The organism is Variovorax nivicola (assembly GCF_051216475.1).
In the GTDB taxonomy this organism is placed as follows: domain Bacteria; phylum Pseudomonadota; class Gammaproteobacteria; order Burkholderiales; family Burkholderiaceae_C; genus Variovorax.
In genome coordinates this window covers 1173256-1283857 of sequence record NZ_JBPJZK010000001.1, presented here as the reverse complement: position 1 = coordinate 1283857, position 110602 = coordinate 1173256, and the positions used below count along the sequence as shown (strand labels likewise).

General features: G+C 65.6%; 105 protein-coding genes, 2 tRNA genes, 1 other RNA gene and 2 pseudogenes (2 of these 110 running past the window's edge). 56 read left to right on the top strand and 54 right to left on the bottom strand.

All coding sequences use genetic code 11. From position 1 onward, the window contains the following. The 3 genes in view from ACSFBF_RS06045 to pcaB are tightly spaced (at most 37 nt apart) and all read right to left on the bottom strand, a layout consistent with a single transcriptional unit that may run on beyond the window. Window positions 1–1178, bottom strand: partial view of a class II fumarate hydratase gene (locus ACSFBF_RS06045; protein WP_435465424.1) — the 5' portion only. It extends 217 nt beyond the left edge of the window; only the first 1178 of its 1395 coding nucleotides appear in the window; the start codon lies at window positions 1176–1178; its stop codon lies beyond the left edge, outside the window. Window positions 1179–1183: 5 nt separating this feature from the next. Beyond that, window positions 1184–2173: a tripartite tricarboxylate transporter substrate binding protein BugD gene (locus ACSFBF_RS06040; protein ID WP_435465423.1), complete on the bottom strand. Its 990-nt coding sequence runs from the start codon at window positions 2171–2173 to the stop codon at window positions 1184–1186. Window positions 2174–2210: 37 nt separating this feature from the next. Beyond that, a complete protein-coding gene (pcaB, locus tag ACSFBF_RS06035) occupies window positions 2211–3593 on the bottom strand; it encodes a 3-carboxy-cis,cis-muconate cycloisomerase (RefSeq protein WP_435465422.1) in 1383 nt (460 codons plus the stop codon). A gap of 103 nt (window positions 3594–3696) precedes the next feature. Between pcaB and ACSFBF_RS06030 the strand changes: the two genes are divergently transcribed. Continuing rightward, window positions 3697–4464 (top strand): GntR family transcriptional regulator, encoded by a 768-nt coding sequence (locus ACSFBF_RS06030; protein WP_435465421.1) that lies wholly within the window; start codon window positions 3697–3699, stop codon window positions 4462–4464. 105 nt (window positions 4465–4569) lie between these two features. On the opposite strand, the gene ACSFBF_RS06025 is transcribed toward ACSFBF_RS06030, so the two are convergent. Beyond that, window positions 4570–5259, bottom strand: a complete 690-nt coding sequence (locus ACSFBF_RS06025; protein WP_435465420.1) for a GntR family transcriptional regulator — start codon at window positions 5257–5259, stop codon at window positions 4570–4572. Window positions 5260–5366: 107 nt separating this feature from the next. Between ACSFBF_RS06025 and araD the strand changes: the two genes are divergently transcribed. The 4 genes from araD to ACSFBF_RS06005 are packed head-to-tail and all read left to right on the top strand — an operon-like array spanning window position 5367 to window position 10009. Further along, window positions 5367–7094 carry an L-arabinonate dehydratase gene (gene araD, locus ACSFBF_RS06020; protein WP_435465419.1) on the top strand — a complete coding sequence of 576 codons (1728 nt, stop codon included), beginning with the start codon at window positions 5367–5369 and terminating at the stop codon, window positions 7092–7094. Between the two features lie 55 nt (window positions 7095–7149). Continuing rightward, complete coding sequence (locus ACSFBF_RS06015) at window positions 7150–7860, top strand: ribonuclease activity regulator RraA (RefSeq protein WP_435465418.1); 711 nt, start codon at window positions 7150–7152, stop codon at window positions 7858–7860. Window positions 7861–7892: 32 nt separating this feature from the next. Next, the gene (locus tag ACSFBF_RS06010; protein WP_435465417.1) at window positions 7893–8873 is read left to right on the top strand and encodes a Bug family tripartite tricarboxylate transporter substrate binding protein; all 981 of its coding nucleotides are present in this window, start codon (window positions 7893–7895) and stop codon (window positions 8871–8873) included. A 29-nt stretch (window positions 8874–8902) separates the two neighbouring features. Continuing rightward, a complete protein-coding gene (locus ACSFBF_RS06005; RefSeq protein WP_435465416.1) occupies window positions 8903–10009 on the top strand; it encodes an SMP-30/gluconolactonase/LRE family protein in 1107 nt (368 codons plus the stop codon). Between the two features lie 11 nt (window positions 10010–10020). On the opposite strand, the gene ACSFBF_RS06000 is transcribed toward ACSFBF_RS06005, so the two are convergent. After that, window positions 10021–10254 carry a hypothetical protein gene (locus tag ACSFBF_RS06000; protein WP_435465415.1) on the bottom strand — a complete coding sequence of 78 codons (234 nt, stop codon included), beginning with the start codon at window positions 10252–10254 and terminating at the stop codon, window positions 10021–10023. A gap of 269 nt (window positions 10255–10523) precedes the next feature. Beyond that, complete coding sequence (locus tag ACSFBF_RS05995; protein WP_435465414.1) at window positions 10524–11315, bottom strand: GntR family transcriptional regulator; 792 nt, start codon at window positions 11313–11315, stop codon at window positions 10524–10526. 206 nt (window positions 11316–11521) lie between these two features. Here ACSFBF_RS05995 and ACSFBF_RS05990 point away from each other — a divergent pair, with 206 nt between their 5' ends. The 4 genes and pseudogenes from ACSFBF_RS05990 to ACSFBF_RS05975 form a co-directional block, all read left to right on the top strand. After that, on the top strand, window positions 11522–12769 hold the full coding sequence (locus ACSFBF_RS05990; protein WP_435465413.1) for an enolase C-terminal domain-like protein: 1248 nt from the start codon (window positions 11522–11524) through the stop codon (window positions 12767–12769). Window positions 12770–12779: 10 nt separating this feature from the next. Beyond that, window positions 12780–13547 carry an SDR family oxidoreductase gene (locus ACSFBF_RS05985; protein WP_435465412.1) on the top strand — a complete coding sequence of 256 codons (768 nt, stop codon included), beginning with the start codon at window positions 12780–12782 and terminating at the stop codon, window positions 13545–13547. A gap of 24 nt (window positions 13548–13571) precedes the next feature. Then, window positions 13572–14540: a tripartite tricarboxylate transporter substrate binding protein gene (locus ACSFBF_RS05980; protein WP_435465411.1), complete on the top strand. Its 969-nt coding sequence runs from the start codon at window positions 13572–13574 to the stop codon at window positions 14538–14540. A gap of 63 nt (window positions 14541–14603) precedes the next feature. Next, window positions 14604–14822, top strand: a pseudogene (locus ACSFBF_RS05975) (L-idonate 5-dehydrogenase); the annotation flags it as partial. Between the two features lie 109 nt (window positions 14823–14931). Here the strand turns inward: ACSFBF_RS05975 and ACSFBF_RS05970 are convergent. Next, window positions 14932–15585 carry a hydrolase gene (locus ACSFBF_RS05970; protein ID WP_435465410.1) on the bottom strand — a complete coding sequence of 218 codons (654 nt, stop codon included), beginning with the start codon at window positions 15583–15585 and terminating at the stop codon, window positions 14932–14934. Window positions 15586–15737: 152 nt separating this feature from the next. Between ACSFBF_RS05970 and ACSFBF_RS05965 the strand changes: the two genes are divergently transcribed. Beyond that, window positions 15738–16616, top strand: coding sequence for a LysR family transcriptional regulator (locus ACSFBF_RS05965; RefSeq protein ID WP_435465409.1), 879 nt, complete (start codon window positions 15738–15740; stop codon window positions 16614–16616). A 113-nt stretch (window positions 16617–16729) separates the two neighbouring features. On the opposite strand, the pseudogene ACSFBF_RS05960 reads toward ACSFBF_RS05965, so the two are convergent. Beyond that, window positions 16730–16882: pseudogene (locus ACSFBF_RS05960) on the bottom strand (glutathione S-transferase family protein); the annotation flags it as partial. 44 nt (window positions 16883–16926) lie between these two features. After that, window positions 16927–17799 carry a LysR family transcriptional regulator gene (locus ACSFBF_RS05955; protein WP_435465408.1) on the bottom strand — a complete coding sequence of 291 codons (873 nt, stop codon included), beginning with the start codon at window positions 17797–17799 and terminating at the stop codon, window positions 16927–16929. A gap of 98 nt (window positions 17800–17897) precedes the next feature. Between ACSFBF_RS05955 and ACSFBF_RS05950 the strand changes: the two genes are divergently transcribed. Beyond that, window positions 17898–19304 carry an MFS transporter gene (locus tag ACSFBF_RS05950; protein WP_435465407.1) on the top strand — a complete coding sequence of 469 codons (1407 nt, stop codon included), beginning with the start codon at window positions 17898–17900 and terminating at the stop codon, window positions 19302–19304. A 511-nt stretch (window positions 19305–19815) separates the two neighbouring features. Here the strand turns inward: ACSFBF_RS05950 and ACSFBF_RS05945 are convergent. From ACSFBF_RS05945 to ACSFBF_RS05925, 5 genes are all read right to left on the bottom strand, one after another. Continuing rightward, entirely contained in the window at window positions 19816–20250 is a 435-nt protein-coding gene (locus ACSFBF_RS05945; RefSeq protein ID WP_435465406.1) for a hypothetical protein, read from the bottom strand. Between the two features lie 59 nt (window positions 20251–20309). After that, window positions 20310–20528 (bottom strand): hypothetical protein, encoded by a 219-nt coding sequence (locus ACSFBF_RS05940; RefSeq protein ID WP_435465405.1) that lies wholly within the window; start codon window positions 20526–20528, stop codon window positions 20310–20312. Window positions 20529–20618: 90 nt separating this feature from the next. Then, window positions 20619–20924 carry a hypothetical protein gene (locus tag ACSFBF_RS05935; RefSeq protein WP_435465404.1) on the bottom strand — a complete coding sequence of 102 codons (306 nt, stop codon included), beginning with the start codon at window positions 20922–20924 and terminating at the stop codon, window positions 20619–20621. A gap of 141 nt (window positions 20925–21065) precedes the next feature. Then, window positions 21066–21551 (bottom strand): hypothetical protein, encoded by a 486-nt coding sequence (locus ACSFBF_RS05930; RefSeq protein ID WP_435465403.1) that lies wholly within the window; start codon window positions 21549–21551, stop codon window positions 21066–21068. A gap of 75 nt (window positions 21552–21626) precedes the next feature. Beyond that, window positions 21627–21962 (bottom strand): hypothetical protein, encoded by a 336-nt coding sequence (locus ACSFBF_RS05925; protein ID WP_435465402.1) that lies wholly within the window; start codon window positions 21960–21962, stop codon window positions 21627–21629. An 831-nt stretch (window positions 21963–22793) separates the two neighbouring features. Here ACSFBF_RS05925 and ACSFBF_RS05920 point away from each other — a divergent pair. Beyond that, window positions 22794–23210: a hypothetical protein gene (locus ACSFBF_RS05920; RefSeq protein ID WP_435465401.1), complete on the top strand. Its 417-nt coding sequence runs from the start codon at window positions 22794–22796 to the stop codon at window positions 23208–23210. Here ACSFBF_RS05920 and ACSFBF_RS05915 read toward each other — a convergent pair. The 6 genes from ACSFBF_RS05915 to ACSFBF_RS05890 all read right to left on the bottom strand — a co-directional run bounded on the left by ACSFBF_RS05915 (window position 23207) and on the right by ACSFBF_RS05890 (window position 27800). Continuing rightward, complete coding sequence (locus tag ACSFBF_RS05915) at window positions 23207–24445, bottom strand: tyrosine-type recombinase/integrase (RefSeq protein ID WP_435465400.1); 1239 nt, start codon at window positions 24443–24445, stop codon at window positions 23207–23209. The genes ACSFBF_RS05920 and ACSFBF_RS05915 overlap by 4 nt on opposite strands. Window positions 24446–24619: 174 nt before the next feature. Then, a tRNA-Arg gene (locus ACSFBF_RS05910) sits at window positions 24620–24696 on the bottom strand. Between the two features lie 164 nt (window positions 24697–24860). Continuing rightward, window positions 24861–24937 (bottom strand) — tRNA-Pro (locus ACSFBF_RS05905). Between the two features lie 51 nt (window positions 24938–24988). Further along, window positions 24989–25693, bottom strand: a complete 705-nt coding sequence (locus ACSFBF_RS05900) for a glutathione binding-like protein (protein WP_435465399.1) — start codon at window positions 25691–25693, stop codon at window positions 24989–24991. Window positions 25694–25798: 105 nt separating this feature from the next. Further along, the gene (locus tag ACSFBF_RS05895; protein ID WP_435465398.1) at window positions 25799–26071 is read right to left on the bottom strand and encodes a UBP-type zinc finger domain-containing protein; all 273 of its coding nucleotides are present in this window, start codon (window positions 26069–26071) and stop codon (window positions 25799–25801) included. Window positions 26072–26117: 46 nt separating this feature from the next. After that, window positions 26118–27800: an FAD-dependent oxidoreductase gene (locus tag ACSFBF_RS05890; RefSeq protein WP_435465397.1), complete on the bottom strand. Its 1683-nt coding sequence runs from the start codon at window positions 27798–27800 to the stop codon at window positions 26118–26120. Between the two features lie 173 nt (window positions 27801–27973). Between ACSFBF_RS05890 and ACSFBF_RS05885 the strand changes: the two genes are divergently transcribed. From ACSFBF_RS05885 to ACSFBF_RS05875, 3 genes are read left to right on the top strand one after another with little or no spacing between them, the layout of a single operon-like run. Then, window positions 27974–28855 carry a GNAT family N-acetyltransferase gene (locus ACSFBF_RS05885; protein ID WP_435465396.1) on the top strand — a complete coding sequence of 294 codons (882 nt, stop codon included), beginning with the start codon at window positions 27974–27976 and terminating at the stop codon, window positions 28853–28855. Then, complete coding sequence (gene ppk1 / locus ACSFBF_RS05880) at window positions 28852–31173, top strand: polyphosphate kinase 1 (RefSeq protein ID WP_435465395.1); 2322 nt, start codon at window positions 28852–28854, stop codon at window positions 31171–31173. The genes ACSFBF_RS05885 and ppk1 overlap by 4 nt, the downstream gene beginning before the upstream one ends. A gap of 19 nt (window positions 31174–31192) precedes the next feature. Further along, window positions 31193–31654 carry a SixA phosphatase family protein gene (locus ACSFBF_RS05875; protein WP_176928784.1) on the top strand — a complete coding sequence of 154 codons (462 nt, stop codon included), beginning with the start codon at window positions 31193–31195 and terminating at the stop codon, window positions 31652–31654. Window positions 31655–31692: 38 nt separating this feature from the next. Here ACSFBF_RS05875 and ACSFBF_RS05870 read toward each other — a convergent pair whose 3' ends face one another. Further along, the gene (locus ACSFBF_RS05870; protein ID WP_435465394.1) at window positions 31693–33213 is read right to left on the bottom strand and encodes a Ppx/GppA phosphatase family protein; all 1521 of its coding nucleotides are present in this window, start codon (window positions 33211–33213) and stop codon (window positions 31693–31695) included. A gap of 260 nt (window positions 33214–33473) precedes the next feature. Between ACSFBF_RS05870 and pstS the strand changes: the two genes are divergently transcribed. The 7 genes from pstS to phoR are packed head-to-tail and all read left to right on the top strand — an operon-like array spanning window position 33474 to window position 40122. Beyond that, the gene (pstS, locus tag ACSFBF_RS05865; RefSeq protein WP_435465393.1) at window positions 33474–34508 is read left to right on the top strand and encodes a phosphate ABC transporter substrate-binding protein PstS; all 1035 of its coding nucleotides are present in this window, start codon (window positions 33474–33476) and stop codon (window positions 34506–34508) included. A gap of 30 nt (window positions 34509–34538) precedes the next feature. After that, window positions 34539–35621: a phosphate ABC transporter permease subunit PstC gene (gene pstC / locus ACSFBF_RS05860; RefSeq protein ID WP_435465392.1), complete on the top strand. Its 1083-nt coding sequence runs from the start codon at window positions 34539–34541 to the stop codon at window positions 35619–35621. Next, entirely contained in the window at window positions 35618–36502 is an 885-nt protein-coding gene (gene pstA / locus ACSFBF_RS05855; protein WP_435465391.1) for a phosphate ABC transporter permease PstA, read from the top strand. Before pstC ends, pstA begins: the two co-directional genes overlap by 4 nt. A 20-nt stretch (window positions 36503–36522) precedes the next feature. Further along, the gene (pstB, locus tag ACSFBF_RS05850) at window positions 36523–37302 is read left to right on the top strand and encodes a phosphate ABC transporter ATP-binding protein PstB (protein WP_021007056.1); all 780 of its coding nucleotides are present in this window, start codon (window positions 36523–36525) and stop codon (window positions 37300–37302) included. 16 nt (window positions 37303–37318) lie between these two features. Then, a complete protein-coding gene (gene phoU / locus ACSFBF_RS05845) occupies window positions 37319–38020 on the top strand; it encodes a phosphate signaling complex protein PhoU (protein WP_093054321.1) in 702 nt (233 codons plus the stop codon). A gap of 27 nt (window positions 38021–38047) precedes the next feature. Continuing rightward, entirely contained in the window at window positions 38048–38740 is a 693-nt protein-coding gene (gene phoB / locus ACSFBF_RS05840; RefSeq protein ID WP_007836652.1) for a phosphate regulon transcriptional regulator PhoB, read from the top strand. Between the two features lie 44 nt (window positions 38741–38784). Continuing rightward, window positions 38785–40122 carry a phosphate regulon sensor histidine kinase PhoR gene (phoR, locus tag ACSFBF_RS05835; RefSeq protein ID WP_435465390.1) on the top strand — a complete coding sequence of 446 codons (1338 nt, stop codon included), beginning with the start codon at window positions 38785–38787 and terminating at the stop codon, window positions 40120–40122. 7 nt (window positions 40123–40129) lie between these two features. On the opposite strand, the gene ACSFBF_RS05830 is transcribed toward phoR, so the two are convergent. From ACSFBF_RS05830 to ACSFBF_RS05820, 3 genes are all read right to left on the bottom strand, one after another. After that, the gene (locus ACSFBF_RS05830) at window positions 40130–41473 is read right to left on the bottom strand and encodes an MATE family efflux transporter (RefSeq protein ID WP_435465389.1); all 1344 of its coding nucleotides are present in this window, start codon (window positions 41471–41473) and stop codon (window positions 40130–40132) included. Further along, the gene (locus ACSFBF_RS05825; RefSeq protein ID WP_435465388.1) at window positions 41473–43209 is read right to left on the bottom strand and encodes a hypothetical protein; all 1737 of its coding nucleotides are present in this window, start codon (window positions 43207–43209) and stop codon (window positions 41473–41475) included. The genes ACSFBF_RS05830 and ACSFBF_RS05825 overlap by 1 nt, the downstream gene beginning before the upstream one ends. Before the next feature lie 79 nt (window positions 43210–43288). Next, window positions 43289–43558: a type B 50S ribosomal protein L31 gene (locus ACSFBF_RS05820; RefSeq protein ID WP_019653042.1), complete on the bottom strand. Its 270-nt coding sequence runs from the start codon at window positions 43556–43558 to the stop codon at window positions 43289–43291. Between the two features lie 174 nt (window positions 43559–43732). On the opposite strand from ACSFBF_RS05820, the gene ACSFBF_RS05815 reads away from it, so the two are divergent. Continuing rightward, window positions 43733–44800 (top strand): oxidoreductase, encoded by a 1068-nt coding sequence (locus tag ACSFBF_RS05815; protein ID WP_435465387.1) that lies wholly within the window; start codon window positions 43733–43735, stop codon window positions 44798–44800. Between the two features lie 54 nt (window positions 44801–44854). Here ACSFBF_RS05815 and rho read toward each other — a convergent pair whose 3' ends face one another. Both rho and trxA read right to left on the bottom strand, forming a co-directional pair. Continuing rightward, window positions 44855–46120 (bottom strand): transcription termination factor Rho, encoded by a 1266-nt coding sequence (gene rho / locus ACSFBF_RS05810; protein WP_007836663.1) that lies wholly within the window; start codon window positions 46118–46120, stop codon window positions 44855–44857. Between the two features lie 185 nt (window positions 46121–46305). Continuing rightward, complete coding sequence (gene trxA / locus ACSFBF_RS05805; protein WP_042578306.1) at window positions 46306–46638, bottom strand: thioredoxin TrxA; 333 nt, start codon at window positions 46636–46638, stop codon at window positions 46306–46308. A gap of 157 nt (window positions 46639–46795) precedes the next feature. On the opposite strand from trxA, the gene ACSFBF_RS05800 reads away from it, so the two are divergent. The 3 genes from ACSFBF_RS05800 to ACSFBF_RS05790 are packed head-to-tail and all read left to right on the top strand — an operon-like array spanning window position 46796 to window position 53846. Continuing rightward, complete coding sequence (locus tag ACSFBF_RS05800; protein ID WP_435465386.1) at window positions 46796–49351, top strand: PD-(D/E)XK nuclease family protein; 2556 nt, start codon at window positions 46796–46798, stop codon at window positions 49349–49351. Next, the gene (locus tag ACSFBF_RS05795; RefSeq protein WP_435465385.1) at window positions 49348–52611 is read left to right on the top strand and encodes a UvrD-helicase domain-containing protein; all 3264 of its coding nucleotides are present in this window, start codon (window positions 49348–49350) and stop codon (window positions 52609–52611) included. Before ACSFBF_RS05800 ends, ACSFBF_RS05795 begins: the two co-directional genes overlap by 4 nt. After that, window positions 52608–53846: a TIGR03862 family flavoprotein gene (locus ACSFBF_RS05790; protein WP_435465384.1), complete on the top strand. Its 1239-nt coding sequence runs from the start codon at window positions 52608–52610 to the stop codon at window positions 53844–53846. Before ACSFBF_RS05795 ends, ACSFBF_RS05790 begins: the two co-directional genes overlap by 4 nt. A 90-nt stretch (window positions 53847–53936) precedes the next feature. On the opposite strand, the gene ffs is transcribed toward ACSFBF_RS05790, so the two are convergent. Further along, window positions 53937–54033, bottom strand: an RNA gene (gene ffs / locus ACSFBF_RS05785) — signal recognition particle sRNA small type. Window positions 54034–54212: 179 nt separating this feature from the next. On the opposite strand from ffs, the gene dnaX reads away from it, so the two are divergent. The 7 genes from dnaX to ACSFBF_RS05750 all read left to right on the top strand — a co-directional run bounded on the left by dnaX (window position 54213) and on the right by ACSFBF_RS05750 (window position 61237). Then, window positions 54213–56069 (top strand): DNA polymerase III subunit gamma/tau, encoded by a 1857-nt coding sequence (gene dnaX / locus ACSFBF_RS05780; RefSeq protein ID WP_435465383.1) that lies wholly within the window; start codon window positions 54213–54215, stop codon window positions 56067–56069. Window positions 56070–56122: 53 nt separating this feature from the next. Next, a complete protein-coding gene (locus tag ACSFBF_RS05775; protein WP_007836669.1) occupies window positions 56123–56455 on the top strand; it encodes a YbaB/EbfC family nucleoid-associated protein in 333 nt (110 codons plus the stop codon). Window positions 56456–56472: 17 nt separating this feature from the next. After that, window positions 56473–57063 carry a recombination mediator RecR gene (gene recR / locus ACSFBF_RS05770; protein ID WP_093054337.1) on the top strand — a complete coding sequence of 197 codons (591 nt, stop codon included), beginning with the start codon at window positions 56473–56475 and terminating at the stop codon, window positions 57061–57063. Window positions 57064–57239: 176 nt separating this feature from the next. After that, a complete protein-coding gene (locus tag ACSFBF_RS05765) occupies window positions 57240–58280 on the top strand; it encodes an ABC transporter substrate-binding protein (RefSeq protein WP_435465382.1) in 1041 nt (346 codons plus the stop codon). A 55-nt stretch (window positions 58281–58335) separates the two neighbouring features. Continuing rightward, window positions 58336–59151, top strand: coding sequence for an ABC transporter ATP-binding protein (locus ACSFBF_RS05760; protein WP_435465381.1), 816 nt, complete (start codon window positions 58336–58338; stop codon window positions 59149–59151). Then, window positions 59151–59987, top strand: coding sequence for an ABC transporter permease (locus tag ACSFBF_RS05755; protein ID WP_093054343.1), 837 nt, complete (start codon window positions 59151–59153; stop codon window positions 59985–59987). The genes ACSFBF_RS05760 and ACSFBF_RS05755 overlap by 1 nt, the downstream gene beginning before the upstream one ends. Window positions 59988–60055: 68 nt before the next feature. Next, complete coding sequence (locus ACSFBF_RS05750; RefSeq protein WP_435465380.1) at window positions 60056–61237, top strand: low temperature requirement protein A; 1182 nt, start codon at window positions 60056–60058, stop codon at window positions 61235–61237. Between the two features lie 10 nt (window positions 61238–61247). Here the strand turns inward: ACSFBF_RS05750 and ACSFBF_RS05745 are convergent, their stop codons facing one another. After that, a complete protein-coding gene (locus ACSFBF_RS05745; protein WP_435465379.1) occupies window positions 61248–62867 on the bottom strand; it encodes a transglycosylase SLT domain-containing protein in 1620 nt (539 codons plus the stop codon). Then, entirely contained in the window at window positions 62864–63652 is a 789-nt protein-coding gene (gene gloB, locus ACSFBF_RS05740) for a hydroxyacylglutathione hydrolase (protein ID WP_435465378.1), read from the bottom strand. Before gloB ends, ACSFBF_RS05745 begins: the two co-directional genes overlap by 4 nt. Between gloB and ACSFBF_RS05735 the strand changes: the two genes are divergently transcribed. Together ACSFBF_RS05735 and rnhA are read left to right on the top strand one after the other, a co-directional pair. Beyond that, on the top strand, window positions 63651–64424 hold the full coding sequence (locus ACSFBF_RS05735) for a class I SAM-dependent methyltransferase (protein ID WP_435465377.1): 774 nt from the start codon (window positions 63651–63653) through the stop codon (window positions 64422–64424). The genes gloB and ACSFBF_RS05735 overlap by 2 nt on opposite strands. 34 nt (window positions 64425–64458) lie before the next feature. Further along, complete coding sequence (rnhA, locus tag ACSFBF_RS05730; protein ID WP_435465376.1) at window positions 64459–64908, top strand: ribonuclease HI; 450 nt, start codon at window positions 64459–64461, stop codon at window positions 64906–64908. Window positions 64909–64947: 39 nt separating this feature from the next. On the opposite strand, the gene moeA is transcribed toward rnhA, so the two are convergent. The 5 genes from moeA to ACSFBF_RS05705 all read right to left on the bottom strand — a co-directional run bounded on the left by moeA (window position 64948) and on the right by ACSFBF_RS05705 (window position 70153). Then, complete coding sequence (gene moeA, locus ACSFBF_RS05725; RefSeq protein ID WP_435465375.1) at window positions 64948–66261, bottom strand: molybdopterin molybdotransferase MoeA; 1314 nt, start codon at window positions 66259–66261, stop codon at window positions 64948–64950. After that, window positions 66258–66893, bottom strand: a complete 636-nt coding sequence (gene mobA, locus ACSFBF_RS05720) for a molybdenum cofactor guanylyltransferase MobA (RefSeq protein ID WP_435465374.1) — start codon at window positions 66891–66893, stop codon at window positions 66258–66260. Before mobA ends, moeA begins: the two co-directional genes overlap by 4 nt. A gap of 14 nt (window positions 66894–66907) precedes the next feature. Then, on the bottom strand, window positions 66908–68059 hold the full coding sequence (gene moaA, locus ACSFBF_RS05715) for a GTP 3',8-cyclase MoaA (protein ID WP_435465373.1): 1152 nt from the start codon (window positions 68057–68059) through the stop codon (window positions 66908–66910). Window positions 68060–68117: 58 nt separating this feature from the next. After that, the gene (locus ACSFBF_RS05710) at window positions 68118–69401 is read right to left on the bottom strand and encodes a serine hydrolase domain-containing protein (RefSeq protein ID WP_435465372.1); all 1284 of its coding nucleotides are present in this window, start codon (window positions 69399–69401) and stop codon (window positions 68118–68120) included. Window positions 69402–69463: 62 nt separating this feature from the next. Beyond that, window positions 69464–70153, bottom strand: a complete 690-nt coding sequence (locus tag ACSFBF_RS05705) for a hypothetical protein (protein ID WP_435465371.1) — start codon at window positions 70151–70153, stop codon at window positions 69464–69466. Between the two features lie 196 nt (window positions 70154–70349). Here ACSFBF_RS05705 and ACSFBF_RS05700 point away from each other — a divergent pair, with 196 nt between their 5' ends. Further along, window positions 70350–70985 (top strand): superoxide dismutase, encoded by a 636-nt coding sequence (locus ACSFBF_RS05700; RefSeq protein WP_435465370.1) that lies wholly within the window; start codon window positions 70350–70352, stop codon window positions 70983–70985. Between the two features lie 11 nt (window positions 70986–70996). After that, on the top strand, window positions 70997–71917 hold the full coding sequence (locus ACSFBF_RS05695) for a ZIP family metal transporter (RefSeq protein ID WP_435465369.1): 921 nt from the start codon (window positions 70997–70999) through the stop codon (window positions 71915–71917). Window positions 71918–71998: 81 nt separating this feature from the next. On the opposite strand, the gene ACSFBF_RS05690 is transcribed toward ACSFBF_RS05695, so the two are convergent. From ACSFBF_RS05690 to ACSFBF_RS05680, 3 genes are all read right to left on the bottom strand, one after another. Further along, the gene (locus tag ACSFBF_RS05690; RefSeq protein WP_435465368.1) at window positions 71999–72955 is read right to left on the bottom strand and encodes a restriction endonuclease; all 957 of its coding nucleotides are present in this window, start codon (window positions 72953–72955) and stop codon (window positions 71999–72001) included. Further along, window positions 72948–74381: an aldehyde dehydrogenase family protein gene (locus ACSFBF_RS05685; protein WP_435465367.1), complete on the bottom strand. Its 1434-nt coding sequence runs from the start codon at window positions 74379–74381 to the stop codon at window positions 72948–72950. Before ACSFBF_RS05685 ends, ACSFBF_RS05690 begins: the two co-directional genes overlap by 8 nt. Before the next feature lie 79 nt (window positions 74382–74460). After that, window positions 74461–75015 carry a peroxiredoxin gene (locus ACSFBF_RS05680; protein ID WP_093054369.1) on the bottom strand — a complete coding sequence of 185 codons (555 nt, stop codon included), beginning with the start codon at window positions 75013–75015 and terminating at the stop codon, window positions 74461–74463. Window positions 75016–75157: 142 nt separating this feature from the next. Here ACSFBF_RS05680 and ACSFBF_RS05675 point away from each other — a divergent pair, with 142 nt between their 5' ends. From ACSFBF_RS05675 to ACSFBF_RS05640, 8 genes are all read left to right on the top strand, one after another. Then, window positions 75158–76732 carry a phospholipase D family protein gene (locus tag ACSFBF_RS05675; protein WP_435465366.1) on the top strand — a complete coding sequence of 525 codons (1575 nt, stop codon included), beginning with the start codon at window positions 75158–75160 and terminating at the stop codon, window positions 76730–76732. Window positions 76733–76741: 9 nt separating this feature from the next. Then, a complete protein-coding gene (locus ACSFBF_RS05670; RefSeq protein WP_435465365.1) occupies window positions 76742–77515 on the top strand; it encodes a sterol desaturase family protein in 774 nt (257 codons plus the stop codon). Next, window positions 77496–78437, top strand: a complete 942-nt coding sequence (locus tag ACSFBF_RS05665; RefSeq protein WP_435465364.1) for a fatty acid desaturase — start codon at window positions 77496–77498, stop codon at window positions 78435–78437. The genes ACSFBF_RS05670 and ACSFBF_RS05665 overlap by 20 nt, the downstream gene beginning before the upstream one ends. 3 nt (window positions 78438–78440) lie before the next feature. Beyond that, on the top strand, window positions 78441–80357 hold the full coding sequence (locus ACSFBF_RS05660) for an iron-containing redox enzyme family protein (protein WP_435465363.1): 1917 nt from the start codon (window positions 78441–78443) through the stop codon (window positions 80355–80357). Then, window positions 80341–81252: a DUF6999 family protein gene (locus ACSFBF_RS05655; RefSeq protein WP_093054379.1), complete on the top strand. Its 912-nt coding sequence runs from the start codon at window positions 80341–80343 to the stop codon at window positions 81250–81252. Before ACSFBF_RS05660 ends, ACSFBF_RS05655 begins: the two co-directional genes overlap by 17 nt. A 17-nt stretch (window positions 81253–81269) precedes the next feature. Continuing rightward, a complete protein-coding gene (locus ACSFBF_RS05650) occupies window positions 81270–81605 on the top strand; it encodes a hypothetical protein (protein WP_435465362.1) in 336 nt (111 codons plus the stop codon). Window positions 81606–81627: 22 nt separating this feature from the next. Continuing rightward, window positions 81628–81858, top strand: a complete 231-nt coding sequence (locus ACSFBF_RS05645; protein WP_007836713.1) for a hypothetical protein — start codon at window positions 81628–81630, stop codon at window positions 81856–81858. Window positions 81859–82109: 251 nt separating this feature from the next. Then, complete coding sequence (locus ACSFBF_RS05640; protein ID WP_435465361.1) at window positions 82110–82700, top strand: hypothetical protein; 591 nt, start codon at window positions 82110–82112, stop codon at window positions 82698–82700. A 12-nt stretch (window positions 82701–82712) separates the two neighbouring features. Here ACSFBF_RS05640 and ACSFBF_RS05635 read toward each other — a convergent pair whose 3' ends face one another. Next, a complete protein-coding gene (locus tag ACSFBF_RS05635; RefSeq protein WP_435465360.1) occupies window positions 82713–83555 on the bottom strand; it encodes a metal-dependent hydrolase in 843 nt (280 codons plus the stop codon). 127 nt (window positions 83556–83682) lie between these two features. Between ACSFBF_RS05635 and ACSFBF_RS05630 the strand changes: the two genes are divergently transcribed. After that, a complete protein-coding gene (locus ACSFBF_RS05630) occupies window positions 83683–84312 on the top strand; it encodes a TetR/AcrR family transcriptional regulator (RefSeq protein WP_435465359.1) in 630 nt (209 codons plus the stop codon). Here ACSFBF_RS05630 and ACSFBF_RS05625 read toward each other — a convergent pair. Genes ACSFBF_RS05625 through ACSFBF_RS05595 form a run of 7 tightly spaced genes read right to left on the bottom strand, consistent with a single transcriptional unit; the run spans window position 84309 to window position 93922 of the window. After that, the gene (locus ACSFBF_RS05625; RefSeq protein WP_435465358.1) at window positions 84309–85445 is read right to left on the bottom strand and encodes an ABC transporter permease; all 1137 of its coding nucleotides are present in this window, start codon (window positions 85443–85445) and stop codon (window positions 84309–84311) included. The genes ACSFBF_RS05630 and ACSFBF_RS05625 overlap by 4 nt on opposite strands. Then, a complete protein-coding gene (locus ACSFBF_RS05620) occupies window positions 85445–86629 on the bottom strand; it encodes an ABC transporter permease (protein ID WP_435465357.1) in 1185 nt (394 codons plus the stop codon). The genes ACSFBF_RS05625 and ACSFBF_RS05620 overlap by 1 nt, the downstream gene beginning before the upstream one ends. A 7-nt stretch (window positions 86630–86636) precedes the next feature. Continuing rightward, window positions 86637–87623 carry an HlyD family secretion protein gene (locus ACSFBF_RS05615; RefSeq protein WP_435465356.1) on the bottom strand — a complete coding sequence of 329 codons (987 nt, stop codon included), beginning with the start codon at window positions 87621–87623 and terminating at the stop codon, window positions 86637–86639. Continuing rightward, the gene (locus ACSFBF_RS05610; protein ID WP_435465355.1) at window positions 87623–89065 is read right to left on the bottom strand and encodes a TolC family protein; all 1443 of its coding nucleotides are present in this window, start codon (window positions 89063–89065) and stop codon (window positions 87623–87625) included. The genes ACSFBF_RS05615 and ACSFBF_RS05610 overlap by 1 nt, the downstream gene beginning before the upstream one ends. A 16-nt stretch (window positions 89066–89081) precedes the next feature. Further along, complete coding sequence (locus ACSFBF_RS05605; protein WP_435465354.1) at window positions 89082–90980, bottom strand: YhgE/Pip family protein; 1899 nt, start codon at window positions 90978–90980, stop codon at window positions 89082–89084. A 55-nt stretch (window positions 90981–91035) separates the two neighbouring features. Next, window positions 91036–91404 (bottom strand): nuclear transport factor 2 family protein, encoded by a 369-nt coding sequence (locus ACSFBF_RS05600; RefSeq protein WP_435465353.1) that lies wholly within the window; start codon window positions 91402–91404, stop codon window positions 91036–91038. 1 nt (window position 91405) lies between these two features. Next, window positions 91406–93922, bottom strand: coding sequence for a sodium-translocating pyrophosphatase (locus tag ACSFBF_RS05595; protein ID WP_435465352.1), 2517 nt, complete (start codon window positions 93920–93922; stop codon window positions 91406–91408). 254 nt (window positions 93923–94176) lie between these two features. Here ACSFBF_RS05595 and ppa point away from each other — a divergent pair, with 254 nt between their 5' ends. After that, complete coding sequence (gene ppa, locus ACSFBF_RS05590; protein WP_435465351.1) at window positions 94177–94704, top strand: inorganic diphosphatase; 528 nt, start codon at window positions 94177–94179, stop codon at window positions 94702–94704. Between the two features lies 1 nt (window position 94705). On the opposite strand, the gene ACSFBF_RS05585 is transcribed toward ppa, so the two are convergent. The 3 genes from ACSFBF_RS05585 to ACSFBF_RS05575 form a co-directional block, all read right to left on the bottom strand. Beyond that, window positions 94706–95347 (bottom strand): lysozyme inhibitor LprI family protein, encoded by a 642-nt coding sequence (locus ACSFBF_RS05585; RefSeq protein WP_435465350.1) that lies wholly within the window; start codon window positions 95345–95347, stop codon window positions 94706–94708. A 99-nt stretch (window positions 95348–95446) separates the two neighbouring features. Next, the gene (locus ACSFBF_RS05580; protein ID WP_435465349.1) at window positions 95447–96199 is read right to left on the bottom strand and encodes a hypothetical protein; all 753 of its coding nucleotides are present in this window, start codon (window positions 96197–96199) and stop codon (window positions 95447–95449) included. Between the two features lie 78 nt (window positions 96200–96277). Next, window positions 96278–97432 carry a GNAT family N-acetyltransferase gene (locus tag ACSFBF_RS05575; protein WP_435465348.1) on the bottom strand — a complete coding sequence of 385 codons (1155 nt, stop codon included), beginning with the start codon at window positions 97430–97432 and terminating at the stop codon, window positions 96278–96280. Window positions 97433–97451: 19 nt separating this feature from the next. Here ACSFBF_RS05575 and ACSFBF_RS05570 point away from each other — a divergent pair, with 19 nt between their 5' ends. Next, entirely contained in the window at window positions 97452–99149 is a 1698-nt protein-coding gene (locus tag ACSFBF_RS05570) for an NAD+ synthase (RefSeq protein ID WP_435465347.1), read from the top strand. Next, window positions 99146–99484, top strand: a complete 339-nt coding sequence (locus ACSFBF_RS05565) for a P-II family nitrogen regulator (RefSeq protein WP_093054409.1) — start codon at window positions 99146–99148, stop codon at window positions 99482–99484. Before ACSFBF_RS05570 ends, ACSFBF_RS05565 begins: the two co-directional genes overlap by 4 nt. 39 nt (window positions 99485–99523) lie before the next feature. On the opposite strand, the gene ACSFBF_RS05560 is transcribed toward ACSFBF_RS05565, so the two are convergent. Genes ACSFBF_RS05560 through ACSFBF_RS05535 form a run of 6 tightly spaced genes read right to left on the bottom strand, consistent with a single transcriptional unit; the run spans window position 99524 to window position 102982 of the window. Beyond that, window positions 99524–100114 carry an LOG family protein gene (locus ACSFBF_RS05560; protein WP_093054411.1) on the bottom strand — a complete coding sequence of 197 codons (591 nt, stop codon included), beginning with the start codon at window positions 100112–100114 and terminating at the stop codon, window positions 99524–99526. Between the two features lie 31 nt (window positions 100115–100145). Further along, entirely contained in the window at window positions 100146–100553 is a 408-nt protein-coding gene (locus ACSFBF_RS05555; RefSeq protein WP_435465346.1) for a diacylglycerol kinase, read from the bottom strand. Beyond that, window positions 100550–101116, bottom strand: a complete 567-nt coding sequence (locus ACSFBF_RS05550; protein WP_435465345.1) for an RDD family protein — start codon at window positions 101114–101116, stop codon at window positions 100550–100552. Before ACSFBF_RS05550 ends, ACSFBF_RS05555 begins: the two co-directional genes overlap by 4 nt. A 13-nt stretch (window positions 101117–101129) precedes the next feature. Continuing rightward, window positions 101130–101978 (bottom strand): DUF3106 domain-containing protein, encoded by an 849-nt coding sequence (locus ACSFBF_RS05545; protein WP_435465344.1) that lies wholly within the window; start codon window positions 101976–101978, stop codon window positions 101130–101132. Between the two features lie 15 nt (window positions 101979–101993). Beyond that, a complete protein-coding gene (locus ACSFBF_RS05540; protein WP_435465343.1) occupies window positions 101994–102419 on the bottom strand; it encodes a DUF3619 family protein in 426 nt (141 codons plus the stop codon). Continuing rightward, the gene (locus ACSFBF_RS05535) at window positions 102416–102982 is read right to left on the bottom strand and encodes an RNA polymerase sigma factor (protein WP_435465342.1); all 567 of its coding nucleotides are present in this window, start codon (window positions 102980–102982) and stop codon (window positions 102416–102418) included. Before ACSFBF_RS05535 ends, ACSFBF_RS05540 begins: the two co-directional genes overlap by 4 nt. Window positions 102983–103264: 282 nt before the next feature. On the opposite strand from ACSFBF_RS05535, the gene ACSFBF_RS05530 reads away from it, so the two are divergent. The 7 genes from ACSFBF_RS05530 to ACSFBF_RS05500 form a co-directional block, all read left to right on the top strand. Beyond that, window positions 103265–105049, top strand: a complete 1785-nt coding sequence (locus ACSFBF_RS05530) for an acetolactate synthase 3 catalytic subunit (RefSeq protein WP_258355210.1) — start codon at window positions 103265–103267, stop codon at window positions 105047–105049. A gap of 104 nt (window positions 105050–105153) precedes the next feature. After that, complete coding sequence (gene ilvN / locus ACSFBF_RS05525; protein ID WP_007834236.1) at window positions 105154–105645, top strand: acetolactate synthase small subunit; 492 nt, start codon at window positions 105154–105156, stop codon at window positions 105643–105645. Between the two features lie 53 nt (window positions 105646–105698). Beyond that, entirely contained in the window at window positions 105699–105959 is a 261-nt protein-coding gene (locus ACSFBF_RS05520) for a DUF4282 domain-containing protein (protein ID WP_435465341.1), read from the top strand. Window positions 105960–106008: 49 nt separating this feature from the next. Then, on the top strand, window positions 106009–107025 hold the full coding sequence (gene ilvC, locus ACSFBF_RS05515; protein ID WP_093054428.1) for a ketol-acid reductoisomerase: 1017 nt from the start codon (window positions 106009–106011) through the stop codon (window positions 107023–107025). Window positions 107026–107208: 183 nt separating this feature from the next. Further along, complete coding sequence (gene pssA, locus ACSFBF_RS05510) at window positions 107209–108033, top strand: CDP-diacylglycerol--serine O-phosphatidyltransferase (RefSeq protein WP_435465340.1); 825 nt, start codon at window positions 107209–107211, stop codon at window positions 108031–108033. A 187-nt stretch (window positions 108034–108220) separates the two neighbouring features. After that, window positions 108221–109924 carry a 2-isopropylmalate synthase gene (leuA, locus tag ACSFBF_RS05505; protein WP_435465339.1) on the top strand — a complete coding sequence of 568 codons (1704 nt, stop codon included), beginning with the start codon at window positions 108221–108223 and terminating at the stop codon, window positions 109922–109924. Between the two features lie 58 nt (window positions 109925–109982). Next, window positions 109983–110602, top strand: partial view of a 2-isopropylmalate synthase gene (locus ACSFBF_RS05500; RefSeq protein ID WP_435465338.1) — the 5' end (the start) only. It continues 919 nt past the right edge of the window; only the first 620 of its 1539 coding nucleotides appear in the window; it begins with the start codon at window positions 109983–109985; the stop codon falls past the right edge of the window.

The window sequence follows — 110602 nt, the reverse complement described above, 5'->3', positions numbered from 1 at the left end:
ATGTCCAGGCCGGCCACCAGCTTGTTCGCAAAGACGCGCGAGCTGTCCGCCAGCACACGCATGGACTGAAGCACGCTGTGGATCAGCACCGGCTTGGCCACGTTGAGTTCGAAGTTGCCCGAGGCGCCGGCCATCGTCACCGTCACGTGATTTCCGACAACCTGCATGGCCGCCTGGGCCACCACCTCCGCGATGGTCGGGTTGCGCTTGCCGGGCATGATCGATGAGGTCAACCCGTCATCGGGCACCACCAGTTCGCCGATGCCGCAGCGCGGCCCCGATCCCATCCAGCGGATGTCGTTGGCGATCTTCATCAGCGATGTGGCGATCACGTTCAAGGCCCCTGACAGCTCCACCAGCGCATCGTGGCCCGACATGCCCTCGAACTTGCACGGATGAGGCTTGAACTGGAGGCCCGTGAGCTTGCCGATCTCTTCGCAGAACAGCACGTCGAAGTCCGGTGGCGCATTGAGCCCGGTTCCCGCCGCCGTACCGCCCTGGGCAACGATCAGGAGCCGCGGCAAGGCGTCCTGCAGGCGCGCAACTCCGCTGCTCACCTGCCATGCGAATGCCTCGAATGCCTGGCCCATCGTCATCGGCACGGCGTCCATCAGGTGCGTGCGCGCAACCTTGGTTGCATCGGCGAAGGCGCTCGCGCGTTCCGCCAGTGCGTCCTTCAGCACGACGAGCGATGGAATCAAGCGCCCGGTCAACTCCATTGCGGCCGCGATGTGCATCACGGTCGGGAAGCTGTCGTTCGACGATTGCGATGCGTTCACGTGGTCATTGGGATGCACCGGCGACTTCGTGCCGAGCGGCCGCCCGAGCAGCTCGTTGGCGCGGTTCGCGATGACCTCGTTGGCATTCATGTTCGTCTGGGTCCCCGAACCGGTCTGCCAGATCGTGAGCGGGAAGTGATCGTCGAACAGGCCGCGCGACAGCTCTTCAGCAGCGATGACGATCTGTTCGGCCAGTGCCGCGTCGAGCGTGCCGCAGCGTGCATTGGCTCGCGCTGCCGCGATCTTCTGGAGTCCGAGCGCGTGCAGCAGGCAGACGGGAAACCGCTCGGTGCCCACATCGAACACGCCTGCTGCGCGTTGCGTCTGCGCGCCCCAGTAGCGGCTGGCCGGTATCTCGACCGGCCCGAATGCGTCGTGCTCGATGCGCGTGGCGGTCATGTGCGTCAGTCCAGCGAGATGCTGGCCTTGGCCGCCACGGCCTTCCAGCGCGCCACCTCCGCTTCGGTGTGCTTGCCGAGCGCGGCGCCGGTGTACTGCTCCGGCGGCAGCATCTGGATCGTCTGCTCGGCCAGCTTGTCAGTGAACGCCTTGTCGCTCATCACTTTCAGATAGGCCTGCTGCACCTTGTCGAGCACCGCCTGCGGTGTGCCCTTGGGCGCGTAGATGCCGTACCAGGTCGAAGCCTCGAAGCCCGGAAGCACTGTCTCGCTGAGCGTGGGAACGTCTTTCAGCTGCGCGAGCCTGACCTTGGACGTCACTGCCAGTGCGCGGACCTTGGCCTCCTTGATCTGCGGCATGGCCGTGTTGGTCTGGTCGAAGATGCCGTCGACCTGGCCACCGATCACGTCGATCAGCGCCGGCCCCGCGCCCTTGTACGGAACCTGCGAGATCCTGATGCCGGCCGAGGCCGCGAACAAGGCCGCGATGAGGTGCGAGCTGGAGCCGACACCGGCATTGCTGATGAAGAGCTTGTCCGGGTTGGCCTTGCCGAAGTCGACCAGCGCCTTGATGTCCTTCGCGGGATGCTCCTTGCGCACCATCAGCACCAGAGGCGTATCAGGAAAGCGGAACACCGGCGCGAAATCCTTGACTGGGTCGTAGGCGAGCTTCTTGTAGAGCGCGGGCGCGGCGCCCATGTAGCCCATGTGCCCGACCAGCATGGTGTAGCCGTCGGCTGCGGCACGCGATGCCTTCGCCGCACCGACGGTTCCGCCGGCGCCCGGTGCGTTGTCGATGATGATGGGTTGACCGAGTTCGCGCGCAACTCTCTCCGCCATGGCCCGTGCCAGCGCATCGGTGGGGCCGCCGGCCGCGAACGGAACGATCCAGGTCACGGGTCGGGCCGGGTACGTCTGGGCGCTCACGCCGTGCGCGGCGGCCGCGAAGGTCGCGGCCAGCAGGGCACGCACGGCCAGCTTCTTGATGTCGATCATCTGTCTTGTCTCCTCGGGGTTGGTGGTTGGTCGCGGCTCAGGCAGCGACTGCGGCGGACAGCGCGATGGCGCGGTCCACCATCTGCGGCGCGAGGCCGAGATAGTTCGCCGGATCGGTCATGCGATCGATGGCCGCGCGGTCGAAGTGCTTCGTGACCTCGGGCAGCGCGGCAAGAGCCTCCGCCAGCGTGCCGCCCTTTTCGTTGACGGTGCGGCAGGCGTCGTAGACCACGTCGTGCGCCTGCTGGCGGCCGATGTGCGGGGCCATGCCCATCATCACGGCCTCGGCCACGATCAGGCCGCGGCTGATGCCCAGGTTGTGCTTCATGCGCGCCTCGTCCACGATCAGGCCGCCCAGCGCGAACTTGGCCTGATGCAAGGCGCCCGAGGTCAGGATGAAGCTCTCGGGGATGGCAATCCATTCGGCATGCCACGGGCCCGTCGCGCGTTCGAAGTCCTGCACCATGGCATCGACCATCAGCCCGGCGTGCTGTCGCACCGCCTTGGAGGCCGCAAGCATCAGCTCGCTGGAAATCGGGTTGCGCTTCTGCGGCATCGTGCTCGATGCACCGCGCCCCTTGACGAAGGGTTCGTACACCTCGGCGAACTCCGTCGACGCCATGATCATGATGTCGAGCGCGATCTTGCCCAGCGAGCCCGTGACGAGCGCGAGCAGATTCACAGCCTCCGCGAAGCCGTCGCGCGCCACGTGCCATGTGGTGGCGGGCACGCCCAGCTTCAGTTCCTTGGCCATCGCCTTCTGCACTTCGAAGCCCTTGTCGCCGAGCGAGGCTAGCGTGCCCGCGGCACCGGCGAATTCGACCACCGCCACGCGCGGGCGCAGCTCGGCAATGCGCTGCTGGTGCCTGTCGAACATGGCCAGCCAGATCGCGACCTTGTAGCCGAAGGTCACGGGCAGCGCCTGCTGCAGATGAGTGCGGCCGGCCATCGGCGTGTCGCGGTGCTTCTTCGCGAGCGATGCGAGGATGCCGCGCAGTTCGCGGATGTCTGCGTCGATGCTGTCGAGCGCGTCGCGCACTTGGAGCGCCACTGCGGTGTCCATGATGTCCTGCGTGGTCGCGCCCCAGTGCACGTAGCGGCCCGCTTCGCCGCACATTTCGACCAGTTGGTGCACCAGCGGCAGGATGGGGTAGCCGACGATGTCGGTCTCTTCGCGCATGTGGTCGAAGTCGATGCGCTCGAGCTTCGATTCGCGCGCGATCACCTCTGCCGCCTCGGCCGGAATCACGCCGACACGCGCTTCGGCCTTGGCAAGCGCGATCTCGGCATCGATGTAGCGCTGGATCAACGCACCGTCCGAAAAGAGCTGCCGCATCTTCTGCGTGCCGAACGCGTCGCGGAACAGGATGGAGTCGACGACGGTGCTGGCCATCGGAATCGGGGTGCGGGTGGTGTTCATGGGAGCCGTTGAAAGTGGAAGCAGCGAACGCAAATATGTTCGGACATATTCAACTTTAATATGTCCGAACATATTCGACGAGCTGGGGTTTACCCTTGACGCCATGAATGCGATCCTTGAGGGCAACATGTCTTCGCCACCCAAGCCTCATCACAGCGACATCTCGCGCCACCTGACCGACGCCATCACGAGCGGTCATTTCGTCGTCGGCTCGCTGCTTCCGACCGAACTCGAACTCTGCGAGCACTACAAGACCAGTCGGCACACCGTGCGGGCAGCGTTGGCCGAGCTTCAGCGCCTGGGCTTGGTGTCGCGCCGCAAGAACGTGGGAACGCGCGTCGAGGCGACCAGGCCGCGCGACACCTTTCGCCCCTCGCTCGCGTCGGTGGACGATCTGGTGCAGTTCGGCACCGAGCACTTGCGGCAGGTGCAATCGATCGAAGAGGTCGCCGTTGCCGCTGCGGTGGCGAAGGACCTGGGGTGCGCGCCCGGTGTGCGCTGGCTGCGTATCTCGAGCCTGCGCCTGGACGGCAACGGAGAGAGCGACCCCATCGGATGGACCGATGTGTATGTCGACCCCGCGTATTCGGAGGTCGGGGAGCTTGTTCAAGAGTCGCCCGACACCCTCATCAGCTCACTGATCGCAGAGCGCTACGGTCGGCAGATCGCCGAAATCCACCAGGATGTGCGGGCCGACACCGTCAAGGACGCGGCGATGGCAAAGGCGCTGCATGTCGAGCAAGGTGCGGCTGCGCTGAAGATCGTGCGGCGCTACATGGATGCGGACGGGCAGACCTTCGAAGTGTCCGTGTCGGTCCATCCAGCCGACCGGTTCTCGGTGTCGATGCGATTGCACAGGTCCGAGCCGTAGTCGCATCCGGAGCGTGGCGGTTCGACTTCTGAACGGGGGAGGGGCCTCGCCTGGGTCGCCGGCGGAGTTTCTGGCGCGATTCGCCGAAGTCGAGCGTCCAAAGGTTCAGACGAGCACGTAGTCGGGGTACTGCCGACAGATCTCGCTCACCGCGCTGAGCGTGCCTGACAGATGCTTGCGAAGCGCGGCCTGGGCGGCCGCCGGGTCCTGTGCCTCGATGGCGCGCACGATGGCGCGGTGGTCGCGCAGAATCGCCTCGGTCTTGCCCGCGGTGGGCAAGTGCAGGCGGCGCAGCCGGTCGACGTGTCCGGATACGCGGCCCACAAGATCCCAAAGGCCCAGCACGCCGCCGGCTTCGTACATCAGGCGATGGAACGCCCGATCGGCGTTGACGAAGTCACCGTAGCGCTGCGACGTTGCAAGCGCTGCCTGCTGGGCGATGACGCCCTTCATCTGCTCGACCAGTCCCGGCGACTCCTGCTGTGACAACTGGTGCACCAGTTCCAACTCGATGGACCGCCGCAGGAAGTGTGCTTCGCGCGCCGCCGCGATGTCGATGCGGCTGACCAATGTCGCGTGCTGCGGGAACACGTCGACCAGTGCCTCTTCGCTCAGACGCAGCAGCGCTTCGCGCACCGGCGTCTGGCTCACGCCAAAACGGTCGGCCAGCTCTTGCCGGACCAGCACGGTACCGGGCGCTAGTTCCAGCGAGAGGATGGCCTCGCGCAGTTTTTCCAGCACCTGGGGCGCAGCCAGGCGGGTACGGTCGAGTCGAATCTTGGGAGGGGCACTCATCGCTGGCGATTGTGTCATTGACGCGACTGATATATTAATGTTTTAATTCCCGGCTTGCGATCGGCAAGGCGGCACTCATGGTGCAGCGCGCCCTGGAGACAACCCTGATGAAACGCCCCTACGAATCCCTTCGCAGCGCCCGCTGGTTCGCCCCCGACGACTTCCGCTCCTTCGGCCACCGCTCGCGCGTGCTGCAGATGGGCTACAGCTATGCCGACTGGATGGGCAAGCCGGTAATCGCCATCGTCAACACCTGGAGCGACGCCAACCAGTGCCACGCGCACTTCAAGCAACGCGTGGAGGACGTCAAGCGCGGCATCCTGCAGGCAGGTGGCTTCCCACTCGAGCTCCCGGCCATTTCGCTTTCGGAAAGCATGGTCAAGCCGACCACCATGCTCTACCGCAACTTCCTGGCGATGGAAACGGAAGAGCTGCTGCGCAGCCACCCGGTAGACGGTGTGGTGCTGATGGGAGGCTGCGACAAGACCACGCCCGGCCTCGTGATGGGCGCGCTCAGCATGGGTGTTCCCTTCATCTATCTGCCGGCCGGCCCCATGCTGCGCGGCAACTGGAAGGGCAAGGTGCTGGGCTCCGGCTCCGATGCCTTCAAGTACTGGGACGAGCGCCGTGCCGGCCGGTTGGGCGAGCAGGCCTGGGCCGAGATGGAGGCCGGCATCGCCCGCAGCCACGGCACCTGCATGACCATGGGAACGGCCGCCACCATGATGGGCATTGCCGAGGCGGTGGGCCTGAGCCTGCCGGGCGCCTCCAGCATCCCCGCGGCGGACGCCAACCACATCCGCATGAGCGCCGACTGCGGCCGCCGCATCGTCGAGATGGTGTGGGAAGACCTCACGCCCGCGAAGATGCTCACGCGCGCCAACTTCGAGAACGGCATCGCCTGCGCGATGGCCATGGGCTGCAGCACCAACGCAGTCATCCACCTGATCGCGATGTCGCGCCGCGCCGGCCACGCGGTGAGCCTGGATGACTTCGATGCCTTCAGCCGCCGCGTGCCCGTCATCGCCAACATCCGGCCCAGCGGCGACACTTATTTGATGGAGGACTTCTTCTACGCTGGCGGCCTGCCCGCGATGCTGGAGCGCATCCGCGGCCATCTGCGGACCGACGCGCGCACCGTCAATGGCCGCACGCTCGGCGAGAACATCGAAGGCGCCGAGGTCTACGACGACGACGTCATCCGGCCGCTCGCCAACCCCATCTATGCCGAAGGCGCGCTGGCCGTGCTGCGCGGCAACCTGGCGCCTGACGGCGTGGTGATCAAGCCCAGCGCCTGCGCGCCGCATCTGCTGCAGCACAGCGGCCGTGCGCTGGTGTTCGACGACTACCCCGCGCTCAAGAAGGCGGTGGAAGACCCTGACCTGGACGTGACGGGCGACGACATCCTGGTGCTGCGCAACGCCGGCCCGCGTGGCGCCGGCATGCCGGAGTGGGGCATGTTGCCGATTCCGACCAAGCTGCTGAAGCAGGGCGTGAAAGACATGCTGCGCCTGTCCGACGCACGCATGAGCGGCACCAGCTACGGCGGCTGCCTGCTGCACTGTTCGCCCGAGGCGGCCATCGGCGGGCCGCTCGCGCTGGTGAAGACCGGTGACCGCATCACCGTGGACGTGCCCGCGCGGCGCATTCACCTCGACATCAGTGACGAGGAACTCGCCAGCCGCAAGGCCCAGTGGACGCCGCCGCCGCCGCGCTACGAGCGCGGCTATGGATGGATGTTCGGCCGCCACATCAAGCAGGCCAACGAAGGCTGCGACTTCGACTTCCTGGAAACCAGCTTCGGCAAGCCGGTGCCGGAGCCCGACATCTTCTGATCGGCCTTCCAGCCCCAATTCATTTCTCATTTCATTTCAAGAACGGAGACGACACGTGAATCCCGCCACCCGCGAGCAGCTCATGAAGGTGAGCACCGCCACCCTGTGCACGGCCCTGTTCAAGCGCGGCCTGCGCAACCAGTTCATCCAGGACGTGCGGCCGCTCAACGCGGGCCTGCCCAACATGGTGGGCGAGGCCTTCACGCTGCGCTACATGCCGGCGCGCGAAGACCTGAACCCGATCAGCGTCTTCCTCGACCGCAATCATCCGCAGCGCCAGGCGGTGGAGCAGTGCCCCGAAGGCGCCGTGCTGGTGATCGACAGCCGCAAGGATGCGCGCGCCGCCTCGGCCGGCGGCATCCTGGTCACGCGGCTGATGAAGCGCGGCGTGGCCGGAGTGGTGACCGACGGCGGTTTCCGCGACAGCCCCGACATCGCGAAGCTCGGCTTCCCGGCCTACCACCAGCGCGCGAGCGCACCGACCAACCTCACGCTGCACCAGGCCATCGACATCAACGTGCCCATTGGCTGCGGCGATGCACCTGTGTTTCCGGGCGACGTGATCGTGGGAGATGCGGAAGGCGTGATCGTCATTCCGGCCCACATGGCCGACGAGGTAGCGGCCGAAGCAACCGAGATGACTGTCTTCGAAGACTTCGTGCAGGACATGGTGCTCGAAGGCCGTTCCATCCTCGGCCTGTATCCGCCCACTGAAGAGCAAAGCCGCACTGACTTCGCAACCTGGCGCCAGGCCAAGGGCCGTTGAGCCCATCGACAAAAAATCAAAGGAGACAAGACATGCGTTTCATCCGCCTCGCCGCGGCATTGCTGCCGGCTGTGCTCGCCCCTGTGGCCGCATTGGCCCAGACCCCCGAATGGCCGGCTGCCAAGCCCATCGTCTACGTCGTTCCCTTCACCCCCGGCGGCTCCACCGACATCGTGGGCCGCACGCTGGCCCAGAAGCTGGGCGAGAGCCTCAAGCAGTCGGTGGTGGTCGACAACAAGCCCGGCCAGGCTGGCGGCATCGGCGCCGCCTACGTGGCCCGGGCCGCACCCGACGGCTACACGCTCTTCGGGGGGACTATCAGCACACACGCCATCAACGCCAGCCTCTACAAGAAGCTGACCTACGACCCGATGAAGGACTTCGAGCCCGTCTCGCTGGTTGCGCGCCTGCCCAACGTGCTCATCGTCAACAGCCAGCTCGGCGTGAACTCGGTGGCCGAACTGGTGGCTCTGCTGAAGAAGGATGAGAGCAAGCGCACCTTTGCCTCTTCCGGTGCCGGCACCTCGACGCATCTGGCCGGCGAGATGTTCGCCGACCTCATCGGCGTGAAGCTCACCCACGTGCCGTACAAGGGCACGCCGCCGGCCCTGACCGACGTGGCCGCAGGGCAGGTGCCCTTCATGTTCGACCAGGTGACAGCCGCGCTGCCACTGGTCAAGAGCGGCAAGCTCAAGCTGCTGGCCGTGACCACCGGCAAGCGCATCGCGCTGGTGCCCGAGCTGCCGACCATGATCGAGTCGGGCATTCCTGGCTTCGAGATGTCGTCGTGGCAGGCGGTGTACGCCCCGAAGGGCACGCCCAAGCCGATCGTGCAGCGCCTCAATGCCGAGATCGTGAAGGCGCTCAAGCAGCCCGACGTGCAGGCCAAGCTCTCGGACCAGCTGGCGATGGAGATCGTGGGCAGCACGCCGGAAGAACTGCGTGAGTTCATGTCCAAGGAAATTCCGCGCTGGGCTGAACTGGTGAAGAAGTCGGGCGCGGTGGCCGATTGAGTTTTCGCAATCACATGAGGAGACCTCCGATGCAGAGCGATATCAACCATCGACGACGCCAGTTGCTCAGGACGGCTGCGGGCGCCGGTGCCGCGGCGCTCAGCGGCCTGGCCGGCGCGCAAGCCTTCGACTTCAAACCCAACCAGCGCTACCCCGATCCGGCCGTGATGATCCTCGACCCGAGCTTCGCCAAGTACCGGATCTACAGCAGCACGGTGGAACAGCTCGGCACGGGCATGCGTTGGGCCGAGGGCCCGGTCTACTTTCCCGAGCACGGCTACCTGCTCCTGAGCGACATCCCGAACAACCGGTTGATGAAGTACGACGAGAAGACCGGCAGGTTCACCGTGCACAAGACCAACGTCAACTATGCCAATGGCAACACCCGCGATCGCCAGGGGCGGCTGATCACCTGCGAGCACTCGGTGACGCGGCGCGTGGTTCGCACCGAGAAGAACGGGCGCATGACGGTGCTGGCCGACAACTACCAGGGCAAGCGCCTCAACGCGCCGAACGACGTCGTCGTCAAATCGGACGACACCGTCTGGTTCACCGATCCCACCTTCGGTATCAACGGCGAGTGGGAAGGCTCCAAGGCCGTGCCCGAGCAGGTGACGACCAACGTGTACCGCATCGCGAAGGACGGCAAGCTGAGCGCGATGATCACCGATCTCGTCAACCCGAACGGCCTGGCGTTCTCGCCCGACGAGAAGAAGCTCTACGTCGTCGAGTGGAAGGGAACACCAAACCGCAGCATCTGGAGCTACGACGTATCACCCGACGGCACGGGCGTCGAGAACAAGACCAAGCTGATCGACGCAGACGGGCCGGGGTCGCTCGACGGCTTTCGCGTCGACCGCGACGGCAATCTCTGGTGCGGCTGGGGTTACTCGGGCGCGGTTGCGGCCGAGCCTACCGACATCGGTGGTGGCATGAAGGCCTACCTGCCGACCGGCAAGTCGGAGGAGATGGACGGCGTGAAGATCTTCAATTCGCAAGGCAAGCCCATCGGCTTCATCCGCCTGCCCGAGCGCTGCCCGAATCTCGAGTTCGGAGGCCCGAAGCGCAATCGCCTCTACATGGCGAGCAGCCATTCACTCTATGCGCTCTATGTCGAGGCCCACGGCGCTGTCTGAGGCGCGGGCGTCTAGCGATTGGGCATGCAGCTTGAAAGCGCCACCCTGCGTCGCCGGGGGCCCGGTTTGATGCCGCTGTTGCGAAGGTCTTGCCCGATGTCTCCGGCGAACCACCGAAAGATGTTGGCCCGGTTTCTCCATCCGTCGCTGAATCGCACGAAAAGAAAGCCTCGCTCTGCGTTGCCGAGCGCGTCGACCGGTATGCCGGCAGCGCGCAAGGCCGTGATCTCGGCGTCGGTGTCCATGTCGAATGGCAGCTTCAAGGTGATCGTTGCGCTGTGAATGGGGTGCCTTGGCATTGCTTTGCTTCCGTCAAACTTCCAGGAGAAGCAATTGAACCGAAGAAGGCTTCATCAGGGATCCCGTATTTATAGGATGCGCGGCCCCCTCGAAGCGGCCGTCGGGTTGCGACGGAACCCGGTGGTTGCGCAAGCCCATCTGATTGACATCAGATGGCTGAACTTACGCCCCAGCTTGCTCGGAATGGCGAACTTGACGCCATCGTTCATGGCCGTCACGTACTGGGCCTGTCGAGGGTCAAGTAGCTGTCGTCGCCATCCAGGCTGCAGTCGAGCGTGCTGGGCGCCACGTCGCGCTCGAGCACTTCGAACATGCTGTCGACGAAATCCATCAAACCATCTGATGCGGCGATGGCGGCGTCGACGTCGCCGTTGGCCACCGCTTCGATGACAGCGATGTGCCCGTCGACGGTGCCTTGCAGATCAACCTTCTCGGGCGCATGCATGTGATAGATCCAGCCGATGCGTCGGAAGATCGTGTGCAGTGGCCGCAGCGTGCCTTCCACGAAAGGCTCTTGCGCGGCGGCCAGAAAGAGCTGATCGATCAGGCGGTCGGCCACGTTGAACTGCTCGATCGTCATGTGCGCGCCATGTTCGACGAGTTGCCGCTTGATGTGCTGCATGCGGTTGCGCTCCGATGCCCCTGAGCGCTCGGTGGCAAGCCGGATCACAAAGCGCTCCATGTCGCGGCGCAGCCTCAGCAGCAGGCGATCGCGCGTGAGGTCGATCGGCGCGATGCGGATGCCGTGCCGCGGCGTGATCTGCACCAGCGTGTCGGCCGCCAGGCGATTGAGCGCCTGGTGCACGGGCGTGCGGCCGTAGCCGACCATGGTCTGCAGTTCGTGCGTGGCCAGGAAGCGGCCGGGCGCCAGCTTGCAGCAGATCAGCAGTTCTTCGATGCGTTCATAGGCCTGGTCCGACTGGTTGGCAGAGCTCTTGAGCGAGGTGCCCGGCGCGGCAGCGTCGACGGAAACCAGCTTGGGCCTGGCAGGGGAACGGGTTGCCATGGAATTCCTTGTTTCGAGGCTGCAGCATATCTGATATGCAAGTGCAAGCACAGCCTCGAATACACGGTTTCCTCTAAAGGAGGGCACAGGTATTCCGTCGAGGTAGGGCAGGGTATTCGCGCATAAATATCGTGAAATATCACGATATTCTTTTTCACTTCGCTGATGAACCAAGCTTCAACCCCAGCACTGACACACACCCGCACATGGCAACACTCATCTCCGACGTGAAGGTCATCCTCACGGCGCCCGAAGGCATCAACCTCGTGGTCGTGAAGGTCGAGACCAACCAGCCCGGCCTCTACGGCCTTGGATGCGCGACCTTCGCGTACCGCCACCTTGTCGTGCAGTGCATGGTCGAGCAGTACCTCAAGCCGCTGCTGGTCGGGCGCGACGTGAGCGCAATCGAGGAGCTGTGGCAGCTCATGCACCAGAACGCCTATTGGCGCAACGGCCCGGCCGAGAACAACGCGATCTCGGGCGTCGACATGGCGCTGTGGGACATCAAGGGAAAGATGGCCGGCATGCCGGTCTATCAACTGTTCGGCGGCAAGGTGCGCGAAGGCGTGCCCATCTACCGGCATGCCGACGGCCGCGACCTGGCCGAGCTGTGCGACAACATCCAGCGCTACATGGCGCAGGGCATCACGCACATCCGCTGCCAGAGCGGCGGTTACGGCGGGGGAGGCTTCGGCAAGGCACCTTCGACCGCGCCGCGCGGCGCACCCGATGGCGTCTACCTCGACAGCCGCAGCTACATGCGCGACACGCTCAAGCTCTTCGAGGGCATCCGCAACAAGGTTGGCTTCGACGTGGCGCTGTGCCATGACGTGCACGAGCGCCTGAGCCCGATCGAGGCGATCAGCTTCGCCTGCGAGATGGAGCGCTTCGAGCTGTTCTTCCTGGAAGACGCGATCCCGCTGGAGGAGGGCAAGTGGCTGCGCCAGTTGCGCGAGAAGACGCGCATTCCCCTGGCCCAGGGCGAGCTGTTCAACAACCCTTATGAGTGGAAGACGCTCATCACCGATCAGCTCATCGACTTCATTCGCGTCCACCTGAGCCAGATCGGCGGCATCACGCCCGGGCGCAAGCTGCAGCTCTTCGCCGAGCAGTTCGGCGTGAAGACGGCCTGGCACGGGCCCGGCGACATGTCGCCGGTGGCGCATGCGGCCAACATCCACATCGACCTGGCCGCACGCAATTTCGGCGTGCAGGAATGGTCGGGCGTGCAGCCGCCGAACTTCGTGATCCAGAACCTGAAGGGCCCGCCCGGCGCGTTGCTGGATGTGTTCCCCGGTTTGCCCGAATTCAAGGACGGCTACGTCTACGCCAACGACAAGCCGGGCCTCGGCGTCGACATCGATGAAAAAGAGGCGCGCAAGTATCCCTGCGAGAACGTCATCACCACCTGGACGCAGACGCGCCTGGTCGACGGCACGCTGCAAACCCCCTGAGGAATCCATCATGTCCACCCAACTCTTCAGCCTCGCGGGCAAGACCGCGCTCGTCACCGGTTCGTCGCGCGGCCTTGGCTTTGCCATTGCGCAGGGACTGGCTGCCGCAGGCGCGCGCCTGGTGCTCAACGGTGTCGATGACGCCCGGCTCGAGGCTTCCGCCGCCGCCTTGCGCGGCGAGGGCTACACAGTCGATGCCCATGCGTTCGACGTGTGCGACGAGGCCGCGGTCGTGGCTGCCTTCGACAAGCTCGATGCGGCCGGCATCGCCGTCGACATCCTGGTCAACAACGCCGGCGTGCAATACCGTAAGCCGATGGTCGAGCTGGCCACCGCAGACTGGCGCCGCGTGATCGAGACCAACCTCACCAGCGCCTTCGTCGTCGGGCGCGAGGCGGCCAGGCGAATGATTCCGCGCGGCCGCGGCAAGGTGATCAACATCGGCTCGCTCACCAGCGAACTGGCGCGCGCCACGGTCGCGCCGTACACAGTCGCCAAGGGCGGCATCAAGATGCTCACCCGCGCAATGACCGCCGAATGGGCAAGCCACAACATCCAGGCCAACGCGATCGGTCCGGGCTACATGCTCACCGACATGAACCAGGCGCTCATCGACAACCCGAGCTTCGATGCGTGGGTCAAGGGGCGCACGCCGGCCGGCCGCTGGGGCAAGCCCGAAGAACTGATCGGCACCGCCGTCTTTCTGGCGTCCGAAGCATCCAACTACGTGAGCGGACAAATCATCTATGTCGATGGCGGCATGGTGTCCGTGCTCTGACGGTCATTGAAGGAGACATCAACCATGAAGCGCTTTCGCCTTGCCTGTGCAGCCGCCGCGACTTTCGCGGGCGTGCTGCTGTCCTCGATTGCCGTGCAGGCGGCCGACTACCCCACGCGGCCGATCGAAGTGATCGTGCCTTCGTCCGCCGGCGGCGGCACCGACGTGATGGCCCGGATCTTCGCCGACGCCGCGAAGAAGAACGTGCCGCAACCGCTGATCGTCGTCAACAAGCCGGGCGCGGGCGGCGGCATCGGCATGACCGAGGCGCAGCGCGCGCCGGCCGACGGCTACAAGATCGGCGTGATCATCTCGGAGCTGGCGATCATCCCGCACCTGAACATGACCAAGGTGACGACCGCCGACTTCATCCCGATCGCGCGGCTCAACGGTGACCCCGGCGTGATCGCGGTGCGTGCCGAGTCGCCGTACCAGACCATCGACGACCTGCTGGCCGCCGCGCGCAAGCAGGAAGGTGCGGTGTCGATGGGCAATGCGGGCACCGGAACCATCTGGCACCTGGCGGCCGCGGCCGTCGAGCAGAAGATGCAGGTGCATTTCAACCACGTGCCGTTCCAGGGCGCGGCGCCGAGCGTGGGCGCCCTGGTCGGCGGGCATGTCGATGCGATCACCGTGAGCCCCGCCGAGATCGGCTCGCACGTGGCCGCGGGCAAGGTGCGCGTGCTGGTTGCCATGGCCGAGCGCCGGTTGCCCGCACCTTACGACAAGGTCGTGACATTCAAGGAGAAGGGCGTGGACCTCGTCGTGGGCACCTGGCGCGGGCTGGGCGTGCCGCTGAACACGCCGCCCGAAGTCGTCAAATACCTGCGTGATGCCACGCGCAAGACCGCTGAAGATCCTGCATTCCGCGACGCGCTGCTCAGGGCCAACCTGCAGCCGGCCTACATGGACGGCGAGCAGTTCCAGACCTTCATGAACAGCCAGTCCGCGTACTTCAAGTCGCTGCTTGCCAGCGTCGACCTCAAGAAATAACCGGCATCACCATGGAAGCTCTCGTCATCCATGCACCCGGCGCACCGGCTGGCCGATTCACTCGGCGATGCCCGTGCGCTGGTCGGCGCCTTCGATGCGCTGCGCCCGCGCGGCATCGTCGTGCAGCTGGGCCTGGGCGGCGACATGACACCGCCGATCAACACCATCGTGGCCAAGGAGTTCGATCTGCGCGGTGCATTCCGTTTCCACGAAGAGTTCGCGGTGGCGGTCGAGTTGCTCAACAAGGGCCGGGTCGATGTGAAGCCGTTGATCGTGCCGACTGCCTGCATCCAGGCATGACGACCTCGGTATAGAGAGGGATGACGAGGCTCGAAAAGCAATCCGCCTTCTCGCAACGCGTCGCTCAAGAATCTCTTCATCCCCGCTCAGATCATCCTGCGTTGCTTGGCACAGGCGTGTTGAGCAGCTGCTGCTCCCAGAGGTACGCGATGCCGCTGCCAGCGACGTGCTGCTTGAGCACCTCCGTCAGCTCGCCCGCGTGCTCGGTGCGCGCCCAGTCGCGCTGCCACTCCGATGTCAGCGCCAGCCAGGTCATCATGTTCGCGCCGGCCGCGATCATGCGCTGGATGGCGACCTCGTGCGCTTCGACCGACGTGCCGCCCGAAGCGTCAGTGATGACCGTGACATCCCAGCCTTCGCCCAGCGCCTGGATAACCGGCATGGCGACGCAGATCTCGGTCCACAGGCCGGCGATGATGAGCTGCTTGCGGCCGGTCGCCTTGACCGCGTCCACGACCTTCCTGTCTTCCCAGGTATTGATGAACGTCCGGTCGATGACCTCCTGGCCGGGAAACACGTCGGTGATGTGGGGAAAGATGAGGCCGCCTCGTTCGGCGATGACGCTCGTCAGGATGGTGGGGACGCCGAAGGCCTTGGCGGACTTCGCCAGGGCGGTCGTGTTGTTCACCACGGCCTGCGGGTCGTGGCTGTTCAGATTGGCGAGCTGGTAGGGCTGGTGGTCGATGAGAACGAGTACCGAATCTTCGGGACGAAGAAGCGAAGCAAGGCCGTTGCGAAAAGTCATTGATGCATCCTTTGTTGCCGTTGTGAGCGGGATTGGTTTTCGGGAAACATTCGCCGCGGCGACGTTGCCCGAAGCAGGATTGTGTTGTTCCGCCTTTTGATCCGGTAGTACCATCCCGCGGCGAGCTGTGTCGCGAAATGGGGAACACTGAGTTGGACATCGAAGAGCTGCAGACATTCGTAGAGGTTGCCGATGCCGGTGGGGTTTCGTCTGCTGCGCTCCGGCTCGGCGTGTCCAAGTCGATCGTCAGTCGTCGTCTCTTCCGGCTTGAGGCGGAACTTGGTGTCCAGCTGCTTGCGCGATCCACCCGCGGGGCTGCTCTTACTGAAGCCGGGGCCACGTTCCGGGACTATGCAGCCAGGGTCTGCGCCGAGATCGACGTGGCCAGGGAAACGATCCTGCCTGCCGGTGACCTTCGCGGCCGCTTGCGCGTTGCTGTGCCGTTCTCTTTGGGGCCGACTCACTTCGCTCCCATACTTGCGGAAATGGCACGACGCCACCCTCGGCTTCACATCCAAACCTGCTACAGCGATCGCTTCGTTGATCTCATCGCGGAGGGTTACGACTGTGCGATACGGGTTGGCTATCTTCAGGACTCCAACTTGATTGCAAGACGCATCGGCCCGGTCCATGGGAAGCTCGTCGCGAGTCCGGACTATGTCAAGGCGCATGGGTCGCCCGAGACACCGGAGGAACTCGTCGCCCATCAGGCCCTTATGCAGGGAACCGAGGCCTGGCAACTCATGGATGGCGACAAGATCATCACGGTTCGTCCCCAGGGCCGCTTCAAGGCTGACAACGGCACTGCTTTAGTCTCCGCTGCTACAGCAGGACTCGGGATCGCTTACCTGCCCGATTGGCTCACCCATGAATATGTGGCCTCCGGGGCACTCGTGCCGGTCATGACACGTCATCCACCACCCCCGGCAGGTGCATATGTCATCCGACCGCCAGGTCAGCATCCCGCACGGAAGATACGGGTCCTCACCGAACTCCTGATCGAGTATTGCGACCGGTCTCCGAGAACTTGAGCTTCAGCGAGTGGTGATCGGCGGAATCCAACAGCCTCACGCGCGGCCAGCGCAAAGGGGCCCAAACGCGACCTCCCGCTTTCTACAAAGCGGACCTTCGGCGCAGGCGCTCAGCCTTCCACCAGCTTGACGGTCACGAGTTCGAGGATGGGAGGCTCGACCGTATTGAGCACCGCGAACATCCAGGTGATGGCGCGATGGCGCGCCCTTGCGTTGGCATCGGCGGGGAACAGGCCTGGGTGGCGCTCGGCGATGTGCAGCACGACTTGAGTGTTGTCGATCCGGAAATCATCCCGTGGGGTCCTGCCGACTACAAGGCCAGCTGCAGCGCTGGCTGCTCGGTCACGACCTGTGCCATGAAGTCCATCACTGCGCGCACGGGAGCGCTGCGCCGCAGATCCCGATGCACGAGCAGCCAGATGTCGCGGAAGAAGGGCTTGCCGTCCGGCTCCAATCGCCGTAGATCTGGATCGACATCGCCGAGAAAGCACGGCAGTCCGGCCACGCCCGCGCCCGCCCGTGCAACCGCCAGGTGACCGGAAATGTCGCTCAGTCTGCAGGCGACCCGGCGGCCATCGGCCAGCCCCAGCAGCCACTGCTGCTGCGGCATCTCGTCGAACTGCGCGTCAAAGGCGATGAACTCCCACTCGGCCGGGCGCTGGAGATGGACATAGTCGTTGCTGGCATACAGCCCGAAGTGCATCCGGCCGATCCGCCGCACGACATAGCTGGCGTCCTCGGGCCGCACGAGGCGCAGCGCCACATCGGCTTCGCGCCGGGTCAATGACACCTGCTGGCCCTGGGCCGAGACCGCAAGCTGCAGCCCCGGATGACGACGCCTGAACTCAGTCATGTGGTTTGCCAGCAGCTGCGTCACCAAGACCGGCGGCGCACTGAGCGAGACTTTGCCGTCGAGCGGCGCACGCGCTGCGTGCAGCAGCCGCTCGATGGCATACGACCCCTCTTCCATGGCTTGCACCTGTTCGAACACCTGCTGGCCTAGCGGCGTCAACCGGCAGGCGCGCGGCAGGCGGTCGACCAAGGCGGCTTGCAGTTCGTACTCCAGCGAGGCCAATCGGCGGCTGACCGTGGCGTGGTCCACCTGCAGCGCGCGGGCGGCGCCGGAGAGCGTGCCGGTGCGCGCGACCGCCAGGAAGTGGCGCAAACTTTCCCAGTCCATCATCGGTGCGTTTTCTCCAGGGTATGTGCGATTTTAGGGAATTTACGCACGGTGCCATCAGGCCCAGCATCGAGGCACTCCAGCTCTCTCGAATGCCTGCCATGTCTTCCATATCCCACGCGCGCTCACGCGGCACGCTGGTGGCCGCGGCCATCGGCTTCGTGGTCGTCCTGCTCGATGTCAGTGTGGTCAACGTGGCGCTGGACGCACTGCGCCAGGGGCTCGCCACCGACATCGCCGGGCTGCAATGGGTGGTCAATGCGTACACGCTGGTCTTTGCGGCCTTGCTGCTGTCGGCCGGCGCCTTGGGCGACCGTTTGGGCGCCAGGCGCGTCTTCATGCTGGGCTTCGCGCTCTTTACCCTGGCCTCGGCGGGCTGCGGCCTGGCCCCCAGCCTGACGGCGTTAATCCTCGCGCGCATCGCGCAGGGGCTCGGCGCGGCGATGCTGGTGCCCAATTCCTTGTCCATGCTGCAGCAGGCCTTTCCGGACCCGGTGCAGCGCAGCCGGGCCGTGGGCTGGTGGGGCGCAGCAGGCGGCATCGCCCTCGCGGCGGGGCCCGTGCTGGGCGGTGTGCTGGTGAGCCATGCCGGCTGGCGCAGCATCTTCCTGATCAATCTTCCCATCGGCTTGCTCGGCCTGTATCTGAGCTGGCGCCATGCAGAGCCCGGCCAACGCAGCTCGGCCAGTCCCCAACGCGGGCTCGATCTCCCCGGCCAGGCGGCCGCCTGCCTGGCCCTGGCCGCCCTGACCTATGCTCTAAGCGCGGCGGGCAGCCTGGGCTGGGAGCACCCGAGGGTCCATGGCGGCCTGCTGCTGTCCCTGGCATCGGCGGCCGGCTTCATCGCCATCGAGTCCCGCAGCGCCTCGCCAATGCTGCCGCTGGCGCTGTTCCGGCTGCCACGCTTCACGCTGGCCTCGGTGTGTGGGGCCATCATCAACTTTGCGTACTACGGCCTGATCTTTGTCTTCAGCCTGTTCTTCCAGCTCGAACAGCATCTCTCGGCGCAGCAGACTGGCCTGGCTTTTCTGCCCATGACGGTGGTGCTGATGGCGGTGAGCATTCTCGTCGGCCGGCTGAACGGCCGGATGGGTGCGAGGGGGCTGTTGCTCTTCGGTATGTCTTGGGCGGCGCTCGGTTACGCCTTGCTATGGCCCGTCAGCATCGAGGGCGTCTACGGCTGGCTGATCGCGCCCATGCTGATGGCCTCCAGCGGCATCGCGACGATGGTCCCGACCTTGACCAATCTGACCTTGTCGGCGGTCGCTCCGGCGCAGGCTGGTATTGCCTCGGGTGTGCTCAATGCCTCACGCCAGGTGGGCGGCATGCTCGGTGTGGCCGTCTGTGGATTTTTGGTGCGAGACACCGAGCCCGCCGTCTTCATGCAAGGCATGCACCGCGCGATTGCCATGGCGGCAGCCTTGCTGCTGGCTGGTTTCGTGCTGTGCTGGTTCGGCATGCCAGGCCAGGGCCATGCCATCGACGAGAGACGACAGCCCAATCCGTGAGCACCGGCGGCCACGGGCAAGACCTTCGCAGGCCAAGCTGGTCCCGCCATTCGAGGCTGCACATTGACCCCGCAATCCTCGTCACTTAGACCATGCGTTCGCGCAGGTACAGGCCGATCAGGGCGGAGGTGGCGAACTGTGCGGCCATCTGTCCCAGCGTGGCCATGATCACCCAACGAGTGGCAGAACTTCGCGCTGGTTAGAGACTAAATTGGCCCGGAGGGGATTGAAGGCTGGGCTGCAGGCTGCGCCAGCGTTCGATTCCTGAAATTGGACAGCGAAATGTTCCCCCGTCTGTTCCCCCGCTTTGAGCGTACTCGCGCGGAGTGCACTTGCGGGCGCGCGGGCGCTCAGTATGAGGGTGCCAGGCCCAATGTGATCTGGCCGTAGGGAACCTCATTGCCTGCGATTGTCGCCGAGGGGGGCGCGCCATACGCGCAACTACGCATTGCTATAGGGCATGCGCCCTTCAACACGACCTGATGCTGCTCGAGTAGCGGCCATGCCCCTTCTAGCCGTTGTCTCTTTGATGCGTCTCTATTCGCTGGGCTACAAGAGATTCAAGCTTCGGAATCTCCTGCACTAGAACGCTCATGGGCGCATAGCTTGACCCATGTGCAAAGGTCTTGATGCCTTTGTCTTTGACAGCCTGATATCTAACGGGGAAAGGCGAGCGATGTCCTTGAGCCAATATCTTGAGCCAAGAGGGTGGATCTGTCGGCACCCCAAGACCACGTGATGCCGCCGCGGTCCACAGTTTTTCGAGATCGTGCCCTCCATCGCGTGATGGTTCCCCGGGCGACAGTGACGCTAGGATGTACCCCTCCAGCAGTGACTCAACGGCTTGCCCTGCTAGCAATGCGAGTGACCTATCGAGTGCCTGACCCGAGGTCTCGAGCGCTTTCATGCCGGCGATGAAATCGCGAGCTGCGATCAGATGAGCCATTGGGCGTGTAACTTGTTGAATGCGCAACGGCGGAAGCGTCAACGACAAGCGGCCGCTAGTCATTGGCCTAGGCTCTGCGCGTCTTCGCGGACCACCTTCGCTCGGTCCACCTGGGCTTGCAGAAGATCATTGGTGCGCTTTTGCTCTTGGATGAGTGTTCGCAGCAGATCTTTCGTCCCAAAGATCGCGAAGGGCATCAGCACCCACAAGATCGCCACCAAGATGCCGAAAAGCATCAATACCAGGATGATCGTTGCGCCAAAGCCTGTCCCGCTCATATATCTCTCCTCGAAGTTGGTGCGCCATCGTAGCGTCTCGGATATTTTGCCGAGAAGGTCGAACTTCTCCTCAATCCGAGTCGGATTTCGTCAATACCCGAGATAGCTGCTTAGAAGTACCTCGTACTTCAAGGGGCCAATCGTGGCCTTGGCGCGGTTGCCCACGTCGATGACAACCATGATGTCTTTTGTGGAATCGAAATCGCTTCCGACATAGAGAGTATTCAAGACGTTTTGGGCGGTAGAGTTTGCCGAGAAAACATAGAAAGAAGTGGTTTCGTCCCAGACTTTTCCTGGGCCTCCGGCGAGCTTGTGGACCGCGTCTACAAAGGAGTCGTATCGATCTTGATAACCCTTGTCAGATGCGATCCGAAAAGTGAGGATGAAGTGGGCCATAGTGATTGAGTGCGTGATGGTGCGTTAGAAATTAGCAACAAACGTTTGTGACGCTCTAGGTGCATGCCTGCTCGGTCGCTTTACTGATTGGTAGGCCAGCAGAAGTCCGTCGCGCTTCGTACTTGACCATTGACTTCGGCTCTATGGGATCCAAGTGGTGTCGTCACCCATGGCATTGAATATCGCGATGGATATGTGGTCACCTTTCCACATGCAAGTTAGACCATAGGTCATGTTCAGCCAATCGAGTCTTGCGCGTCCTTCCACACTGTAAGCAACAACAATCATCCAGCGATTTGAACCTGCGGGGGCTAGCGTCCGTAGTTTGGTGATGTCACTCATGATCGCGGCATCCATACTCGGCTTGCCCGCATATGTACCTGCGTGGTGGGCGCTTTCGACTTTGAGCTCTACCCAGTACTGTTCTCCTTCATGTCCATAGACAAGATCACAGGTCTTTCGTGAGCCAGGGTAGGGCAGTTCCCGACCCATGACATTGAAGTGAGCCAGGATTTGAAGGGCCATGTCCGACTGGGCCGAGACCTCGTATTGCGCACCCGTAGAAATAAACGAGGCTATGCGAGCGGCAAGTGGGGTGAGCGCATTGAGAAGTTCGGCTGGTGTCATAGCAAGATTGATAGTCGCGATCAGGCTGTTTCAGCTCGTCGAAAGCTGAGGTGGCTGACGGCGGGCCGACTGGACTCAGACGATGTCATAAGGCGCTAGTACGTCAGCTGTCGCGGAGCACTCCACGAACAGTGCGGTGTGGTGCGTCAAAAGCATTTCCATAAAACGACCGTGGTACACGCCGTAGAGGACGTGAGTCAAGTCCGCGTCCTTTGGGGTGAGGATGCCGAACACGAGCCGATTTTTTTCCACTGTCGGTCGGAGCCAAGCCTTGTTTCTCCATTGATCGACGTCGTGAGTGAAGTCACCGTCCGCGTCATACGACCATGTCACCACCAACTTGTCGTCGATGAACTTCCTGATTGCCGTTAACAGTGCGGCGCTGTTGTCTGTGTTTACGAGAATTGCCACGTTGTCTCCCGCTGAAAGCTCTGTCTAGCGTTCTCGATCCGCAATTTCGCGTTTAACGCGGCGGACTGCTTCTTTGTGCGACTCGTTACTGGTGTCGGAAACACCGCCACGAGTGACTTTCGTTGACCCCCCAGACGTGGTTATCGTGACCGTCTGGCCGTCTCCTCCTTTCACCCGTGTGGTTTGAGGCGCAGCGAATGCCAGTGACACAGTCAGTGCGATTGCCGCCAGGACGACAGCATTCCGCCGGATATTCAACTTCATTCTTTCCTCCAGTAGTTGGCGCTAGTGATCGTGACCGGTTGGGTCATCTCGGGTATCCCATAAACATGGGTTTCTTGATCATCCGAGGCGTCTCAAGGACGGAGGGCTGTGTCCAACGGAGGACGAACCTCATGGCACTCGCAACCCTGAAGCCCAGACTCAAGACGTCCAGCCTGACCCGCACTCCAGTGCTGCAGACCAAGGCCGGCACAGTGGAGCGCCAGCGCGGCCGGGCAACCACGAGCCGTGATGGAAGGCTGTCGCGACGTGGACGAAGTAGCCGCCGGACTCGAAGAAATCGCCAAGTTCCACAGAAGACATGTCGGCGCTCCGCTGTTGAGGTCGCTGCCATGTTCCGTGGTGGATGCTGGTGGCGCAACTGGCAGAAAGATCAGGTGACGCGCGAGCGAGAGAACTGGCGGCAATCGCTGACGAACGCGGCGCCGCCGGCACCATCTGCGAGCGGCATGCAGACGCCTTGATGCAAGAACGGATGCAGTAGATCTGAGGATTCCACTCCAGTGCGATCTCAGGCATATTGGCTGCCTCTTGGAGGAGTTGCGCATCATGGCGAATAGTTCGAATGTGCTGACCTTTGCCTTTGGGCTTCTGATCGTCGTAGTCCTAATATTCGCGGCGATTGGATATTCCTTCTACCTGGAGAGGGGCGGTCCACCGGATCATTCGACACGGCAGTTGCACTTCGCAGCCGTGACCTTGACTGGGCTCGGCATGCTATTCGCGCTCTCAATGGCCATGTACTACTGGGGCCAGAGTGGCGCCGATAAAGCCGGCAAAGAGATCTTCGACGGATGTAAGACTGTCATCCCGCCCATCATCACGTTGATCCTGGGCTATTACTTCGGCAGCAAGGACGGGGCAAACGGGGGCACGCGGCCGCCGCCTGCAGCGCCCCCAGCAACTACCTCTCCGTCGTCTGCCCCAGAAGCCGACCGCGTTGCCGGCAGTCGGGGTAGCCGCTAAGCCGCCTTGAAGGCGATGATCTTCGCACCCTGGCGCAGTTCATCGAGGTGATCGGCCCAGAGTTGCATCATCTTCTGTCGTTTCACGACAAACTCTGCGCGATCGTAGGCGGCTCCCAACGGCCCGCTCTTGCCGTGCGCGAGCTGCGCCTCGATCACCTCTGCCTCAACGTCCATCTGCTCGACCATGATCGTGCGCGCCATCGCGCGGAAGCCGTGAGCTGTCATCTCGGTGTTGTCGAAACCCATGCGGCGCAGCGCGGTGTTCACGGTGTTGTCACTCATCGGGCGCTCGCCGGTCAGCAGGCTCGGGAACACGTACTGACCGTGGCCCGTGAGCGGCTTGAGGTCTTCCAGGATCGCGACGGCCTGCATGGGCAGAGGCACCAGGTGCGGCCGGCCGTTGATCTTGGCGGTCTTCGTGCGCTTCATGTCCGCTGCAGGGATTGTCCACAACGCTTTCTCGAGGTCGACGTTCGCCCAACGCATCTGCCGGATGTTGCCGGGCCGCTGGAAGAGTAGGGCGGATAGGTGCAGCGCAGCACGCGTGGCGGGCTGGCCAGCGTAGGCAGCGATCGCGCGCATGAGCTCGCCGGCCTTCACCGGTTCCAGCACCGCAGCCATGTGCTTAACCTGCACCGGCACCAGCGCGCCCTGCAGGTCGGGCGCTGGGTTGCTGGTGCAGCGCCCAGTTGCAATGCCGTGGCGAAAGACCTGGCCAGACCACTGGCGCAGCGTGTGCGCGGTCTCGTGCGCGCCGCGGGCCTCGATGCGACGCAGTACCTGCAGCAGCATGGGGGCCGTGATGATGGAGAGCGGCAGGCTACCGAGCCAGGGGAAGGCATCCTTCTCCATGATCGAGATCCAGCGCTCGGCGTAGCGCGGGCTCCATGACGAACTCTTGGTCTTGTGATACTCGCGCGCCACCGCCTCGAAGCTGGCGTCGCTGTCGACCTTGCGCTCGAGCTTCTCAAGTTGCCGGCGCTGTGCGGGATCGACGCCTTGCTGTTGGATCTTGCGCGCATCGTCACGGCCGGTGCGCGCAGCCTTTAGTGTCACCTCGGGGTAGCTGCCCAACGCCAAACGCTTTTCCTTGCCGTCGAAGCGGTACTTCCAGAACCACCGCCTCGAGCCGCTGGGCTCGAGCTGCAGGTAGAGGCCTCCGGAGTCGGATAGGCGCAACCGCAGCTTATCGGCGGGGCAAATGGTCTTCTTGCAGGCGGTGTCGGTAAGCATGGGGGAACAAATTCGACAACAGGGGTCGAAACTGTACCCGTTCCCCCGTTTGTTCCCCCAAGATTGATGAATCTCACCGGTTCATCGTGGTTGCTCGTGGAGCAAAAGGAAGGGCTTCTGCAGAGGGAAAGTGGGTGCTCGTGGAGCCTTGTGGGGCTTCGTGGAGGACTGGATTGGCCTGCCCGGAGGGGATCGAACCCCCGACAACCTGCTTAGAAGGCAGGTGCTCTATCCAACTGAGCTACGGGCAGATTTCAGGCTGGAGAGAAGCCAAGAAAATCAATGACTTAGGAGGCTTTTCTCTTAAGCAGCAGCGGCGGATTCTACCGAGTTCCACCCCTTGGCTCGCCGCACTCCACGACCCGAAACGAAAAATGCACACAGCCCGCGAGTGACTGTGTGCATTTCATTTTTATGGTCGGGGCGAAAGGATTCGAACCTTCGACCCTCTGGTCCCAAACCAGATGCGCTACCAGGCTGCGCTACACCCCGACAAGCCTTCTATTCTAGCCCGGATATTGGCCGGTTCCCGAAGTTTCTCAGTCAGCGTTTCTCGTACTGCGTCTTGCCGAAAAGAATCTCGCGTTCTTTGTCTCCGGTGATCGGCTGGCGCAGATCGGCCAGCACCTTCACGCCGCGCTGCACGGCGGGGCGCGCGGCGATGCCGTCGAACCATTCTTTCAGGTGCGGAAAGTCGGTGAGGGTGATGCCCTGGTTTTCCCAGCTGCGCAGCCACGGGAAGATGGCGATGTCAGCAATCGAATAGCTCTTGCCGGCAATGAACTTGTTCTTCGACAGCTGCTTGTCGATCACGCCATAGAGGCGCTTGGCTTCGTTGCTGTAGCGGTCGATCGCATAGGCGATCTTCTCGGGTGCGTACAGGCGGAAGTGGTGCGCCTGGCCGAGCATGGGGCCGACGCCGCCCATCTGGAACATGAGCCACTGCAGCACGTCGTAGCGCTCGCGGTCGCCGGTGGGCAGAAACTTTCCGGTCTTGCCCGCGAGGTAGACGAGGATGGCGCCTGATTCGAAGAGCGAGATCGGCTTGCCGTCCGGACCGTTGGGGTCGGTGATGGCGGGGATCTTGTTGTTAGGGCTGATCTGCAGGAAGTCGGGCGCGAACTGGTCGCCCTTGCCGATGTTCACGGGGTGCGCGTGGTACGGCAGGCCGCACTCCTCCAGCATGATGTGAATCTTGTGGCCGTTCGGCGTGGGCCACGAATAGACCTCGATGGGCGATGCAGGCATGTTGTCTGGCACTCCGGTGGATTTGATGCGAGCCCGGCAGCTTATACGTGCGAGTTCAAACGCGTGCAGGCGCGGGAATTCATTCGCAATCTGCCCGACGAAATCTCAGCCGACCTGCTTCTCGTGCGCGTTGCACCACATCCAGTCTTCGCCGGGTTCGAGCGACTGGATGACGGGGTGGCCTTCGGCGTGCGAGTGCCTTGTCGCATGACGGTTCTTCGACGAATCGCAGCAACCCACGTGGCCGCAGTGCACGCACAGGCGAAGGTGGACCCAGGTATCGCCGGTCTTCAGGCAGTCTTCGCAGCCGCGTTGGCCGCGCTGGATATGAGGCTGCGCGATCTCGGCGGGCACGTGGTCGCAGGGCTTGATGGGCAACTTCGGGCTCCTTTGTCTTGACGATGGTTTGATTGGAATGCGCCTCTCATGCTACGGCCGAGGCCTGCGACAGGTGCTGATGAATCAGCGCGACCGCGGCCGCTCCTTCGCCGATGGCGCCGCCTACGCGCTTGACGGAGCCTGAGCGCACATCGCCCACGGCGAACACGCCCGACACGCTCGATTCGAGCGCCGTAGACGGTCGCGCCGGAAAGCCGCTGCTGGCGGCGGCACCGGTCAGCACGAAGCCATGCTTGTCGACCGCCACGCCGCAGCCGTCGAGCCACGAAGTCTCAGGCTCCGCACCCACGAACAGGAAGATGTTGCGCGCCGCACAGTCATGTTCGTTGCCTGAGGTATGACAGCGCCATGTCGCCCCGGTGAGGCCTTCGTCCGAGCCGCCATGCAGGCGCACAAGCTCGGTGTGCGGCTGCAGCGAGATGTTTGGCGTGGCCTCGATGCGGTCGATCAGGTAGCGCGACATGCTGGCCGCCAGCGACGGCCCGCGCACCAGCACGTTGACCTTGGCCGCGTGGCGCGACAGGAATACAGCGGCCTGGCCGGCCGAGTTGCCGCCGCCGACCAGCGCCACTTCTTGCTGCGAGCAGATCTTCGCCTCGATGGCCGAGGCCCAGTACCAGACGCCGCGGCCTTCGAATTCGGCGAGGCGCGGAACATCGGGGCGGCGGTAGCGCGCGCCGCTGGCGATGGCCACCGTGCGCGCGTGGATCGTGCGGCCGTCGGACAGCGCGATGGCAAGGCTTTCGAGCGGGTTGTTGCGCGAGCAGTCGAGCGACGCGACCTTGGCCGGAATCAGCATCTCGACGCCGAACTTCTGCGCCTGCACGAATGCGCGCCCCGCCAGCGCCTGTCCCGAGATGCCGGTGGGAAAGCCCAGGTAATTTTCAATGCGTGCGCTGGCGCCGGCTTGGCCGCCGAAGGCGCGGCAGTCGAGCACGATCACCCGCAGGCCTTCCGAGGCCGCGTAGACCGCAGTTGCCAGACCGGCTGGCCCCGCGCCGACGACGGCCACGTCGAACAGCTCGTTGCGCTCGGCGGTGTCGACCATGCCGAGGCAGCGCGCCAGCGCCTCGTCGGCCGGGTTGACCAGCACCGAGCCGTCAGGGCACACGGCCAGCAGTTTGCTGGCGCCGTACTGCGCGAGCAGCGCAGCCGCGTCGGGGTCTTCGGCGGCGTCGACCAGGTGATATGGATAGCCGTTGCGGCGAAGGAAGTTTTCCAGTCGCGCCATGTCGGGCGACTGGGGCTGGCCGATCAGCACCGGGCCGCTGGCGCCGGACTCGATCAGCGCCACGCGCCGCAAGATCAGCGCGCGGGTGATGCGCTCGCCCAAGTCGGCTTCGGCCACCAGCAGCGCGCGCAGTTGCGCGGGCGATACGAGCAGCGCCTCGACGTCTTCGTCGGCATGGCCGTCAACCAGGGCAGGGCGGCCGCTCAGCTGGCCGACTTCGGCCAGGAATTCGCCTGGCCCTTGTCGCACGATCGGCACCACATGGCCAAGGCCGTCGCGTTGCGTGACAGCGACAACGCCTTTCAGCAGCACGAACATGCCGGGGCCGGTTTCGCCTGCTGTAAATAGTCTGGTACCACGCGCGAACTGCTGCACGCTGCCAAAGCGTGCAATGCGCGCAATCTCCGTGTCACTGAGGACTGGAAAAGTCTGGTGAAGGCGGCTGCTGTCGGTGCCGGTTGCGTTGGTGGTGGCCATGGGTGAAAGCTCCATTTCGCGAATCCACCGCATTAGACGACGAAGCGGCACCAAGCGGTTTGCAGGCGTTTCAGAGGCGGCTTTGGGCTGTAACAACGTCACGTGCCTGCAATGTTCCTGACATGCCCGCTTCATCGCAGGTGCGGAGACTCCCTCGGCAGAAAGGGTTCCCCATGAAAGAACTGCCCAACCCGACGTTTCCGCTTTCGCAGATCGGGCTGCGCGCGGCCTTGTGGCCCGCTCCTGCAACCGGTGTGGCCACCGTTGCTGCCCGCACATCGGTGCCCCAGGCACCTGCTGTCATCCTGCCGCCGGTCGTCGAGTCCAAGCAAGGCATCACCGTGGGCTGGGCCCGCAACCTTGACGACGTGCGCGCCGCCCAACGCCTTCGCTACGACGTGTTCGTCGGCGAAATGGGCGCCCGGGTCTCGTCGCCGCTGGCCGGCCACGACATCGACCTGTTCGACGACTTCTGCGAGCACCTGCTGGTGCGCGACGAACTGACCCGGCAGGTCATCGGCACCTATCGTGTGCTCACGCCCGCCCAGGCCCGTCGCGTCGGCAGTACCTACAGCGATACTGAATTCGACCTCACCCGCCTGCGCGACCTGCGCGAGCGCATGGTCGAGCTGGGCCGCAGCTGCGTGCATCCCGACCACCGCCAGGGCGGCGTGATCCTCGCGCTCTGGGGCGCGCTGGCCGGCTTCATGCACCGCAACAAACTGGACACGATGATCGGTTGCGCGAGCATTCCGATGTCACATAACGGTGTCACGAACGGTGACGCCGCAGCCAGCATCTGGCGCCAGGTGTCGGCCAAGCACATGGCACCGATCCAGTATCAGGTGCAGCCCCGCCTGCCGTTGCCGGTCGAGCGGCTCGACAGTACGCTCGACGTGGAGCCGCCAGCGCTCATCAAGGGCTACCTGCGCCTGGGCGCGAAGGTGCTCGGTGCGCCCGCCTGGGATCCGGATTTCAACGCCGCTGACCTGCCGATGCTGATGCGCATCGACGACCTGCCGGCGCGCTACCGCAAGCACTTTCTGGGCGCATGAAGCCGGCGGCCGACCGGCCCGAAACCGGGCCGCCCGCTTCTCCGCTTGGTGCTGCCAGCCAGCACGCGACTGGCTCAGAGGCGTCACGAGACAGTCATGGAACTGTCACAAGAGGGGCTGACACTGTCATATTTCAGCCTACGTGTTCTCCTGTGCCGCTTGCTCCAGAATCAGTGTCCATGTCATCCGCCCCCGCAGATCCGTCGCTTGACGTTGCGGCACCCACGTTCACATTGCTGGACCGCGACCACAGCATTCTTTCGTTCAACGAGCGCGTGCTCGACTGGGCGCATCGCAAAGAGGTGCCGCTGATCGAGCGGCTGCGCTACCTGTGCATCGTTTCGTCGAATCTCGACGAGTTCTTCGAAGTCCGCGCCGCACCGCACTTGATCGCGGGCAGCGCTGGGGACCACAAGGGCACCTACACGGTCGAGTCGTTCGAACGGCTGGCCGAGGCAGCCCACAAGCTCGTGGCGCGCCAGTACGCGTTGTACAACGACGAGCTGATGCCGACGTTTGCGACGCACGGCATCCACATCATTTCGCATGGCGAGCGCAACCCGGCGCAGCGCAAGTGGGTCAGCGAGTATTTCGAGCGCGAAGTGCGCCCGCTGCTGATTCCGGTCGGGCTCGACCCGGCGCACCCGTTCCCGCAGGTGGCCAATAAGTCGCTCAACTTCATCGTGAGGCTGGGTGGCAAGGATGCTTTCGGGCGCGAAAACCCGATCCAGATCGTCAAGCTGCCGCGAGTTCTGCCGCGCCTCATCAAGATGCCGGCCAAGGTGTCGGACGGCAAGACGCTGTTCGTGGCGCTGTCTAGCGTGGTGCGCGCGCATCTGGCGAGCATGTTCCCGGGGCGCGAGGTGGGCGATTTCTCGCAGTTCCGCGTCACCCGGCATTCCGACCTTGCGGTGGACGAGGAAGACGTCAAGAACCTGCGCACCGCGTTGCGCCAGGGGCTGCAGCACAGGCACTATGGCCAGGCCGTACGGCTGGAAGTGTCGGCGAGTTGCGCCGAGTCTCTTGCGAGCTTCCTGCTGGCGCAGTTCAACCTGCCGCCCGAGGCGCTGTACCGCGTGCATGGCCCGGTCAACTTGGCCCGGCTCACGCAACTGGCCGACCTGCTCGACGAGCCGCAACTGCGCTTTCCGCCGTATCCGGCTTCCTACCCCGTTGCTCTGTCGCCCGGGCAGTCGTTCTTCGAGCGGCTGCAGCGCGGCGATGTGCTGATTCACCAGCCCTTCGAAAGCTTCGAGGGCGTGCTGGCCTTCCTGCGCGAAGCGGTGCTCGACCCGCAGGTGCTGGCGATCAAGCAGACCATCTACCGCACAGGTGCCGATTCGGAAATGATGGATCTGCTGCGCGAAGCCGTGCGCCGCGGCAAGGAAGTCACGGTGGTGGTCGAGCTGAAGGCGCGCTTCGACGAAGAGGCCAACATCAACTGGGCTGAAATGCTCGAATCGATCGGCGCGCAGGTGGTGTACGGCGTGGTCGGCCTGAAGACCCACGCCAAGATGCTGCTGGTGACGCGGCGCGAGGGCAAGCAATTGCGCCGCTACGGCCATCTTTCCACAGGCAACTACAACCCGCGCACCGCCAGGCTCTACACCGACATCAGCCACCTCACGGCCGATCCGATGCTGACGGCCGATATGGAGGCCGTGTTCGTGCATCTGGCGAGCCAGAGCCGTTTGCCCAAGCTCAACCGCATGTGGCTGGCGCCGTTCGACCTGCACAAGAATATCGTGGCGCAGATCGATGCGCTGGGCCTGGCCGCAGCGGCCGGCCAGTCGACGCGTATCGTCGCCAAGATGAATGCACTGACCGACGATGAAATCATCGCCTCGCTGGTCCGCGCGGGACAGAAGGGCGTGAAGATCGACCTGATCGTGCGCGGCGCATGCACGCTGCCCGCACAGGTGCCGGGTCTCACCGACAACATCCGCGTGCGCTCGGTGATCGGCCGCTTCCTCGAGCATTCGCGGGTCTTCTATTTCCGCAATGGCGAGGATGAATCGCTGTACTTGTCGAGCGCCGACTGGATGAACCGGAACATGATGCGGCGCATCGAGCTTGCGTGGCCCGTGACCGATCCGGGACTGCGCCAGCGGCTGATCGACGAGTGTCTGGTGGCCTACCTGCACGATGGACGCGACGCCTGGGATCTGGGCGCGGACGGCATCTACACGCGCGTCGATCACGATACGCATTCGGGCGAAGCGGGCGCATCGCCCGTCGTCGAGGCCCACGGTGCGCAGGCCGCGCTCATGAACCGCTACGCATCCAGAGGGCATCTCAGAGATGCATCCAGCAACTGAAGATCGAAAGACGATGACCATGGACTTGATCTTCTGGCGTCACGCCGAAGCCGAGGACTGGACCGAGGGTTGCGACGACATGCAGCGCTCCCTCACCGCGCGCGGCGAAAAGCAGGCCAAGCGGATGGCCACTTGGCTGGACCGTCAGTTGCCGGACGGCACGCGCATCATCTGCAGCCCCGCGCGGCGTTGCGAACAGACTGCGCTGGCGCTGGGCCGCAAATACAAGCTGCGTTCAGAACTCGCGCCTGACACAACGGCAGAGGCGCTGCTTGGCGCGGCCGGCTGGCCCAACGGCAAGTCGGTGGTGCTGATGATTGGCCACCAGCCATCGGTGGGGCAGGCCATTTCCCTGCTGCTGGGCCTCAAGCAGGACAGCTGCCCGGTTCGCAAGGGCGCGCTGTGGTGGATCCGCACGCGCGAACGCGACGGCGACGTGCAGACCGTCGTGGTGACGGTGCAGTCGCCGGAGCTGCTCTAACTAACTACCAAGCTAACTACCAAGATAAGGCGCGCAGTTCAGCAGCCGCTGAGCTCGACGCGCCAGCTGCTGATCTTCTGCCAGGCCAGCACCTCCTCGCGCAGGAGGTGCGCCGATTGCGGAAACGCTTCGGCCCAATCCGGGGCGCAAACGATGGTGAAGGCCCGTGCGCCCAGCGCCGCGAGGTGCAGCGCCTGCGGATCAGGGTCTCGGCGCGCGTGACACAGGATCACCGCGAGCCGCAGCGACAGCAACTGCATCACGAAGGTCTCGTCGTCCAGCGATGCTTCCAGCTTGCGCAGCTTGCCGCGCTGGCCCAGCACCAACTGGCCGAGCGCGTGCATTTCATTCACCGCGAAGCCGGGCGCGTCGGTGTTGTCGAGGATGTATGCGCCGTGCTTGTGATAGTCACTGTGCGAGATCAGTGTGCCGATTTCGTGCAACTGCGCTGCCCAGCCCAGCTTGCGCAACGCCCGGCCAGCCCGGCTTGATGTACTGCCACCACGCGCGGCTGGGGAGAGTTGCACGAACAGCGCGGCGGCCGTTTCGCCCACACGCTTGGCCTGAGTCGTGTCGACGGTGAAGCGATTGGCCAGCCGCGCCACCGTGGCGGTGCGCATATCGGCCACGCTTTCGTCGCGTTCCAGCAATTCATAGAGCACGCCGTGGCGCAGAGCGCCCTGGGCGACTTTCATCTCCTGGATGCCGAGCAGGTCGAACACCGCGCGCAGCACGCTCACCCCGCCGCCGATGACGGCCTTGCGGTCGTCCCGCATGCCGTCCATGCGCAGCTTGTCTGTGCTACCGGCCTTGAGCAGGCGGTCGAGCAGCCAGTCGAGTCCTTCGCGCGTGACGAGGCCGGGCTCGCCCCCCGCCGCAGCCAGCACGTCGCCGACGGCACCGATGGTGCCGGAGGCACCGTAGGCCACGTCCCACTGGTCGCGGGTGTAGGTGGCGAGGGCGTCGTCGAGCACGGCCTTGGCGGCCACTTCGGCCGCGCGAAAGGCGCTGGCGGTGAACAGGCCTTCGCCGAAATGCTTCATCGACCAGGCGACGCTGCCGACCCGGTACGACTCCATGCGGTCGGCCTCGAGGGCGTGGCCGATGATCATTTCGGTGGAGCGCCCGCCGATGTCGACCACCAGCCGGCGCTCGCTGTCAGATGCGTCGGTGTGCGGCAGCATGTGCGCTACGCCCTGATATATGAGACGGGCCTCTTCCCGGCCCGGGATCACGTCGATGCCGAAGCCCAGAATGGTGCGCGCGCGCAACAGGAATTCTTCGCGGTTGCGCGCTTCGCGCAGCGTTTGCGTGGCCACGGCCCGAACCTGCGAGCGCTTGAAGCCGGCCAGGCGTTCGCCGAAACGCGCTAGCGCGTCCCAGCCGCGCTGCATGGCCTCGGCCGTGAGGTTGCGTGCGCTGTCCAGGCCGTTGCCCTGGCGAACCGTCTCCTTGAGATATTCGGTGCGGTGGATCTGGCCGTGGTCGACCTGTCCGATTTCGAGCCTGAAGCTGTTCGAGCCCAAGTCGACTGCTGCGAGGCGGGTGCCGTTTTGCATGTGGTTCTGAAGAAGAAGGCGGTGTCTTTGTGTTTGATCGTAGCGCCGTGACAGGGCGCGCCACCTCCCGAATCGCGCAGTGGCGAGTCTCGGAAGGCTAGGCGCGGCGCATGACGGTTATGTGACAGCGTCACACGAATCACCGAGGAAAGAAAGGCATTTTCCCTCGACAGAGGGGTGTCACATTGATGTCACACAAGCTTTCTAGAGTCCGTCCAAGCCCAAAAAAGGGACTACTTCTTACTTCTAAAGGAAGCTTCATGAAAACGACGTTCAAATTTGCAACAGCCGGCCTCGTGGCTGCGGTGTTCTCCATTCCCGCCTTCGCACAGGACGTGACCGGTGCCGGCGCCAGCTTCCCGGCGCCGCTGTACGCCAAGTGGGCCTCCGACTTCAACAAGGCCACCGGCGTCAAGATCAACTACCAGTCGGTTGGCTCGGGCGCCGGCATCAAGCAGATCGAAGCCAAGACCGTCGACTTCGGCGCATCGGACGCCCCCCTGAAGGACGACGAACTGCAGGCCAAGGGCCTGATGCAGTTCCCCACCGTCATCGGTGGCGTGATCCCCGTGGTCAACATCCAGGGCATCAAGCCCGGCGAGCTGAAGCTCAACGGCCAGGTTCTGGGCGACATCTACCTTGGCAAGATCACCAAGTGGAACGACCCCGCCATCAAGGCACTGAATGGTTCGCTGGCTCTGCCTGACGCTGCCATCGCCCCGGTTCGCCGCGCCGACGGTTCGGGCACCAGCTTCCTGTTCACCAACTACCTGAGCAAGGTCAACGCCGAGTGGAAGACCAAGGTCGGCGAAGGTACGGCCGTGAACTGGCCCACCGGCGCGGGCGGCAAGGGCAACGAAGGCGTCGCCGCCTTCGTGAACCGTCTGCCCAACTCGATCGGCTACGTCGAGTACGCCTACGTGAAGCAGAACAAGATGACGTACGCCCAGCTGCAGAACGCCGCCGGCACCTTCGTGTCGCCCGACGACTCGGCATTCAAGGCCGCTGCTGCCGGCGCTGAATGGAACAAGAGCTTCTACCAAGTGCTGACCAACCAGGCCGGCAAGGACGCATGGCCCATCACCGGCGCTACCTTCATCCTGATGCACAAGGTGCAGGACAAGCCCGCCAACGCGACCACCGTGCTCAAGTTCTTCGACTGGGCCTACAAGAGCGGCGACAAGACTGCCGACGAACTCGACTACGTGCCGATGCCTGACGCCGTGAAGGCCACCATCGCCAAGGCATGGGGTGATGTGAAGGATGCGTCGGGCAAGGCCGTCGCGTTCAAGTAACCCTACCCATCAGTCCAGGACGGCGCGCCCATGAGCAATTCTTCGCTCCAGGACGCGCCGCTTTCGTCTTTGCCGGAGCGACCAGTGTCATCCACCTTTCCCGCCGCCACCACCTCTCTCGACCTCGCGGCCGAGCGCGGTCGTGCCACTGCACCCCCGCCGCCCGTGAAGGCTCCGCGCTCCGGCCCAATGGCCGACCGGCTGTTCGGCTGGGCCGCCAAGGGCGCCGCGCTGCTGACGCTCGCGATGCTCATCGGCATTCTGTTGTCGCTGGTTGTCGGCGCCTGGCCCGCCATTTCGAAGTACGGCCTCGGCTTTCTCACGAGTAGCGTGTGGGACCCGGTCAAGGAGGAGTACGGCGGCCTGGTCATGATCTACGGCACGCTGGCCACCTCGATCATCGCGCTGGTGATTGCGGTGCCGGTGAGCTTCGGCATTGCGCTTTTCCTGACGGAACTCTCGCCCAACTGGCTCAAGCGCCCGCTGGGCACGGCCATTGAATTGCTGGCGGCGGTGCCTTCCATCGTCTACGGCATGTGGGGCCTGCTGGTGTTCGGCCCGATTCTTTCCAGCTGGGTGCAGCAGCCGCTGCAGAAGCTGCTCAGCGGCGTGCCGTACCTCGGCGCGCTGGTGTCCGGCCCGCCGGTGGGCATCGGTATCCTGTCGGCCGGCATCATCCTGGCGATCATGATCATTCCGTTCATTGCTTCGGTGATGCGCGACGTGTTCGAAGTGACGCCGCCGCTGTTGAAAGAGTCGGCCTATGGTCTCGGCTCCACCACCTGGGAAGTCGTTTCCAAGGTCGTGCTGCCTTACACCAAGGCCGGCGTCGTCGGCGGCATCATGCTCGGCCTCGGCCGGGCGCTGGGTGAAACCATGGCGGTCACGTTCGTGATCGGCAACATGAACCAGCTCAACTCCCTTTCCGTGTTCGAGGCTGCCAACAGCATCACCTCGGCACTTGCCAACGAATTCGCCGAAGCTGGCGCGGGCCTGCATCAGGCCGCGCTGATGTACCTCGGCCTCGTGCTGTTCTTCATCACCTTCGTCGTGCTGTCGCTCTCCAAGATGCTGCTGGCCAAGATGAAGAAGAGCGAAGGAACCAAATCGTGAGCACCGCTCAGAATCTTCTCGCGGCCAAGGCATTGGCCGAAACGCGCCAGGCCAAGTTTGCCTCGCGCAACCGCGTCAACAAGATCGCGCTCACGCTGTCGCTCGCCGCGATGGCCTTCGGCGTGTTCTGGCTGGTCTGGATCCTTTGGGAAACGCTGCGCCAGGGCGTGGGCGGCCTCGCCCTCGCCACCTTCACCGAAATGACGCCGCCGCCAAACGAGGCGGGTGGTATCGCGAACGCGATCTTCGGCTCGTTCGTGATGGTGATGCTGGCCACCTTCGTGGGTACGCCCATCGGCATCATGGCCGGCATCTACCTGGCCGAATACAACCCCAAGGGCTGGCTCGCCTCGGTCACGCGCTTCGTCAACGACATCCTGCTGTCGGCGCCGTCGATCGTGATCGGCCTGTTCGTTTATGCCGTGGTGGTGGCCTATTTCAAGACTTTCTCGGGTCTGGCCGGTGCAATCTCATTGGCACTGATCGTGATTCCGGTGGTGATCCGCACCACCGAGAACATGCTGCAGCTGGTGCCGCCGGGCCTGCGTGAAGCGGCCTACGCGCTCGGCACGCCGAAGTGGAAGGTCATCCTCAGCATCACGCTGCGCGCTGCCCGCGCCGGCGTGGTCACCGGGGTGCTGCTGGCCGTGGCGCGCATTGCCGGCGAAACCGCGCCGCTGCTCTTCACCGCGCTGAACAACCAGTTCTGGACCGCCGACGTGAGCCAGCCGATGGCCAGCCTGCCGGTCACGATCTTCAAGTTCGCGATGAGCCCGTACGAGAACTGGCAACAGCTGGCATGGGCCGGCGTGTTCCTGATCACCATTGCCGTGCTCGCCCTCAATATCCTGGCGCGGATCCTGACGCGCAACAAACACTGAACCCAGCAGAAGAAGACAACATGCCAAATACCGTTGCACAACCGTCGCGCTCGAAGATCTCGGTCAAGGATCTGAATTTCTACTACGGCAAGTTCCACGCGCTCAAGGGCATCAACCTCGAGATTCCCGAGAACAAGGTCACGGCCTTCATCGGCCCTTCGGGCTGCGGCAAGTCGACCCTGCTGCGCACATTCAACCGCATGTTCGAGCTCTATCCGGAGCAGCGCGCCGAAGGCACTATCGCCCTCGACGGCGAGAACCTGCTTACTTCGAAGCAGGACGTGGCGCTGATTCGCGCCAAGGTCGGCATGGTGTTCCAGAAGCCCACGCCGTTCCCGATGTCGATTTACGACAACATCGCCTTCGGCGTGAAGCTGTTCGAGAACCTCTCGGCCAGTGAAATGGACGACCGCGTTGAATGGGCCCTGAAGAAGGCCGCGCTGTGGACCGAAGTACGCGACAAGCTGCAGCAAAGCGGCTCGGGCCTCTCCGGCGGCCAGCAGCAGCGCCTGTGCATTGCGCGCGGCATCGCGATCAAGCCCGAAGTGCTGTTGCTCGACGAACCCTGCTCGGCGCTCGACCCGATCTCGACCGCGAAGATCGAAGAACTGATCGCCGAACTCAAGAATGAGTACACGGTGGTCATCGTGACGCATAACATGCAGCAAGCCGCCCGCTGCAGCGACTACACCGCCTACATGTACCTCGGCGATCTGATCGAGTTCGGCGCCACCGAGCAGATGTTCTTCAAGCCGCAGCGCAAGGAGACCGAGGACTACATCACCGGCCGCTTCGGTTGAAGTCAAAGGAGACAACATGACCGAGAAACACCTTTCCAGCCAGTTCGACAGCGAACTCAACGGCGTCTCGTCGCGCGTGATGGAGCTCGGCGGCATGGTCGAGTCGCAGATTCACCAGGCCGTGTACGCGCTGCTGCAGTTCGACGTCGAAGCGGCCGACCGCGTGATGGAAACCGAGCAGCGCGTCAACGCGATGGAAATCGATATCGACCGCGAGCTGTCGTCGATCATTGCGCGCCGCCAGCCCACGGCACGCGACCTGCGCCTGCTGATCGCCATCAGCAAGACCACTGCCAACCTCGAACGCGTGGGCGACGAGGCCAACAAGATCGCGCGCATGGTCAAGTCGATCATCGAGAGCGGTTCGGCCCGGCAGTTGCCCACGACCGAGCTGCGCATTGCGGCCGATCTGGCCTCGGGCCTGCTGCGCAAGGCGCTCGACGCCTTCGCGCGGCTTGACACCTCCGCGGCGTTGTCCATCCTGAAGGACGACGACCTGATCGACAAGGAGTTCGACGGGTTCGTGCGAAAGCTGGTCACCTACATGATGGAAGACCCGCGCACGATCTCCGCCAGCCTGGACCTGCTGTTCCTGGCCAAGGCAATCGAACGTATTGGCGACCATGCCAAGAACATCGCCGAATTCATCATCTACATCGTCAAGGGCGCCGATGTCCGGCACACTTCGATGCAGGAAATCGAGTCCGCGCTGCAGTAACAACAGCGGCAAGACTCCCAAGAAAGCATGAAGAAACCCCGTGTCCTGATCGTCGAAGACGAGTCCTCGATCGCCGAGCTGATCGCCGTCAACCTGCGCCATAACGGCTTCGAGCCAATCTGGTCGGAAGATGGTGCTGCAGCCCAGCGTGAGATCGACGCCTTCCTGCCGGATCTGATCCTGCTCGACTGGATGCTGCCGGGCCAGAGCGGCCTGCAGCTCGCGCGCCAGTGGCGCAAGGACCCGCGCACCAAGGCCATTCCGATCCTGATGCTGACCGCGCGCGGCGATGAACCCGACAAGGTCGCTGGCCTCGACGCCGGTGCCGACGACTACATCACCAAACCGTTTTCGACCCAGGAAATGCTGGCCCGCATCCGGGCGGTGCTGCGTCGCCGGGCGCCGGAAGTGGTCACGGAGCGCGTCGAAATTGGCGAGTTGGCGCTCGACACCTCCACGCATCGTGTGACCTGGCAGGGCGGCGCCTTGAAGGTCGGGCCAACCGAGTTCAAGCTGTTGGCTTACCTGATGCAGCATGCTGAGCGTGTGCACAGCCGCGCGCAACTGCTCGACAAGGTTTGGGGCGACCACGTTTACATCGAAGAGCGCACGGTCGACGTGCACGTCAAGCGCCTGCGCGAATCGCTGGGTGCGGCGGCACCGATGGTCGAAACCGTCCGCGGAGCGGGCTATCGCCTGACCGCCCAAGTCACGGTTTGACCGCCGTGGCTCCCCTTGGCCGCGGGCGCGGATAATCGCCCGCCATGCCTTTTCGAATTGCTACATTTTTAATAGCGTCTCTCACAGTAGGGGCGGGCGCTGTCGCCATTTTTGGCTGGAAGTTCGGGTGGCTGGGCGCTTGGCTGGGTGCAGTGCTCTGGCTGGGGCTCGATGCCTGGCGTGCCGAGCGGCTGATGCGGGTGTTGCGCAACGACGCCGCCGGCCTGCCGTCGCGCGGGGCCGGCGTGTGGGGCGAGCTGTCCGAGCGCATCCGCAAGCTGCTGCGCGACCGCGAGCAGCAGACTCGGCAGGCTGAAGACCGGCTGCAGGAATTCCTGGCGGCCATCCAGGCGTCGCCCAATGGCGTGGTGCTGCTCGACGAGCAGGGCCGTATCGAATGGTGCAACCAGACGGCGGCCAGCCAGTTCGGCATCGACGCCGAGCGCGATCTGGCGCAGCACCTCGCCAACCTCGTGCGCGATCCCGCCTTCGTGGCCTACCTCGCATCCTGGAACTACAGCCGCGACGTGGTCATCGACGCCTCCGGACTCGGTCATGGGCATCAGCGTGGCCATCCGGTTCGGTTGTCGGTGCAAGTGCATCCCTATGCCGGCAATCGCCGCATGCTGCTGACGCGTGATATCACTGCGCTGGAGCAGGCCGAGGCGATGCGGCGCGATTTCGTGGCCAACGTGTCGCATGAAATCCGCACGCCGCTCACAGTACTGGCGGGTTTCGTCGAGACGCTGCAGAACCTGCCGCTCGATGCGGAAGAGCGCACGCGCTATCTGTCGCTGATGGGGCAGCAATCGCACCGCATGGAGACGCTGGTGAACGACCTGCTGACGCTGTCGCGGCTGGAGGGGAGTGCGGCACCTTCGGGCAACCAGTGGATCCGCACTCGTGCGTTGCTAGCGCAGTGCGAAGACGAGGGCCGAGGGCTGTCGGGGCGTCTGACGCCGCAGGGGCATCGACTGTCGTTCAGCGTCGATGCGGAGTCCGAACTGTCGGGTGCGCCGACCGAGCTGCAGAGCGCGATGTCGAACCTGCTGAGCAACGCCATCCGCTACACGCCGGGCGGCGGCGAGGTGGCCGTGAGCTGGCGGGTGCTGCCCGATGGGCGCGGCGAATATGCCGTGAAGGACACCGGCCCCGGCATCGCCGCCGAGCACATCCCGCGGCTGACCGAGCGCTTCTACCGCATCGACCGCAGCCGCTCGCGCGAGACTGGCGGCACGGGACTGGGGCTGGCGATCGTCAAGCACATCGCCCAGCGGCATGGTGCCGAGCTGCGCATCGAAAGCATGGTGGGCAAAGGCTCCCGCTTTGCGCTGTTGTTCCCGGCAGCGCGTGTGCGGGAAGCGCGCGTGCTGGCCAAGTAGACGCGGCTTATCTCGCGCGTTGGCGCATCGTCCAGCGCAACAGCACGCCGAACAGCAGGGCCGTCAGGGCCAGCGCGGCGGCGCTCATGATCCAGAACGCCAGCGGCGACTGCATGGCCGCCCAGGGGCCGAGACCGTGGTACGCGAGCAGATAGCTGCCGCCAAGGCCCAGTCCCCACAACATCGCGCAATAGATCACCAGCGGTGCCAGCGTGACCCGATAGCACCGCAGCACGAACACGCAGAAGGTCTGCACAGCATCCGCGAGGTGATACACCGCCAAGGCCAGCAGCAGTGCGCCGGCCATCGCGATCACGGCCGGGTTGTCGGAATACACGTTGGCGAGCTCATAGCGCAGCCCGGCCATGGCGGTGGCGTAGACCAGTGCACACAGCGCCGTCAATTCAAAGCCCAGGCGGCAGGCGTGTCGGGCCTTGGCTGCGTCCCCGGCGCCAAGCCAGAAGCTCACGCGAGCGCTGGTTGCGATGGCCAGCGACAACGGAGTCATGTAGGCCACGGCCAGCAGGTTCGACGCGATCTGGTGCGCCGCCGCGGCTGCGGTGCCGAGGCGCGCGATGAACAGGGCCATCAGCGTGAACGAGGTCACTTCGACCAACACCGCCAAGCCGCCTGGCACGCCGAGCCGCGCGAACTTGCGGATCTGCTGCCAGTCGGGAGCTTCGATGCGCTTCCAGAGCCCGTAGTTGCGATAGAACGGGCGACTGCGCAGCAGCCAGATGGCGCAGCCGAGCATGGCCCAATTCACGCACAGCGTCGCCCAGCCGCAGCCCACGAGGCCCATGGCCGGCAGGCCCGCGCCGCCGAAAGTGAACCAGATCGACAACGGCAGCTTCACAACCAGCGAACCGAGCTGCAGCCACGTCACGAGCTGCGGTCTGCCCAGGCTCTGGTTGAGCGTGCTGAACAGACGAAAGAGCAGGGCCGGCGCCAGCGCAAAGGCCAGCACCGCCAGATAGGCTTCGACTTCGCCGCGCATTTCCGGCGGCACCTGGGTCCATCGCAAGGCCGCGCCCGGCAGCAGCAGGATCGCCATGCCGACCACAACGGCAATGGCCGCGAGGTACAGCGATTGCCGCACGGAGCGGCCCACTTCGCTGCCGCGGCCGCCGCCATGCAGTTCGGCCCAGACCGGCAACAGCGCCTGCAGCACGCCCATCAGCGAGACGTATACGCTGACGAAGATGGCGGCGCCGACCGAGAGGGCGGCCAGCGCGTGCTCGGAGTAGCGGCCCGCGATGATGGTGTCGGTCACGCCGAAGGCCATCACGGCCAGTTGGCCGACGAGCACTGTGCCCGCGTGCCGCGCGATCAGAGCCCGTTCGCTCCTCACTACGGCGTGATCTTCTGGTAGAGCAGGAGATCGTCAGCCGCGCTGCTGGGGCGGCGCAGCGTGCCGGCAAAGCGCCACTGGTCGAAGGGAATGATGGTGTGCAGGCGCTCGATGGTTTCGGGGCTTGCGAGCAGCCATGGGCAGTCGGTGCCCAGCAGCAGCGGCTGCACGTTGAAGTTGCCGTGATGGCGCAGCGCCGCGATGTGCGGACGGCTGAGCGCGAGCTCAGCGATGCAGCGCGGCTGGCCGACGCGTTCAGCTACGGCGCGAACCTGCGGCGCGAAACTGCGTGCGTAGTCGATTGGCGGAAGCCACAGCGTCATCAGCAGCATCCAGCACAACGCCGTGCCGCCGGCTGGCAGCACCAGCGTCTTCCAGAGCGCGGCGCGATGCCGCCCCGTGCGCCAGCGCACCAGCCAGCACCAGGCGATGGTCGCAGCCACGGCGAGCGCCACGGCAATGGGCGAGAGTTCGGGCACGAAACCGGGCACCAGTCGTGTGACGCTGGCGGCGGGCTTGGGTGGAACGCCGGTCTGCATGGCGATCCAGTAGATCCAGCCCAGAACGGCGAGGCCGCTGAAGAACAGCACGTTGAACCAGTCGATCAGCGCCGCGGCGCTGCGCCGGAAGGTGGGCAGGGCGAATGCGGCGAGCGTGGCGAAGGCGGGCAGCGCCAGCAGCAGCGAGCGGTCGGAGTAGTCGGTGGTCCAGGTGGCGGCCAGCGGCACCAGCGCGAACCAGAAGGGCAGCGCGACGTGGCGCGACGTGAGCTGGCGCCGCCAGCGCCACAGCGTCCAGATGGCGAGCGGCCAGACCGGCCAAGTGAACCACAGCAGCAGCTTGGCTTGGCTGCGCACGTCGCCGAGCAGCGAACCGCCGACCACGGTGATCTTCCATGTCGGCAGCTTCAGGCCGAACACGAGTACTGCCGCCAGCGCGGTGATGCCGATCATCGTGAAGAGGGCGCCCCGCGTGTAGCCGGGGCCGTTGTCTTCGTTGTTGTCGGCGTTCTCGCTCTCGGACTGCGCGGCAAGCCGGCGCTCATACGCGATGTACAGCGCGCTGCCGATGGCCAGCGCAAGCCCGACGGTGGGTGCGCCGCTCAGCGTGATGCCGATGGTGCCGACGGTCAGTGCAATGACTGGGCCGGCGCGGCGGTAGGGCAGTGCGGCGACGCCGTAGAACAGGTGCGAGGCGAAGAACAGCTGTGCCAGTGCGGGCGTGGTCTCGTGGCCGAGCTGGGCGAGGCCGAGGCAGGCGATCAATGCCAGCAGGCCGCCGTCTGCAATGGCACGTGCGTAGTCGGTCGGCCGGGCCTCGCCGCCGAAGGCAAAAGCCACGGGCTGGGCGCGCGCCGTGCGGGCCAAGTAGTACACGGCGTACCAAGTGGCGGTGAAGGCACCCCAGAGCAGGAACGCGAACGCAACGCGCACGGCCAGGTCGGGGTTCAGCCACGACGGGGCGATCTTGATGGCCAGGGCGCCGATCCAGTACGGGATCAGGGCAGGTGTTTCCGGGCGCAGGCCCAGCAGCATCGGGTCGAACCAGCGCGCGATGCCTTCGGTGCTGCGGGCCAGCTCGGACATGTAGCCGAAGGCCGTGATGTCGGCGCTCTTCCAGGGGCCCCGGCCGACCAGGCCCGGCAGCAGGTAGGCCGCGCACAGCAGAAGCAACGCGATGCGCGGCAGCCGGCGCACGGCGCTCTGGGCAACGATCGCAGGAGTGGGCTGGTTCAAGTGGCGGAAAAAGGCAGGATTCGGAAAGAAAAAGGGCAGCGCGGTAAACCGGGCTGCCCTCGACGCAAAAGCGCGTGCCTTACTTCGAAGCAGCGCCGGTGGTCTTGCCGAAGCGGTTGCGGAACTTCTCGACGCGGCCGCCCATGTTGTCGACCGACTTCTGCGTGCCGGTGTAGAACGGGTGCGATTCGCTCGTGGTGTCGAGCTTGAACAGAGGCAGTTCGCGACCGTCGTCGGTCTTGCCCATTTCCTTGGTGTTCGCGCACGAACGGGTCACGAACTTGAAGCCGTTCGACATGTCGACGAACAGAACTTCGCGGTAATTCGGGTGGATGCCTTCTTTTGCCATGGTCTTTCCTTTTGCGCTGTTGGAATCAATGCGCGGTCGATGCGAGAGCCACCAGCGTGCCAGTCATCTGGCGCGCTGCCACAGAGGAAGCCGGACGAAGCTGTCCAGCCGCACTTTTCGCGGAGCCCACGATTATCGCATACTGCCCCATTTCCGAGCAAACCAGGCCTTCCCATGACCTCTGCACCCCTTCGCGTCGGCCTCGTTGGCTATGGTTTTGCCGGCCAGACCTTCCATGCACCCGTGCTTTCGGCCGTTCCGGGGCTCGAACTGGCGGCTGTGGCGAGTTCGCAGCCGCACAAGGTGCACGCCGACTGGCCCGGTGTGGCCGTGGTGCCCGACGTTGCGGCGCTCGTGGCCCGTTCCGACATCGACATGGTCGTGGTGGCAACGCCCAATGCCCAGCACCATCCGGTCGCTAGGGCGGCGCTGGAGGCCGGCAAGCACGTAGTGGTGGACAAGCCTTTTACGCTGGATGTGGCCGAGGCGAGGGAGCTCGAATTGTTGTCAATGCGCAACAATCGTGTCCTGTCGGTCTACCAGAACCGGCGCTTCGATGCCGATTTCCTGACCCTCAAGGATGTTCTGGCGTCCGGTGAACTGGGCCGCCCGGTGTACCTGGAGTCGCATTTCGACCGCTTCCGGCCCGAGGTGAAGGAGCGCTGGCGCGAGCAGGCCGTGCCGGGTTCAGGTCTTTGGGTGGACCTCGGCTCTCATCTGGTCGACCAAGCGGTGCAGCTGTTCGGCTGCCCCGACGCGGTCCAACTCGACACCGCGGTCCTGCGCGACGGCGCCGTGGTCGAGGACTACTTTCATGCCGTGCTGCGGTACGACGGCGGGCCGCACGCGCCGCTGCGCGTGGTGCTGCATTCGACAACGCTGGCGGCGCATGCCGCACCGCGCTACATCGTCCATGGCACACGCGGCAGCTACGTCAAGTACGGCGTCGATACGCAGGAAGATGCGCTGCGTGCCGGGCTGCGGCCACCAGCCGAAGGGTGGGGTGCAGATCCGCTCGATGGCGAACTCACGCTGATTGGCAGTGATGGGGCATCCAGCAAGCGCAGCGTTCCCACGCGCGCTGGCAACTACGTCGACTACTACGCCGCAGTGCGCGATGCCATCCTGGGCCGCAGCCCGAACCCCGTGCCGCCCGAGCAGGCCGTCGCACTGATGGAACTGCTCGACCTCGGCCGCCAGAGCGCCCTTGAAGGCCGCGCTCTGCGCACCGGACGCCCATGAAAAAAGCGCGTTGACCCGTGAGGGCCAACGCGCTTTTGCGGAAGAGCGTGGTGCTCAGCCGCCGCGACGCATCATGTCGAAGAACTCGACATTGGTCTTGGTCGCCTTCATGTTCTTGAGCATCAGCTCCATCGACTCGATCTCGTCCATGTTGTACATGAGCTGACGCAGGATGCGGGTCTTCTGCAGGATCTCGGGAGCCAGCAGCAGTTCTTCGCGGCGCGTGCCGCTGCGGTTGAGCTGGATCGAGGGGAACACGCGCTTTTCGTACAGGCGGCGGTCGAGGTGGATTTCGGAGTTGCCGGTGCCCTTGAACTCTTCGAAGATCACTTCGTCCATGCGGCTGCCGGTATCGATCAGCGCGGTGCCGATGATGGTCAGCGAGCCGCCTTCTTCCACGTTTCGCGCGGCGCCCAGGAAGCGCTTGGGACGCTGCAGGGCGTTGGAATCGACGCCGCCCGTGAGCACCTTGCCCGACGAGGGCACGACGTTGTTGTAGGCGCGGGCGAGGCGGGTGATCGAGTCGAGCAGGATCACCACGTCCTTCTTGAGTTCGACCAGGCGCTTGGCGCGCTCGATCACCATTTCGGCCACATGCACGTGGCGCGCAGCGGGCTCGTCGAAGGTCGAAGCAATGACTTCGCCCTTCACCGTGCGCTGCATTTCGGTCACTTCTTCAGGGCGCTCGTCTACGAGCAGCACCATCATGTGAACGTCGGGGTAGTTAGCACTGATCGCGTGGGCGATGTGCTGCATCATCACCGTCTTGCCGCTCTTGGGCGGTGCCACGAGCAGGGCGCGTTGGCCTTTGCCGATGGGCGCGATGATGTCGATGATGCGGCCCGTGATGTTCTCGTCGCCCTTGATGCCGTCGCGCTCGAGCTTCATCTGCTCCTTGGGGAACAGCGGCGTCAGGTTTTCGAACATCACCTTGTGCTTGTTCTGCTCTGGCGGACCGTCGTTGACCTTGTCGAGCTTGGTCAGCGCGAAGTAGCGCTCGCCGTCCTTGGGCGTGCGCACTTCGCCTTCGATCATGTCGCCGGTGTGCAGGTTGAAGCGGCGCACTTGGCTGGGCGAGATGTAGATGTCGTCCGTGCTGGCCGTGAAGCTGGTGTCGGGGCTGCGCAGGAAGCCGAAGCCGTCGGGCAGTATTTCGAGCACACCGTCGGCGAAGACCTGCTCGCCCGCTTTTGCGCGTTTCTTGATGATCGCGAACATCAGCTCCTGCTTGCGCATGCGGCCGACGTTTTCGATCTCAAGCGCTTCAGCCTGCTTGAGGACTTCAGACACGTGGAGTGCCTTGAGTTCGTTTAAGTGCATGGAATGACCCCTCGCGGGGTAATCGAACGGAAAACGGGGGGAGGTTGGGTGTGAAGCGAGAACTGCCTCACCAACCGGGGAACTCGAACCGGTTGCCTGAATGAAAGGGCCGGTGATCTGTGGGAGATTATGACAGGAAAAACGCGCCGGCCAACGCATTGCGCGCTGGCCGGTTGAAATGTCGCTTAAGCGAGTTGCTGGTCGATGAAGGCCGTGAGTTGCGCCTTGCTCATGGCGCCGACCTTGGTGGCGGCCAGCTGACCGTCCTTGAACAGCATCAGCGTGGGGATGCCGCGAATGCCGAACTTGGCGGGGATGTCGCGGTTCTCGTCCACGTTCAGCTTGGCGATTTGCAGCTTGCCTTCGTAGGTGGCCGACACTTCGTCGAGGATGGGGGCGATCATCTTGCAGGGGCCGCACCATTCGGCCCAGTAGTCGACCAGCACGGGCTGGCTGGACTTGAGCACGTCGGCCTCGAAGGAGGAATCGGAGATGTGTTTGATGAGTTCGCTGGCCATGTGATGGATCCTTGTGCGCAGAGAGTTTCGGTGCAGCTAAAGTGCTGGTCATTGTGACAGAAACCAAGGGGTGGCGTGCCTTGCAGGGCCGCTATGGCGGCGATAGCCAAAGCCCTTGCGCGTCACGTCCACGCGCTCTCCAACCCCTCGATAGAACATGAACGAAGGCCACCCCGTCCAGGCCCTGTGGTGCGATCCCGCCGACGGCGTCGTCGCGCGGATCGTCCGCGCGCTCGCCGAGCACCAGCTGCATGCCGCCCGCACCGTGGTGCTGGTGCCCTATGCGCAGCTGATGGGCGTGGCGCGCGCCATGTGGGCGCGATGCGGCAGCCCCGGCTTCGTGCCGCGCTTCGAAACCACCCACAACTGGGCCCGCAGCGCCGGCGGTTTCGTGCCGACCGGCTACGACATCGCCCACGACATGGCGCGCGACCTCGTCACGGCGCAGGCGCTGCTGTCGCAGGCCGGTTTCAACACCGAGCGCTTCGCCCTGGCCGGCCGTGTCGTCGAACTGGCGTACCAGCTAGCGCCCCTTGCCGCCGCCGTGACGCCTGAAGAGCGGGGCGGCGATTGGGCACAACGTGCAGCGGGCGTGGCAGAGGCGGGCAGCGAATCGGAGTGGTTCCGCATCGAAAGCGCGCTGATCCGAATCGCCGTCGCGTGGACCTCGACCTCAGGCTACGCGACTGACGTGCTTCAGCGCGACAGCACCCGCGCGCAAGTCGACGCGCTGATCGTGCTCGAGGGCTTCCAGACCGATCCGCTCACCCAATCACTCTGCAAGCTGTGGGGCGACCATGCCCTTCATCTCTCGCTCGTGCCCTCCGGCGCACCGGCGCAGACCTGTGCCTCGCACATCGCCCTCGACCCCGAAGACGAAGCCGAGCTCGCCGCCGCCTGCGTGCTGCGCCACCTCGCCGAAGACCGCGCACCGGTCGCCCTGGTCGCGACCGACCGCGCCCTCACGCGCCGCATCAGCGCCCAATTGAGCGCGCAAGGCATCGTCACGCACGACGAAACGGGCTGGAAGCTTTCAACCACGCGCGCCGCCGCCACGCTGATGAGCGCGCTGCGCGCCTGCGCCCACGACGCCGGCAGCGACCAGGTGCTCGAATGGCTCAAGAGCGGCGCCGACGGCGATGCACCGACCGTACAGCTGCTCGAAGCTCGTCTGCGTCGTGAAGGCCAGCGCGACTGGTCGGCGTGGTGTGCATTCATGGCACGCAGCGAGAAACCGCAAGACGCTACGCTCCTGTCCTTCACCGAGGTCATCGAGGCACGTCGCGCGCCTATGACCCGCTCGCGCCCCTTGGCCGAATGGCTGCACGCGCTGCGCGAACTCCTGGAGGCCAGCAGCCAATGGGAACTGCTCGACGAAGACCTCGCCGGCGGCAAAGTGATCGGCGCCCTTTGGCTCGATGCCGGTGCCCACGGCGACGACGACGATTTCCCCGGCGGCCGCCACACGCTGGCCGAATTCACCGCCTGGGTCCGCGACGTGCTGGAAGACGCGAGCTTCGTGCCGCCTGCCGGCGACCAGGCACCGAAGGTCGTGGTGCTGCCGCTGTACCAGCTGCTGGGCCGCGCGTTCGGCGCCGTGGTCATTCCTGGCTGCGACGACCGCCGCCTGCCCGCGTCGCCCGAGCCGCCCGGCAACTGGAGCGCGGCGCAGCGCCTCGAACTGGGCCTGCCGTCGCGCGAAACGCTTGAAGCCGCGCAGCGTGCGGCCTGGGCCGCTGCCTTGCACAACCCGTCGTGCGAGTTGATCTGGCGACAGTCCGATGCCAGCGGCGAGCCGGTGCGGCCCAGCCCGCTTGTGCAGGCGCTGCAGCTCGACCACGCGCTGCAGCCCTCGGTCGACCCGCGCACGCCGCGCGAAGTAGCCGTGCAGCCAACCCGATATCCGACCCCTTCGGGCGCGCTCCTGCCGCTGGAGAACATCTCCACCAGCGTGTACGAAGACCTGCGCCGTTGCCCCTACCGCTTCTTCGCGCTGCGACAACTGGGCCTGCGCAGCGCAGACGAGCTCGACGCCGAGATCGACAAGCGCGATTTCGGCAACTGGCTGCACGCCGTGCTCGGCCATTTCCACGAAGCACTGGCCGAAACCCCGACGCAGGATGCTCAGGAACGCACCGTGCTCATCGAGGAGGCGGCCCGGCGCTCGATGCACGAGCTCAGCCTGTCCGAGGCCGAGTTCCTGCCTTTCGCCGCGGCATGGCCCGCAGTGCGGGACGGCTATCTTGGCTGGCTGGCCGGGCACGAGGCGGCCGGCGCCGTCTTCGCCGAGGCCGAGCCCTGGAAAGAGCAGCCGCTGGGCGAGCTGCGCCTGATCGGCCGGCTCGACCGTATCGACCGCATGCCCGACGGCCAGGCCTTCGTGATCGACTACAAGACCGAGTCGGCAGCCGTCAGCAAGGAGCGCGTGAAAGACCCGACCGAAGACACGCAGCTGGCCTTCTACGCCGCGCTGGTGGCCGACGACACCTTGCGCGCGGCCTACGTGAACGTGGGCGAAAAATCTTCCGGCACACAGACCGTCGAACAGCCCGCCGTCGTGGAAGCCAGGGACGCATTGGTCGCCGGCATCATTCACGACTTCACGCGCATCGCGCAGGGTGCGGCGCTACCGCCGCTGGGGGAAGGCGCCGTCTGCGACTACTGCGCCGCAAGAGGCCTCTGCCGAAAAGACTTCTGGGAGGCATCGCAATGAGCGGCGCAGCCTACGAACACAACGGCCAGCACGTCACGCGCGAGGCTTTCTATACCGTCGCCTGCGACCCGCGCCGCTCAGTCGCCGTCGAGGCCTGCGCCGGCGCCGGCAAGACCTGGATGCTGGTGTCGCGCATCCTGCGCGCGCTGCTCGAAGAGGGTGAATCCGCCTGCGAGCCGCATGAGATCCTGGCCATCACCTTCACGAAGAAGGCCGCAGGTGAAATGCGCGAGCGGCTCGACCAGTGGCTCGAAGACTTCGCCGAACGAACGCCGGAAGAACTGGTCGGCCAGCTCGTGATGCGCGGCGTCGAGCCTGTGGCCGCATTGGCAGCCGTGCCGCGTTTGAAAGGCCTCTATCGACGCCTGCTCGAAGGCGGCCGGCCGGTGCAGTTCCGCACCTTCCACGCCTGGTTCGCGGGCCTGCTGCGCAACGCGCCGCTCGCGGTGCTGCGCGAACTGGGCCTGCCCTCGAACTACGAACTGCTCGAAGACGATGCCGAGGCGCGCGGGCACACATGGCGGCCGTTCTTCGAGGCCGTGACCGCCGACAAGAACGCGCTGGCTGACTACTACGCTGTCGTCGCCACGCACGGCCGCTCGCAGACGGCCAAGGCTTTGAGCGAGGCGCTGTCGAAGCGCGTCGAGTTCTCGCTGGCCGATGCGGAGAACGCCGTGCTGCATTTCAGCGCGTTCTATCCATCGCTCGAAGGCCTGGCCGAACCGACCGAGGCCTTGCGCGGCGAGCAGATCCGCCGCCGCTGGCTCGACCGCGCCGCTGCGCTCGGCCGCGAGAGCAACAAGACACCGCAGAAGGCGGCCGAAGCCATCATCGACGTGTTCGGCACGGGCGAGCCCGCCGGCGATTCGCTGGCGGCCGCGCTCGCGCACCTGCGCAAGAACTTCTTCGTCGCCACCGAAGACCGTCTCAACAAGAACCTGCAGAAATTCCCCGCCGCGCAAGAGGCCGAGGCCGAGCTGCAGGTGCTGTGCGGCGCACAGGCCCAGCACGCTGCATGGCTCTACCAGCAGCGCATGACGCGGCTCACACGCATCCTGATCGCAGCCTTTGCCGACGTGAAGCGGGCCCATGGCTGGGTCGACATGAACGACGTCGAGCAGGCCGCGCAGCTGCTGCTCGGCCAGTCGGCCCTGTCGGGCTGGGTACAGGAGCGACTCGACGCGCGCATCGCACACCTGCTGATCGACGAGTTCCAGGACACCAACCCGCTGCAATGGCAGGCGCTCTACGGCTGGCTCAGCGCGTACACGGGCGCGCAGGGCCGTGCGCCGCGCGTGTTCATCGTGGGCGACCCGAAGCAGAGCATCTACCGCTTCCGCCGTGCCGAGCCGCAGGTTTTCATCGCGGCCAAGAAGTTCGTGCGCGAAGGGCTCGATGGAGAGCTGCTGAACTGTGACCACACCCACCGCAATGCGCGTTCCGTGGTCGGGCTGGTCAACGCAGCGATGCTCGCTGCGCAGGAGGCCGGCGAGTTCGACGGCTATCGCGCCCACACCACCGAGCGCGGCGACGAAGGCGAACTGCTCAAGCTGCCGGCCATTGACCGTGATGCGCTCGGCGATACGGCCGAAGCAGCGTCGGCCGACGACGGCATGCTGCACTGGCGCGACAGCCTCGTCACGCCACGCGTGCTGCCCGAAGAGCAACTGCTGCAAAAGGAATGCGAACAGGCCGCGCAATGGGTGGCGCAGCGCATCGCCGACGGCACACCACCGCGGCAGATCATGGTGCTGGCGCGCAGGCGCAGCCGGCTCTCGGCCATGCAGGACGCGCTGCGCCAGCGCCACATCCCTGTGCAGCAGCCCGAGAAGAACGACCTGCACGACGCGCCCGAGGTGCAGGACGTGGTTGCGCTGATCGACGCGCTGGTGTCGCCCGCGCACGATCTTTCGCTGGCGCGAGCGCTGAAGTCGCCCGTGTTCGGCATCGACGACGAAGCGCTGGTGCAGCTCGCACTGCGCCAGCGCGAGCGCGGCGCGGTGAACTGGTTCGCACTGATCCAGAAGGACGAAAGCCTGCCGCCAGCGTTGATCAAAGTGGGCCCGAAGCTCAAGAAATGGCAGCGCTGGCTGATGACGCTGCCGCCTCACGACGCGCTCGACGCGATCTTCCACGACGGCGACCTGCTCGCGAAATTCGGCGCTGCTGTTCCGGCCGCGATGCGCCAGAGCGCGCTGGCCAATCTGCGCGGCGTGCTGTCCGCGTCGCTCGACATCGACGGTGCACGTTTCGCCACGCCGTATGCATTGGTGCGCGCGCTGCGTGCGGGCGGCGTTCGCGCTCCGACCGTGGCTGCGCCCGACGCGGTGCAATTGCTGACCGTGCACGGCGCGAAGGGCCTGGAGGCCGACACCGTGCTCATGCTCGATTGCGATGCGCCGCCACCGCGCGCCCAGACCATGGGCGTGCTGGTCGAATGGAAGGGCAGCGACAGCGCGCCGACGCGCTTCGTGTTCCTCGCGAGCGAGAAGACACCGCCGGCCTGCGCCGCAACGCTGCTCGAAGAAGAACAACGCGCGCGCCACCGCGAAGAACTCAACGGCCTTTATGTGGCCACCACGCGTGCGCGCGAGCGGCTGGTGCTGTCGTCGGTGCGCCCGGCGCGTGCCAACGAAGGCAGCTGGTGGACACGCCTGGAGCCGCTGTGCGAGCCCACCGAGGCCGACGAGCCGCTGGTCGTGCTGCCGACCGAGACTGGCGCGGCCAGCTTCTCGATGAAGCACATGCCAGCAGTGGCACCCGCGCCCACCGAACAGCCGTCCGCAAAGAAGGCTGCCAGCACCACGATCGATGCGCGTGCGGCCGCTTTCGGCCAGGCCATGCACCGGCTGCTCGAATGGGCAGTGCCGGGCGAGCCGCTGCCGGCGGCCCACGTGCGCGCCGCGGCCCGCGAATTCATGCTCGACGCCCAGCAGGCGCGCGGTGCCGCCGCGCTGGCCCAGCGCATCCGCGCGGGCGAAGGGGCGTGGGTGTGGGACGATCGCAGGGTCGACTGGCATGGCAATGAAGTCACGTTGGTGCATGAAGGCGAAACCCTGCGCATCGACCGTCTGGTGCGCGAGCGCGACGGTGGCGCATGGTGGATCCTCGACTACAAATCCGCGGCGCGCCCCGAACGGGACGCCGCGCTGATCGCACAGATGCAGCGCTACCGCGCGGCAGTGCAACATGCCTACCCCGGTGCCACGGTGCGCGTCGCGTTCCTCACCGGGCAGGGCGAACTGGTAAATCTCGAATGACTGTTTCCCCTACCGTCGCCGTCATCGGCGGCGGACCTGCCGGCCTGATGGCGGCTGAAGTTTTGAGCGCCTCAGGAGCGCAAGTGCACGTCTATGACGCGATGCCCTCGGTGGGTCGCAAGTTCTTGCTGGCCGGTCGCGGTGGGCTGAATCTCACGCACTCGGAGCCCTTCGATGTGTTCATGAGCCGCTTCGGCGAGCGCCGCGCGCAGCTGGAGCCGATGCTTGCGCAGTTCGGGCCACAACAGGTGCGTGAATGGGCGAATGGCCTGGGCATCGAGACCTTCGTGGGCACTTCGGGGCGTGTGTTTCCGACCGACATGAAGGCCGCGCCGCTGCTGCGTGCGTGGCTGCATCGGCTGCGCGCGACGGGTGTGCAGTTTCATATGCGACATCGCTGGGTGGGCGACGGGCCATTCGATGCGGCGACGTTGCGATTTTCGACACCGGGCGGCGACGTCACTGCAAAGGCCGACGCCGTGGTGCTGGCGCTGGGCGGCGCAAGCTGGGCGCGCCTTGGCTCCGATGGCGCGTGGGCACCGTGGCTGCAGGCGCGAGGCGTGGAGGTGGCGCCGCTGCTGCCTGCCAACTCCGGTTTCGACGGCACGGGCTGGAGCGAGCATTTCTCCAGCCGCTTTGCGGGGCAGCCCTTCAAGTCGGTCGCGATTTCTTTCACCGACAGCCAGGGGCGGCACTTTGCGCGCAAGGGCGAGTTCGTTGCGACGGCCACGGGGATTGAGGGCAGCCTGATCTATGCGGCATCGGCGTTGCTGCGCGACGAAATCGCTGCAAAAGGGAGCGCGACGCTGCAGTTGGACCTGCTGCCCGACCGCAGCGCCGAGCAGGTGCTGGCCGCGGTCATGCATCCGCGCGGAGCTCGCTCGCTCAGCAGCCACCTCAAGAGCCGGCTCGGGCTCGAAGGCATCAAGGCCGGCGTGTTGCACGAAGCATTGAGCCGCGAAGCGATGCAGGACGCGGCGCAACTGGCGGCCACGATCAAGGCCGTGCCTTTGAAGCTCGTCGTGACGCGGCCGGTCGACGAGGCGATCAGCACGGCAGGCGGCGTGCGCTTCGACGCGCTGGATGCGCAGCTGATGGCAAACGCGCTGCCCGGCGTGTTCGCGGCAGGGGAGATGCTCGATTGGGAAGCGCCGACCGGCGGCTACCTGCTGACGGCATCGATGGCCAGCGGCGCGGCGGCGGCGCGCGGCGCGATCCAGCGGCTGGGCCTGTGAAGGCCTCGCGCCGTTGGAGAATTTCTGTCGCTGAGAGTTTTTGCAAGCCTCGTTTCATTTCGCACGGAATGAAACGAAGCCGCTGAAGAGGTTGACGAGCCTTACCCCTGGCACTGACTACGCAGTTAGGGCTGCTTGGTTCCCCACCTGACCCGGTTGGCCACTTCACCATGCAGGGAGGCCCGTCAACACGCATTGTAACCCCCCAGGATGCGCGCACTTCGTGTCGCTTCTCCTTCCCCCTGCTGCTGGGGCGGCACCTGAGGCCCCGGCGAAGCCGATTCCTCGGTGTCCCACGAAAAGGCAGGCCTTTTTGATTGCGGGGTAGGGCTGGGGGCGGGTGCCGTGCCTTTTAGAATGCCCGCAATGTCTTATCTCGTGCTCGCTCGCAAGTTCCGTCCGAAAACCTTCGGTGAGATGGTCGGTCAGGGGCATGTGGTTCAGGCGCTCGAGAACGCGTTGACCACGCAGCGCCTGCATCACGCCTATCTTTTCACCGGCACCCGGGGTGTCGGCAAGACCACGGTCTCGCGGATTCTGGCGAAGTCGCTCAATTGCCAGGGGCCGGACGGGCAGGGCGGCATCACGGCCACTCCGTGCGGTGTGTGCCAGGCCTGCCGCGACATCGACTCCGGCCGCTTCGTGGACTACACCGAGCTCGACGCGGCCTCCAATCGAGGCGTGGACGAGGTGCAGTCGCTGCTCGAGCAGGCCGTCTACAAGCCGGTGCAGGGGCGCTTCAAGGTCTTCATGATCGACGAAGTGCACATGCTCACGAACACCGCGTTCAACGCGATGCTGAAGACGCTCGAAGAGCCGCCCGAGTACCTCAAGTTCGTGCTGGCCACGACCGATCCGCAGAAGGTGCCGGTCACGGTGCTGTCGCGCTGCCTGCAGTTCAACCTGCGGCCAATGGCGCCCGAAACGGTGCTCGAACACCTCACCAGCGTGCTGCAGACCGAGAACGTTCCGGCCGAGCCGCAGGCGCTGCGCCTGCTGGCGCGCGCGGCACGCGGCTCGATGCGCGACGCGCTGTCGCTCACCGACCAGGCCATCGCCTTCGGCAACGGCGAACTGGTCGAGGCTGGCGTGCGCCAGATGCTCGGCAGCGTCGATCGCGGCCATGTGTTCCGCCTGATCGAGGCGCTGGCGCAGGGCGATGGCAGGACGGTGGTCGAGACATCGGAGGCGCTGCGCGTCGACGGCATGTCCGCCGCCTCCACGCTCGAGGAAATGACGGCAGTGCTGCAGGCCATGGCCGTGCTGCAGGCCGTGCCCTCGCGGGCGGAGTCGGCCGACTCCGCCACCGACCCCGATGCGGCCGACACTGCGCGCCTCGCCGCGCTGATGCCGGCCGACGAAACGCAGTTGCTCTACAGCCTGTGCCTGCATGGCCGCGGCGAGCTGGGCCTGGCCCCCGACGAATACGCCGCTCTGACCATGGTGCTGTTGCGGCTATTGGCCTTCAAGCCCTCCAGCGCGGCCGCTTCGACGGCCTCCCCGGAAAAAAAAACTCTGAATGAAGCTGCGGCCGTGGCGCCGGTAGCTCCGGCGCGCGTCGCACCACCCGCACCGGCCCCCGCGCCTGTGGCTCGCCCCCCGGTCGAAGCGCCTGCTGCATCCGCTCCGGCATCTGCGCCCGCCTACGCCGCCCCGGTTCCCGCCGGCCATCGCCTCGCCGTGGTCGACGAACCCCGGCAGGCCGAACCCCGTCCCGGCGCTGCCGCCGAAGCACCCGCCCGGGTCGTCGGCGTGCCCATCCGCGTGCAGCCTCCACCCAGTGCCCGCGACACGCCGCGCGCCGACGAACCGCGCAGCACATTCACCCCCATTCCGACCAGTGAAGACGGCGATTTCTGGTACGCCACCGTCTCCCAATTGGTCGCGGCCGAGGCCGTCGCCGCCTTAGCGCGAGAACTGGCGCTGCAGTCGCAGCTGGTCGGCCGCGACACCGACCAGTGGCTGCTGCGCATCGAGCGCGAAACGCTCAACCAGCCGTCCAGCCGCGAAAAGCTGACGGCTGCGCTGGGTAGCCTGGGCCACGACATCAAGCTCGCCATCGAGATCGGCAGCGTTGTCGACAGCCCCGCGCGCCGCAACAAGCAGGCCGCAGACGAGCGCCAGCGCGTGGCCGAAGAGGCCATCCTGAGCGACCCCGAAGTGCAGGCGCTGATGCGCGACTTCGATGCGAAGATCGTCCCCGGCACGCTGAAACCAGCCTGAGCTTCCGTCTCTCTTATCCTTCACCCACTTTCCAACCAGACACAGGACCAACGATGTTCAACAAAGGACAACTGGCCGGCCTCATGAAGCAGGCGCAGGCAATGCAGGACAACCTCAAGAAGGCCCAGGAAGAGCTGGCCCACATCGAGGTCGAAGGCGAATCCGGCGCCGGTCTCGTGAAGGTCGTCATGACCTGCAAGCACGACGTCAAGCGCATCACCATCGACCCCAGCCTGCTGGCGGACGACAAGGACATGCTCGAAGACCTCGTGGCTGCCGCCTTCAACGCAGCAGTGCGCAAGGCCGAAGAAACCAGCGAGCAGAAGATGGGCAAGCTCACGGCAGGCATGCCAGGCCTGCCCCCAGGCATGAAACTGCCGTTCTGAACGAGCGGCTGCAATAAATGGCAGACGCCAGTTCGCTCGACGCATTGGTCGATGCGCTGCGCCGCCTGCCCGGTGTCGGCGTCAAGTCGGCTTCGCGCATGGCGTTCCACCTGCTGCAGCATGACCGCGAGGGCGCGCAGCTGCTCGCGCGTGCTTTGCAGCAGGCCGCGGGCCACGTGCGGCATTGCGAGCGCTGCAACACCTTTACCGAGGCGCCGGTCTGCAACGTCTGCCTCGACACGCGGCGCGATGCGAGCAAGCTCTGCGTGGTCGAGACGCCGGCCGACCAGGCCGCGCTCGAACGCACCGGCGCGTTCCGCGGCTATTACTTCGTGCTGATGGGCAAGCTCAGCCCGCTCGACGGCATCGGCCCGAAAGACATCGGCCTGCAGAAGCTCTTCGACCGCGCGCGCGACGGCACGGTGAGCGAGGTCATCCTCGCCACGAACTTCACGGCCGAGGGCGAGGCCACCGCGCATGTGATCGGCGAGGCGCTGAAGCAGCACGGCCTTACCGTGACGCGCTTGGCGCGCGGCGTGCCGGCCGGCAGCGAGCTCGAGTACGTCGACCTCGGCACCATCGCTCATGCGCTGGTGGATCGCAGGTAGCACGGACCGGTATCGCGAGACTTTTTCCGGCGCGATGACGCTCCGGCGAAGGCTTCTCGGAGAGGCCTTCGTGCTTACGTGAAAACCCGCACGGGATCACCCCGATGCAGCCGTGTGGTGCGGCCCCTAAGCTCGATTCAGTTCTTACGAGTCATAGAGCCCACGGGCAACGTTTCATGCTTCATCGCCGCACTCTCATTTCAGCTACTGCAGCCGTTGCCGCTGCAACCATCGCGTTGCCGCGTGTCTTTGCGCAGCAGGCGAAGCTGGAGAAGACCAAGGTCTCCATCGCGGTCGGCGGCAAGGCGGCGTTCTACTACCTGCCGCTCACCATCTCCGAGCAGCTCGGCTACTTCAAGGCCGAAGGGCTCGACGTGGAGATTTCCGATTTCGCCGGCGGCGCGCGTGCGCTGCAGGCGGTGGTCGGCGGCTCGGCCGATGTCTGCTCGGGCGCCTACGAACACACCATCAACCTGCAGGCCAAGAACCAGTTCTTCCAGGCCTTCGTGCTGCAGGGCCGTGCACCGCAGATCGCGGTGGGCGTGTCGACCAAGAACATGGCTGGCTACACCGGCATTCAGGATCTCAAGGGGAAGAAGATCGGCGTCTCCGCGCCGGGCTCGTCGACCAACATGGTGGCCAACCTCGTGCTCTCGCGCGGTGGGCTCAAAGCCAGCGACGTGAGCTACATCGGCGTGGGCGTGGCGGCCGGTGCGCTCACTGCGCTGCGCTCGGGCCAGATCGACGCCATCAGCAACACCGATCCGGTGATGACGATGCTGGAGCAGAAGGGCGACGTGAAGATCATCAGCGACACGCGCACGCTCAAGGGCACGCTGCAGGTGTTCGGCGGCACGATGCCGGCGGCCTGCCTGTATGCGTCGAGCGAGTTCATCCAGAAGAATCCCAACACTTGCCAGGCGCTGGCAAATGCGATCGTGCACGGCCTCAAGTGGCTGCAGACGGCGGGGCCCGGCGACATCATCAAGACGGTGCCCGAGACCTATCTGCTTGGCGACCGCGCGCTGTACCTCGCGTCGTTCGACAAGGTGCGCGAATCGATCGCCACCGACGGCCTCGTGCCGGTCGACGGCCCTAAGACGGCGCTCACCGCGATCGCAAGCTTCGACACCACCGTGAAGGCCGACAAGATCGACCTCGCGAAAACCTACACCAACGATTTTGCTAGGCGCGCGAAAGACAGGTTCAAAGCCTGATTTTCGAACGTCCCCGCGACCCGGCTCAGGCCGGGTTTTTTATGCCGTGTCCGCCATGCCCGACTACGCACTCGAACTTCTCTCCATCAGCTGCACCTTCCATTCGAAGGACGATCCGGGCCAGCGCTACACGGCGGTGGCCGACACCACGCTGCGCATCAGGGCAGGGGAGTTCGTCTCGGTGGTCGGACCCACGGGCTGCGGCAAGTCGACATTGCTGAACGTGGGCGCGGGCCTGCTCGAGCCCTCTTCGGGCACGGTGAAGGTTTTCGGCCAGACGCTTGCGGGCATCAACACGCGCGCCGGCTACATGTTCCAGACCGAGGCGCTGATGCCGTGGCGCAGCGCCGTCGACAACGTGATGGTGGGCCTGCAATACCGCGGCGTGCCCGATGCTGAAGCACGCAGGCAGGCCGAGGCCTGGCTCGCGCGCGTGGGCCTCACGGGTTTCGGCGACCGCTATCCGCACCAGCTTTCCGGTGGCATGCGCAAGCGCGTGGCGCTGGCGCAGACGCTGGTGCTCGACCCCGACATCATCCTCATGGACGAACCCTTCAGCGCGCTCGATGTCCAGACGCGCCAGCTGATGGAGAACGAGGTGCTCGACCTCTGGAGCGCGAAGAAGAAGGCGGTGCTGTTCATTACGCACGACCTCGACGAGGCCATTGCGATGAGCGACCGCGTGGTGGTGCTGTCGGCAGGCCCGGCGACGCACCCCATCGGCGAGTTCGCCATCGACCTTGCAAGGCCGCGCGACGTGGCCGAGGTGCGCACGCAGCCGCGCTTCGTCGAGCTGCACACCCAGATCTGGGAGGTGCTGCGCGACGAGGTGCTCAAGGGCTATGCGCAGCAGCTGAGGAAGGCCGCCTGATGCCGCGCCTCGGACTCAATGAGCGCAACGCGCGCTTCTGGCAGCTGGCGCTGCTGGTGGTGATCCTCGTGGCGTGGCACATCGCTTCGCGCAACCAGCAGTTCGCCTTCTTCCTCGGCGAGCCGATCCAGGTGGCGGGCCGCATCTGGAGCTGGTTCCTGCCCTTCGAGCTGCCGGCCAACGCGCTCTTTCCCGAAGGGCTGAAGGGCAACGCCGACATCTACCAGCACCTGGGCACCACGCTGCTGGAGACGGTGCTGGCCTTCGTCATCGGCACCGTGCTGGGCCTGGCCTGCGGGCTGTGGCTGGCGCTCGCGCCCACGGCGAGCCTGATTCTCGACCCCTACATCAAGGCCGCCAATTCGATGCCGCGCGTGATCCTCGCGCCCATCTTCGCGTTGTGGTTCGGGCTGGGCATCTGGAGCAAGGTGGCGCTGGCGGTCACGCTGGTGTTCTTCATCGTGTTCTTCAACGTCTACCAGGGCGTGCGCGAGGTGAGCCCAGTGGTGCTGGCCAACGCGAAGATGCTGGGCGCCAACCAGCGGCAGCTGCTGCGCACCGTGTACCTGCCGAGCGCGACGAGCTGGGTGTTTTCCAGCCTGCACACATCGGTCGGCCTGGCCTTTGTGGGCGCGGTGGTGGGTGAGTACCTGGGCTCGGCCCGGGGCGTGGGCTATCTGATCCTGCAGGCAGAGGGCACCTTCGACGTCAACACGGTGTTCGCCGGCATCGTGGTGCTCACGGCCTTTGCGCTGGCACTCGATGGCATCGTGGGGCTCATCGAAAAGCGCCTGATGAAGTGGCAACCGAAGACCGGCGAGACCGAAAAGCTCTAGAACCCCTCATGCGATGATCTTGCGCGGCGCCGGAGAGCGCTGCAACGATTCATGGGGGTAAACGAACAATGAGCCACGACCACAAGCGGGCCACGACCTTGCGCTCGCGCGACCAAGCCGCCAGGGTTTCGAACGAAGAGCTGTTCTTCGACCTGGTCTACGCGTTTTCCGTCACGCAGCTGTCCCACTACCTGCTGGACCACCTCACGCTATTGGGTGCGCTTCAGACGCTGGTCATGTGGTTCGCCGTCTGGCTCGGCTGGCAATACACGGCCTGGACCACCAACTGGTTCAACCCCAGCGCGCTGCGCATTCGCGGCGTGCTGTTCGCGATCATGCTGCTGGCCATGGTGATGGCCTCGGCGCTGCCGGGCGCTTTTGCCGAGCGGGGGCTGGCGTTTGCGCTGTGCTTCGTGGGTATCCAGGCGGGGCGCACGCTCTGCATGCTGATTGCCATCGGCCCCAACGATCCGCTCACGCCCAATTTCCGCCGCCTGCTGGCCTGGAACTGCGTGGCTGGCGTTTTCTGGATCGCCGGCGGCCTGGTCGACGGGCCGGCGCGTCTCGCGCTCTGGTTCGGCGGCGTTCTGTGCGAGTACATCGCACCGATGATCGGCTTGCGCTTTCCGGGCCTGGGCCGTTCGCTGACCAGCGACTGGACCATCGACGGCGGCCACCTCGCCGAGCGCTGCCAGCTGTTCGTGATCGTCGCGCTGGGCGAGTCGGTGCTGGCCACCGGCATCGCCTTCGGGCACCACCCTGAATGGCACGGCATCGATCTGTTCGCGCTGCTCGTGGGCTTCGCGGGCAGCCTGGCGATGTGGTGGATGTACTTCGACACCAGCGCCAAGGAGGCGACCCACGCCATCGAGCATGCGGCGGACCCGGGCGGCATTGGCGCCAAGTTCCACTACACGCATGTGATCCTGGTGGCGGGCATCATCGTGTGCGCGGTGGCGGACGAGCTGACGATCGGCGAGGGCTCGCACCATGCCGAGCTCAAGTACCTCGGCGCGCTGATCGGCGGACCGGCGCTCTATCTGTTCGGCAACGCGCTGTTCAAGCGCGTGGTGCGCGGCTTTCTGCCGCAATCGCATCTCTATGGGCTGGGCCTGCTGGCCGTGCTCGCGGTATTTGCGTCGCACATGACGGTGATGGTGGTGGGCACGCTCACCACAGTCATCATGATCGCCGTGGCCGCGCTGGAGGCCGTGGTGCGCCGCCGCGCATGGGCCGAGAAGGCCCACTGAAGCGCAGGCCCTAGCGCTTCTTCTTCGCCGGCGTGCCGCCGCGCTTCTCGCGCACGACCTGCTGCTTGCTGCTGGCAGGCACCTTGGCCACATTGGAACCCCGCGGTGTGGCCGCCTTCACAGGCGCGCCGCCACGGCGTGCGGGAGCGGCCGCGACGTGCGACGTCTGCACGGGCCGGATGCCGGTGCCGACACGTGTCGCGACTGCCGCGCGAATGGGCAGGTACACCACCACGCTGTAGCCGCGCTTGAACGCGTGGTTGGGCTTCACGTCGTTCCACTCGGCCACGTTGGCTGGCTTGAGGTTGTAGCGGCGCGCGATGCTGGCAACGCTGTCGGCCCGGCCGGCCTTGACGGTCGTGCGGCGGGTGACGATCTCGGGCTGGAAGCTCAGGTGGCCGCCATCGGCCACCACGGCAGCCACGTCTTCCTTCACGCGGGCGCCGCGCGGCACGATCAGCGTCGAGCCGGCCTTGATGAGCATGCGCGGCGGCACGTTGTTCATGGTGCGCAGGTCGGCTTCGCTCATGCCCGAGCGCTGGGCCGCGTCGGCCACCGTCATGGTGTTGGGCACGACCCAGGCGGTCCAGCTTGCGTACTGGCCCTGCGAATAGGCGTCGAAGTTGCGCTGGAACACGGCCGCGTTATCCCACGGCAGAAGGATCTGTGGCGTGCCGGCCGCGATCAGCACCGGCTTGTGGGCGGCGGGGTTCAGCGCACGGAAGTCGTCGAGCCGAACGTCGGCCAACTTGGCGGCCAGTTCCACGTCGAGGTCGCGCGTGAGCGTGACGGTCTGGAAGTACGGGTGGTTGGCGATCAGCGGCAGTTCGGTGTTGAAGGCCTGCGGGTTCGCCACGATGTTCTTCACGGCCTGCAGCTTGGGCACGTACATGCGCGTTTCGGCGGGCATGGTGAGGTCGCTGTAGGTGGTGGGAAGGCCCAGGCGCTGGTTCTTGGCGATGGCGCGGCTCACGCTGCCTTCGCCCCAGTTGTAGGCGGCCAGGGCCAGTTGCCAGTCGCCGAACATGCCGTAGAGCTTCTGCAGGTAGTCGAGCGCGGCGCGGGTGGAGGCCACCACGTCGCGGCGGTCGTCGCGGAAGATGTTCTGCTTCAGGTCGAAGTCGGTGCCGGTGGCCGGCATGAACTGCCACATGCCCGCGGCGCGCGCGCTGGAGATGGCTTGCGGGTTGAATGCGCTCTCGATGTAGGGCAGCAGCGCGAGTTCGGTCGGCATGTTGCGCCGCTCGAGTTCCTCGACGATGTGGAAGATGTATTTGTTCGAGCGCTCCGTCATGCGCTGGATGTAGTCGGGCCGGCTGGCGTACCACTGCTCGCGGTCGCGCACCAGGTCGCTGTCGAGGTTGGGCATCTTGAAGCCGCGGCGGATGCGGTCCCACATGTCGACCGGCGGCGCGAGCGTGACCACGCTCTGCGAATGGGCCTGGCCGCTGGTGAGGGGGGAGAGGGAGTCGCGCGGGTAGATGGGAGCCGCGCTGCCGGCGATCTTGGAACCGGTGCCGCCGGCCTGGGGTGACGATGAAGAAGAGGGGGAAGAGCTGTTGTTGTTCGTGCCCGCGCAGCCCGCGAGCACCAGTGAACCTGCAAGGCAGGTGGCAGCGATAAATTTCATCGGAAGTCGTTTTTCCATTGGCGCAGTGCGGCAAACACGTCGGCTTCGGCTGCATCGGCAGCCAGCTCGGCGTGGGCACGCACCGCTCTAAGGACAGTGGCTTCGCGGCTGCGAAGAAAGGGGTTGACCTGGCGTTCGATCGCCAGTTGCGACGGCAGCGTGGGCTGCCCCTTCGCGCGCAGGCTTTCGCAGCGCGCGTTGTAGTGACTCAGTTCGGCGTTGGCCGGTTCCACCGCCTGGGCGAAACGCAGGTTAGAAAGTGTGTACTCGTGAGCGCAGCAGACACGCGTGTCGCCGGGCAAAGCGGCGAGCGCATCGAGCGAGGCCAGCATCTGCGCGGGTGTGCCTTCGAACAGCCGCCCGCAGCCACCGGAGAACAGCGTGTCGCCGCAGAACAGCAGCGGTGCATCGTTGAGCGCGGTTTGCGCAGCGGGCAGGAAGTAGGCGATGTGGCCGGCCGTATGGCCCGGCACGTCGATGACCTCGAAGCGCAGGCCGAGCACTTCTGCGATGTCGCCTTGCGCCAGCGGCGTGTACGGCTCTGGAATGCGCTCGCGTGCGGGCCCCCAGACCGGCGCGCCGGTGGCCGCATTCAGCGCGGCCACGCCCCCCGTGTGATCGGGGTGGTGGTGCGTGACTAGAATCGCGGCCAGCTGCAGCTTGTGGCGCGCCAGCGCGTCGAACACCGGTTGGGCATCGCCCGGATCCACCACGATGGCGTGGGACCCGTCGTGCAGCATCCAGATGTAGTTGTCAGCGAAGGCGGGCAGCGGAACAAGGGTCATGAGCGGTCAAATTATAGGTTTGCAGGATTGGTTCGCGACCCCCCCGGGGCGCTACCTTCTGGCTTGGGAGCAGGCCCAGTTCGATCAGGCGGTGGCCGATGTGTTCGGCTATCACGCGCTGCAGCTGGGCGCGGCAGAGGTCGACGGCCTGCGCGCCAACCGCATGCCGCACCGCTGGCTGGCGCTGGACGACCCCGCTCGCGCAAGCAAGGCGACGCTCCTGACCGACTTTGCGGCGCTGCCTTTTGCGGCCAACAGCCTCGACCTGGTGGTGATGCCGCACGCGCTCGAACTCAGCCCCGACCCCCACGCCACCCTGCGCGAGGTCGAGCGGGTGCTGGTGCCCGAAGGCCGTGTGGTGATCTGCGGGCTCAACCCGACCAGCCTCTGGGGCATGCGGCAGCGTCGCGCGCACATTTACCGTCGGCTGGGCATCGGCGATCTCTACCTGCCTGAAGGCGGGGAGTTCATCGGCTACTGGCGCATGCGCGACTGGCTGCGCCTGCTGGGCTTCGAGGTGGAGTCGGGCCGTTTCGGCATCTACCGGCCGGCAGTGCGCAGCGAAGCCTGGCTGGAGCGCTCGCGCTGGATGGACGCCGCTGGCGAGCGTTGGTGGCCGATCTTCGGTGCGGCCTATTTCCTGGTCGCGGTGAAGCGGGTGCGCGGCATGCGGCTGCTGAGCGCCGACTGGCGCCGGGCGGGCGCGCGCGCCACAGCGCCCGTGCCTATTGCCGGCAAGGTGCATCGCAGCAGCGAGCCCGGCAAGAATTGAAATCGATATAGATGAAGAAAAAGGAAAAGCTGGTTTGAACGAAGTTGTGATCTACACCGATGGTGCGTGCAAGGGCAATCCCGGCCCCGGTGGCTGGGGCGCGTGGCTCAAGTCGGGCGCCACCGAGAAGGACCTGTTCGGTGGTGAACTCAACACCACCAACAACCGCATGGAACTGACCGCCGTCATCGAGGGCCTGGCCGCGCTCAAGCGGCCCTGCAAGGTGCTGCTGTACCTCGACAGCCAGTACGTGCGCAAGGGCATCACCGAATGGATCCGCGGCTGGAAGGCCAAGGGCTGGCTCACAGCGAGCAAGCAGCCGGTGAAAAACGTCGAGCTCTGGCAGCGGCTCGACAAGCTGGTGGCCGAGGGCGGACACCAGATCGAATGGCGCTGGGTCAAGGGCCACTCAGGCGATCCGGGCAACGAGCGCGCGGACATGCTGGCCAACAAGGGCGTGGACAAGGCGCTCGGACGGATCTGAGCAGGGCGGCCCGCGGGCCGCTCTTTCTTTCCCCGGCGGCTAGATCACGCCGTCGAACATCATCACGTCGACTTCGTCGCCCGCCGCCACGCTGCCCTGGTCGTGGTGCAGCACCACAAGCCCGTTGGCCTCAACCATGGAGCTGAGCACCCCCGAGCCCTGGTGGCTCGCAACGCACACTTCGGGCAACGCGCCCCACACGGTTTTCACGAAGCCGCGCTGGTATTCGGTGCGCCCCGGCTTCTTGCGGATCGGGCCCGTGCTGCGGGCGCGCAGCAGCGGTGGTGGTGCGGCGGCTGCTTCATGGCAGCCCATCATGCGCAGCAGCGCGGGCCGCACGAAGGCCAGGAAGGTGACCATCACGGCCACCGGATTGCCCGGCAGGCCGAACAGCACGGCCGGCTGCGGTGAGGCCTCGCGCGGAATCAACCCCACAGCCAGCGGACGGCCCGGGCGCATGGCCACGCGCCAGAACGCCATGTCGCCCAGCCGCTGCATCACGTCGCGCGTGTGGTCGGCCGCGCCCGCGCTGACGCCACCGCTGGTGACGATGGCATCGGCCTCACGTGCGGCGCGCTGCAGCGTGGCGGCGAGCGTGGCCGGGTCGTCGCGCACCAGGCCGAGGTCGATCACCTCGCAGCCCAGTCGCGTGAGCAGGCCGATCACGGTGTAGCGGTTGCTGTCGTACACGGCGCCTTCGCGCGGCGCGTCGCCGAGGCTGAGGATCTCGTCGCCTGTCGAAAAACAGGCCACCCGCAGCCGCCGCAGCGCGGGTACGCCCGGCAGGCCGAGGCTCGCGACCATGCCGAGCGCGGCGGGCGAGAGGCGTTCGCCCTTGCGCAGCGCGGGCTGGCCCTTCATCAAGTCTTCGCCCGCGAAGCGGCGGTTGTCGCCGCGGCGCAGCACTTTGGCCGGGAAGCACACGCGGTCGCCGTCGACCTTGCAGAACTCCTGCGGAATGACGGTGTCCAGGCCCGCCGGCATCATCGCGCCGGTCATGATGCGCACCGCGTCGCCCGGGCCCAGCGCGCCGCGCCAGGCGGCGCCGGCCAGTGCCGTGCCCGCTACGCGCAGCGTGACGGAGGCGTCGATGGGCGCGTCCTTGGGCAACACCGCGCCGTCGAAGGCGTAGCCGTCCATGGCGGAGTTGTCGTGCGGCGGCACGCTGATGGGCGAGACGATGTCTTCGGCCAGCACGCGGCCGAGGGCGTCGAGCAGGGAAACGCTTTCGCGTTGCGTGACGACGGCCGTGGCCGTCAGCTGCGAAAGAAAGGCGTGGACGGCCTCGACGCTCAGGTCGGCGGCGTCGTCATAGCCCGTGAGGGCGGAAGCGATGTCTGCGATGCGGCTCATCGGTTTTCGAGTGCGTGCAGTTCGGCCAGGGTGTTGGCGTTGAAAAAGGCGTCGGGCGCGTCGTCAGGGCGGTCGAAGGGTACGTGCACCGTGCGGTGCTGTGCGGTCCATGTGTGGACCTTGCGGCCGCCGGCTTCGGTGTAGCGCTGCAGGCTGTCGTGCAGGTCGGCGCGCAGCAGGCAGAAGACGGGTTGGGGGCGCAGCACCACGTCGCCCTCGACGGCTTCGGGCGCGGTGGCCATGGCGATCTCTGCGTCGGCGGCGACCACCGCTTCGGCGAGCCGGGCGGCCAGGTCGGGCGGGAACAGGGGAGTGTCGCAAGGCACGGTCAGCAGCCACGGCGTGTTGCAGTGCTCCAGCCCGGTCAGAAAGCCCGCGAGCGGCCCCGCATAGTCCGCGAGGCTGTCGGGCCACACCGGCACGCCGAAGGCTTCGTAGTCAGCGAGGTTGCGATTGGCATTGACCATCAGGCGCCCGACCTGCGGCCCCAGCCGCCGTATCGCATGCAGCGCCAGCGGTTCGCCATTGAAAGGCTGCAGCCCCTTGTCGACACCGCCCATGCGCGAGCCGCGTCCGCCGGCCAGCAGCAGCCCCGTGATGTCGGCCGGTGCGATGGTGGCGTGCGCGGGCATGGCGGCCGCCTGCGTCATCCGCCGATGTAGCTCATCTCGACGCGGCGGGGCGCCTTGTCGTGGTCGCCGCTGCTGTCGTCGTCCGGACCGTGCAGGGCGCGCAGCTCGGAGTAGCGGTCGGCGCGGCCCTGCCAGATGTGGCCGATGGCCGAGGAGATGTCGTCGTCGCTGGCGGTGCCGCGCAGCAGCGGGCGCAGATCGTGGCCGGCGCTCGCGAAGAGGCAGAGGTACAGCTTGCCTTCGGTCGACAGGCGCGCGCGGCTGCAGTCGTGGCAGAAGGCCTGGGTGACGCTGCTGATGACGCCGATTTCGCCGGTGCCGTCGGCATAGGCCCAGCGCTGGGCGGTTTCGCCGGGCGTGGCGGCTTCGAGCGGCACCAGCGGAAATTCGGCATGGATGCGCGCGATGACGTCGGCCGAGGGCAGCACTTCGTCCATGCGCCAGCCGTTGGTGGCGCCCACGTCCATGTACTCGATGAAGCGCAACACCACCTTGCCGCCGTGGTGCCTGCGGAAGTAGCGGGCCATCGGCAAGATTTCTTGCTCGTTGGCGCCGCGCTTGACCACCATGTTGACCTTGATGGGCCCCAGGCCAGCGGCCATTGCCGCGTCGATGCCTGCCAGCACGTCGGCCACCGGAAAGTCGACGTCGTTCATGTGGCGGAACACCGCGTCGTCGAGGCTGTCGAGGCTCACGGTCACGCGCTGCAGGCCGGCAGTCTTGAGCGCGGCGGCCTTGCGCGCGAGCAGCGAGCCGTTGGTGGTCAGCGTCAGAGCAAGCGGTTCGCCGGAGGGCGTGCGGATCTCGGCGAGCTGTTCGACCAGCCCCTCGATGTTCTTGCGCAGCAGCGGTTCGCCACCGGTCAGGCGGATCTTGCGCACGCCGTGGGCGGCGAACAGGCGGGCCAGCCGTGTCATTTCCTCGAAGCTGAGCAGCGCGCTGTGCGGAAGGTACTTGTAGTCCTTGTCGAACACGTCCTTCGGCATGCAGTAGCTGCAGCGGAAGTTGCAGCGGTCGGTCACGCTGATGCGCAGGTCGGTCATGGGCCGGCCCAGGCGGTCGAGCAGCAACCCCGTGGCGGGCACGGCAATCTCCGGCACGGCCACGGCGGGGCGTGTGCGGCCGATCGCGGAGATCGGGATGACGGTGCTGCTGCTGTTCTTCATGGCTTCGTGGAAGGGGGTCCGATTTTGCGCCAAGCCCCAAGGGCCTGCGAATCAGAGGCTACTTGATCACCGCCGCATAAATCATGTCCCGGGTCAATGTTCTGTAATGTGTTCTGTACTTGGGCGACTGCAGCATGAGCACGACGAACATCTCGTTCTTCGGGTCGACCCACATATAGGTGCCGCCCGCGCCGCCCCAGTTGTATTCGCCGCCGGCCGCCGGGTAGGGCGCCTCGCCGTCGTTGCGGCGCACGGCAAAGCCCAGGCCGAAGCCGTAGCCCGGCCCCGGCAGGTAGAGCGGGCCGGGCACGATGCCGGCGCCCGCGTTGGAATGGTCGGCGGTCATCAGCGCGATGGTGCGCGGGCCGAGGTAGCGCTTGCCGTCGAGCGAGCCGCCGTTGAGCAGCATCTGCAGGAAGCGCGCGTAGTCGTTCGCGGTCGACACCAGCCCGCCGCCGCCCGATTCGTACTTGCGCACCACGCGCGGGTCGTTGAACTCGGCGCCCACGCCGAAGCTGCGGTCGCTGGGCAGCGGCTCGGCAATGCGCGGCTGGCGCGCCGGCTCTGGCACGTAGTAGCTGGTGTCCTTCATGCCCAGCGGGTCGAGCAGCCGGGTTTTCTCGAACTGGTAGAGCGACTGGCCCGACACGACCTCGACCACGCGGCCGAGGATGTCGGTCGACTGGCTGTACTCCCAGGTCGTGCCGGGCTGGTAGGCCAGCGGCAGCTTGGCAAGGCGCTGGGAGAACTCGGCCAGCGTCGGGTCTCCGGCGCCCAGGTCGGCGGCGTTGTAGGCCTGCTTCACGAGGCCCGGGCCGAAGAAGCCGTAGGTGAGGCCCGAGGTGTGGCGCATCAGGTCCTGCACGGTGATCGGGCGGCGCGCGGGAACGGTGTCGAGCACCGGCTTGCCGTCGGCTCCGGGCTTCTCGACGCCCACCGTCATGCTGGCGAACTCGGGCAGGTAGGTCGAGATCGGGTCGTCGAGCTTCAGCCGGCCGTCTTCCACCAGCATCATCGCGGCCACCGTGGTGATGGGCTTGCTCATCGAGTAGATGCGAAAGATGCCGTCGCGCGGCATCGGCACAGCAGGCGTGGCCGCGGGGTCGAGCTTGCCGACCGGCTCGAACCACGCGACCTTGCCCTGGCGCGCCACCAGCAGCACCGCGCCAGGGATCTTGCCGGCGGCCACGTCGGCCTTGAGCACATCGGAGAGCATCTGCAGGCGCTCGGTCGAGAGGCCGACCTGCTCGGGCCTGGCTGTCGGCAGCGATTGCGCCGCCGCCAGCAGGGGAAGGGCCAGGCCGAGCACGGCCGCGCGCAGGCTGCGCTTCAGAAATCTCATGGTGTTGTCTCCGTCTTGTTGTGACTGGAAAACCTGTGCCGCCTCTCGTGGGCGGCTGCGGGCTATCCGCGGCAGAGCTTCAGGTTCGTGCGGGTGGCGCGGACCACGGGCAGGAAGATCTCGGCGTCGACCGGCGGGTAGTTGTCCTTGATGCCCTCGTCGGTGCGGTCGGCATCCTCGGCCAGCGGCTGCAGCGTCTTGAGGCAGGCGGCGCGGTCGTTGAGCTTGAACTGCGTGAGCGCAAGGTCGTTGCGCAGCCAGGCCTTGGTGATCCAGTCGAGGGTTTTGTCGCAGTCGGACAGCACGGGCGCGAGGGTGGTTTGCGCGGCTGCGTAGTCCTTCGCGTCGTACTGGCGCTTGAAGGTCTTGCGCGAGTTGGCCACGGCCTTGTCGGTGCAGGCGGGGATGGGGCGGGTGTAGGTGCCCTCGAAGCCGGCGCGTGCGCCGCAGTTGTCGCGGCATTGATCCGCGCCGTTGGTCGTGACCTGCACCTTGTCGGCGTTGACCGCGAAGTTCACCACGCACGCCGAGTCGTCGAGCTTGGCCTTGCCGCGCACGATGGTGCCGTCGAGTGCGCAGGTGTGTGCGTTGGCGCCGATGGTGGTGATGTCGAAGTGCCCGTCGGGCTTGACGCGCAGCGAGCCGCTGCCCCGTTCGTAGATGTAGTCGCCGGCCGGCGGCGTGGCGGTCTGCGCGGCGGCGAGGCCGGCGCAGGCGAGCAGGGCGAGGGGAAGGAGGCGTTCGAGCTTCATCGTTGGAATCTCCCGGGAAACGTGCCGCAGGGCAGTGTATCTATCGTTGCCGAAAGCTTCCTGAAATGGCCGGTTTGCGCCATCTCTACCGCAGATGTCTTGACATGGACAATGAGAATTCCTATCATTTGAGCGCCTGAGTACGCAACACGTCGACAACGCAAAGGGCTTCTTCCAACCAAGGAGCTTTTCGACCGTGCCGTACACCCTGCCAGCCTTGCCCTATGCCTTCGATGCGCTCGAACCGCACATCGACGCGCAGACGATGGAAATCCACTACGGCAAGCACCACCAGACCTATGTGAACAACCTCAATGCGGCCCTGAAAGACACGCCGTACGAGGGAACGCAAGTCGAAGAACTGATCGTCGGCGTCGAGCAACTGCCCGAGGCGCTGCGCGCGCCGGTGCGCAACAACGGCGGCGGGCACGCCAACCACAGCCTGTTCTGGACCGTGATGGCTCCCGTCGGCCAAGGTGGCGGCGGCACGCCCACGGGGGCGCTCGCGAAAGCCATCGACACCGACCTGGGCGGCTTCGATGCCTTCAAGGAGGCCTTCACCAAGGCCGCCCTCACGCGCTTCGGCAGCGGCTGGGCGTGGCTGTCGGTAGGCTCCGGCGGCAAGCTCGCCGTGGAGAGCAGCGGCAACCAGGACAGCCCGCTGATGCGCGGCATCGGCTCGGGCAACACGCCGATCCTCGGGCTCGACGTGTGGGAGCACGCCTACTACCTCAAGTACCAGAACCGCCGCCCGGAGTACATCGCGGCGTTCTACAACGTCGTGAACTGGGCCGAGGTGGCCCGGCGCCACGCCGCCGCAACCGGCGGCTGAGGAGCAGGCCCATGAACGAGCCGCAGCAGGGCACGATGGCCGGACAGCAACCCAGGCAGGCCCGCCCTATGCGCGAGTGGATCGGCTTTGCCATCGTCGGGGCCGGCGTGCTGGTGGGCGTGTTGCAGTTCTGGCAGTTCGTGCGCGGCGATCCGCTGGTGTGGAATGCCTTGCTCGGCGGCGCGGTCGCCGCGCTGGCGACCGCGCTCGGCACGCTGCCGGTGCTGTTCTCGCAGAAGCTCCCGGAGCGGCTGCAGGACACGCTGTTCGGCTTCGGCGCCGGCGTGATGCTGGCGGCCAGCGCCTTCTCGCTGATCATCCCGGGGCTGGAGGCGGCGAAGAACGTCGGCGTGTTCGGCGGCGGCAACTGGGCGGCGGGCGGGGTGATCGGCTCCGCCATCCTGCTCGGGGGCATCGTGCTGATGCTGATGGACCGCGTGCTGCCGCACGAACACTTCATCAAGGGCCGCGAAGGCCAGGCCGCCAGGCAACTGCGCCGCACCTGGCTCTTCGTGTTCGCGATCGCACTGCACAACGTGCCCGAGGGCCTGGCAATCGGCGTGGGCTATGCGGCCAACAACGGGCTGCGAGCCGACGCACTGGCCACCGGCATCGCGATCCAGGACGTGCCCGAGGGCCTGGTGGTCGCGGTGGCGCTGCTGGCCGCCGGCTACAGCCGCATGTTCGCGGTGCTGATCGGCATGGCCTCGGGGCTGGTGGAGCCGCTGGGTGCGGTGCTGGGCGCGGCCGTGGTCGGCCATTCGGCGATGCTGCTGCCCTGGGGGCTTGGCTTTGCGGCGGGCGCAATGCTGTTCGTGATCAGCCACGAGATCATTCCCGAATCGCACCGCAAGGGGCATGAAGCCTTTGCCACGAGCGGGCTGATGATCGGGTTCGTGTTGATGATGCTGCTGGACACGGCGCTGGCATAAAAAGGGCTGATGCATGGTCATGCCGTTGCATCGGCTGTGGCATCGGAACGGTGGCTTGAATTCCAGCCTGTACTGGCGCTGTCAGTGGGGGCGGCGCTTGTTGGCCCGCCAAACCAGTGCTGGGAGTCGTGCTGGCCACCGAGAGCCGAAGTGCTCATTGAGTAAGCCATCCAACGCGGTGAACCCAAGCAACTCAACGCGATGGCCTCGCATATCTGTCTCGCGCAGTGCTGCCTGGGTGAATTCAGCGTTGGTCATGAGCACGCATCGGCTGGCGCGATGAGTTTCTACAACGCCAAACAGCTCGCGCAATGGCGCAACCCCTATACGGCCCTTCACTAGCTTGCACTGTATGAGGACCTCTTCACGCTGGCCTGCTTGACGTTTGGAAGCACGGACGTCGATGCCTCCGTCTCCGGACCTGCCGGTGTGAATGACTTCATAACCCATCTCCTTGAAGAGTTCGTATGCGAGAAATTCAAACTCTCTAGGGGTCAGATCGAGCAGCACGCTAGGGTGGTGATCACGCCTGATGTACTTGGCCTTGATGATCGCGGTGGCATCATCCAGGCCATTGAGGAAGCCATCAGAAAGCTCTTGGCAGAACCTGATGGCGAATATGTCGATGACCTCGATCGCCTTCTTCGGGCTATGGGGCAAAAGGTCCAGAATCCAGTGAATACCTTCCCAAGCACTCTTGCCCGTAATCAGGCGCCGAAGGTATTCGGATTCACCAAGCAGCGAAGCGCCGCCTTCTGCAAGCAGGAACTTGAAATTCCGATAGTCGAAGCCGTATGTTCCGGAGCCGAGGAGCAACGAGCGGAGCAAATGCCGGCATTCGACCTCCGACACGACGTCAACGTTTAGCAAGAATTCTCGTAGCAACTCGTCCGTCGGAAAGCAACAGACCTGGGTTCGGATCGTGCGGTCCTCTTCGGGCGTCAGCACGATCTTTAGCCATTCATCAAGACTGAGTTTTGTGTGATCGATAACGGGTCGTGGATCTGTCCGTGTTTCCCGTTGGTCGGTGTCAGCCATGACGAATGGCGACGGTCTTCAGGGTGGTGAAGCCGTACAGCGCCTCGAAGCCTTTTTCACGACCGTAGCCCGAGGACTTCACGCCACCGAAGGGCAGCTCGACACCGCCGCCAGCACCGTAGTTGTTGATGAACACCTGGCCGCTGCGCACGCGCTTGGCCATGCGGAACTGGCGCGAGCCGTCGGCGGTCCACACGCCCGCCACCAGGCCGAACTGCGTGGCATTGGCGAGCGCGACCGCTTCGTCTTCGTCGGTGAAGGACATCGCGGCCAGCACCGGGCCGAACACTTCTTCCTGTGCCAGGCGATGCCCGACCGGCACGTCGCGCAGCAGGGTGGGCGCCTGGTAGAAGCCGGTCTCGGGCGCTTCCTCGACCACGATGCCCTGCGCCACCATCGGGATGCCGGCATGCTGTGCGTCGCTCAAAAAGTCCCACACGCGCTGCTGCTGCGTCTGGCGAATCAGCGGGCCCACATCGAGGTCCATGGCCGCGGGGCCGACGCGCAGGGCCTCGAAGGCATGGCCCAGGCGTTCGAGCAGCGGCTCGTAGATGCCGCGCTGGATCAGCACCCGCGAGCCGGCCGAGCAGGTCTGGCCGGCGTTCTGCACGATCGCGTTGATGACAACGGGAATGGCCGCGTCGAGGTCGGCGTCCGCAAAGATGATCTGCGGGCTCTTGCCGCCCAGCTCCAGCGTGACCGGGCAATGCCGTTCGGCCGCTACCTGCTGGATCAGCGTGCCGATCTTCGGGCTGCCGGTGAAGCTGATGTGGTCAATGCCTTCGTGCCGCGCGAGCGCATCGCCCACTTCATGGCCGTAGCCCGTCACGATGTTGAGCGCCCCGGCCGGAAAACCGACTTCGGCCGCCAGTTGCGCCACGCGGATCAGCGAAAGGCAGGCGTCTTCCGCCGGCTTCACCACGCACACGTTGCCCGCCGCCAGGGCGCCGCCCACGCTGCGCCCGAAGATCTGCATCGGGTAGTTCCACGGAATGATGTGGCCGGTAACGCCGTGCGGCTCGCGCCAGGTGAAGACGCTGTAGCCGTCCTGATAGGGAATGGTCTCGCCGTGCAGCTTGTCGCAGGCGCCGGCGTAGAACTCGAAGTAGCGCACCAGCGCCACCGCGTCGGCGCGGGCCTGCTTGACGGGCTTGCCGCAGTCGCGCTGTTCGATGAGCGCCAGTTCGTCGACGTGCTCGGCGATCTTTTGCGAGAGTTTGTAGAGCAGGCGGCTGCGGTCAGCGGCGCTGACCTTGTGCCAGACACCCTCGAAGCAATCGCGCGCGGCGCGCACGGCGGAGTCGATGTCGGCGGCATTGCTGCGCTGGATTTCGTCGAAGGCCTGGCCGTCGGAAGGATCGATGACCGGCAGGGTGCGGCCGGAGGAGGACGGGACGTCCGCGTTGGCGATGTAGTTGAGCTGCATGGGGCTGGATTTTGCGCGAAGCATTCGAAAGTCGTGGCCGTGCGGCCCACTGCCCCTCTGCCCGTGTCTGGGTCTTGTCTTACTTTGCGGCCGTGGCCTTCGGCAGCGCCTTCACCGCATTCAGCATGCGCTCCACGTGCTTGTCCGGATTCAGGTTCTGGTAGTAGTAGGCGACCTTGCCGTCCGGCGAGATCACGTACGACAGGCGGTTGGCGAAGTCCGGCCGCGTCTGCATCAGCGCGTCGAAACCCTGGATCACGGTCTTGTTCTCGTCCGACGCCACCGGAAAGCGGCTCTGGCAGGACTTGACCGAGAACTTCGACAGGGTACCTATGTCGTCCGCAGAGACGCCGATCACGGTGGCGCCCAGAGCGGCGAACTGGTCGACGGCTTCGGCGAAGGCGTGGGCCTCGATCGAGCAGTCGTTGGAATCTGCCGCAGGAAAGAAGTACAACACCACCGGTCCCTTGGCGAGCGCGTCGGCCAGCGAGTAGCGGAAGGTCTTGCCACCCAGGGCGGCGTTGGCGGTGAACTTGGGCACGGGGTCGCCGATGTCCAGGGCGGCCCAGGCGGGGTGCGCAAGGGCTGCAAAAATCGTCATCCATGCGATGCGATGGAGGTGCGAACGAGCCATGATGTAACTCCGAGCGATGTGGAGCGAATTCTAGGCTTGAGCATCTCCGGAATGGGCCTCTGAAACCGGCGCGGGCTGGCCGGCGTATTGAACACAACAACTGAAAAAGCGGCGGGAAGCACCAAGCAATGGGCGAACCATCATGAACACCTGGCTCTCGTTTCTGCGCATCGCGCTCGCGGGCGTCCTGATAGTGGCGCTCGGCGCCTGCGGCTCGCTGCCGCCGGCGCGGGAGCGGCCCGCCGAGTTCGCCACCTCGGCCGACCCCTCGACCACGCTGGCGAAGATCGTCGCCGTCTCCACGCCGCCCGACGAGCACTCGGGCTTCCGGCTGATGCCGCTGGGCGTGTACTCGCTGGACGCGCGCATCCAGCTTGCCCAGCGGGCCCAGCGCTCGCTGGTGGTGCAGTACTACCAGCTCGAGAACGACGCCGTTGGCCGCCTGCTGCTGCGCACACTGCGCGAGGCCGCGGGCCGAGGCGTGAAGGTGCGGGTGCTGGTGGACGATCTGTACACCGTCAACAGCCAGCAATTGCTGCTGGCGTTGTCCGAGACGCCCAACGTCGACGTGCGCCTGTTCAATCCGTTCTGCTGCGGGCGCAACGGCTTGCTGTCGCGCTTCCTGGCGTCGCCATGGGAAATTCCGCGGCTCAACCACCGCATGCACAACAAGCTCTTCATTGCCGACGGCGTGATGGCGGTGGTGGGCGGGCGCAACATCGCCGACGAGTATTTCGTGCTGAGCGAGGCGCAGAACTTCATCGACATGGACGCGCTGGTGGTCGGCAAGGTGGTGCCGCAACTCGAATCGATCTTCGACGCCTACTGGAACAGCGAACAGGTCTGGCCCATTGCCGACATCGTGACGGGCGAGGGCGGCCGCAAGCCGACCAGCGCCGACTTCGACAGCTGGGTGGGCATGGCCGCGCCGCCGCCGAAGATCGTGCTGCCGCCGTCAGACATCCTCGGCTATGGCCCCATCGCCGAAGAGCTCGACGGCGGCCGCATGGGCCTGCTGTGGGGCGAGGCCCGTGCCATCGCCGACCCGCCCACCAAGCCCGCGACCATGACCGCCGACGAGGCCATCTCCACCAGCGTGACGATGAAGGTCTGGGCGCTGCTGCTCGACGCCAAGACCGAGGTCGACATGACCTCGCCGTACCTGGTGCCGGGCGAGCGCGGCATGGAGGCCTTCGAGGACCTGACCCGGCGCAAGGTCAAGCTCACGCTGCTGACCAATTCACTGGCCGCCAACGACGAGCCGCTGGTGCACACCGGCTATGCGCGCTACCGCGAGCGACTGCTGCAAGGCGGGGCCGACCTGTATGAGCTGAGCCCGCAGCGCACCAGCGCGGGCGAGCGCTTCGGCATGTTCGGCAAGTCGCTCGGGCGGTTGCACGCCAAAACCGCGGCCATCGACAGGACGCGCATCTTCATCGGCTCGATGAACCTCGATCCGCGCTCGGCCAGCCAGAACACCGAGATGGGGCTGGTGGTCGACAGCCCTCAACTGGCGCGCGAGATGATGCGCGTCATCAACATCAGCAAGCTGCAGAACTCCTATCGGCTGCGGCTGGCCAAGGGCACCGGCACGCTGGAATGGCTGACGAACGACGGCGAGAAAGAAGTGATCCTGACTTCGGAGCCGGAGTCGAGCTTCTTCCAGCGCTTCTACAACATGCTCATAGCGCCGATCGTTCCCGAGATGCTGTTGTAGCCTCGGGGAATGGCGCAGACCTTCACCTCGTTGTCCGCCCTGCAGGTCATGCTGTGGGGCGTGCTTTTTTTCGGCGGCATCTATCTCGGTTTCGGCGGCATCACGTGGCTGTTGACGAAGCGCGTGCTGCCGGTGCTGGGCATCGGGCGCGAACTCGATCCGCGGCCGCTGCAGCCGGCACAGCTGCGGCGCGAACTGGGGCAGTCGGGTGTGTCGGTGCTGATCTTCGGGCTGGGCATGGTGTTTCCGTGGGAGCTGCTGCAGCTGGGCTGGGCGCGGCTCGACGGCGATGCGGGGTGGCGGCAGATCGCGGTCGAGATCTTCGTGCTCGCGTTCTGGAACGACGTGCATTTCTGGATCAACCACCGGCTGCTGCATACGCGCTGGCTGCGGCGCTTTCACGGGCCGCACCACCGCTCGTTCGTGACCACGCCGTGGGCGACCTACAGCTTTCATCCCGTCGAGGCGCTGATGCTCGGCAACGTGATCCTGCTGCCGATGGTGGTGCACGACTTCAGCTTCTGGTCGCTGGCGGCGGTGCCGGTGTTCAGTCTGTTCTTCAACTGCATCGGGCATTCGAACTACGACTTCTTCACGGGCGTGTCGTACAGCCACTGGTTCGCGGCGAGCCGCCGGCACCATCTGCACCATGCCGTGCACAACGGCAACTACGGCTTCCAGTTCACGTTCATGGACCGGCTCTTCAGGACGCGCATCGCGGCCGATGCAGCCGAGCCGGTGCTTCAGGCTTTCCGAAAGAAGCATGGCGCGACCACGGCCTGACGCGAGCCGTCGCCTGCCGGGGCTGCGCCACTGGCGCGACTGGCAGAGCCTGGCCTACCTCGCAGCCTTGCCTGCGCTGGCGGCGTGGCAATGGCTCCATGGTTTCAACGTGCTGCTGTATGGGCTGATGCTGTTCCTGACGCTCGGCGTCGGCGTGATTCATCACAACCACGTGCACCTGCGCATGTGGCGCGGGCGGCGCATGAACCGGCTGACGGATTTCTGGATCACGCTGCTGCAGGGGCACCCGACCTTCGTGTTCTGGCCCGCGCACGTGGCCAACCACCATCGGCACCGGCATGGGCCGAAGGATGTGGCGCGCACCTATCGCTTCGGCGGCGACACCAACCATCTGCGGGGCTATCTGCTGCATCCGTTTCAGGCCGTGTGGGTGCTGATGCCGGTGTTCTTCGCGTGGCTCGCGCGGCTGCGGCAGCACCGGCGCGGCGCCTGGCGCTACTGCATGGCGCAGTACGTGCTGTGGCTGGTGAGCTGGGCGGTGCTGCTGGCGCTCGATTGGCGCAAGGCGCTGGTCTTCGTGATCGTGCCGCAGCTGCACGGCCTGCACTGGCTGCTGGCGACCAACTACCTGCAGCACGCGCATGCCGACGGCCGAAAACCTGTGCGCAAGGAGGCGCCGGGCGATACCCCCGGTAGCCAGCTGAACTACGCCCGCAATTTCGAAGGGCTGGTGAACCCCTTGCTGTTCAACATCGGCCTGCACACCGCACACCACGAGAACCCGCATGCCCATTGGTCCGAGCTCACCCATCTGCATCGCACGCGTTACCGCGCGCGGGTGGATCCTGTGCTCAACGAGGGCGGGCTGGTGCCGTACATGGTGCGCGTGTTCGTGCTGGGGACCGTGTGGCCGCGTTTTCGCAGCCGCTCGCTGATGCCTCCCGATTCATCCATCACCTGAACCATGCCTGTCTCATTCCAACGCGTGTATCTCGAAAGCGCCGGCTACTTCATGCCGGGCGAGCCCATTCCCAACGACCGCATGGACGCGTACATCGCGCCGCTCAACCGCATGTCGGAGCGCATCAAGCGGCGCATCCTGGCGGAGAACGGCATCCTCACGCGGCATTACGCCATTGACGCGGAAGGCGTGACGCAGCACACCAACGCGCAACTGGCGGCCGGCGCGATTCGCGATTGCCTGCGGCGGGGCGGGGCGGAGCTGTCGCGCGTGTCGCTGCTGGCCAGCGGCTCGTCGGGCGGAGACACGCTGATGCCGGGTTTCGCCAACATGATCCAGGGCGAGCTTGCCGCGCAGCCGATGGAGACTCATTCGGTGCACGGCATCTGCGCGGCGGGCGTGTCGGCGATCCAGACGGCCGCGCAGGGCATCGAACTGGGTGCGCACCGCTCGGCGATGGCGGTGGCGAGCGAGATGCCATCGCGGCTCTTCAAGCGCTCGCGCTTCGCGGCGCGCGGCTATGAAACCGACTTCGATTCGCACTTCCTGCGCTGGATGCTGTCGGATGGTGCGGGCGCTTTGCTGCTGTCCGACGGCACGCCCGCACTGGCCGGCGCGCCTGGGTTGCGCCTGAAGCTGAAGTGGGTGCATCAACGCGCTTTCTCGGGCGACTACCCGGTTTGCATGCAGCTGGGCCTGACCGAAGACCGCGCGCGCGGCCATCTCGACTTCGGCTCCTGGGCCGAGGCCGAAGCGGCGGGTGCCTTGTCACTGCGGCAGGACATCCGCCTGCTGCCGCACCTGTTCGACATTGGCATCCACGAATACGCGGGGCTGGTGCGTGACGGCTGGGTCGATCCGAAGCGGGTCGATCACTTCCTGTGCCACTACTCGTCGGAGAAATTCATCCCGGTGGTCGAGGACCTGATGGCGAAGGCGGATCTCTCGATTCCCCGTGAGCGCTGGTGGAGCAACCTCGCGTGGCGCGGCAACACCGGGGCGGCGTCGATCCTCGTGATGCTGGCCGAGTTCCTGCACACCAAGACGTTGAAGCCGGGCGAGCAGATCTTCTGCTACGTGCCGGAGTCGGGGCGCTTCATGGCTGCGTACATGCTGCTCGAAGTGGAAGCGGTCGATGCCGCGCCGGTGGTCGTGGCGCCCCGCGCGGCAGCGGTGCCTGATGACGACCTCGTCATTGCGCCTCCGCACGACCCGGCCGCCGCGCCCGAAGGCCTCGGCGCCTTGCTCACCGAGCTGGCCGCCATCTGGCACGACTACCGCTCGCGCGTCTGGCGCACGCTGTTGATCCGCCAGATCCGCGAGCGCCGTTTCGCCGTGCCCGACTACCTGAACTGGATGGAGCAATGGGTGCCGCAGGTGCGCGAGGGCAGCCTCTGGATGCGCGAAGGCGCCGCCTCGCTGAGCGAGCCGTACCAGGTGCTGGCCTCGCTGATCGGCGTGCACGCGGGCGAGGAGCAGAACGACTTCAACATCCTCTTCAGCGATTACCGCAAGGCGGGCGGCACAGTCGAGCGCATCGAAGACCTGCGCCGCAACCCCGGCGGCGAGGCGCTCAACGCCTATCTGCACGGACTGGCCGCCACGCGCGACCCGATTGGCCTGCTGGGCGCGATCTACATCATCGAGGGCACGGGTCAGCGCATCGTGCCGGCGTTGCTGCCGCTGCTGAAGGCCAGTCTGAAGCTGCCGCCCGATGCCTTCCGCTTTCTCGAATACCACGGCCACAACGACGAGCACCACCTGAGCCGCTGGCTCACGGCGGTCGAGATGGTGATGGCCGTGGAAGGGCAGGCGCACGCCGCTCGCCAGATCACAGACACCGCGCGCCACACGGCGGCCCTGTACCTGATGCAGTTCCAGCACATCACGGAGCGTATGCCCCATGGATCGAACACCTGATTTTTTGACGCAGGCGCACGACGAGCGCGACCCCAGCCCCTGGCTCGCGCTGTACCTCGACCAGAGCACGCCGCTGCCCGACAACGTCAAGGCGGCGTGGCTGGCCGATTCGAGTTCGGGCTCGCGGCAGTATCTGCTGCCGTTCCTGCGGCCGATCGCGCGGCTGACGATCATCTTGATCCAGATCGTGAAGGTGTTCGTGCCGCGCAACTGGTCGCATTCGATGCTGCTGCACCGGTTTCTGGCCTGGGGGTTGAAGCGCTTCGTGTCGCCAGAGGCCAACTGGCTGATCCTGCGGCACTTTCACCTGGGATCGCAGGTGCTGGCTTTCATCGGGCGGAATTCGCCGGCCCCGGTGGCCACCAACCCGCTGGAGCCGGCCGACATCGACGCGCTGAAGGACGAGATGTTCCTGAAGCACGACCTGAACCTCTTCAACTTCGTGATCCGGCTGAACAAGGCGCTGCGCGACAAGGGCGTGGCGCTGTGCAAGGCGGAGAAGGTCGATTTTTCGATGATCAGGGAGCCGGGGCTGCGGCTGGAAGACATGCCTCAGGGCAAGCTCAATTTTCTTGACCTGCAGAGCGCCATCGAGCTGTTCACGCCGCTCTACCAGTTGATGCTCACGGACAACGATTTCTGGCGCGCGGCCAACTCCCTGCAGCTGGACGAAACCATCGGCATCTACACGGCCACGCTCCTGAATGCGCCCGAGCACCTGATCCTGGTCAACAACAAGCACCCGCTGGTGCCCCTGTCGACCCTGCGGGCGGGGCACCGGCTGGTGATCCACGGGCTCTCGACCGAGATGCTGCACAGCCTGCTCCAGCGGATGCAGGCGGCGCAAAAGGCGGGGGAGCCGGAGACATCCCTATACGAGCAGCCACTTGCATAGGCGTATGCTGCCCCCAGATGGAAACCATGAACACGACCGATAATCCGTCTCCCAAGACCGATCTGGCAGTGACCCACGTGCTGGCGCAACTGCTGGAAAAGCTTGAGCACAGCCCTGTGCCCGTTGGCGCAGAGCAGTACCGCTCCGTGGTCGAGCACCTCGTGCACGAGTTCGAGGACGTCGAGCAGGGCGCCGAGCTAGGCCGCCTGCTCGATGCCTATCCGGCCGCGGCCGAGGTGTACGAGAACCTCAATTACAAGCACGCCGGGCTTTGCCGCTCGGCGTTGGACGCTTCCCTGGCCGCTGAAATCAGCGCACGGGAAGCCATTGCACGCGCAATGCGTCGTGCATAACTGAACAGCAAGGACAAGACGCATGGCGAAGGGTGAAGTGAAGACGGCAGTGGTGGCGGATGGGCTGCGTTACAAGTCCAAGACGCCGGGTTCGCCGTTCCGCGCCTCGGCGTCGTTCAGCGGCGCGACCATGTCGTGCTTCATGTGCGGCAAGCACCGCGTGCGCTCGCAACTGCGTACCCGCCAGGTGCTGGGCAAGTCCCAGACCGTGTGTGCGCCTTCCTGCAAGGCGCTCGACGAATCGCTCGAATAGGGGATTGACCCCGGTTGCTGGCAGTTCGCCTGCTAGCACATTGGGGAGGCATTTTGGAGACATTTCCTCGTGCATAAGTCACGGAATGGCCTTCCACATCGGCGGCAATCGCTATACAGTTGGACACAAATGATGCATGTAATTGCATGTAATCTAAAGTTCTACTAGTAGCCGATTTCCAATGAATTGCAGCCACACCGTCGACGCCCCTCGCGGGACATGGAATTCAACGCTTGCGAAGGGGCCCCGCCATGGCTAAGTCGCGCCACGTGGTCATGCAGGTGGTCAAGCGCTCGTCCGGCAGCGCCACGCACCATGTCGAATTCCTGATGGATGACAACTTCGCCGAGCGCCTGCGGCAGTTGCGTTCGCTGGTGCCACCCCTGGGCAGCCTCAACAAGCAGCGCGACCTCGTGATCGACAAGGTGCGCGTGCGCCTGCCCAACGCCATCTGGCGCTCGGGCAACGAGATCGAGATGGACGGGGGCGTGGACGGCTCCTGCATCGTCATCGCCGCCGAAGGCTCGTTCAACTGCGGTGGCAAGGACCGCAAGACGCGCGAGAAGCTCGTGACGTACAACTTCTCGATCGCGCGCCTGATCGAACTGCATGCCGAGCGCCCGGAGGGCGAGACCCTTTACATCCGCGACGGCGTGTTCGCCAATGACGAGCCGGCCGAATCGCCCGCAGGCCGTTGGGTGGCGTCGATGCACGAGCTCGAAGTGGTGATGCGCGTGCCGGACGCCCCGTCCGACTTCGACACCCTGCACGATCTGGCGCTGCGCCCCGAGCAGCAACAGCAGGCCGGCAGCGGCGCGCCGCACCGCGCCAATTTCTACTGAGTTTTTTGCCCGTCAGCTGGCAGCGGCCGCTTCAGCCGCAGTGCCCACCGGCGTGTACTGCGCGCGGTTGTCCGCCAGCCAGCGCTCCGACAGGCTGCTGTCCTGCTGCATCGGATGGAAATCCGCGCGCAGGTAGCTGCGCCAGCCGGCCAGATTGCCGCGCAGCAGGCCGTCGCGGCTCAGCAGGATGCGCGCGGCGCTCTTCCAGGTCGACCATTTCCACAGCTGCTTTTCGTGGCGCAGGTTGTCGATGGTCTGGTGCATCAGGTCGCCCAGGAACATCATCGTGACGCGGCGGAACCAGCGTGTGCGCCATTCGTCGGAGCCGCCCGCGGCCCGGTAGATGTCGAAGGCCACGCTCTTATGCTCCAGCTCTTCCGCGCTGTGCCACAGCCACATGGTGCGCAGTCGAGGCTCGGCGCCGTCGAGGATCTCGGGGTGGGCCAGCAGCCATTCGGCGAACATCGCCGTGAAATGCTCGGTGGCCGCCGTCACCGCCAGCGCGTGGCGCGGGTCGGCTTCTTCCATCAGGGCCATGCGCTTGCTGGCGCGCGCCGTCCAGCCGTCGACCAGGCCCTGGCTTTCGAGATGGTTGTTGAAGAGCGAATGAATGCGCCGGTGCGTGGCTTCCTGCCCGATGAAGCCGCGCACGTCGGCCTTATGTTTTTCCTGCACCTCGAGCGGCAGCGTGGCCACGGCGTCGCGCACGGCGTCGATGAAGAACTGCTCGCCGAAAGGGAAACTCATCGACAGGGCGTTGAAGAAAGCGGTCGAGAATGCATCGCCGCCGCACCAGTTGCGGGCAAAGGGCGGTTGCAGGTCGATCAGAAGGCGGCGGACAACGAGATCGGTCATGAAACGAGCCTCGGGAAAAGCAGGGCTGCTTGGATGGATGATTGGTACAAATCAGTACCGCATGCCGCCATGTTGCAATTGTGAATTGGTACTGTCAAGTACCGAGACATAGGAAAATGTGCCGTTCATGAGCGAAACCATCGAAAAAGCAGCCCCTTCCAAGTCCGCCGAGGGCCCCGGGAGCGAGCACTACAAGCGCCTGCTGCAAGGCATGGCGCATGCCGTGGCAGCCAAGGGCTACGCCGAGACAACCATTGCCGACATCGTGCGCGAGGCCGCCGTGTCGCGCCGCACCTTCTACGAACACTTCAGCACAAAGACCGAGTGCCTGATCGCGCTCTACGAAACCGCCAGCCGGCTCGCGCTTCAGGCGGTGAGCGAGGCCTTCGATCCGGTGCAGCCCTGGCATGCACAGGTCGAGCAGGCCATGACCGCGTACTTCGATTACCTCGCGCAAGACCCTGTGCTGCTGCGCACGCTCTTCGTCGAGATCCTGGGGCTCGGCATGCCGGGCCTGGTGGTGCGGCGCCGGGTGAACGACGAGATCGCCAACTTCATCCAGGTGGCGATCAACAGCAGCGACAGCGCGGAGGGCCCCGCCGTGCACCTGACGAGCGAGATGGCGATGACTGTGGTCGGCGGCATCAACGAACTGGTGCTGCAGGCCATCGAGCAGGACCGTGCGGGCGATCTGCGCGAGCTGGTGGCGCCCGCCACGCGGCTGGTGCGCGCCGTGGCGGCCGAGAGCCAGCGCTAGACGCGTTTCGGCGGGGTGGCCGCGAGCCACAGCGCCAGCAGCCCCGCGAGGGTCAGCGACAGCAGCACGCCGAGGTAGGGCAGCACGTCATGCAGCGGCGCGCCCATCTGGTTGAGCCGCAGCGAGGCCTGGATACCTGCCGTGCTCGGGAAGAGCCAGCGCAGCGCCTGCAGCGGCCCCGGCAAGGCCTCTACCGGCCACGAGAAGCCCGAGAGAAAGGCCATTGGCAGGGCGGTGAACAGCAACACCTGCAAGGCCCGCTCGCGGTCGCGGAACCAGCAACCCAGCAGCAGGCCCAGCGTGCAGATCGCGGGCACGTAGAACGCGAGCAGCACCAGCGCGCCGAGCGGATTACCGCCACGCGGGTAGTCCTGCAAAAAGAACACCCAGCCGAAATAGAAAAGCCCGCTGAGAAAGCCGAACGCCGAGAGCGCCCCCAGCCGCCCCAGCCAGGCCCCCATCGAGGCCCGCAGCCGCCCCGCCTCGGCCCAGGTGCCGGCCAGCATCGCCACGCCCATCAGCAGTGTCTGCTGCAGGATCAGCAGAGCCACCGCCGGCACCACGTAGCTGCCATAGCCTTCGGTCGGGTTGAACAGCGCGACGAGCTGCGTGTTGAGCGGACTGCGGCTGCGCGCCGCCTGGATCGCGCTCTGGCCGCCGGCCTGCAGCTTGCGGATCTCTACCCCCGCCGACACTGTGCCCACGGCTTCCGAGAAGCCATACAGCACCGCCTTGTTCAGTAGCGCATAGGCGCCGTTGCCTTCGATGGTGACCACGGCCGAGGTGCCGCGCAGCACGTCGCGCTTGAGGTCGGCCGGCAGCAGCGCATAGCCTTCGATGTCGCCGCGCCACAGCGCCTGCTGCGCCTCGCGCACATCGCCCGTGACCATGCGCACGTCGAGCCGCGGATTGGCCAGCGCGAAGCGCGCGATCTGCCGCGATAGCGAGCTGTGATCCTGGTCGACCACCGCCACCGGCACGCGCGTCACGGCCTGCGTGCCATAGGGCCACGGATAGAAGAAGCCGTAGATGATGGGCGCGAGCAGCATGATGAGCAGCACGCCCTTGTCGCGGAGCACGGCGAGCGCGGTGTCGCGCCATGCGGCGCCGAGGTGGAGCTGTTCGTCAGTCATCAGCGTCCACCCCAACTGTCGGGCGCTCCGGCCGCGCGCACCAGGGCAGCGGCGGACACGGTAAGCAACACGCCCGTGCCAACCATCATCCACAGCGGCGTGGCGACCGAATAGACCACCGGCGCGCCCATCTGCAACTGCTCCATCTGCACGCGGATGTAGTGCGTATAGGGCAGCAGGTTGGCCCAGACCTGCGCCAGAAGCGGCATCGCGACCAGCGGAAAGCCCACGCCACCGAACGCGAAGGCCGGTGCAGTGATGAAGCCCGTGGCCGACAGCGCGGTGCGCAGCGAACGCGTGAGCGCCGCCACCAAGGCCCCGAGCGCGATCGATAGCGCCAGGAACACCACGAGCGCAAACAGCGTCCACCCGAGCGAACCGACCGGATGCCACCCGCGACCCGCGGTGATCCACAGCATCGCCGCGATGGCCACCGCCGAAAGGCTCGCAAACGGCAGCACCAGCTTGCCCGCCAGCGCGGCCAGCGCCTCGTGCCAGCGCGGCGCGGCACCCAGCCATTCGCCGATGCTGCGGTCGCGCAGCTCGCGCCCCACAGCCCACGCGCCGGCCGTCATTGCAAGGATGTGCAGCAGCGCCGGGATCAGCGCTGCGCCGAGAAACTGCTCATAGTCGGTCGAGGTGTTGAACAGCGCCACCATGCTCGCCTTGATCGGCTCCATGCTCACCCGCGCCGCCGTCATCGACTCGCCGCGCTTGTTGCGCACCGTGAGCTCGACGCCGCCGGAAACGGTGGCCACGGCGGTGCGCACGTCGCGCTGGATCAGGCTCGAATGCGTGCCGAGCTGCGCGTTGTGCAGCAGCACAACTTGCCCGACGCGCCCCTGCTTGACGTCGCGGCTCAGGTCGCGCGGCAACTGCACCGCTGCGTCGACCGCGCCGCTGGTCAGGGCCCGCGCCATCTCGCCTTCGTCGCCGTACCGCTGCACCACGCGCAGGCCAGGCGTGGCGTCCAGAAAGCGCACCAGCTGGCGCGAGAGCGACGAGTGGTCCTGGTCGAGTACGCCGATCGGCAATCGCTCGGGCAGGCCGGCCGAGAAGATCCACCAGATCAGAAACACCGCGAGCAGCGGCACCCACGAGACCATCGCCAGGTCCCAGGGGCGCGTGCGCAGCAGCGCGAACTCGCGCCGTGCGCTGGCTGCGGAAAAGCCGCGCAGGCTCATCGCGAACTCAGTCGACCAGCACGCTCATGCCGGGCCGCGCGCCGTCGATGGGCTTGAGCGGCCGCGCGCGGACCTCGAAGGTGCGCACGTCGAAGCCGGTGCCGCCGCGCGTGGCGCGCCACGTCGCGAAGTCGGGCAGCACGGCGCTGTAGTACACCTTGAAGCGGGCCGTGCGCCTGTCTTCCGGCAGCGCGGGCAGGCGGGCATCGAATTCATTGCCGAGCGCGAAGCGGGCGAGCCGGTCTTCGCGCACATTGAGCACCACCCATTGGTCGCTCAGGTCGACCACAGTGACCACCGCCACGCCCTGCGGCGACAGTTCGCCGACCTTGGCCAGCACTTTGGCCACTTCGCCCCCGACGGGGCTGCGCAGCTCGGTCTCGGCCTTCGCGGCTTCGGCCTCGGCCACCACGCCGGCGACCTGGCGCGCCTGCGCGTTGGCGGCGGCCTTGTCCTCGGGGCGGGCACCGGTGCGCGCCATGTCGTATTGCGCCTTCGCCGCGATGGCGGCGTCGCGCGAGGCCTTCCAGTTGGCTTCGGCCTCGTCGCGTTTCTGGTCGGCCACCAGGCCCTCGCGCGCCAGTCCGTCGACGCGGCGGTACGAGGTCTGCGCCAGCTGGGCTGCGGTTTCGGCACGCTGCCACTGCATGCGAGCCATCTCGACCTCCTGCGGGCGCGCGCCGTTCTGTGCCTTGTCGGCGACGGCCTGCGCGGCCTGTTCGGCGGCGGTGGCCTGCGCGAGCTTGGCGCGCACTTCGGGGCTGTCCATGCGCACCAGCACCGCGCCGGCCTGGATGCGGTCGCCTTCCTTCACCGGCACTTCGGCGATGCGCGCCGTCACCTTGCCGGCAACGTCGGTCTCGCGCGCCTCCATCTGGCCCTGGAACACCTCGGGCGCGGGCTGCGACGCGCGCCAGAAACCCCAGACGAGCACCGCCAGCACGAGCAGGGCGGCGAGTATGGCGATCAGTTTTCGGGTCTTGGCACTCATCATCAATTCACCTTCACGTCGGCACGGGCGATGTAGTCAGAAAACCTTTCGGAAAGGCCCGCGCTTTCGAGCAGTTGCGCGAGCGCCTGCACGTAGTCGTTGGCGGCTTGCGCGCGTTCGGTCAGCACCTTGGCCTGGTTGGTCTCTGCGTCGATCAGGTCGAGCGTGGTGCTCGTGCCTTCGCGCAAGCCCGAGGTGCGCAGCTTCACGACTTCTCGCGCAAGTTCGACCGAGGCCTTCATCTCGAGGTACTGCTGGCGCGCGTTCTCCAGCGCACGCCAGTTGCGCTCGACCAGCAGCGAGATGTCGCTGCGCGCCTGCGCGTCGGTGCGCTCGGCCTGCTCGACCTGCTTGAGCGACGCGGCCGACAGGGCGTCGCGATCGACCGAGTCGTAAAGCGTCCAGCGCACGCCGAGGCCGGCCACCCAGTCGGCGTTGCCGCTCTTCAGTTCGCGTGTGCCGAAGGCGATGACCTGCGGGCGGCGCAGCGCTTCTTCGCCCTCGTGCAACTGCTCGGCCTGCGACTTCTTGGCCGCGACCTTGCCCAGGCCCGGGTGCCGCGTGAGCGCCGAGTCGATGAAATAGCCGAGTGGCTCGATCGGCGTGCTGATGAGAAAGAGAGGGGTCTGCGGCGTCACGCTGCCATCGGCGCGCACCGTGCGGGCCAGGGCCACGGCGGCGAGCGCCGCGTCGTTCTCGGCCTTGCGCGCATTGCGTCGCGCCTCTTCGTACGCGGCGCTGGCTTGCAGCCGTTCGACGCGCGAGATCACGCCGGCCGCGAGCATCTTCTGCGCCGCCGAATCGTGTTGCGCGATCGTGCGCTCGGCCTGCAGGCGCAGCGTAGCCGCGCGCTGCGCGAGCTGAGCGCCGAAGTAGCGCTGCACCAGCAGCGTGTCGACCTCGTGGCCGGCCTGTTCGGCATCGGCCTGCGCTTCGCGCGCCTGCGCCGACACGAAGCCGCGCACCGCATCGGTCGCGCCGCCGACGTAGAGCGGCCATACGGCCGAGATCGAGGTGTTGGCGCCGGTGTCGTGGCGGTTGAGCGTGTAGCTGTTGGGCAACTGCGGAATCGGCACGCGCGAGATCACGCTCTGGATGGACGACGGCAGCGCCGAGCCGATCTGTCCGAGTTTCTGGTTGAGCGGATCGAGGTCGAGGTTCAGGTTTGCGTTGTAGGCATAGGCCAGCCCCGAGACACTGACCGTCGGGCCGCCGAGCCCCTTGAGGCCCAGGCCCTGCAGTTCCTTCGACTCGACGGCCGCGCGGGCCGCAGCCAGCTTGTCGGAGCGATCGATCATGCGGGCGCGGGCCGCTTCGAAGCTCAGCGACAGGGTGTCGTCGTTGCGGGCCTGGCCCTGGATTTGCGCGACGGCCGCAGTGCCCAGCACCAGCAGTGCCGGCAGCAGGCAGAGGGAGGGAGAAAGGGCTTGGCGGGAGCGTGTCATCGTTTCAAGGGGCTGTTCAGATCTGCACCGTCGGCCGGTAGTCCGCCAGCAGCACTTCCTTCCACTTGCCGAACAGGGCCATCAGCCCGACGGCCACCGCGCCCGACAGCAGCACCACCCAGCAGGCATGCGCCCACCCGTCGTCGAAGGCGCCGAACATCACCGCGCGAAAGGCCTGCACCACCCAGCTGAACGGCAGCCAGCTGTGCACCGTGCGGAAGAAGCCGGCCGAAAGCTCCACCGGCAGCACCCCGCCGCCGGCCGACAGCTGCAGCGTAAGCAGCAGCACCGTGAGGATGCGGCCGAAGTCGCCGAACACATGCAGGATCGCGAACAGCACCACGAGGAAGACCAGCGAAGCCAGCGCCATCGTGAGCGCCAGCGCCGCAACGTGCGGCGCCTGCACCTGCAGCACGCCCAGCAGCGTGGCCAGCACCAGCGCCACCTGCAGCAGCACGATGAGCGCCGGCATGGTGATCTTGCCGAGCGTCTTCGCGAGCTTCGGGTAGTGGGTGTGGTCCGCCAGCACGATGCGGATGTTGAACAGGTAGCCCGCCATCACCGCGCCGATCCACAGCGCCACCGACACCATGTTGGGCACGAAGGCGCTGCCGTTGTTGTCCACCGGCGCCGCCACCTCGACCTTGGGCTCGACCGAGTCGGCCAGCCCCGAGGCGCTGCCCTGGATGCGGGTGATCGAGGCGGGCAGGGCGGCCTCGATGGTGCGCACGCCGGTCAGCAGGCGCTGCGCCCCCTGCGCAAGCTGAGCGCCGCCCTGCACGAACTCGTCGAGCTTCTTGTCCGCTGGCAGCTTGCCAGCCATGGTGCGGATGCCGCCGGACAGCGCACCCACGCCGTCGGTGAGCTTGCCCACGCCGCCGTCGAGCGCAGTGGCGCCGGCCGCGAGCTTGTGGTTGCCGTCCTGTGCCTTGGCCATGGCCCCCTGCGCCTGATCGATGCCGCCGCGCAGCTTGTCGGCGCCGGCGGCGAGTTCGCCCGCGCCCTTGGCGATGCGTTCGCCCACGAAGGGGATGTCGGCGGAATCCTTCTGCATCTTGCGCGCGCCGTCGCCGAGCTGGCCGGCACCGCCTTCTAGCTGGCCGAGCCCGTCGCCGATTTGCGCGAGCCCGCTGCCGAGTTCGCGCTGGCCCGCCGCGAGTTGCTGCGAGCCGGCCTTCAGCGCATGCAGGTCCGTGTCGGCCGGCAGCTTCGATTCGATGGTGCGGATGCCGCCGTTGACCTGCTTGAACCCGCTGCCTACCTGCTGCGCGGCGGCGCTGTACTGGGCGGCGCCGTTGGCCAGCGTCTGGCTGCCGTCGCGCAGCTCCAGCAGGGCCTGCTTGAGCTTGTCGAGCCGCTGCTGCGAGCCCGAGGCCGCATTCAGCACCAGCCCCCAGCGCTGCTCGTTGAGCATCTCGTTGACCTGGTGCCCCAGCTCGCCCGCGAAGCGCCGGGCCAGGCCGGCCGAGCTGTAGTTGTTGCCTTCGGAGGTGTAGACCACCAGTTGCCCCGCGCCGCGCTGTGCGCCCGGCACCGCGTTGGCGCTGAAGTCGGCCGGAATCAGCAGCGCGAAGGCCAGCGTGCCGCGCCGCACCTCGGCGCGCGCGGCCTCGGCATCGGTCATCGAGCGGAAGCCGAAGGCGCGCTTGTCGAGCAGGGTGTGCGTGAGTTCGTCGCCGACGTTGACCGTGCGCGACATGTAGGTCACGCCCCGGTCCTGGTTGACGATGGCGGCGGGCAGGTCGGCCGTGTGGCCGGCCGGGTCCCACACGCTCGTGAGGTAGATCAGCGCATAGATCGCCGGCACCACGCCGACCGCCACCACGGCCAGCAGGATGCGCGGAAAGCGCCGCACGATCGCCAACTCGGCCCGGGCGATGGCCCAGCCGGCGAGCAGTGCGTGGAGGTATCGCATGGGGCTAGGAGGTCTGCTGCAGCGCCATGGCGGTGGGGTTCGCGCGCAGAAGTGGTCAGCCCGGCTTTTTCTGCGCGGGGTCGTAGAAGAATTGCTCTTCCACGATGCGCTCGCCTTCCCAGCGTTGCCAGGCGATCTCTTCCATGCGCATCTTGCTGCCGCCCTTGAACGTGAACTCGAAGATCCAGTGGATCGCCACGTGGTCGCCGTTCACCAGCACCGGCCGCACGCAGGTGGAGACCACCGATTCGGTGCGGTCGAGCACGGCGGTTTCCTGTGCCACCAGCGTGCTGCGGCCGCGCCGCGGCTCGGCCTGGTTTTCGCGCATGGCGGCATCTTCGGTGTAGTAGTCCTCGATGGCCTTGGCATGCGCGCCGCCCTCGACGGCGGCGATGAATGATTCGAGTCGTTCGGGCGTGGGCATTTCAGGACTTTACTTTGACTTCGACCCGGCGAGCTTCTGCGGGTGGCCCGTCGGCTTGCGATTGCTCTGGCTTGGCCAGCTCGATCTTGTCTTCTGGCGCGCCTGCAGCCTTGAGCGCATCGCTCACGGCCATCGCGCGCTGCTTGGCGAGCTCGGCATTCTTGGCCGGGTCGCCGCTGGCGTCGTGGTAGCCACTCACGAGCACGGTGCTGCCGCTCTGCACGGCCTTGATGACGTCGGCCAGGGCTTCCTTGGCGTTGGGCGCGACTTCAGAGCTGGCGCTTGCGAAGTAGAACTTCACGACGCCGTTCTCGACTTTCACCGCGGCGGCTTCGGCGGCTGACACGGCACCCGAAGCAACCACCGCAGCAGGCGTCGACGGAGCCATTGCGGCAGGCGCGGTCGCGGCCGGCGGCATCTCGACCTTCGCCGGCACAGCCGCTGCCGCATCGCCACCATGGAACTTCACCACCAGCGGCACGATGAGCAGCGCCACGATGTTGATGATCTTGATCAGCGGGTTCACGGCCGGCCCGGCCGTGTCCTTGTAGGGGTCGCCCACGGTGTCGCCGGTGACGGCGGCCTTGTGCGTCTCGCTGCCCTTGCCGCCGAAGTGGCCGTCCTCGATGTACTTCTTGGCGTTGTCCCAGGCGCCGCCGCCGGTGCACATGCTGATGGCGACGAACAGGCCAGTGACGATGGTGCCCATCAGCAACCCGCCCAGTGCCTTCGGCCCCAGCACCAGGCCGACGACGATCGGCACCAGCACAGGCAGCAGCGAGGGGATCATCATTTCCTTGATGGCCGCGCCGGTCAGCATGCTCACGGCCTTGCCGTACTCGGGCTTGCCGGTGCCCTCCATGATGCCGGGGATGTCGCGGAACTGGCGGCGCACTTCTTCCACCACCGCACCGGCCGCGCGGCCCACGGCTTCCATGGCCATTGCGCCGAACAGGTAGGGAATCAGCCCGCCGATGAAGAGGCCGACGATCACCATCGGGTCGCTCAGGTTGAAGCTGATGTTCAGCCCGAAGCTCTCCAGCTTGTGCGTGTAGTCGGCAAAGAGCACCAGCGAGGCCAGGCCCGCAGAGCCGATGGCGTAGCCCTTGGTCACGGCCTTGGTGGTGTTGCCGACCGCGTCGAGCGGGTCGGTCACGGCGCGCACGCTGGCGGGCAGATCGCTCATCTCGGCAATGCCGCCGGCGTTGTCGGTGATGGGGCCGTAGGCGTCGAGCGCCACCACGATGCCGGCCATGCTCAGCATCGACGTGGCGGCAACCGCAATGCCGAAGAGGCCCGCCAGCGAGTAGGAGGCCAGGATCGCGATGCACACGAAGATCACCGGCCAGGCGGTAGAGCGCATCGACACGCCCAGGCCCGCGATGATGTTGGTGCCGTGGCCCGTGGTCGAGGCCTGCGCGATGTGCTGCACGGGCTTGTACTGCGTGCCGGTGTAGTACTCGGTGATCCACACCAGCGCGGCCGTCAGCGCCAGGCCGACGAAGCAGGCGCCGAACAGCTTGAGCTGGCTGCCGCTCGGGGCGATCGCGTTGTCGGGAATCAGCCAGCTGGTGACGAACCAGAACGCGATCAGCGACAGGATGCCCGCCACTGCCAGACCCTTGTAGAGCGCCGGCATCACGTTGATCATGCCCGGCGAGGCCTTGACGAAGAAGCAGCCGATGATCGACGCGATGATCGACACGCCGCCCAGCGCGAGCGGGTACAGCACGGCGTTGGTGGGCGCCGCAGTGACCATCAGCGCGCCCAGCACCATGGTGGCGATCAGCGTCACGGCGTAGGTCTCGAACAGGTCGGCCGCCATGCCGGCGCAGTCGCCGACGTTGTCGCCCACGTTGTCGGCAATCACGGCCGGGTTGCGCGGATCGTCTTCGGGGATGCCGGCCTCGACCTTGCCCACCAGGTCGGCGCCGACGTCGGCACCCTTGGTGAAGATGCCACCGCCCAGCCGCGCGAAGATCGAGATCAGCGAGGAGCCGAAGGCAAAGCCGATCAGCGGATTGAGGGTGGCCGCGAGACTGTGGCCAGCTGCCGGCGTGCTGCTGCCGATCAAGACCCAGTAGAAGGCCGACACGCCCAGCAGGCCCAGGCCCACCACCAGCATGCCGGTGATGGCGCCGCCGCGGAACGCGACGTCGAGCGCCGGGCCGATGCCTTGCGTGGCCGCCTGCGCCGTGCGCACGTTGGCGCGCACCGACACGTTCATGCCGATGAAGCCGCAGGCGCCCGAGAGCACCGCGCCCACGATGAAGCCGACCGCCGTGGTCAGGTCCAGGAAGATGGCGATGAGGATGGCGAGCACCACGCCGACGATGGCGATGGTGCTGTACTGCTTGGCGAGGTAGGCGGAGGCGCCGGCCTGGATTGCCGCTGCAATTTCCTGCATGCGGGCGTTGCCGGCGTCCTTCGCGAGAATCCAACTTCGAGCCCAGAAACCGTAGGCCACGGCCACGAGGCCGCAGACGATAGCCAGTATCAGGGGGGTGTTGCCGATCATGCTTTGCTTCTCCATTCGTTCGTTGCGACTTGTGGAGACGGACAGCATGGGCCCTGCGTGCAACGCGTACGGGACCATGTTTTCCGCCGCGTTGCTTCCTCGAAGCTCACTGCACTTGGGGTGCGGAGCCGATTGGCCAACGGTTGCAATTTACAGGCAAATACGAGTGTGCGTGCGACCGGTCGGTGACACGGAAAGTAAACTCCGGGTTTGTCCCCATCTCTCTCATACTTTTCAACTACTCGAAAAACGTCATGTCCTTCGACAAAGTTTCCCCCGGCAAGAACGTCCCCGAATCCTTCAACGTCGTGATCGAAATCCCGATGAACGCCGACCCGATCAAGTACGAAGTCGACAAGGAGTCGGGTGCGATTTTTGTCGACCGCTTCATGACGACGGCCATGTACTACCCGGCCAACTACGGCTATGTGCCGCAGACCCTGTCGGGCGACGGCGACCCGGTCGACGTGCTGGTGATTGCCCCGTATCCGCTGCTGCCGGGCGTGGTGGTGCCGTGCCGCCCCTTGGGCATCCTGATGATGGAAGACGAAGCAGGCGTCGACGGCAAGGTGCTCGCCGTGCCCACCGACAAGGTGCTGCCCATCTACAGCCACTGGAAGTCGGTCGACGACGTGAACCCGATGCGCCTGAAGGCCATCAGCCACTTCTTCGAGCACTACAAGGACCTGGAAGAAGGCAAGTGGGTCAAGGTGCTGGGCTGGGAAGGCATTGACGCGGCCAAGAAGGAAATCCTGGACGGCATCGCCAACTACAAGAAGTAACTTATTCGTTCTCGAAGGGCGAGCGGCGCGGGTCGCGCGCGAAGCTGCCGGCCAGCGATGGTGCGCAGCCCGGCGTGGCCGAGACGGTGACGCGGTCGGTGTCGAACTGGAGTGTGCGGGTGCAACGCCCGCCTTCCTGCACCACGAGGCGCCGTTGCCCGTCGAGTACGTTCTTGCCCTGCAGCAGCATGTTGCCGCGCGGGTCAGGGCAGATGTAGATCTGGATGTCCAGCGTGCCGCCCAGCTCGGGCGTCACGTCGAGGAAGCGTCCGTCCTTCGGGCATTGGCCTTCCACATAGCGGCCCATCCAATGCAGCAGCGGGTGACTCAGGTAGGTGATGCGCCGCTCGTAGTCCTGCTTGAGGCATTCGGTTTTGCCGCGGCACTCGCGGTTGCGCACGGTGATCCAGTCGCGCTGGTCGCGCCGCAGGAATGTGGGCCACTGGCCTGTGCCGGGCATTTCGAGCTGCCGCTTGTAGAGGGCGGCCATGGCTTCGTCCTGCCGCGAGAGGCCGGGGTCGGCGCAGATGGCTTTCTCGGTGGCATTGCCGGCCTTGGCGCAGTCGAAGCTGGCGGCCATGGCCCACTGGCCGGCGGCTAGGAAGCAGAGTGCCAAGAGGGCGGGGCGTGTGAAGGGCTGCATGCGGTTTCTTCTCCTCGACGCGGATGCTAGGAGAGGCGCCGCGCGCCGTCGATGTGCCGAATGGTCAAGGGCACTATGCCCTTGGACAGAGGAGATGCTTCAGGCGCGGACTGCGTCGCTGGCCAGCCGCATCCATTCGCGATTGACCGAACGTGCATGCGAGTTCCAGTGGCGCGCGGCCTGCTGAAGCTCGTCCCACTGGCGCTGTGCGCCGGTGGCATCGCCTTGCTGGGCGAGCCAAGCGATGTAGCGGGCGCGGGCCTCGACGGTGTTGTACTGGCTCAGCGCGACCTCGAAGGCTTCGCGTGCTTCCTGCTGGCGTCCGTCGGCGGCAAGTGCGCGGGCGGTGAGCACGGCGACTTCGTCCTTGCGGTAGTCGTCGCGCGTGGCACGCAGGGCCTGGAGTGCCTGCAATGCCTCTCGGCCGGAAGCCGGCCCGCCCGCGGCAAGCAGGGCGCTGGCCAGGCCGAACTGCAGTTCGGGATCGGAGGCCAGCGGGCCTTTCAGTGCGTCGCGGTAGTGGCCGACGGCATCGGCGGCCTGGCCCTTGTCGAGCGCTGCCTTGGCCAGGCGCAGCTTGTTCTGGGCCGTGGGCGCGAGGTCGTAGGCCTCGGTGGCTGCGCGGTATTCGCGCTCGGGGTCGATGAAGCCGATGGCCGCACTGGCCACCTTGCCGGCGGTGCGCTGCATGCGCGAGGCGGGCAGGTACTCGACCACGAAGTACACGATGCTGCCCAGCAGCGGAAAGCTGAAAAGAATGAGGAGCCAGTACATCTGCTTGCCGTGGCGCATCGCGTGCACGGCGAAGAACAGCGCGATGAGGACGTGCAGCCCCAGTCCGACGAATGGCATCGAGTTCTCTCTGAGTTGTTGTGGATATCGGGCGCTTTTATAGCAGCCCCTCATGGCAGGTTCGGCAGGCCCGGCTGCTCAGGCGGCCTTGAACGGGCTGCGCTCGCCCAGGTGGTCCATGTAGTTCTCTATGCCCGCGCCCTCGCGCTCCAGGAAGCGCTCGACCGCGTCGGCAAACGCCGGGTGCGCCAGCCAGTGGGCGCTGGTGGTTTTCACCGGCATCAGCGCGCGCGCCATCTTGTGCTCGCCCTGGGCGCCACCCTCGAAGCGCTGGGCGCCGTGTTCGATGCACCAAGCCAGTGGCTGGTAGTAGCAGGCCTCGAAGTGCAGGCAGTCGACGCGCTCCAGCGCGCCCCAGTAGCGGCCGTAGGCGACCAGCGGTGCATCGGGCTGCGTCGAAAGGGCGATCAGGCTGGTGGCCATGGGTTTGCCGTTGCGCTCGGCGACGAACAGCAGCCAGGCCTCGGGCATCGTGTCGGCCATGCGCCGGAAGAAGTCGCGTGTGAGGTAGGGCGGGTTGCCGTGCTCGCGGTAGGTGCGCTCGTAGCAACGGTAGAAGAAGTCCCAGTCGGCCTTCGAGATGTCGGCGCCGCGCGACCAGCGGAAGCTCACGCCCGCGTCGGCCACCTTGCGGCGCTCCTGGCGGATCTTCTTGCGCTTGTCGTGCGAGAGGCTGGCGAGGAAGGCGTCGAAGTCGGGGTACTGCGCGTTGGTCCAGTGGAACTGCACCGTGTTGCGCAGCATCAGGCCCGCTTCGGTGCAGGCGGCGATGTCGGCATCGGTGCCGAACAGCAGATGCAGCGACGACAGCTCCTCCTGCTTGCACAGCGCGACGAGCCCTTGCACCAGCAATGTGCGGCTTTCGGCATCGCGCGCCAGCAGGCGGGTGCCGGGCACGGGCGTGAAGGGCACAGCGACCACGGCCTTCGGGTAGTACGCGAGCCCGTGCTGTTCGTAGGCGTTGGCCCATGCCCAGTCGAAGACGTACTCGCCGTAGGAGTGGTCCTTGATGTAGAACGGGCACGCGGCCTGCAACTGCTCGCCTTGCCACAGCGTGACGAACTGCGGCATCCATCCGCTCTCCGGGGTGGCGCTGCGGCTGTCGTTCAGCGCTGCGAGGTATTCGTGGCGCATGAAGGGCGATGGCTCGGCCTCGGCGGCCAGCAGCGCGTTCCATGCGTCCGGGCTCACGTCAGCCGGCGACGACAGAACCCGAATGACATAATCGTTCAAGCCTTTTTCTTCCTTCTGTATGACGCTCAAGCTCGCCATCGCGCAACTCAATTTTGTGGTGGGCGACCTCGCCGGCAACGCGAAAAAGATCGTCGACGCCGCGCGCGATGCCCATGCGCAGGGCGCGCGCCTCTTGTTGACGCCCGAACTCTCGATTGCCGGCTACGCGGCGGAGGACCTGTTCCTCCGTCCCGCCTTCACCGAAGCCTGTGATGATGCCGTGAAAGGCATCGCCGCCGCTCTGGCCGATCTCAAAGACATGGTGGTGGTGGTGGGGCATCCGACCGGCGGCAGCCTGCGCAGCCGCTCGGTGGCCGTGCAGATGCGCCACAACGCGGCAAGCGTCGTCAAGGAGGGCCGCATCCTCGAAACGTACGCCAAGCGCGAACTGCCCAACTACCAGGTGTTCGACGAGCGCCGCTACTTCACGCCGGGGCAGGGCACCTGCGTGTTCGAGGCGGGGGGTGTCTCGGTCGGCCTGCTGATCTGCGAGGACGCCTGGTTTGACCAGCCGGCCGAACTGGCGCGTGAAGGCGGTGCCGAGGTGCTGGCGGTGATCAATGCGTCGCCGTACCACGTGGGCAAGGAAGGCGAGCGCGTCGCGCGCATGGCCGACCGGGCGCGCGCCGTGGGGCTGCCGCTCGTGTATGCACACTTGGTCGGCGGGCAGGACGAGGTGGTGTTCGACGGTGCCTCGTTCGCACTGCAGGCCGACGGCACTGCCGCCATGCAGGCCGAGAGCTTCCGGGAAAAGCTGGTCTTTGCGCAGCTGGAGCGCACGCCGCAGGGTGGCGTGGGCTTCGTGGCCGAGCCGGCGGCCATCGCACCGCCACGCGACGCCGAGGCACAGCTCTGGGACGCCCTTGTGCTGGGCGTGCGCGACTACGTCGGCAAGAATGGTTTTCCGGGCGCCATCCTGGGGCTTTCGGGCGGTATCGACTCCGCATTGGTGCTCGCGATCGCGGTCGATGCACTGGGCAAGGACAAGGTCCGTGCGGTGATGATGCCTTCGCCTTACACCGCCGACATCAGTTGGATTGATGCGCGCGACATGGCCGCCCGCCTGGACGTGCGCTACGACGAAATTTCCATCAAGCACACCTTCGAGTCCTTCAAGGGCGCGCTGGCTGAGGAATTCAAGGGCCGGCCCGAGGACACGGCCGAGGAAAACATCCAGGCCCGCATTCGCGGCACGCTGCTGATGGGGCTTTCGAACAAGTTCGGCTCCATCGTGCTCACCACGGGCAACAAGAGCGAAATGGCCACCGGCTACTGCACGTTGTACGGCGACATGGCGGGCGGTTTTGCGGTCATCAAGGACCTGCTCAAGACAACCGTGTTCGCGCTGGCGCGCTGGCGAAATGCCCAGGATCCGTACGGCACGGGCACCGAGCCGATTCCCGAGCGCATCATCACGCGACCCCCCAGCGCCGAGCTTCGGCCCGATCAGACCGATCAAGACAGCCTCCCGCCCTACGACATCCTCGATGGAATCCTGGCACGCTACATGCAGGACGACGAGGGCATCGACGAGATCATTGCCGCGGGTTACGACCGTGCGGTGGTCGAGCGGGTTGCGCGGCTCATCAGGATCAACGAATACAAGCGGCGCCAGGCGCCGGTAGGCATCCGGGTCACCCATCGAAGCTTCGGCAAGGATTGGCGTTACCCTATCACCAGCAAATTCAACGAAACCGCCGGAGCACGAAAACCATGAAGCAGATCACCGCCATCGTCAAACCCTTCAAGCTCGAGGACGTGCGCGAGGCCTTGGCCGAAGTGGGCGTCACCGGCCTGACCGTCACCGAAGTCAAGGGCTTCGGCCGCCAGAAGGGGCACACCGAGCTCTACCGCGGAGCCGAGTACGTGGTCGACTTCCTGCCCAAGATGAAGGTCGAAGTGGTCGTCAACGAGGCCGATGTAGAGCGCTGCATCGAAGCCATCGTCAGTTCCGCGCGCACCGGGAAGATCGGCGACGGGAAGATTTTTGTCACTGGCGTGGAGCGCATCGTGCGTATCCGCACCGGCGAAGAAAACGAAAACGCCGTTTAAAGCAAGAAAGCCCCGGCGACGGGGCTTTCGACACGGTCGTCAGAGGTTTTCCGACAGCCTGTCTTCGCGTGGATGGAGCGGTACTTCGGCGCGCAATGCCGTGAGTAGCTCAGGCACATCGGTGCCGGTGCGGATCAGGCTCATCTGCCATTCACCCATGAAGCCCTCGCGCACGCTGTGCGCCAGGAATCCGAGCAGGCCGTCGTAGTAGCCAGCGGTGTTGAGGATGCCGGTGGGCTTGTCGTGGTAGCCGAGCTGGCGCCAGGTCCAGATCTCGAACAGTTCCTCGAAGGTGCCAATGCCGCCCGCAAGGGCGACGAAGGCGTCGGCGCGCTCGCCCATCATGGCCTTGCGCTCGTGCATGGTGTCGACCACGTGCAGCTCGTCGCACAGCGGGTTGGCCAGTTCCTTGTCGACCAGGGCCTTGGGGATGATGCCGACCACGCGGCCGCCGGCGAGGCGGGTGGCTTCGGCCACCGTGCCCATCAGGCCGGTGCGGCCTCCGCCGTAGACAAGCTGGCCGCCGTGCTGGCCGATCCATTGGCCGACGGCTTGCGCGGCCTGGGAAAACTCGGGGCGCTCGCCGGGGCGCGAGCCGCAATACACACAGATCGAAAATTCAGGATTCATCCTGCCATCATGCCGCAGCCTGCGGGCCTTCTCATGACATGAAGCGTTGCCACAACGCCGCCGCCCAGATGCCTCCGCACAGCGTGAGCGACAGCAGCACCGCGGCGCTGCCCATGTCCTTGGCGCGCTTGGAGAGGTCGTGCCACTCGGGGCCGATGCGGTCGATGGCGGCTTCCACCGCGGTGTTGAGCAGCTCGACGATCATCACCAGGATGGCGCTGCCCGCGAGCAGTGCCACCTCGACCCAACTGCGCCCGAGCCAGAAGGAGGCCGGAATCATGATGATCGACATGATGGCTTCCTGGCGGAAGGCGGGCTCGCTCCAGCCGGCGTGCAGGCCGTGCAGCGAGATCAGCGTGGCGTGCCAGACGCGTTCGAAGCCCTTGCGGGCCTTTTGCGGATTGACGGCGGGATCGGGAAGCTTGGGCAAGGCACTCATTGGCGACTCATCGGTTTGGAGGTGATGAGCCGTGTACCGGCCCAGGCGTCGTGCCAGAACTGGCGCTCGGGGTGAAAACGCGCCAGCAGGGCCCAGACAGCGACCCAGCCGAAGATCAAGACGGTCGATTCACCGCCCGACAGTTTGAAGGGCGCAATGGCGGCCAGCGGCGGCAGGAACCAGACCCAGCTCAACAGGTAGCGCGCCAGCGCGCGGCGCTGGCTGATGGGTTGGCCGTGCAGGTCGACGATGCGGATGTTCCAGGTTTTCATGGCGAGGGTCTGACCTTTGGTCCAGAACCAGACGAAGTACACGCCGAACACCACGAAAAGAAAAGCTTGAAGTAGATGGCGGCGCGAATCCATTGCGTCGCGCATCTGGCCCAGCGTGCTGAAGAGCCAGCCCGAAACGAACACCACCGCAAATAGCAGCATACCCTCATAGAGCCAGCAGGCCATGCGGCGCCAGAGGCCGGGCACTATCGAAACAGGAGCGCTGGCTGCAGAAGGAATCGGCGAGGCGGGCTGATCGGGGCCCGAAGCCTCGGGAGAGCTGGAAACCATCGAAGCCTTGGGATCAGGGGGCAGGGGAGGTTGGCTCGGCTGCCGATGACGGCGCGGGCACCTGGGCTTCGGCTGGAACCGGTGGAGAGGCGACGCTGGACGGGGCAGGCGCGGCGGGGAGGATGGAAACCGCCGGTGTCGCCGCCGCAGGCACGCGCTCCAGCGGCGACGCCACCATGATCGTGGCCGGTGTGGCAGCGGGGGCGGGCGGCGGGGCCAGCAGAATTCTGGGCGTGTGCTGTACGCCGGGGGTGACGGCCGGCACCGGCACGAGCTTCTGGGACGAGACCGGCCGCACGGGAATGGCGGCGCCGCGTGGCTTGGGTGGGGCGCGTTCCGCGAGCTTGCGCTTTTCTTCCTCGCTCAAGGCTTGGTACTGCTCCCATTTGACCTTGCGCTCGTCAGGCGGAATGCGCTTGACCTCGGCAAAGTTCAGGCGGGCTTGAGCGCGCTGCTGATTGCTCAGGGCGGTCCACTCGATCATGCGGCTGTGCAGGGTGGTCTGTTCGTCCGCCGACATGCTTGCGAAGTTGCGCGACAGGGCCAGCCACTTTTTCTTTTGCCCGACGTTCAGCGTGTTCCAGTGGGCGTTCAGCGGCTTCAGGGCTTGCTGCTGCTCGGCCGTGAGTTCGCTCCAGAGCGGCTTGGTCGTCGAGATGGCCTTGGGGCTGGTGGCTGATGCGGAGCTCGCCGAAGCCGGGCCCACCGCAGCCTTGGCGGCTGCTTCAGAGGGTGGCTGGGCGCAAGCGAGCGTCAGGCTAAAGGCTGCGACTGCAAGCGCACCTGCCCAAACGACTGCGCCCGCCGGGAGCGGGCGCAACGGGCGGGAGGTGTTTGCGCTGGAGGTGGAGCGGCGTCGCATTCGGTCGATGAAAAATCAGTCGGAGGCGCTGTCGGCCTTCAGGAATTGGGCAAAACCGGGGTCGGTGTAGGCGGCGGGCGGCAGGTCGCCTGTCAGCAGCGCGGAATCCACTTCGGCCAGCTCACTGGCGCGGTCGTCGTCCTGCATCACGCTGATGGTGATCAGGCCGGCCACGAGCGCAATCAACGGCACCACGGAGCCGATGCGAGTCCACCAGCTTCCACCCAGTGCGAGCGCGTGGCCCGACTGCACCACCACGGGCGCAGTCCGCAGCTGCGGAGGCTGCTTGCGCGCGGCCACTGCCTGCGCGCGCGCCACGCGCAGTCGCTCGCCGATGTCGTGCGGCAGCTCCCGATTGCCGGCCGAAAGGCGGGCAACCAGACGCTGGCCGAACTGGTCTTCGGCGGTGGTGGATGTTGAGGTTGGAACCTTAGTGTTCATAGCGATATTCCCTTGGCCTTGAGCGCCTTGCTCAGAGCGTGAACGGCTCGCGAGCAATGGGTTTTGACGCTGCCCTCGGAGCAGCCCATCGCAGCGGCCGTCTCTGCGACGTCCATTTCCTCCCAGTAACGCATCAGGAAAGCCTCGCGTTGACGGCCCGGCAGTGCTGCGATCTGTTCCTCGATCTCGTGGAAGACCTGGGTGCGGCGGGTCGTGTCTTCGGCGCTCTCCGATTCCCTAGAGTCGGTCGGCGAGACGAAGTTCTCCAGCAGGTCGAAATCTCCGTCGTCATCGACCGAGTCGAAATCGCTGAGATTGGAGAACAGGGCGCGCCGGGTCTTCTGGCGGCGGAACCAGTCGAGCGTGCAGTTCGACAGGATGCGCTGGAACAGCATCGGCAGTTCGGCCGCGGGCTTGTCGCCGTAGTGCTGCGCCAGCTTCATCATGCTGTCCTGCACGATATCGAGGGCCGCTTCTTCATCCCGCACGTGGTAGACCGAGCGCTTGAAAGCGCGTCGTTCAACGCTTTTCAGGAAGTCGGAGAGTTCTTGTTCAGTGGCCAAGCGAGAGGGGACGCGCAGTGCGCGCCGCGTGGGGAAGAGGGTCTAGCGATCGCGTATGTTTACCGCCGCGGATTATGCCTTTGTAGCTTTACAAGACAGCTGAAGCGAATCTGAACGCCCGGAAATGTCATAATCCGCCCTGCAAGTAAAAAGGCAAACGGGTCACGGTCCGGCGGAACATCAGTCCGCTCATGGCTTTGGCCTCAAGTCCTGGCGCGACCCCACAAGGGTTGGCAAGGGGCACCCAAGGTATTTCGTTCCCGAAATAAACAAAGGTTGATCATGGAAATCTCCAAGGCGGAAATCATTTCCGCAGCAGCCGCGTCCTCAGGCGCCGGCAACCCGACGCAAGAACTCATGGGCGCTGAAGTGCTGGTCAAGGCACTGCAGGCCGAAGGCGTCCAGTACGTCTGGGGCTACCCCGGCGGCGCGGTTCTCTACATCTACGACGCGTTCTACAAGCAGGACACCATCCAGCATGTGCTGGTGCGCCACGAGCAGGCCGCCGTTCACGCGGCTGACGGCTATGCGCGTGCCACCGGCGAAGTCGGCGTGGCGCTGGTCACTTCCGGTCCCGGCCTGACCAATGCGGTCACCGGTATCGCGACGGCGTACATGGACTCCATCCCGATGGTGATCATCTCGGGCCAGGTGCCAACGGCGGCCATCGGCCTCGACGCCTTCCAGGAATGCGACACGGTCGGCATCACCCGCCCCATCGTCAAGCACAACTTCCTCGTCAAGGATCCGAAGGATCTGGCCATGACGATGAAGAAGGCCTTCCACATCGCACGCAGCGGCCGTCCCGGCCCCGTGGTGGTGGACGTGCCCAAGGACGTTTCGTTCAAGAAGGTCCCTTACACAGGCTATCCCGACAAGGTCGAGATGCGCTCGTACAACCCGGTGCGCAAGGGCCACGGCGGTCAGATTCGCAAGGCGCTGCAACTGCTGCTGGCGGCCAAGCGTCCGTACATCTACACCGGCGGCGGCGTGCTGCTGGGCAACGCCTGCAACGAACTGCGCACGCTGGTCGACATGCTCGGCTACCCGGTCACCAACACGCTGATGGGCCTGGGCGCCTATCCGGCGAGCGACCGCAAGTTTCTCGGCATGCTGGGCATGCACGGCACCATCGAAGCCAACAACGCGATGCAGAACTGCGACGTGCTGCTGGCCGTGGGCGCGCGCTTCGACGACCGCGTGATCGGCAATCCCAAGCACTTCGCGCAGAATGAACGCAAGATCATCCACATCGACATCGACCCGTCGAGCATCTCCAAGCGCGTGAAGGTCGACATCCCGATCGTCGGCGACGTGAAGGACGTGCTCACCGAGCTGATCTCGATGATCCGCGAGAGCACCACCAAGCCCGATGCAGGCGCGCTGGCCGACTGGTGGAAGACCATCGAGGCCTGGCGCTCGCGCGATTGCCTGAAGTACGACCGCGGCAACAAGGACGTGATCAAGCCGCAGTACGTGGTCGAAACCCTCTGGAACATGACCAAGGACGCCGACGCGTACATCACGTCGGACGTGGGCCAGCACCAGATGTGGGCCGCCCAGTACTACCGCTTCGACGAACCGCGCCGCTGGATCAACTCGGGCGGCCTGGGCACCATGGGCGTGGGCATTCCCTACGCCATGGGCATCAAGCTCGCCAAGCCCGATTCGGAAGTGTTCACCATCACCGGCGAAGGCTCGGTGCAGATGTGCATCCAGGAACTCTCCACCTGCCTGCAATACAACACGCCGATCAAGATCTGCTCGCTCAACAACCGCTACCTGGGCATGGTGCGCCAGTGGCAGGAGATCGAATACTCCGGCCGCTACAGCCATAGCTACATGGATGCACTGCCCAACTTCGTGAAGCTCGCCGAGGCCTATGGCCACGTCGGCATGCTGATCGAGCGTCCACAAGACGTGGAGCCCGCGCTGCGCGAAGCACGCAAGCTCAAGGACCGCACGGTGTTCATGGACTTCCGCACCGACCCCACCGAAAACGTGTTCCCGATGGTGAAGGCCGGCATGGGCATCACCGAAATGCTGTTGGGTTCCGAAGATCTCTGATCCGCGGAACATTCGCTCAACTCTTTACTGACGAATCTATTGCCCGCCGAGCCCGCGCATTACCGTGCGCGGGGGAGGGCGGCGAAAAGAGGAGTCACGCAAACATGAAACACATCATTGCAGTGCTGCTGGAAAACGAGCCGGGTGCTCTTTCCCGCGTGGTGGGCCTTTTCTCGGCCCGTGGCTACAACATCGAATCGCTCACGGTGGCGCCCACGGAGGATGCAAGCCTCTCGCGCATGACCATCGTCACCACCGGTTCCGACGACGTGATCGAGCAGATCACCAAGCACCTGAACCGCCTGATCGAAGTGGTGAAGGTCGTCGACCTGACCGAAGGCGCCTACACCGAGCGCGAGCTCATGATGGTGAAGGTGCGCGCAGTCGGCAAGGAGCGCGAGGAAATGATGCGCATGGCCGAGATTTTCCGCGGCCGCATCATCGACGTGACCGACAAGAGCTACACCATCGAACTCACCGGCGACCACGGCAAGAATGACGCTTTTCTTGAAGCGATCGAACGTAGCGCTATCCTCGAGACTGTCCGCACCGGTGCCAGCGGCATCGGGCGCGGCGAGCGCATCCTGCGCGTGTAGGAGGGTGAAGGCGCCCTCAGTTCATACGTTCATCCACACATGAGGCAAGAGTGATGCGCGGTCTGCTCGGTTTCGACAAGATGGTGACCCCGGCGATCGTCCGGGTGCTCTACTTTCTCGGCCTGCTGGGTGTGATCGTCCTGGCGGGCGCGGCGCTGTACCAGCGCCAGTACCTGCCGGCTTTCACGGTCCTGATCTTCGGCACCATCGGCGTTCGCATCTACAGCGAATTGCTCATCGTGCTGTTCCGCATCCACGATAGCCTCGTGTCCATCAACCAGCAAATGAAGGACCGGAATTCCTCCGGCCTCTGAGTGAAATGCACCTCATACGGGTGCTCGAGATTTTTTAGGAGAGATACACATGAAGGTTTACTACGACAAAGACGCGGACCTGAGCCTCATCAAGGGCAAGACGGTGGCAATCATCGGTTATGGCTCGCAAGGCCATGCGCACGCGCAGAACCTGAACGACAGCGGCGTCAAGGTCGTGGTCGGCCTGCGCAAGGGCGGGGCTTCGTGGCCCAAGGTCGAGAAGGCCGGCCTGAAGGTCGCCGAAGTCGCCGACGCCGTGAAGGCCGCCGACGTCGTGATGATCCTGCTGCCCGACGAGCAGATCGCTAACGTCTACAAGAACGACGTCGCGCCGAACATCAAGGAAGGCGCTTCGCTGGTCTTCGCGCACGGCTTCAACGTGCACTACGGCTTCGTTCAGCCGCGCGCCGACCTCGACGTGTGGATGGTCGCTCCCAAGGCCCCGGGCCACACCGTGCGCAGCACGTACACCCAGGGTGGCGGCGTGCCCCACCTCGTGGCCGTGCACCAGGACAAGACCGGCAAGGCGCGTGACCTCGCGCTGAGCTACGCCACCGCCAACGGCGGCGGCAAGGCCGGCATCATCGAGACCAACTTCCGCGAAGAAACCGAGACCGACCTGTTCGGCGAACAAGCGGTTCTGTGCGGCGGTACGGTCGAGCTGATCAAGGCCGGTTTCGAAACGCTGGTGGAAGCCGGCTACGCGCCCGAAATGGCGTACTTCGAATGCCTGCACGAGCTGAAGCTGATCGTCGACCTGATCTATGAAGGCGGCATCGCCAACATGAACTACTCGATCTCGAACAACGCCGAATACGGCGAGTACGTCACCGGCCCACGCGTCGTGACCGAAGAGACCAAGAAGGTCATGAAGCAAGTGCTGAAGGACATCCAGACTGGCGAATACGCCAAGAGCTTCGTGCTGGAAAACGCTGCCGGCGCCCCCACGCTGATCAGCCGCCGCCGCCTGAACTCCGAGCATCAGATCGAAGTCGTCGGCGAAAAGCTGCGCGCGATGATGCCCTGGATCAAGAAGAACAAGCTGGTCGACCAGACCCGCAACTGATCTGCGAGTCAGAAGGGTGCTTCGGCACCCGTTTCCCAAGGGCCACCCGTTGCGGTGGCCCTTTTGTTTGACGGGGGCGACGCAGCCCCTGAACTACACTGCGAGCCATGCGATTCAAAGATCAAGATGCTATCGAATGGATAGCTGCTCGCGCAGTGCCCATGAGGGACGGAGGCAAATTCAATGCATGACGACACGCTCCCCGACGATGTGCAGCCGCGCAAACGCCGCAAGGGTATCTACATCCTGCCGAACCTGTTCACGCTGGCGGCGCTGTTCGGCGGGTTCTATTCGGTCGTGATGGCCATGAACGCGCGCTTCGACCTCGCGGCGCTCGGTGTGTTCGCCGCGATGGTGCTCGACAGCCTGGACGGGCGCGTTGCCCGCATGACGAATACGCAGAGCGCGTTCGGCGAGCAGATGGATTCGCTGTCCGACATGGTGTCGTTCGGTGCGGCGCCCGCGCTCATCGCCTACGAATGGTCGCTCAAGGGCCTGGGCCGCTGGGGATGGATTGCGGCCTTCGTGTACTGCGCCTGCGCGGCGCTGAGGCTCGCGCGCTTCAACGTCAACACCGGCGTGGTCGACAAGCGCTGGTTCCAGGGCCTGCCGTCGCCTGCGGCCGCTGCGCTCGTGGCGGGCTTCATCTGGCTCGTGAACGAATGGGGCAAACGAGGTGGTGAGGTGCTGTATCTCTCGTGGACGCAGATCACCTGGGTCACTTTCGGGTTCACGCTGTACGCGGGCCTCACGATGGTCACCAACGCGCCGTTCTACAGCTTCAAGGACATCCAGATGAAGAAGAGCGTGCCTTTCGCGGTGATCGTGCTGATCGCGCTGGGCATCGCCGTCATCAACATCCATCCGCCGACCGTGCTGTTCAGCCTGTTCGTCATTTATGGTCTGAGCGGCTACGTGGTCTATGCGTGGCGCAAGGCCAAGGGGCAGCCGGCCAGCGTTATCAGCACCTCGACGGAAGAGCCCGACGAACGGGGTTTGCATAACTGACCCGGTGGCTTGTGCTACATTCGCAACCCTCATGACCAAGATTTCGCTGCTGGCCCTACTAGCCCTCCCTCACGGGCGGAGACGGTAGCGCACGCGCAAATCCCTCACCACGGCCCGTTCGCACCAGCAACGGGCCGTTTGTTTTTGGGGTTGCTGGTTGATCACCAACCATCTCAGAGAAATCGACATGCTCAAGCAACCTCAAAGCAAATACCGCGCATTCGCCCCGATCGGCCTCAAGGACCGCACCTGGCCCGATGCCGTGCTGACCAAGGCGCCGATCTGGCTGTCGACCGACCTGCGCGATGGCAACCAGGCGCTGGTCGAGCCCATGGACATCGCGCGCAAGATGCGCATGTTCGAGACCCTTGTGGCCATCGGCTTCAAGGAAATCGAAGTCGGCTTTCCCTCGGCGTCGCAGGTCGAATTCGACTTCGTGCGCAAGCTTATCGAGGAAGACCGTATTCCCGACGACGTGACGATCCAGGTGCTGACGCAGGCGCGCGACCACCTCATTGCGCGTACTTTTGAATCGCTCCAGGGCGCTCCGCGCGCCATCGTGCACCTCTACAACGCCGTTGCGCCCGTGATGCGCCGCGTGGTGCTCAACATGGACGAAGACCAGATCGTCGAACTCGCCAGCAGTCATGCGCGCATGTTCAACGAGTTCGCCGCCAAGCAGCCGAACACGCAGTGGACCTTCCAGTACTCGCCCGAAATGTTCTCGGGCACCGACGTCGTGTTCTCGAAGCGCGTAGTCGATGCGGTGACCGAGGTCTGGGCACCGACACCGCAGCGCAAGTGCATCATCAACCTGCCAACCACGGTCGAGCATTCCACGCCGAACATCTTCGCGGACATGATCGAGTGGATGCATCGCAACCTCGCGCGCCGCGACTCCATCGTGCTGTGCGTGCACCCGCACAACGACCGCGGCACCGGCACCGCTGCCGGCGAACTGGCTTTGATGGCCGGCGCCGAGCGCATCGAAGGCTGCCTGTTCGGCAATGGCGAGCGCACCGGCAACCTCGATCTCGTGAACGTTGCGCTCAACCTCTACACGCAGGGCGTTTCGCCCGAGCTCGACTTCTCGAACATCGACGAGATCCGCACCACGGTCGAGCATTGCAACCAGATTCCGGTACATCCGCGCCATCCGTATGTAGGCGACCTCGTCTACACCTCGTTCTCGGGCTCGCACCAGGACGCGATCAAGAAGGCCTTTGCCGCGCGCAAGGAAGGCGACATCTGGGACATGCCGTACCTTCCCATCGACCCGAAGGACGTGGGCCGCAGCTATGAAGCCGTGATCCGCGTGAACAGCCAGTCCGGCAAGGGCGGCATGGCCTACCTGCTTGAGAGCGAGTACGGCATCGAGATGCCGCGCCGCCTGCAGATGGAATTCATGCAGACCGTGCAACGCGTGATGGACGTCGCCGGCAAGGAGCTTACGGCCGCCGACCTCTGGCAGCTGTTCGTGCGCGAGTACGGCATCGAAACCGCGCAGTCGCTGCAGAACCGCGTGATCGAGGAAGAAGGCGAGGGCGCCAACGCCTCCGTGGTGCTGCGCGGTGACCTGCCGTGGGACGGTGAAGTCCACGCCATCGAAGGCCGCGGCAATGGCCCCATCGACGCCTTCACGCAGGCGCTGAGCAAGGCCACCGGCCACACGGTGCGCGTGATGGACTACCACCAGCACGCCATTGGCGCAGGTGCCGATGCGAAGTCTGTGGCCTACCTGGAACTGCGCGTCGACGAAAGCCAGACGCTGTTCGGCGTGGGCATCGATGCGAACGTGATCACGGCGTCGCTGAAAGCGATTGTTTCGGGCGTGCAGCGTGCACGGACCCGTGGCGCGCACGGAGCACAATCAGCGGTTGAAGTCGCCTGACGCTGCCGCGCCGACCTTGGTCGGGTGCGCGTGGGGGGATGAACAACGGAGACCCACGATGACCGACCAACTTATTATTTTCGACACCACCCTGCGCGACGGCGAGCAATCGCCCGGCGCCTCGATGACGCGCGACGAGAAACTGCGTATTGCCAAGCTGCTGGAGCGGCTGAAGGTCGACGTCATCGAGGCAGGCTTCCCCGCCAGCTCGAACGGCGACTTCGAGGCCGTGAAGGCGATTGCCAATGCCATCAAGGACTCGACGGTGTGCGGCCTCTCGCGCGCCAACGACCGCGACATTGCGCGCGCGGCCGAAGCCCTCAAGGGCGCGGCCCGCGGACGCATCCACACCTTCATCGCGACCTCGCCGCTTCACATGGAAAAGAAGCTGCGCATGTCGCCCGATGAAGTGCATGAGCAGGCCAAGCTGGCCGTGCGCTTCGCGCGCAACCAGATGGCCGACGTGGAGTTCAGCCCCGAAGACGGCTATCGCAGCGACCCTGACTTCCTGTGCCGCGTGCTCGAAACCGTGATCAACGAGGGTGCCACCACCATCAACGTGCCCGACACCGTCGGCTACGCCATTCCCGAGCTCTACGGCAACTTCATCAAGATGCTGCGCGAGCGCATTCCCAACAGCGACAAGGTGATCTGGTCGGTGCACTGCCACAACGACCT

What these genes read in the sequence shown, in the direction of transcription:
- ACSFBF_RS05885 (WP_435465396.1), top strand. Translation starts at nt 27,974, where the DNA reads ATGAAAGAACTGCCCAACCCGACGTTTCCGCTTTCGCAGATCGGGCTG.
- ACSFBF_RS05790 (WP_435465384.1), top strand. Translation starts at nt 52,608, where the DNA reads ATGACTGTTTCCCCTACCGTCGCCGTCATCGGCGGCGGACCTGCCGGC.
- ACSFBF_RS05915 (WP_435465400.1), bottom strand. Translation starts at nt 24,445, where the DNA reads ATGCTTACCGACACCGCCTGCAAGAAGACCATTTGCCCCGCCGATAAG.
- ACSFBF_RS05760 (WP_435465381.1), top strand. Translation starts at nt 58,336, where the DNA reads ATGCCCGACTACGCACTCGAACTTCTCTCCATCAGCTGCACCTTCCAT.
- ACSFBF_RS05900 (WP_435465399.1), bottom strand. Translation starts at nt 25,693, where the DNA reads ATGCCTGCATCGCCCATCGAGGTCTATTCGTGGCCCACGCCGAACGGC.
- ACSFBF_RS05565 (WP_093054409.1), top strand. Translation starts at nt 99,146, where the DNA reads ATGAAGCAGATCACCGCCATCGTCAAACCCTTCAAGCTCGAGGACGTG.
- pstC (WP_435465392.1), top strand. Translation starts at nt 34,539, where the DNA reads ATGAGCAATTCTTCGCTCCAGGACGCGCCGCTTTCGTCTTTGCCGGAG.
- ACSFBF_RS06025 (WP_435465420.1), bottom strand. Translation starts at nt 5,259, where the DNA reads ATGAGTGCCCCTCCCAAGATTCGACTCGACCGTACCCGCCTGGCTGCG.
- ACSFBF_RS05955 (WP_435465408.1), bottom strand. Translation starts at nt 17,799, where the DNA reads ATGATGGACTGGGAAAGTTTGCGCCACTTCCTGGCGGTCGCGCGCACC.
- ACSFBF_RS05540 (WP_435465343.1), bottom strand. Translation starts at nt 102,419, where the DNA reads ATGAACACTAAGGTTCCAACCTCAACATCCACCACCGCCGAAGACCAG.
- ACSFBF_RS05870 (WP_435465394.1), bottom strand. Translation starts at nt 33,213, where the DNA reads ATGCAAAACGGCACCCGCCTCGCAGCAGTCGACTTGGGCTCGAACAGC.
- ACSFBF_RS05980 (WP_435465411.1), top strand. Translation starts at nt 13,572, where the DNA reads ATGAAGCGCTTTCGCCTTGCCTGTGCAGCCGCCGCGACTTTCGCGGGC.
- recR (WP_093054337.1), top strand. Translation starts at nt 56,473, where the DNA reads ATGGCAGACGCCAGTTCGCTCGACGCATTGGTCGATGCGCTGCGCCGC.
- ACSFBF_RS05550 (WP_435465345.1), bottom strand. Translation starts at nt 101,116, where the DNA reads ATGGTTTCCAGCTCTCCCGAGGCTTCGGGCCCCGATCAGCCCGCCTCG.
- ACSFBF_RS05745 (WP_435465379.1), bottom strand. Translation starts at nt 62,867, where the DNA reads ATGAAATTTATCGCTGCCACCTGCCTTGCAGGTTCACTGGTGCTCGCG.
- ACSFBF_RS05685 (WP_435465367.1), bottom strand. Translation starts at nt 74,381, where the DNA reads ATGCAGCTCAACTACATCGCCAACGCGGACGTCCCGTCCTCCTCCGGC.
- ACSFBF_RS05555 (WP_435465346.1), bottom strand. Translation starts at nt 100,553, where the DNA reads ATGAGTGCCTTGCCCAAGCTTCCCGATCCCGCCGTCAATCCGCAAAAG.
- ACSFBF_RS05645 (WP_007836713.1), top strand. Translation starts at nt 81,628, where the DNA reads ATGGCGAAGGGTGAAGTGAAGACGGCAGTGGTGGCGGATGGGCTGCGT.
- ACSFBF_RS05620 (WP_435465357.1), bottom strand. Translation starts at nt 86,629, where the DNA reads ATGAGCCTGCGCGGCTTTTCCGCAGCCAGCGCACGGCGCGAGTTCGCG.
- ACSFBF_RS06010 (WP_435465417.1), top strand. Translation starts at nt 7,893, where the DNA reads ATGCGTTTCATCCGCCTCGCCGCGGCATTGCTGCCGGCTGTGCTCGCC.
- ACSFBF_RS05920 (WP_435465401.1), top strand. Translation starts at nt 22,794, where the DNA reads ATGGCGAATAGTTCGAATGTGCTGACCTTTGCCTTTGGGCTTCTGATC.
- rho (WP_007836663.1), bottom strand. Translation starts at nt 46,120, where the DNA reads ATGCACTTAAACGAACTCAAGGCACTCCACGTGTCTGAAGTCCTCAAG.
- ACSFBF_RS05520 (WP_435465341.1), top strand. Translation starts at nt 105,699, where the DNA reads ATGCGCGGTCTGCTCGGTTTCGACAAGATGGTGACCCCGGCGATCGTC.
- ilvN (WP_007834236.1), top strand. Translation starts at nt 105,154, where the DNA reads ATGAAACACATCATTGCAGTGCTGCTGGAAAACGAGCCGGGTGCTCTT.
- gloB (WP_435465378.1), bottom strand. Translation starts at nt 63,652, where the DNA reads ATGACCCTTGTTCCGCTGCCCGCCTTCGCTGACAACTACATCTGGATG.
- ACSFBF_RS05710 (WP_435465372.1), bottom strand. Translation starts at nt 69,401, where the DNA reads ATGAGATTTCTGAAGCGCAGCCTGCGCGCGGCCGTGCTCGGCCTGGCC.
- ACSFBF_RS05795 (WP_435465385.1), top strand. Translation starts at nt 49,348, where the DNA reads ATGAGCGGCGCAGCCTACGAACACAACGGCCAGCACGTCACGCGCGAG.
- ACSFBF_RS05625 (WP_435465358.1), bottom strand. Translation starts at nt 85,445, where the DNA reads ATGACTGACGAACAGCTCCACCTCGGCGCCGCATGGCGCGACACCGCG.
- ACSFBF_RS05940 (WP_435465405.1), bottom strand. Translation starts at nt 20,528, where the DNA reads ATGAGCGGGACAGGCTTTGGCGCAACGATCATCCTGGTATTGATGCTT.
- ACSFBF_RS05605 (WP_435465354.1), bottom strand. Translation starts at nt 90,980, where the DNA reads ATGCGATACCTCCACGCACTGCTCGCCGGCTGGGCCATCGCCCGGGCC.
- ACSFBF_RS06040 (WP_435465423.1), bottom strand. Translation starts at nt 2,173, where the DNA reads ATGATCGACATCAAGAAGCTGGCCGTGCGTGCCCTGCTGGCCGCGACC.
- ACSFBF_RS05985 (WP_435465412.1), top strand. Translation starts at nt 12,780, where the DNA reads ATGTCCACCCAACTCTTCAGCCTCGCGGGCAAGACCGCGCTCGTCACC.
- phoB (WP_007836652.1), top strand. Translation starts at nt 38,048, where the DNA reads ATGAAGAAACCCCGTGTCCTGATCGTCGAAGACGAGTCCTCGATCGCC.
- ACSFBF_RS05890 (WP_435465397.1), bottom strand. Translation starts at nt 27,800, where the DNA reads ATGGCCACCACCAACGCAACCGGCACCGACAGCAGCCGCCTTCACCAG.
- moeA (WP_435465375.1), bottom strand. Translation starts at nt 66,261, where the DNA reads ATGAGCCGCATCGCAGACATCGCTTCCGCCCTCACGGGCTATGACGAC.
- ACSFBF_RS05600 (WP_435465353.1), bottom strand. Translation starts at nt 91,404, where the DNA reads ATGCCCACGCCCGAACGACTCGAATCATTCATCGCCGCCGTCGAGGGC.
- ACSFBF_RS05990 (WP_435465413.1), top strand. Translation starts at nt 11,522, where the DNA reads ATGGCAACACTCATCTCCGACGTGAAGGTCATCCTCACGGCGCCCGAA.
- ACSFBF_RS05670 (WP_435465365.1), top strand. Translation starts at nt 76,742, where the DNA reads ATGGCGCAGACCTTCACCTCGTTGTCCGCCCTGCAGGTCATGCTGTGG.
- ACSFBF_RS06005 (WP_435465416.1), top strand. Translation starts at nt 8,903, where the DNA reads ATGCAGAGCGATATCAACCATCGACGACGCCAGTTGCTCAGGACGGCT.
- phoU (WP_093054321.1), top strand. Translation starts at nt 37,319, where the DNA reads ATGACCGAGAAACACCTTTCCAGCCAGTTCGACAGCGAACTCAACGGC.
- ACSFBF_RS05545 (WP_435465344.1), bottom strand. Translation starts at nt 101,978, where the DNA reads ATGCGACGCCGCTCCACCTCCAGCGCAAACACCTCCCGCCCGTTGCGC.
- araD (WP_435465419.1), top strand. Translation starts at nt 5,367, where the DNA reads ATGAAACGCCCCTACGAATCCCTTCGCAGCGCCCGCTGGTTCGCCCCC.
- pstS (WP_435465393.1), top strand. Translation starts at nt 33,474, where the DNA reads ATGAAAACGACGTTCAAATTTGCAACAGCCGGCCTCGTGGCTGCGGTG.
- ACSFBF_RS05660 (WP_435465363.1), top strand. Translation starts at nt 78,441, where the DNA reads ATGCCTGTCTCATTCCAACGCGTGTATCTCGAAAGCGCCGGCTACTTC.
- moaA (WP_435465373.1), bottom strand. Translation starts at nt 68,059, where the DNA reads ATGAAGAACAGCAGCAGCACCGTCATCCCGATCTCCGCGATCGGCCGC.
- ACSFBF_RS05570 (WP_435465347.1), top strand. Translation starts at nt 97,452, where the DNA reads ATGACGCTCAAGCTCGCCATCGCGCAACTCAATTTTGTGGTGGGCGAC.
- pssA (WP_435465340.1), top strand. Translation starts at nt 107,209, where the DNA reads ATGCATGACGACACGCTCCCCGACGATGTGCAGCCGCGCAAACGCCGC.
- ACSFBF_RS05615 (WP_435465356.1), bottom strand. Translation starts at nt 87,623, where the DNA reads ATGATGAGTGCCAAGACCCGAAAACTGATCGCCATACTCGCCGCCCTG.
- ppk1 (WP_435465395.1), top strand. Translation starts at nt 28,852, where the DNA reads ATGAAGCCGGCGGCCGACCGGCCCGAAACCGGGCCGCCCGCTTCTCCG.
- ACSFBF_RS05820 (WP_019653042.1), bottom strand. Translation starts at nt 43,558, where the DNA reads ATGGCAAAAGAAGGCATCCACCCGAATTACCGCGAAGTTCTGTTCGTC.
- ACSFBF_RS05750 (WP_435465380.1), top strand. Translation starts at nt 60,056, where the DNA reads ATGAGCCACGACCACAAGCGGGCCACGACCTTGCGCTCGCGCGACCAA.
- leuA (WP_435465339.1), top strand. Translation starts at nt 108,221, where the DNA reads ATGCTCAAGCAACCTCAAAGCAAATACCGCGCATTCGCCCCGATCGGC.
- ACSFBF_RS05950 (WP_435465407.1), top strand. Translation starts at nt 17,898, where the DNA reads ATGTCTTCCATATCCCACGCGCGCTCACGCGGCACGCTGGTGGCCGCG.
- ACSFBF_RS05995 (WP_435465414.1), bottom strand. Translation starts at nt 11,315, where the DNA reads ATGGCAACCCGTTCCCCTGCCAGGCCCAAGCTGGTTTCCGTCGACGCT.
- ACSFBF_RS05755 (WP_093054343.1), top strand. Translation starts at nt 59,151, where the DNA reads ATGCCGCGCCTCGGACTCAATGAGCGCAACGCGCGCTTCTGGCAGCTG.
- ACSFBF_RS05585 (WP_435465350.1), bottom strand. Translation starts at nt 95,347, where the DNA reads ATGCAGCCCTTCACACGCCCCGCCCTCTTGGCACTCTGCTTCCTAGCC.
- ACSFBF_RS05595 (WP_435465352.1), bottom strand. Translation starts at nt 93,922, where the DNA reads ATGATCGGCAACACCCCCCTGATACTGGCTATCGTCTGCGGCCTCGTG.
- ACSFBF_RS05875 (WP_176928784.1), top strand. Translation starts at nt 31,193, where the DNA reads ATGGACTTGATCTTCTGGCGTCACGCCGAAGCCGAGGACTGGACCGAG.
- ACSFBF_RS05765 (WP_435465382.1), top strand. Translation starts at nt 57,240, where the DNA reads ATGCTTCATCGCCGCACTCTCATTTCAGCTACTGCAGCCGTTGCCGCT.
- ACSFBF_RS05945 (WP_435465406.1), bottom strand. Translation starts at nt 20,250, where the DNA reads ATGGCTCATCTGATCGCAGCTCGCGATTTCATCGCCGGCATGAAAGCG.
- ACSFBF_RS05635 (WP_435465360.1), bottom strand. Translation starts at nt 83,555, where the DNA reads ATGACCGATCTCGTTGTCCGCCGCCTTCTGATCGACCTGCAACCGCCC.
- ACSFBF_RS05530 (WP_258355210.1), top strand. Translation starts at nt 103,265, where the DNA reads ATGGAAATCTCCAAGGCGGAAATCATTTCCGCAGCAGCCGCGTCCTCA.
- ACSFBF_RS05680 (WP_093054369.1), bottom strand. Translation starts at nt 75,015, where the DNA reads ATGGCTCGTTCGCACCTCCATCGCATCGCATGGATGACGATTTTTGCA.
- ACSFBF_RS05630 (WP_435465359.1), top strand. Translation starts at nt 83,683, where the DNA reads ATGAGCGAAACCATCGAAAAAGCAGCCCCTTCCAAGTCCGCCGAGGGC.
- ACSFBF_RS05815 (WP_435465387.1), top strand. Translation starts at nt 43,733, where the DNA reads ATGACCTCTGCACCCCTTCGCGTCGGCCTCGTTGGCTATGGTTTTGCC.
- ACSFBF_RS05665 (WP_435465364.1), top strand. Translation starts at nt 77,496, where the DNA reads ATGGCGCGACCACGGCCTGACGCGAGCCGTCGCCTGCCGGGGCTGCGC.
- ACSFBF_RS05560 (WP_093054411.1), bottom strand. Translation starts at nt 100,114, where the DNA reads ATGAATCCTGAATTTTCGATCTGTGTGTATTGCGGCTCGCGCCCCGGC.
- ACSFBF_RS05675 (WP_435465366.1), top strand. Translation starts at nt 75,158, where the DNA reads ATGAACACCTGGCTCTCGTTTCTGCGCATCGCGCTCGCGGGCGTCCTG.
- ACSFBF_RS05580 (WP_435465349.1), bottom strand. Translation starts at nt 96,199, where the DNA reads ATGCCATTCGTCGGACTGGGGCTGCACGTCCTCATCGCGCTGTTCTTC.
- ACSFBF_RS06000 (WP_435465415.1), bottom strand. Translation starts at nt 10,254, where the DNA reads ATGGACACCGACGCCGAGATCACGGCCTTGCGCGCTGCCGGCATACCG.
- ACSFBF_RS05935 (WP_435465404.1), bottom strand. Translation starts at nt 20,924, where the DNA reads ATGGCCCACTTCATCCTCACTTTTCGGATCGCATCTGACAAGGGTTAT.
- ACSFBF_RS05640 (WP_435465361.1), top strand. Translation starts at nt 82,110, where the DNA reads ATGGCTAAGTCGCGCCACGTGGTCATGCAGGTGGTCAAGCGCTCGTCC.
- ACSFBF_RS05775 (WP_007836669.1), top strand. Translation starts at nt 56,123, where the DNA reads ATGTTCAACAAAGGACAACTGGCCGGCCTCATGAAGCAGGCGCAGGCA.
- mobA (WP_435465374.1), bottom strand. Translation starts at nt 66,893, where the DNA reads ATGCCCGCGCACGCCACCATCGCACCGGCCGACATCACGGGGCTGCTG.
- pcaB (WP_435465422.1), bottom strand. Translation starts at nt 3,593, where the DNA reads ATGAACACCACCCGCACCCCGATTCCGATGGCCAGCACCGTCGTCGAC.
- ACSFBF_RS05705 (WP_435465371.1), bottom strand. Translation starts at nt 70,153, where the DNA reads ATGAAGCTCGAACGCCTCCTTCCCCTCGCCCTGCTCGCCTGCGCCGGC.
- ppa (WP_435465351.1), top strand. Translation starts at nt 94,177, where the DNA reads ATGTCCTTCGACAAAGTTTCCCCCGGCAAGAACGTCCCCGAATCCTTC.
- ACSFBF_RS06030 (WP_435465421.1), top strand. Translation starts at nt 3,697, where the DNA reads ATGAATGCGATCCTTGAGGGCAACATGTCTTCGCCACCCAAGCCTCAT.
- ACSFBF_RS05695 (WP_435465369.1), top strand. Translation starts at nt 70,997, where the DNA reads ATGAACGAGCCGCAGCAGGGCACGATGGCCGGACAGCAACCCAGGCAG.
- ilvC (WP_093054428.1), top strand. Translation starts at nt 106,009, where the DNA reads ATGAAGGTTTACTACGACAAAGACGCGGACCTGAGCCTCATCAAGGGC.
- dnaX (WP_435465383.1), top strand. Translation starts at nt 54,213, where the DNA reads ATGTCTTATCTCGTGCTCGCTCGCAAGTTCCGTCCGAAAACCTTCGGT.
- phoR (WP_435465390.1), top strand. Translation starts at nt 38,785, where the DNA reads ATGCCTTTTCGAATTGCTACATTTTTAATAGCGTCTCTCACAGTAGGG.
- trxA (WP_042578306.1), bottom strand. Translation starts at nt 46,638, where the DNA reads ATGGCCAGCGAACTCATCAAACACATCTCCGATTCCTCCTTCGAGGCC.
- pstB (WP_021007056.1), top strand. Translation starts at nt 36,523, where the DNA reads ATGCCAAATACCGTTGCACAACCGTCGCGCTCGAAGATCTCGGTCAAG.
- ACSFBF_RS05930 (WP_435465403.1), bottom strand. Translation starts at nt 21,551, where the DNA reads ATGACACCAGCCGAACTTCTCAATGCGCTCACCCCACTTGCCGCTCGC.
- ACSFBF_RS05690 (WP_435465368.1), bottom strand. Translation starts at nt 72,955, where the DNA reads ATGGCTGACACCGACCAACGGGAAACACGGACAGATCCACGACCCGTT.
- ACSFBF_RS05650 (WP_435465362.1), top strand. Translation starts at nt 81,270, where the DNA reads ATGGAAACCATGAACACGACCGATAATCCGTCTCCCAAGACCGATCTG.
- ACSFBF_RS05970 (WP_435465410.1), bottom strand. Translation starts at nt 15,585, where the DNA reads ATGACTTTTCGCAACGGCCTTGCTTCGCTTCTTCGTCCCGAAGATTCG.
- ACSFBF_RS05610 (WP_435465355.1), bottom strand. Translation starts at nt 89,065, where the DNA reads ATGACACGCTCCCGCCAAGCCCTTTCTCCCTCCCTCTGCCTGCTGCCG.
- ACSFBF_RS05800 (WP_435465386.1), top strand. Translation starts at nt 46,796, where the DNA reads ATGAACGAAGGCCACCCCGTCCAGGCCCTGTGGTGCGATCCCGCCGAC.
- ACSFBF_RS05735 (WP_435465377.1), top strand. Translation starts at nt 63,651, where the DNA reads ATGAGCGGTCAAATTATAGGTTTGCAGGATTGGTTCGCGACCCCCCCG.
- ACSFBF_RS05655 (WP_093054379.1), top strand. Translation starts at nt 80,341, where the DNA reads ATGGATCGAACACCTGATTTTTTGACGCAGGCGCACGACGAGCGCGAC.